Annotated in this window: 102 protein-coding genes, 5 tRNA genes and 1 pseudogene (2 of these 108 running past the window's edge); 39 read left to right on the top strand and 69 right to left on the bottom strand. The window is 63.8% G+C overall.

Features of this window, described 5'->3' with window-relative positions; all coding sequences use genetic code 11:
- The 7 genes from mltG to E3T51_RS07145 all read right to left on the bottom strand — a co-directional run.
- On the bottom strand, nt 1-1,271 hold the 5' portion of the coding sequence (gene mltG, locus E3T51_RS07175) for an endolytic transglycosylase MltG (protein WP_241989211.1). Its footprint begins 94 nt before the window's first position; the window shows 1,271 of its 1,365 coding nt (coding positions 1-1,271); the start codon lies at nt 1,269-1,271; the stop codon falls past the left edge of the window.
- Between the two features lie 2 nt (nt 1,272-1,273).
- On the bottom strand, nt 1,274-1,744 hold the full coding sequence (gene ruvX, locus E3T51_RS07170; protein ID WP_134529115.1) for a Holliday junction resolvase RuvX: 471 nt from the start codon (nt 1,742-1,744) through the stop codon (nt 1,274-1,276).
- Between the two features lie 2 nt (nt 1,745-1,746).
- Nucleotides 1,747-4,401, bottom strand: a complete 2,655-nt coding sequence (alaS, locus tag E3T51_RS07165; protein WP_134529113.1) for an alanine--tRNA ligase — start codon at nt 4,399-4,401, stop codon at nt 1,747-1,749.
- 70 nt (nt 4,402-4,471) lie between these two features.
- Complete coding sequence (locus E3T51_RS07160) at nt 4,472-4,681, bottom strand: hypothetical protein (RefSeq protein ID WP_104192798.1); 210 nt, start codon at nt 4,679-4,681, stop codon at nt 4,472-4,474.
- Nucleotides 4,682-4,763: 82 nt separating this feature from the next.
- A complete protein-coding gene (locus tag E3T51_RS07155; protein WP_134529111.1) occupies nt 4,764-5,135 on the bottom strand; it encodes a DUF948 domain-containing protein in 372 nt (123 codons plus the stop codon).
- A gap of 133 nt (nt 5,136-5,268) precedes the next feature.
- Nucleotides 5,269-5,898, bottom strand: a complete 630-nt coding sequence (gene rpsD / locus E3T51_RS07150; protein WP_092107727.1) for a 30S ribosomal protein S4 — start codon at nt 5,896-5,898, stop codon at nt 5,269-5,271.
- A gap of 199 nt (nt 5,899-6,097) precedes the next feature.
- The gene (locus tag E3T51_RS07145) at nt 6,098-7,438 is read right to left on the bottom strand and encodes a replication-associated recombination protein A (protein WP_134529109.1); all 1,341 of its coding nucleotides are present in this window, start codon (nt 7,436-7,438) and stop codon (nt 6,098-6,100) included.
- Nucleotides 7,439-7,546: 108 nt separating this feature from the next.
- Here E3T51_RS07145 and E3T51_RS07140 point away from each other — a divergent pair, with 108 nt between their 5' ends.
- The 3 genes from E3T51_RS07140 to E3T51_RS07130 all read left to right on the top strand — a co-directional run bounded on the left by E3T51_RS07140 (nt 7,547) and on the right by E3T51_RS07130 (nt 10,415).
- On the top strand, nt 7,547-8,350 hold the full coding sequence (locus E3T51_RS07140; RefSeq protein WP_134529107.1) for a peptidylprolyl isomerase: 804 nt from the start codon (nt 7,547-7,549) through the stop codon (nt 8,348-8,350).
- A gap of 110 nt (nt 8,351-8,460) precedes the next feature.
- Entirely contained in the window at nt 8,461-9,693 is a 1,233-nt protein-coding gene (locus E3T51_RS07135; protein WP_134529106.1) for a DUF349 domain-containing protein, read from the top strand.
- A gap of 113 nt (nt 9,694-9,806) precedes the next feature.
- Entirely contained in the window at nt 9,807-10,415 is a 609-nt protein-coding gene (locus E3T51_RS07130; protein WP_134529104.1) for a type IV toxin-antitoxin system AbiEi family antitoxin, read from the top strand.
- Here E3T51_RS07130 and E3T51_RS07125 read toward each other — a convergent pair.
- From E3T51_RS07125 to thrS, 13 genes are all read right to left on the bottom strand, one after another.
- Nucleotides 10,412-12,667 (bottom strand): RelA/SpoT family protein, encoded by a 2,256-nt coding sequence (locus tag E3T51_RS07125; RefSeq protein WP_134529102.1) that lies wholly within the window; start codon nt 12,665-12,667, stop codon nt 10,412-10,414. The genes E3T51_RS07130 and E3T51_RS07125 overlap by 4 nt on opposite strands.
- Before the next feature lie 173 nt (nt 12,668-12,840).
- On the bottom strand, nt 12,841-13,854 hold the full coding sequence (gene secF / locus E3T51_RS07120) for a protein translocase subunit SecF (RefSeq protein ID WP_134529100.1): 1,014 nt from the start codon (nt 13,852-13,854) through the stop codon (nt 12,841-12,843).
- A complete protein-coding gene (secD, locus tag E3T51_RS07115) occupies nt 13,854-15,575 on the bottom strand; it encodes a protein translocase subunit SecD (protein ID WP_134529098.1) in 1,722 nt (573 codons plus the stop codon). The genes secF and secD overlap by 1 nt, the downstream gene beginning before the upstream one ends.
- A gap of 116 nt (nt 15,576-15,691) precedes the next feature.
- Nucleotides 15,692-16,078 (bottom strand): preprotein translocase subunit YajC, encoded by a 387-nt coding sequence (gene yajC / locus E3T51_RS07110; RefSeq protein WP_134529096.1) that lies wholly within the window; start codon nt 16,076-16,078, stop codon nt 15,692-15,694.
- Nucleotides 16,079-16,191: 113 nt separating this feature from the next.
- On the bottom strand, nt 16,192-17,202 hold the full coding sequence (gene ruvB / locus E3T51_RS07105; protein WP_134529423.1) for a Holliday junction branch migration DNA helicase RuvB: 1,011 nt from the start codon (nt 17,200-17,202) through the stop codon (nt 16,192-16,194).
- Between the two features lie 35 nt (nt 17,203-17,237).
- Nucleotides 17,238-17,906, bottom strand: coding sequence for a Holliday junction branch migration protein RuvA (ruvA, locus tag E3T51_RS07100; RefSeq protein ID WP_134529094.1), 669 nt, complete (start codon nt 17,904-17,906; stop codon nt 17,238-17,240).
- Nucleotides 17,903-18,529 carry a crossover junction endodeoxyribonuclease RuvC gene (gene ruvC, locus E3T51_RS07095; RefSeq protein ID WP_134529092.1) on the bottom strand — a complete coding sequence of 209 codons (627 nt, stop codon included), beginning with the start codon at nt 18,527-18,529 and terminating at the stop codon, nt 17,903-17,905. The genes ruvA and ruvC overlap by 4 nt, the downstream gene beginning before the upstream one ends.
- Before the next feature lie 4 nt (nt 18,530-18,533).
- Entirely contained in the window at nt 18,534-19,298 is a 765-nt protein-coding gene (locus tag E3T51_RS07090) for a YebC/PmpR family DNA-binding transcriptional regulator (protein WP_134529090.1), read from the bottom strand.
- Between the two features lie 128 nt (nt 19,299-19,426).
- The gene (locus tag E3T51_RS07085) at nt 19,427-19,981 is read right to left on the bottom strand and encodes a DUF1697 domain-containing protein (RefSeq protein ID WP_134529088.1); all 555 of its coding nucleotides are present in this window, start codon (nt 19,979-19,981) and stop codon (nt 19,427-19,429) included.
- Between the two features lie 75 nt (nt 19,982-20,056).
- Complete coding sequence (pdxT, locus tag E3T51_RS07080) at nt 20,057-20,698, bottom strand: pyridoxal 5'-phosphate synthase glutaminase subunit PdxT (RefSeq protein ID WP_241989210.1); 642 nt, start codon at nt 20,696-20,698, stop codon at nt 20,057-20,059.
- 11 nt (nt 20,699-20,709) lie between these two features.
- Nucleotides 20,710-21,612 carry a pyridoxal 5'-phosphate synthase lyase subunit PdxS gene (gene pdxS / locus E3T51_RS07075; RefSeq protein WP_134529086.1) on the bottom strand — a complete coding sequence of 301 codons (903 nt, stop codon included), beginning with the start codon at nt 21,610-21,612 and terminating at the stop codon, nt 20,710-20,712.
- Between the two features lie 102 nt (nt 21,613-21,714).
- Entirely contained in the window at nt 21,715-22,323 is a 609-nt protein-coding gene (locus E3T51_RS07070; protein ID WP_134529084.1) for an HIT family protein, read from the bottom strand.
- 1 nt (nt 22,324) lies between these two features.
- Nucleotides 22,325-24,313: a threonine--tRNA ligase gene (gene thrS, locus E3T51_RS07065; protein WP_134529082.1), complete on the bottom strand. Its 1,989-nt coding sequence runs from the start codon at nt 24,311-24,313 to the stop codon at nt 22,325-22,327.
- Nucleotides 24,314-24,494: 181 nt separating this feature from the next.
- On the opposite strand from thrS, the gene E3T51_RS07060 reads away from it, so the two are divergent.
- Nucleotides 24,495-25,577: an Ig-like domain-containing protein gene (locus E3T51_RS07060; protein WP_134529080.1), complete on the top strand. Its 1,083-nt coding sequence runs from the start codon at nt 24,495-24,497 to the stop codon at nt 25,575-25,577.
- A gap of 185 nt (nt 25,578-25,762) precedes the next feature.
- On the opposite strand, the gene E3T51_RS07055 is transcribed toward E3T51_RS07060, so the two are convergent.
- The 3 genes from E3T51_RS07055 to E3T51_RS07045 all read right to left on the bottom strand — a co-directional run bounded on the left by E3T51_RS07055 (nt 25,763) and on the right by E3T51_RS07045 (nt 26,096).
- A tRNA-Val gene (locus tag E3T51_RS07055) sits at nt 25,763-25,834 on the bottom strand.
- Nucleotides 25,835-25,877: 43 nt separating this feature from the next.
- Nucleotides 25,878-25,951: transfer RNA gene (locus tag E3T51_RS07050), tRNA-Cys, on the bottom strand.
- A gap of 73 nt (nt 25,952-26,024) precedes the next feature.
- Nucleotides 26,025-26,096: transfer RNA gene (locus tag E3T51_RS07045), tRNA-Gly, on the bottom strand.
- A gap of 236 nt (nt 26,097-26,332) precedes the next feature.
- On the opposite strand from E3T51_RS07045, the gene E3T51_RS07040 reads away from it, so the two are divergent.
- The 3 genes from E3T51_RS07040 to E3T51_RS07030 all read left to right on the top strand — a co-directional run bounded on the left by E3T51_RS07040 (nt 26,333) and on the right by E3T51_RS07030 (nt 27,965).
- Nucleotides 26,333-26,408: transfer RNA gene (locus E3T51_RS07040), tRNA-Val, on the top strand.
- A gap of 157 nt (nt 26,409-26,565) precedes the next feature.
- Complete coding sequence (locus tag E3T51_RS07035) at nt 26,566-27,273, top strand: M50 family metallopeptidase (RefSeq protein ID WP_134529078.1); 708 nt, start codon at nt 26,566-26,568, stop codon at nt 27,271-27,273.
- 41 nt (nt 27,274-27,314) lie between these two features.
- A complete protein-coding gene (locus tag E3T51_RS07030; protein ID WP_134529076.1) occupies nt 27,315-27,965 on the top strand; it encodes an SDR family oxidoreductase in 651 nt (216 codons plus the stop codon).
- An 85-nt stretch (nt 27,966-28,050) separates the two neighbouring features.
- Here the strand turns inward: E3T51_RS07030 and E3T51_RS07025 are convergent, their stop codons facing one another.
- Together E3T51_RS07025 and E3T51_RS07020 are read right to left on the bottom strand one after the other, a co-directional pair.
- Nucleotides 28,051-28,620 (bottom strand): hypothetical protein, encoded by a 570-nt coding sequence (locus tag E3T51_RS07025; RefSeq protein WP_134529074.1) that lies wholly within the window; start codon nt 28,618-28,620, stop codon nt 28,051-28,053.
- Nucleotides 28,621-28,690: 70 nt separating this feature from the next.
- Entirely contained in the window at nt 28,691-29,422 is a 732-nt protein-coding gene (locus E3T51_RS07020) for a YqjF family protein (RefSeq protein WP_134529072.1), read from the bottom strand.
- 204 nt (nt 29,423-29,626) lie between these two features.
- Here E3T51_RS07020 and E3T51_RS07015 point away from each other — a divergent pair, with 204 nt between their 5' ends.
- A complete protein-coding gene (locus E3T51_RS07015; protein WP_134529070.1) occupies nt 29,627-30,808 on the top strand; it encodes a MarP family serine protease in 1,182 nt (393 codons plus the stop codon).
- Between the two features lie 57 nt (nt 30,809-30,865).
- Here E3T51_RS07015 and E3T51_RS07010 read toward each other — a convergent pair whose 3' ends face one another.
- Together E3T51_RS07010 and zapE are read right to left on the bottom strand one after the other, a co-directional pair.
- Nucleotides 30,866-32,086: an ammonium transporter gene (locus E3T51_RS07010; protein ID WP_134529068.1), complete on the bottom strand. Its 1,221-nt coding sequence runs from the start codon at nt 32,084-32,086 to the stop codon at nt 30,866-30,868.
- Between the two features lie 157 nt (nt 32,087-32,243).
- Entirely contained in the window at nt 32,244-33,296 is a 1,053-nt protein-coding gene (gene zapE / locus E3T51_RS07005) for a cell division protein ZapE (RefSeq protein WP_104192874.1), read from the bottom strand.
- Nucleotides 33,297-33,448: 152 nt separating this feature from the next.
- Here zapE and E3T51_RS07000 point away from each other — a divergent pair, with 152 nt between their 5' ends.
- Together E3T51_RS07000 and E3T51_RS06995 are read left to right on the top strand one after the other, a co-directional pair.
- Entirely contained in the window at nt 33,449-34,354 is a 906-nt protein-coding gene (locus E3T51_RS07000) for a sulfurtransferase (protein WP_134529066.1), read from the top strand.
- On the top strand, nt 34,351-34,779 hold the full coding sequence (locus E3T51_RS06995) for a SufE family protein (RefSeq protein WP_104192820.1): 429 nt from the start codon (nt 34,351-34,353) through the stop codon (nt 34,777-34,779). The genes E3T51_RS07000 and E3T51_RS06995 overlap by 4 nt, the downstream gene beginning before the upstream one ends.
- Here the strand turns inward: E3T51_RS06995 and E3T51_RS06990 are convergent.
- A complete protein-coding gene (locus E3T51_RS06990; protein WP_134529064.1) occupies nt 34,776-35,939 on the bottom strand; it encodes an alpha/beta hydrolase family protein in 1,164 nt (387 codons plus the stop codon). The genes E3T51_RS06995 and E3T51_RS06990 overlap by 4 nt on opposite strands.
- Before the next feature lie 106 nt (nt 35,940-36,045).
- On the opposite strand from E3T51_RS06990, the gene E3T51_RS06985 reads away from it, so the two are divergent.
- The 4 genes from E3T51_RS06985 (at nt 36,046) to E3T51_RS06970 (ending at nt 41,302) form a co-directional block, all read left to right on the top strand.
- The gene (locus tag E3T51_RS06985) at nt 36,046-36,636 is read left to right on the top strand and encodes a DUF3000 domain-containing protein (protein ID WP_134529062.1); all 591 of its coding nucleotides are present in this window, start codon (nt 36,046-36,048) and stop codon (nt 36,634-36,636) included.
- Nucleotides 36,629-37,831, top strand: a complete 1,203-nt coding sequence (locus E3T51_RS06980) for an HRDC domain-containing protein (RefSeq protein WP_134529060.1) — start codon at nt 36,629-36,631, stop codon at nt 37,829-37,831. The genes E3T51_RS06985 and E3T51_RS06980 overlap by 8 nt, the downstream gene beginning before the upstream one ends.
- Before the next feature lie 97 nt (nt 37,832-37,928).
- Nucleotides 37,929-39,134: a thiolase family protein gene (locus E3T51_RS06975; protein WP_134529058.1), complete on the top strand. Its 1,206-nt coding sequence runs from the start codon at nt 37,929-37,931 to the stop codon at nt 39,132-39,134.
- On the top strand, nt 39,131-41,302 hold the full coding sequence (locus tag E3T51_RS06970; protein WP_134529056.1) for a 3-hydroxyacyl-CoA dehydrogenase NAD-binding domain-containing protein: 2,172 nt from the start codon (nt 39,131-39,133) through the stop codon (nt 41,300-41,302). Before E3T51_RS06975 ends, E3T51_RS06970 begins: the two co-directional genes overlap by 4 nt.
- A 111-nt stretch (nt 41,303-41,413) precedes the next feature.
- Here E3T51_RS06970 and dxs read toward each other — a convergent pair whose 3' ends face one another.
- From dxs to dut, 5 genes are all read right to left on the bottom strand, one after another.
- Nucleotides 41,414-43,363, bottom strand: a complete 1,950-nt coding sequence (gene dxs / locus E3T51_RS06965) for a 1-deoxy-D-xylulose-5-phosphate synthase (RefSeq protein WP_134529054.1) — start codon at nt 43,361-43,363, stop codon at nt 41,414-41,416.
- A gap of 115 nt (nt 43,364-43,478) precedes the next feature.
- Nucleotides 43,479-46,325 (bottom strand): aconitate hydratase, encoded by a 2,847-nt coding sequence (locus tag E3T51_RS06960; protein WP_134529052.1) that lies wholly within the window; start codon nt 46,323-46,325, stop codon nt 43,479-43,481.
- A 208-nt stretch (nt 46,326-46,533) separates the two neighbouring features.
- Nucleotides 46,534-47,355, bottom strand: a complete 822-nt coding sequence (locus E3T51_RS06955; protein WP_134529050.1) for a DUF3159 domain-containing protein — start codon at nt 47,353-47,355, stop codon at nt 46,534-46,536.
- Nucleotides 47,356-47,362: 7 nt separating this feature from the next.
- The gene (locus E3T51_RS06950) at nt 47,363-47,953 is read right to left on the bottom strand and encodes a DUF3710 domain-containing protein (protein WP_104192875.1); all 591 of its coding nucleotides are present in this window, start codon (nt 47,951-47,953) and stop codon (nt 47,363-47,365) included.
- A 35-nt stretch (nt 47,954-47,988) separates the two neighbouring features.
- Nucleotides 47,989-48,498 (bottom strand): dUTP diphosphatase, encoded by a 510-nt coding sequence (gene dut, locus E3T51_RS06945; protein WP_134529048.1) that lies wholly within the window; start codon nt 48,496-48,498, stop codon nt 47,989-47,991.
- Between the two features lie 38 nt (nt 48,499-48,536).
- Between dut and E3T51_RS06940 the strand changes: the two genes are divergently transcribed.
- Complete coding sequence (locus tag E3T51_RS06940) at nt 48,537-48,989, top strand: DUF3093 domain-containing protein (RefSeq protein ID WP_134529046.1); 453 nt, start codon at nt 48,537-48,539, stop codon at nt 48,987-48,989.
- A gap of 4 nt (nt 48,990-48,993) precedes the next feature.
- Here E3T51_RS06940 and E3T51_RS06935 read toward each other — a convergent pair whose 3' ends face one another.
- Entirely contained in the window at nt 48,994-49,287 is a 294-nt protein-coding gene (locus tag E3T51_RS06935) for a DUF4193 domain-containing protein (RefSeq protein WP_092112645.1), read from the bottom strand.
- A gap of 200 nt (nt 49,288-49,487) precedes the next feature.
- Between E3T51_RS06935 and sepH the strand changes: the two genes are divergently transcribed.
- Nucleotides 49,488-50,648, top strand: coding sequence for a septation protein SepH (gene sepH / locus E3T51_RS06930; RefSeq protein WP_134529044.1), 1,161 nt, complete (start codon nt 49,488-49,490; stop codon nt 50,646-50,648).
- 12 nt (nt 50,649-50,660) lie between these two features.
- Here sepH and E3T51_RS06925 read toward each other — a convergent pair whose 3' ends face one another.
- Nucleotides 50,661-51,347, bottom strand: a complete 687-nt coding sequence (locus E3T51_RS06925) for a response regulator (RefSeq protein WP_134529042.1) — start codon at nt 51,345-51,347, stop codon at nt 50,661-50,663.
- Nucleotides 51,340-53,019: a sensor histidine kinase gene (locus tag E3T51_RS06920; protein ID WP_241989209.1), complete on the bottom strand. Its 1,680-nt coding sequence runs from the start codon at nt 53,017-53,019 to the stop codon at nt 51,340-51,342. Before E3T51_RS06920 ends, E3T51_RS06925 begins: the two co-directional genes overlap by 8 nt.
- Nucleotides 53,020-53,214: 195 nt before the next feature.
- On the opposite strand from E3T51_RS06920, the gene E3T51_RS06915 reads away from it, so the two are divergent.
- Genes E3T51_RS06915 through E3T51_RS06895 form a run of 5 tightly spaced genes read left to right on the top strand, consistent with a single transcriptional unit; the run spans nt 53,215 to nt 58,682 of the window.
- Nucleotides 53,215-54,234: a Bug family tripartite tricarboxylate transporter substrate binding protein gene (locus tag E3T51_RS06915; protein WP_134529040.1), complete on the top strand. Its 1,020-nt coding sequence runs from the start codon at nt 53,215-53,217 to the stop codon at nt 54,232-54,234.
- A 2-nt stretch (nt 54,235-54,236) separates the two neighbouring features.
- Nucleotides 54,237-54,764: a tripartite tricarboxylate transporter TctB family protein gene (locus E3T51_RS06910; RefSeq protein WP_134529038.1), complete on the top strand. Its 528-nt coding sequence runs from the start codon at nt 54,237-54,239 to the stop codon at nt 54,762-54,764.
- The gene (locus E3T51_RS06905) at nt 54,764-56,419 is read left to right on the top strand and encodes a tripartite tricarboxylate transporter permease (protein WP_134529036.1); all 1,656 of its coding nucleotides are present in this window, start codon (nt 54,764-54,766) and stop codon (nt 56,417-56,419) included. Before E3T51_RS06910 ends, E3T51_RS06905 begins: the two co-directional genes overlap by 1 nt.
- A gap of 51 nt (nt 56,420-56,470) precedes the next feature.
- A complete protein-coding gene (locus E3T51_RS06900) occupies nt 56,471-57,610 on the top strand; it encodes a winged helix DNA-binding domain-containing protein (RefSeq protein WP_134529034.1) in 1,140 nt (379 codons plus the stop codon).
- Between the two features lie 28 nt (nt 57,611-57,638).
- Nucleotides 57,639-58,682: an FUSC family protein gene (locus tag E3T51_RS06895; RefSeq protein WP_104192835.1), complete on the top strand. Its 1,044-nt coding sequence runs from the start codon at nt 57,639-57,641 to the stop codon at nt 58,680-58,682.
- Nucleotides 58,683-58,778: 96 nt separating this feature from the next.
- Here E3T51_RS06895 and E3T51_RS06890 read toward each other — a convergent pair whose 3' ends face one another.
- On the bottom strand, nt 58,779-59,540 hold the full coding sequence (locus tag E3T51_RS06890) for an amino acid ABC transporter ATP-binding protein (protein WP_134529032.1): 762 nt from the start codon (nt 59,538-59,540) through the stop codon (nt 58,779-58,781).
- Nucleotides 59,537-60,985, bottom strand: coding sequence for an amino acid ABC transporter substrate-binding protein/permease (locus E3T51_RS06885; RefSeq protein WP_134529420.1), 1,449 nt, complete (start codon nt 60,983-60,985; stop codon nt 59,537-59,539). Before E3T51_RS06885 ends, E3T51_RS06890 begins: the two co-directional genes overlap by 4 nt.
- Before the next feature lie 177 nt (nt 60,986-61,162).
- Between E3T51_RS06885 and E3T51_RS06880 the strand changes: the two genes are divergently transcribed.
- Together E3T51_RS06880 and E3T51_RS06875 are read left to right on the top strand one after the other, a co-directional pair.
- Nucleotides 61,163-62,116 (top strand): LysR family transcriptional regulator, encoded by a 954-nt coding sequence (locus E3T51_RS06880; protein WP_134529030.1) that lies wholly within the window; start codon nt 61,163-61,165, stop codon nt 62,114-62,116.
- A gap of 223 nt (nt 62,117-62,339) precedes the next feature.
- Nucleotides 62,340-63,380 (top strand): FUSC family protein, encoded by a 1,041-nt coding sequence (locus tag E3T51_RS06875; protein WP_134529028.1) that lies wholly within the window; start codon nt 62,340-62,342, stop codon nt 63,378-63,380.
- On the opposite strand, the gene E3T51_RS06870 is transcribed toward E3T51_RS06875, so the two are convergent.
- The 3 genes from E3T51_RS06870 to E3T51_RS06860 form a co-directional block, all read right to left on the bottom strand.
- Nucleotides 63,377-64,414: a nitronate monooxygenase gene (locus E3T51_RS06870; protein WP_134529026.1), complete on the bottom strand. Its 1,038-nt coding sequence runs from the start codon at nt 64,412-64,414 to the stop codon at nt 63,377-63,379. The two genes, E3T51_RS06875 and E3T51_RS06870, sit on opposite strands and share 4 nt — an antisense overlap.
- Before the next feature lie 152 nt (nt 64,415-64,566).
- Nucleotides 64,567-67,038 carry a hypothetical protein gene (locus tag E3T51_RS06865; protein WP_134529024.1) on the bottom strand — a complete coding sequence of 824 codons (2,472 nt, stop codon included), beginning with the start codon at nt 67,036-67,038 and terminating at the stop codon, nt 64,567-64,569.
- A 151-nt stretch (nt 67,039-67,189) separates the two neighbouring features.
- Nucleotides 67,190-67,750: a YceI family protein gene (locus tag E3T51_RS06860; RefSeq protein WP_134529022.1), complete on the bottom strand. Its 561-nt coding sequence runs from the start codon at nt 67,748-67,750 to the stop codon at nt 67,190-67,192.
- A 190-nt stretch (nt 67,751-67,940) separates the two neighbouring features.
- On the opposite strand from E3T51_RS06860, the gene E3T51_RS06855 reads away from it, so the two are divergent.
- The 8 genes and pseudogenes from E3T51_RS06855 to E3T51_RS17515 all read left to right on the top strand — a co-directional run bounded on the left by E3T51_RS06855 (nt 67,941) and on the right by E3T51_RS17515 (nt 76,404).
- The gene (locus tag E3T51_RS06855; RefSeq protein ID WP_241989208.1) at nt 67,941-68,759 is read left to right on the top strand and encodes an oxygenase MpaB family protein; all 819 of its coding nucleotides are present in this window, start codon (nt 67,941-67,943) and stop codon (nt 68,757-68,759) included.
- A gap of 7 nt (nt 68,760-68,766) precedes the next feature.
- Entirely contained in the window at nt 68,767-69,255 is a 489-nt protein-coding gene (locus tag E3T51_RS06850) for an Lrp/AsnC family transcriptional regulator (protein ID WP_104192843.1), read from the top strand.
- Between the two features lie 110 nt (nt 69,256-69,365).
- Nucleotides 69,366-70,508, top strand: coding sequence for a pyruvate dehydrogenase (acetyl-transferring) E1 component subunit alpha (gene pdhA / locus E3T51_RS06845; protein ID WP_134529020.1), 1,143 nt, complete (start codon nt 69,366-69,368; stop codon nt 70,506-70,508).
- Nucleotides 70,505-71,524 (top strand): alpha-ketoacid dehydrogenase subunit beta, encoded by a 1,020-nt coding sequence (locus E3T51_RS06840; protein ID WP_134529018.1) that lies wholly within the window; start codon nt 70,505-70,507, stop codon nt 71,522-71,524. The genes pdhA and E3T51_RS06840 overlap by 4 nt, the downstream gene beginning before the upstream one ends.
- Entirely contained in the window at nt 71,524-72,930 is a 1,407-nt protein-coding gene (locus E3T51_RS06835) for a dihydrolipoamide acetyltransferase family protein (protein ID WP_134529016.1), read from the top strand. Before E3T51_RS06840 ends, E3T51_RS06835 begins: the two co-directional genes overlap by 1 nt.
- 486 nt (nt 72,931-73,416) lie before the next feature.
- The gene (locus E3T51_RS06830) at nt 73,417-74,814 is read left to right on the top strand and encodes a DUF2079 domain-containing protein (RefSeq protein WP_134529014.1); all 1,398 of its coding nucleotides are present in this window, start codon (nt 73,417-73,419) and stop codon (nt 74,812-74,814) included.
- A gap of 299 nt (nt 74,815-75,113) precedes the next feature.
- Nucleotides 75,114-75,902, top strand: a pseudogene (locus E3T51_RS17520) (DUF222 domain-containing protein); the annotation flags it as partial.
- Between the two features lie 85 nt (nt 75,903-75,987).
- Nucleotides 75,988-76,404, top strand: coding sequence for an HNH endonuclease signature motif containing protein (locus E3T51_RS17515; protein WP_420898419.1), 417 nt, complete (start codon nt 75,988-75,990; stop codon nt 76,402-76,404).
- Nucleotides 76,405-76,707: 303 nt separating this feature from the next.
- Here the strand turns inward: E3T51_RS17515 and E3T51_RS06815 are convergent, their stop codons facing one another.
- The 6 genes from E3T51_RS06815 to E3T51_RS06790 form a co-directional block, all read right to left on the bottom strand.
- Nucleotides 76,708-77,445 (bottom strand): enoyl-CoA hydratase/isomerase family protein, encoded by a 738-nt coding sequence (locus tag E3T51_RS06815; RefSeq protein WP_134529010.1) that lies wholly within the window; start codon nt 77,443-77,445, stop codon nt 76,708-76,710.
- Nucleotides 77,442-77,969: a hypothetical protein gene (locus tag E3T51_RS06810; RefSeq protein WP_134529008.1), complete on the bottom strand. Its 528-nt coding sequence runs from the start codon at nt 77,967-77,969 to the stop codon at nt 77,442-77,444. The genes E3T51_RS06815 and E3T51_RS06810 overlap by 4 nt, the downstream gene beginning before the upstream one ends.
- Before the next feature lie 81 nt (nt 77,970-78,050).
- Nucleotides 78,051-79,805: a malto-oligosyltrehalose trehalohydrolase gene (treZ, locus tag E3T51_RS06805; protein ID WP_134529006.1), complete on the bottom strand. Its 1,755-nt coding sequence runs from the start codon at nt 79,803-79,805 to the stop codon at nt 78,051-78,053.
- Nucleotides 79,802-82,198: a malto-oligosyltrehalose synthase gene (treY, locus tag E3T51_RS06800; protein ID WP_134529004.1), complete on the bottom strand. Its 2,397-nt coding sequence runs from the start codon at nt 82,196-82,198 to the stop codon at nt 79,802-79,804. The genes treZ and treY overlap by 4 nt, the downstream gene beginning before the upstream one ends.
- Nucleotides 82,199-82,208: 10 nt before the next feature.
- Nucleotides 82,209-84,395, bottom strand: a complete 2,187-nt coding sequence (gene glgX, locus E3T51_RS06795) for a glycogen debranching protein GlgX (protein WP_134529002.1) — start codon at nt 84,393-84,395, stop codon at nt 82,209-82,211.
- A gap of 189 nt (nt 84,396-84,584) precedes the next feature.
- On the bottom strand, nt 84,585-85,619 hold the full coding sequence (locus E3T51_RS06790; RefSeq protein ID WP_134529000.1) for an LLM class flavin-dependent oxidoreductase: 1,035 nt from the start codon (nt 85,617-85,619) through the stop codon (nt 84,585-84,587).
- Between the two features lie 158 nt (nt 85,620-85,777).
- On the opposite strand from E3T51_RS06790, the gene E3T51_RS06785 reads away from it, so the two are divergent.
- Nucleotides 85,778-86,176 (top strand): hypothetical protein, encoded by a 399-nt coding sequence (locus E3T51_RS06785; RefSeq protein WP_134528999.1) that lies wholly within the window; start codon nt 85,778-85,780, stop codon nt 86,174-86,176.
- Nucleotides 86,177-86,213: 37 nt separating this feature from the next.
- Here the strand turns inward: E3T51_RS06785 and E3T51_RS06780 are convergent, their stop codons facing one another.
- From E3T51_RS06780 to rplU, 14 genes are all read right to left on the bottom strand, one after another.
- The gene (locus E3T51_RS06780) at nt 86,214-86,555 is read right to left on the bottom strand and encodes a TIGR02611 family protein (protein ID WP_104191091.1); all 342 of its coding nucleotides are present in this window, start codon (nt 86,553-86,555) and stop codon (nt 86,214-86,216) included.
- A gap of 9 nt (nt 86,556-86,564) precedes the next feature.
- Complete coding sequence (locus E3T51_RS06775; RefSeq protein ID WP_134528997.1) at nt 86,565-86,960, bottom strand: YchJ family protein; 396 nt, start codon at nt 86,958-86,960, stop codon at nt 86,565-86,567.
- A gap of 25 nt (nt 86,961-86,985) precedes the next feature.
- Complete coding sequence (locus tag E3T51_RS06770) at nt 86,986-87,327, bottom strand: histone-like nucleoid-structuring protein Lsr2 (RefSeq protein ID WP_134528995.1); 342 nt, start codon at nt 87,325-87,327, stop codon at nt 86,986-86,988.
- Between the two features lie 193 nt (nt 87,328-87,520).
- Nucleotides 87,521-87,593, bottom strand: a tRNA-Ala gene (locus E3T51_RS06765).
- Nucleotides 87,594-87,666: 73 nt separating this feature from the next.
- The gene (gene rsfS / locus E3T51_RS06760) at nt 87,667-88,068 is read right to left on the bottom strand and encodes a ribosome silencing factor (protein WP_104191088.1); all 402 of its coding nucleotides are present in this window, start codon (nt 88,066-88,068) and stop codon (nt 87,667-87,669) included.
- Nucleotides 88,069-88,192: 124 nt separating this feature from the next.
- Nucleotides 88,193-89,263, bottom strand: coding sequence for a hypothetical protein (locus E3T51_RS06755; RefSeq protein WP_134528993.1), 1,071 nt, complete (start codon nt 89,261-89,263; stop codon nt 88,193-88,195).
- Nucleotides 89,260-89,853: a nicotinate-nucleotide adenylyltransferase gene (gene nadD, locus E3T51_RS06750; protein WP_105036604.1), complete on the bottom strand. Its 594-nt coding sequence runs from the start codon at nt 89,851-89,853 to the stop codon at nt 89,260-89,262. Before nadD ends, E3T51_RS06755 begins: the two co-directional genes overlap by 4 nt.
- A 15-nt stretch (nt 89,854-89,868) precedes the next feature.
- Nucleotides 89,869-90,084: a hypothetical protein gene (locus E3T51_RS06745; RefSeq protein ID WP_104191085.1), complete on the bottom strand. Its 216-nt coding sequence runs from the start codon at nt 90,082-90,084 to the stop codon at nt 89,869-89,871.
- 118 nt (nt 90,085-90,202) lie between these two features.
- Nucleotides 90,203-91,471 carry a glutamate-5-semialdehyde dehydrogenase gene (locus E3T51_RS06740; protein WP_134528991.1) on the bottom strand — a complete coding sequence of 423 codons (1,269 nt, stop codon included), beginning with the start codon at nt 91,469-91,471 and terminating at the stop codon, nt 90,203-90,205.
- 46 nt (nt 91,472-91,517) lie between these two features.
- Nucleotides 91,518-92,324, bottom strand: a complete 807-nt coding sequence (gene proB, locus E3T51_RS06735) for a glutamate 5-kinase (RefSeq protein WP_134528989.1) — start codon at nt 92,322-92,324, stop codon at nt 91,518-91,520.
- 189 nt (nt 92,325-92,513) lie between these two features.
- Nucleotides 92,514-93,320, bottom strand: coding sequence for a glutamate 5-kinase (proB, locus tag E3T51_RS06730; RefSeq protein ID WP_134528988.1), 807 nt, complete (start codon nt 93,318-93,320; stop codon nt 92,514-92,516).
- Nucleotides 93,317-94,987 carry a GTPase ObgE gene (gene obgE, locus E3T51_RS06725; protein WP_134528986.1) on the bottom strand — a complete coding sequence of 557 codons (1,671 nt, stop codon included), beginning with the start codon at nt 94,985-94,987 and terminating at the stop codon, nt 93,317-93,319. The genes proB (E3T51_RS06730) and obgE overlap by 4 nt, the downstream gene beginning before the upstream one ends.
- 161 nt (nt 94,988-95,148) lie before the next feature.
- Complete coding sequence (rpmA, locus tag E3T51_RS06720) at nt 95,149-95,406, bottom strand: 50S ribosomal protein L27 (protein ID WP_104128962.1); 258 nt, start codon at nt 95,404-95,406, stop codon at nt 95,149-95,151.
- An 18-nt stretch (nt 95,407-95,424) separates the two neighbouring features.
- The gene (rplU, locus tag E3T51_RS06715; RefSeq protein ID WP_104081810.1) at nt 95,425-95,733 is read right to left on the bottom strand and encodes a 50S ribosomal protein L21; all 309 of its coding nucleotides are present in this window, start codon (nt 95,731-95,733) and stop codon (nt 95,425-95,427) included.
- 240 nt (nt 95,734-95,973) lie between these two features.
- Between rplU and E3T51_RS06710 the strand changes: the two genes are divergently transcribed.
- Complete coding sequence (locus tag E3T51_RS06710) at nt 95,974-96,246, top strand: DUF4031 domain-containing protein (RefSeq protein ID WP_134528984.1); 273 nt, start codon at nt 95,974-95,976, stop codon at nt 96,244-96,246.
- Between the two features lie 7 nt (nt 96,247-96,253).
- Here the strand turns inward: E3T51_RS06710 and E3T51_RS06705 are convergent, their stop codons facing one another.
- The 4 genes from E3T51_RS06705 to E3T51_RS06690 form a co-directional block, all read right to left on the bottom strand.
- Nucleotides 96,254-97,741 carry a hypothetical protein gene (locus E3T51_RS06705; protein ID WP_134528982.1) on the bottom strand — a complete coding sequence of 496 codons (1,488 nt, stop codon included), beginning with the start codon at nt 97,739-97,741 and terminating at the stop codon, nt 96,254-96,256.
- Nucleotides 97,731-98,504, bottom strand: a complete 774-nt coding sequence (locus E3T51_RS06700) for a TIGR03943 family putative permease subunit (protein WP_134528980.1) — start codon at nt 98,502-98,504, stop codon at nt 97,731-97,733. The genes E3T51_RS06705 and E3T51_RS06700 overlap by 11 nt, the downstream gene beginning before the upstream one ends.
- Nucleotides 98,494-99,483 (bottom strand): permease, encoded by a 990-nt coding sequence (locus tag E3T51_RS06695; RefSeq protein WP_134528978.1) that lies wholly within the window; start codon nt 99,481-99,483, stop codon nt 98,494-98,496. Before E3T51_RS06695 ends, E3T51_RS06700 begins: the two co-directional genes overlap by 11 nt.
- A gap of 77 nt (nt 99,484-99,560) precedes the next feature.
- Nucleotides 99,561-102,500, bottom strand: coding sequence for an Rne/Rng family ribonuclease (locus E3T51_RS06690; RefSeq protein WP_134529417.1), 2,940 nt, complete (start codon nt 102,498-102,500; stop codon nt 99,561-99,563).
- Nucleotides 102,501-102,833: 333 nt separating this feature from the next.
- On the opposite strand from E3T51_RS06690, the gene E3T51_RS06685 reads away from it, so the two are divergent.
- Nucleotides 102,834-103,433, top strand: coding sequence for a vitamin K epoxide reductase family protein (locus E3T51_RS06685; protein ID WP_241989206.1), 600 nt, complete (start codon nt 102,834-102,836; stop codon nt 103,431-103,433).
- Between the two features lie 75 nt (nt 103,434-103,508).
- Here the strand turns inward: E3T51_RS06685 and ndk are convergent, their stop codons facing one another.
- The 4 genes from ndk to ileS form a co-directional block, all read right to left on the bottom strand.
- Complete coding sequence (gene ndk / locus E3T51_RS06680) at nt 103,509-103,931, bottom strand: nucleoside-diphosphate kinase (RefSeq protein ID WP_134528974.1); 423 nt, start codon at nt 103,929-103,931, stop codon at nt 103,509-103,511.
- Nucleotides 103,928-104,365 carry a DUF4233 domain-containing protein gene (locus E3T51_RS06675; protein ID WP_166806407.1) on the bottom strand — a complete coding sequence of 146 codons (438 nt, stop codon included), beginning with the start codon at nt 104,363-104,365 and terminating at the stop codon, nt 103,928-103,930. Before E3T51_RS06675 ends, ndk begins: the two co-directional genes overlap by 4 nt.
- Complete coding sequence (locus E3T51_RS06670) at nt 104,362-105,732, bottom strand: bifunctional folylpolyglutamate synthase/dihydrofolate synthase (RefSeq protein WP_134529416.1); 1,371 nt, start codon at nt 105,730-105,732, stop codon at nt 104,362-104,364. Before E3T51_RS06670 ends, E3T51_RS06675 begins: the two co-directional genes overlap by 4 nt.
- 85 nt (nt 105,733-105,817) lie before the next feature.
- Nucleotides 105,818-109,207, bottom strand: coding sequence for an isoleucine--tRNA ligase (gene ileS / locus E3T51_RS06665; protein WP_241989226.1), 3,390 nt, complete (start codon nt 109,205-109,207; stop codon nt 105,818-105,820).
- Nucleotides 109,208-109,535: 328 nt separating this feature from the next.
- On the opposite strand from ileS, the gene E3T51_RS06660 reads away from it, so the two are divergent.
- The 5 genes from E3T51_RS06660 to valS form a co-directional block, all read left to right on the top strand.
- Nucleotides 109,536-111,188 carry an ABC transporter substrate-binding protein gene (locus E3T51_RS06660; RefSeq protein WP_134529415.1) on the top strand — a complete coding sequence of 551 codons (1,653 nt, stop codon included), beginning with the start codon at nt 109,536-109,538 and terminating at the stop codon, nt 111,186-111,188.
- Nucleotides 111,173-112,213: an ABC transporter permease gene (locus E3T51_RS06655; RefSeq protein WP_420898417.1), complete on the top strand. Its 1,041-nt coding sequence runs from the start codon at nt 111,173-111,175 to the stop codon at nt 112,211-112,213. Before E3T51_RS06660 ends, E3T51_RS06655 begins: the two co-directional genes overlap by 16 nt.
- Entirely contained in the window at nt 112,210-113,070 is an 861-nt protein-coding gene (locus E3T51_RS06650) for an ABC transporter permease (RefSeq protein ID WP_134528968.1), read from the top strand. The genes E3T51_RS06655 and E3T51_RS06650 overlap by 4 nt, the downstream gene beginning before the upstream one ends.
- A complete protein-coding gene (locus E3T51_RS06645) occupies nt 113,067-114,734 on the top strand; it encodes a dipeptide ABC transporter ATP-binding protein (protein WP_134528966.1) in 1,668 nt (555 codons plus the stop codon). Before E3T51_RS06650 ends, E3T51_RS06645 begins: the two co-directional genes overlap by 4 nt.
- A gap of 127 nt (nt 114,735-114,861) precedes the next feature.
- A protein-coding gene (gene valS / locus E3T51_RS06640; protein WP_134528964.1) for a valine--tRNA ligase crosses the window boundary here: on the top strand, nt 114,862-115,343 show its beginning. Its footprint extends 2,113 nt past the window's final position; the window shows 482 of its 2,595 coding nt (coding positions 1-482); it begins with the start codon at nt 114,862-114,864; its stop codon lies beyond the right edge, outside the window.

The following is a 115,343-nucleotide window of genomic DNA, read 5'->3' as shown; positions in this document are numbered from 1 at the left end:
GTATCGAGGTTGACTGTCACGAAGAACAGCCAAGACCCGTCGGCCGGGTGCAGGGCGGCGTCGATAGCGACGTCGCCCGGGTTCGAGATGGGACCGACGAGCATTCCCGGATGCACGTAGGTGTTGTAGGGATTGCCGGCATCGCCGCGTTCGGCGTTGGTCGTGGTCACGAGATGGGTCTTGCCGGTGCCGTAGGCGACGGTCGCGTCGGACTGCAACAGGCCGCTCTCCCATTGCGCCGGATCCAGCCGGTTTAGGAAAACCCTCGACACCTTGTAGAAGTCGTCGCTCACCCCGGCCTCGCGCTGAATCAGCGAGGCAAGAACGATCGTCGACCAGCGATCGGCAACGGCGACTCCGGCAGAGTCGAGGGCCTCATACTGCCGGTCCACCATTGCCTGCAGAACGACCTGTGCGGTGTCCCCCGGCGAGAACGTGTACGTGGCAGGAAAGAGAAAACCCTCGAGCGTGGTAGCTTCGGGCGGCAAACCAAACGAGCCTACGTTGGCCGCAGCGGCCTGCAAGTCGGCGAGAGGAATGTCAGTGCCCTCGGATATCGACTGCAGCACGGCGACCGCAGCGGTTCCCTCCGGAACGACGACGGCCTGGCTCAGTCGCGTACCGTCAGCGAGCAGCGCATCCAGGGCTGTGCTCGCGACCATTTTAGTCTTCAGCTGGTAGGCACCGGGTTGGAATATCGGCTCCGGAGTAGCCTGTAACAGAAGCGTGTAAAACGCATCGAAGCTCTTCACGACGCCCTGATCTACGAGGGTGCTGGCGATGTCCGAGCCACCGTCACCACCGTGAATCATGACGACGATGTCCTCACCGGAGGCTGCTTCTTCAGTCGTGAAATCGGCGGGCCCCTGTGTGGCCGCGATGATTTGCGAGATGGGACCTTTGAGAAAGAAGTAGCCCCCGGCCACGAGCGCAGCCAGCACGACCATGACGATGAGGCAGCCCCAGGCACCCTTATGGCTGCGCTTTTCTCGCGGAGGTTCGTCGGCCAGGAGCGAGCGTAGGTCTGCTCGCCCGCGGCCGGAGTCGCCGCTCTCGTGCGCCGTCCGAAAGTCGGTGCCAACAGTCGTGGGCACGCCTGACTCGCTCGCCCATGGAGGCACGAGCGCTCCGTCTGTCGCGACGGTGGCAGGATGCGGTGCGGCCTGGCTCTCTTCCGCGGCTGCTTGTTCCGCCGCGGCCTCTGCTGCGGCCTGTTGCGCGCGCAATTGCCGACGGCTCGGCAGGGGCTCTTCCGGGGTAGAAGTCGGCACGGTTACGGCCTCTCTGTCGGTTCGACGGGCGACCCTGGCGGCCGCCCCGAGGCACGCTCGCTGTCGAGCGCGTGTTGCAGAATAATAGTCGCAGCCACCTGGTCAATGACTGGCCGCTGAGTTTTCGCAGACCGACCGGACGCCCGCAACGCCGACTGCGCCGACACGGTCGAGAGTCGTTCGTCGACCAGACGCACCGGCACGTCCAGAATTTGCGTGAGCCGCGCAGCGAAATTGATGGCGTCGTCAGTCGACGCGGTCACCTTTCCCGACAAAGCGAGGGGCAGGCCGACGATGACCTCGACCGCTTCGAGCTCGACCACCACAGCTCGGATACGGACGAGGTCGGTCAGTCCGGCCAGGTCGCGGGTAACGGTTTCGACCGGTGTCGCGAGCATGCCGTGGTTGTCGCTGCGGGACACGCCAATGCGCACCTTGCCGACGTCGACGCCGACACGCACCCCTGAACGCATCGTTAGCGACTGATCGCCGCGACGACGGCCTGCAGCGCGGCCGGGATGGCGTCGCCGTTGGGGCCGCCTCCCTGCGCGAGGTCATCCTTACCGCCACCGCCACCGCCGAGAATTCCGGCAACGGTCTTGGCGAGGTTTCCGGCCTTGTGGCCGGCGTCTCGAGCGGCCGTGTTGGTGGCGACGATCACAACGGGCTTGCCCGCGGCAATGGCGGAGAGCGCCACGACGACCGCGTCGGTGCCGAGGCGCTCCCTGGTCGCGAGAGCGAGCACACGCACATCGTCAGGGGAACCGAGCACGCCGAGGTCTTCGGCGACAACGGTTACGGCGCCGACCCGGCGGGCCGTTGTCAGCAGGGCGGGAACCCGGTCGGTCAGGGCGAGGGCTTCGAAGGCAGCAATCTTCTTCTCAGCCGCCTTGAGGCTCGTTACAAGGTCGCTGATGCGTTCCGGCAGCTGTTCGCGCGGCGTTTTAAGGCTTGACGTGAGCTGCGAGACGAGGGTTCGTTCGGCGGCGAGATCACGGAAGGCCTCAAGGCCGACCAGAGACTCGACGCGACGGTTGGTCGATCCGACCGAGGCTTCACTGATGAGGTTGATCATGCCAATCTCAGCGCTGCTGGATACGTGGGTTCCGGCGCAGAGTTCACGCGACCAGGGGCCGCCAATGTCAACAACGCGCACGACATCGCCGTACTTCTCGCCGAACAGCGCCATGGCGCCGAGCGCCTTCGCTTCGGCGATAGGCAGTTCCCGCGTGGTGACCGGCAGGTTGTCGCGAATGGCGTTGTTGGAGATCTCTTCGATCTCAGCGCGGGTCGCCGGCGATAGTGCCTGGTTCCAGGAAAAGTCGAGTCGAAAGAACCCAGCCTTGTTATAAGAGCCGGACTGGTGGGCGTTGGGGCCGAGAACCTGCCGCAGGGCGGCGTGCAGCACGTGCGTTCCGGAGTGCGCCTGGCGGGCACCGCGGCGCCAGCTCTCGTCGACAACGCTCGTGGCGCGCTCGCCCACGCCGACCTCACCGGAAAGCACCAGCACTTTGTGGCTGATGAGACCCCTGACCGGCTTCTGCACGTCGAGCACCTTGAGCTCGTAGCCGGCCCCGACGATGAGGCCGGCATCCGCTTCTTGCCCGCCGGATTCGGCCCAGAGCGCGGTCTCGGCAAGAATAACCTCGGCTGTTTGACCGGCAACCGCGCTCGTGACGGACTCGCCGTCGACGATGAGGCCGAGCACACTGGACTCATTCTGCAGGTCGTCATACCCGGTGAAGACGGTCTCACCGAGGGCACGGAACGCGCTGTAGACGCCGAGGTCGGCGAGTGTCGTCTTCTTGGACTTGGCGTCGGCCTTAGCCAGGGTGCGCTGCTTCGTCATCAGCATGTCGAAGGCATCACGATTCACGCTGAGGCCAGCTTCTTCGGCAATCTCGAGGGTGATCTCGATCGGGAACCCGTAGGTGTCGTGCAGCAAGAACGCAGTCGGGCCGGCCAGTTCGGTCTTGTTGGCCTTTTTGGTCTTCGCGACGGCCAGATCGAGCACGGCGCTGCCGCTTGCGAGGGTGCGCAAAAAGGTTTCTTCTTCGGCAAAGGCGGCCTGGCTGATACGCCCGAAATCGCTCTTTACCTCGGGGTAAGCGGCACTCATGGCGTCACGCGAGGCGGGCAGCAGTTCGGGCAAGCTTACGGTGTCGACGCCGAGCAGGCGCATGGCGCGCACGCTGCGACGCAGGAGGCGACGGAGGATGTAGCCGCGACCTTCGTTGGACGGCATGACACCGTCGCTCATTAGCATGAGGGAGGAGCGCACGTGGTCGGCGACGATGCGCATGCGCACATCATCGTCGTGGTCGGCGCCGTAGCGGCGGCCAGAGAGTGCTGCGGCGCGATCGAGTACCGGGCGCACCTGATCGATTTCGTACATGTTCTCGACACCCTGCTTGAGAAAGGCGACGCGTTCAAGGCCCATGCCGGTGTCGATGTTCTTTTTCGGCAGGTCGCCAAGAATCTGAAAGTCGCTTTTGCCGGTGCTCTCGCCACGCAGGTACTGCATGAAAACGAGGTTCCAGATCTCGACATAACGGTCATCGTCGGTGGCCGGACCGCCGTCGGCTCCGTACGCTGGGCCTCGATCGAAGAAGATCTCCGAGCAGGGGCCAGCCGGTCCGGGTTGGCCGGTGGACCAATAATTGGATTCCATGCCGAGGCGCTGGATGCGGTTGTCCGGCACGCCGATCGCCCGCCAGTAACGGTAGGCCTCGTCGTCATCGAGGTAGATGGTGACCCACAGGTCGCTTTCGCGAAAACCAAAGCCGCCCTGGTTCTCCGGGGTCGTGAGCAGCTCCCAGGCGAAGCCGATGGCTTCTTCCTTGAAGTAGTCGCCGAAGCTGAAGTTGCCGTTCATCTGAAAGAAGGTGCCGTGCCGAGGTGTTTTGCCGACCTCTTCAATATCGTTGGTGCGGATGCACTTCTGCACGCTCGTGGCGCGCGGGTATGGTGCCGGAACGAGCCCGGTGAGGTATGGCACGAACGGCACCATGCCGGCCACGGTGAAAAGAAGGGTGGGATCGTCGCTCACCAGTGACGCGGACGGCACAACGGTGTGTCCACGATCGGCGAAAAAGTCGAGCCAGCGCCCGCGAATGTCAGCAGTCTGCATGGTGTCCGTAGCTTTGATGGTGCATGAGTGTGGTGGTGCGAAAGACGAAGGTTCTTTTTAGACCGGATGCTTACGGCGCGGTAGGCGTCGACGCGTCGCCGAGCGCGGCGTGCAGCTCCGCCTCGCGCTGCCGGTAGCCCTCGGAAATAGCCTCGCCGAACTCGCGGGCCTTGGTGTCGAGTTCGGTGAAGAACTGCTTGCCTTGCTGGGTCTTGTTGACCTCATGGGCCACCACGAAGCCCGCGGCGACGCCGATGACCAACCAGATGACGTTCTTCATTGCACTTCTCCCTGAATCTGCCTAGCCGTAGCTATCCATAAGTCGGGCGCGAAAATATCGGCGCCGAATCCAGAGTAGCCGGTCAACCCCGATTACGCCGAGGCCGCGGCCGCCCGGCGCGAAAGGCCGCCCGCACGCCGGCAGAGAACCCAGCGAGTTTGATAAGGGGTCCACCAACCGTCGCGGCGAACAACGCGACGAGTGCTGAAACGTTACCTGTGGCATCCGCTACGTTGCTCGTGATGGTGTCCACCCGAGCCAGTTGCTGGTTGGCGCCGCGAATAGCATCGGTCGTCTCGGTCAGCATCGGGGTGATTCCGTCGCTGAGTTCGTGGATGGCCGCGGTGGTCTCATCAAACACCCGGCCCAATTTGACCAGCGGAATGGCAATGAGCGCGACCAAAATCGCGAACACGCCGGCAGCGATGAGTCCGGCAATATCTCCACCTGACACGGTGACTCCACTTCGCTTGATCGGCTCCTGCGGAGCCCGGGTATACAAAAGGGCGGATCACCCTGGGGTGATCCGCCCTTCAGCGTATCGGTTTCCAGCAGCCCGAAGGCTACTGAGATCCGGTCAATGCTAGCTATCGGGCTGCGTAGTACTCCACGACGAGCTGAACTTCACAGGTCACGGGAATCTCGATGCGCTTCGGGGCGCGCACGAGGCGGGCCTGAAGCTTGTCGAGCTCAACCTCGAGGTACGGCGGGAGCTTGGGAAGCAGGTCGACGTGTCCGCCGGCTGCTGCAACCTGGAAGGGCTCCATGCCCTCGCTGCGAGCCTTGACGTGCATGAGCTGGCCGGGCTTCACGCGGAAGGAGGGCCGGTCAACGAGCTCTCCGTCGACGAGGATGTGACGGTGCACGATCATCTGACGAGCCTGAGCCGTGGTACGGGCGATCGCGGAACGAACGAGGAGGGCGTCCAGACGGGTCTCCAGGATCTCGACGAGGTTCTCACCGGTCAGTCCCTGGCGACGACGAGCCTGCTCGAAGGCAATCTTGAGCTGGGCTTCGCGGATGCCGTACTGGGCGCGTAAGCGCTGCTTTTCGCGGAGGCGTACGGCGTAGTCCGAATCGGTCTTGCGCTTGGTGCGGCCGTGCTCACCGGGTGCGTAGGGGCGCTTCTCGAGGAAGCGGGCTGCCTTCGGCGTGAGGGCGATGCCCAGCGCGCGCGAAAGGCGAGTTTTACTGCGGGTACGTGACTTGGTAGACACGGTTTCCTTTCAATCGGACTCAATAACAGGGATACCAGGGCGAGTGCGTATGGCTACAGCACTGCGTCATGGGAGATCAGAGGATTGGGTGCCACGGGAAGTTCGGCTACAGAACGATTCCCCTCCAAACTGGAAACGGACGCAGCCGCATGCCGAAACCAGTTGTAGGCGAAGACAAGGCTAGCACACGGACGCACCGTTACTGATTGCGCACTATTCTGCGGATTTTGAGCAGGCGCGCAGAAATGTCGCGCTCGTGGCCGTGCTCGGTCGGCTCGTAGTAGCGGGTGTTTTTCAATTCGGTCGGCGGATACTGCTGGGTGACCACGCCGAGCGCGTCGTTGTGCGGGTATACGTACCCCTTGCCGTGACCGAGTCGTTTAGCGCCGGGGTAATGCGCGTCGCGCATGCCCTTGGGCACTCGGCCCATCTTGCCGGCCCGCACGTCGGCGATCGCCGCATCAAGCGCCATGTAGGCCGCGTTGGACTTGGGCGCAGTTGCGAGGTGCACGACTGCCTGGGCCAAGGGTATGCGGCCCTCGGGCATGCCGATTAATTGCACGGCGTCGGCGGCGGCTACAGCGATGAGGAGCGATTGCGGGTCGGCCATGCCGATGTCTTCGGAGGCGAGAACGATGATGCGGCGGCAAATATACCGCGGATCTTCGCCGGCCTCGATCATGCGCGCCAGGTAATGCAGTGCAGCGTCGACGTCACTGCCGCGCACCGACTTGATGAACGCACTGATCACGTCATAGTGCTCGTCACCATTCCGGTCGTAACGCAGCAAGGCACGATCAACGGCGAGCGAGACGATATCAGTCGTGATGACGGGCTTGCCGGTCGCTCCGGGTTCCAGCGTCGACTCCGCTGAAACGGATGCCGCCTCCAGCGCGGTCAGCGCCCGCCGGGCGTCACCAGAGGCGAGGCGGATGATCGCGCCGCGGGCTTCAGGGTCCAACTCAAACCGGTCGGCCAGGCCGCGCGTGTCGGTGACGGCGCGGTCCACAACAATGCCGAGGTCGTCGTCACTGAGCACTTCGAGGGTGAGTAAGAGAGAACGCGACAGCAAAGGAGAAATAATCGAGAACGATGGGTTTTCGGTGGTCGCGGCGACCAGAATGACGACACCGTTCTCGACTCCCGGCAACAAGGTGTCCTGTTGAGCCTTGGAAAAGCGGTGGATCTCGTCAAGAAACAGCACCGTCGCGAGGCCATACAAATCGCGGTTGGTGCGGGCATCTTCCATCACCTGCCGCACGTCACGTACGCCGGCCGTCACAGCGGACAGCTCGACGAACCGTCGCCCCGAGCTGTGCGCGATGGCCTGCGCCAGCGTGGTTTTTCCGGTGCCGGGCGGTCCCCACAAGATGACCGACACGCTGCCGCGCTCCCCGGTCTTGTCGCTCGCGAGGCTCACCAGCGGGGAACCCGGCGTCAGCAGGTGGCGCTGGCCGGCGACCTCGTCAAGTGTTTTTGGGCGCATTCGTACGGCGAGGGGGGCCTGCCCACTGTGCAGACCCGGTTGAGCATCCGACATTCTTACAGCGTAGTTTGTGCGTAGAGTTCTACGAGGTCGGGAGCACGTGGCGCCTGATTGCTTTTTGTTCGGTCGTCGCCAATCCCGACGGCCCTGGAGGGGTTCCAAGTGGCTTCGAATTACAAGCTCGAGCGTGCGGCACGTGAAGAGCGCGGACGCGTTCGTTCCTACCAAGCCAGACGGGCCGTGCACGAGCACCAGAAAAAGCGTCGCGTGCGGGACAATCTCATCGCCGGGGGCGGACTGCTCGTCGTACTGACCCTCATCGTGGTCGCGCAGGTGTTCTACTTCGACGGCGGACCAGGCACTCCGGCCGCAACCACCGCGGCCACCGACACCACCGACACCCCGACCACGGCGCCGACCGCTGCCGCCGGTGCTAATTCGGGTGCAGTGCCCGCCAGCACGCTGGCCGAAGGTCGCGCCTGGACCGGCAGCATGACCCTCAACGACATTCCGGTCGGATTCGAGCTCGACGGTGCTCTGGCTCCGCAGGCAGTTTCGTCGACCATCAAGCTCGTTCAAACCGGGTTCTATAACGGCCTCACCTGCCACCGTCTAACGGTGGAGGGTATTTTCGTGCTGCAGTGCGGCGACCCGGTGGGTGATGGCACCGGTGGCCCCGACTACAGCTACGGACCGGTGGAGAATGCCCCGACCGACGACGTTTATCCAGCAGGGACCCTCGCCATGGCGCGTTCCGGCAACGACGGCTTCTCCAACGGCAGCCAGTTCTTCATCGTCTACGAAGACAGCACTATCCCCGCCGACAGCGCGGGCGGTTACACGGTGCTTGGCCGGGTCACGAGCGGCCTCGACCAGATCAAGGCCGAGATCACGGATGCTGGAATCACGGCAGGCGGTGCCTCGCCCGTCGTGCCGACCACCATTACGGGCATAACAGTTCAGTAGGATCAATCGACCCGCCTGCGCTATTGCAATAGGCTTATCAGGGTATTTCCTGGCTCCGCACTCTTCACTCCCGCGGATCCACACACAACAACTCAGCAAAGGTGAGGCTCTTGACTACGACAGATCAGCAACCATGGGGTCGCGTAGACGAAACCGGCACGGTTTACGTGCGCGAAGCCGATGGCGAACGCGCCGTCGGCCAATACCCGGATGCCACTCCGGAAGAGGCCCTGGCCTACTTCGAACGCAAGTACGTTGAGCTCAACGGACAGGTAACCCTGCTCGAACAGCGCGCGAAGGGGGGCGCTCCGGCCGCGGATATCGCCAAGTCGGTCTCCAACCTCACCGTCGCCGTTGCCAACGCCAACGCCGTCGGCAATCTCGCCGCACTGGCCGAGCGTCTCGGTGCCCTCGGCGGGGCTGTCAGTGAGCTCACCGAGCAGCAGAGCATCGAAACCAAGGCCGCATCCGCAGCCGCCGTCGCTGAGCGGGCAGAGATCGTGACCGAGGCGGAGCGTCTTGCCGCCGAAGATCCGGCGAAGACGCAGTGGAAGCAGACCAGCGCCGCTCTCGACGTTCTGTTCGCCAAATGGCAGGCACACCAGCACGACGCCCCGCGCATTCCCAAGGGGGAAGCCAACGACCTCTGGAAGCGCTTCCGTGCCGCGCGCACGACGATCGAGCAGAACCGCAAGGCGTTCTTCGCCGAGCTTGACAGCGCTCACAAAGACGTTCGCACCAAGAAGCAGCATCTGATCGAACAGGCGGAGGCCCTCGCCCCGCAGGGTGCCGATGGCGTCTCGGCATACCGAAACCTGCTCGACGAATGGAAGAAAGCCGGCCGCAGCGGCAAAAAACAGGACGACGCCATGTGGGCCAAGTTCAAGGCCGCCGGCGACGTGCTCTACTCGGTCAAAAGCGAGGTCGAAGCTCAGGACAACGAGGAATTCTCCGCGAACCTCGTACTCAAGCTCGAGCTGCTGGCCGAGGCCGAAACCCTGCTCACCACGAGCGACCGCAACGCTGCGCGCGACACGCTCACCGTGATCCAGCGGAAGTGGGATGACATCGGCAAGGTTCCCCGGGACCAGGTCAAGCCGATTGAGGACCGTCTTCGCAAGGTGGAAGCCGTCGTGCGCAAACTCGATGACGACCATTGGAAGCACAATAACCCGGAGACGAAGGCACGCACCGAGGGCTTGGCCGGCCAGCTGAACGACGCGATCGCCAAGCTCGAGGCTGAGCTGGCCCTGGCGCAGAAGGGGCAAAACGCCCGCGCCATCAAGGACGCCACCGAAGCGCTCGAGGCCCGCAAGGCCTGGCTGAAAGCGATCGGCCAGTAGCAAAGCGGCAGGGCCTCCCGCGGAGTTATACACACTCCGCGGGAGTTCGCACTTTATCCACAGATCGTCCTCCTCTGGGCCTTCTGAATGGGTAGGACCGTCACTCTGGTGGCATGACGAATTCAGCGGGACGACCGCTTAGCATAAACGACCTGCCGCTCACCGAGCTCTACAGCGCCCGTCTCGATGGACAGGTCTTCCAAGTCGCCGATTCCTGGTGCGTGATTGATGAGATAGACGGATGCGATACCCGCGCTATCGCCGCCAGCCAGCTGGTGCCGCCCCGCGCCATCGCTGAACAACTCACCGCCGCGTGGATCTACGGCGTCGCACCGGAGCCGCGTCGCCACCAGTTCTGTGTGCTGATCAGCGCGCGCGCCACCGCAGTGTGGTCTCCGCGGGCACAGGTGCGTGAAATCGTGCGCTCTCCCGACGATGTTCGCACCATCTCGGGGGTACGGGTTACCACGCCCCTGCGCACCGCGGTCGATCTCGCGCGCTACACGCCCGGCACTGCGCCGGCCGCGGGACTCACCGCCCTGTTGGCCCGCCTTTTGCACTACGGCGAATACCCCGATGTCTCGGCCGCCATTCGCCTCTGCAAACGAGGCAGCCCCGCCCACAGCACTCTTGCCGTGGCGCGATTGGCAGCCGTCACGGCTCCCCTGCAGGCCTTGCGCCTACAGTGCCTGCAGGGTGCTGCGCCCCTCACCGCAGGTTAGCCGTCGCTAACCCGGTACACATCGTAGACGGCATCAATGCGACGCACGGCGTTCAGCACGCGGTCGAGATGGGTAGTGTCACCCATTTCGAAGACGAAGCGGCTAAGCGCCAGGCGGGCGCTGGAGGTGTTGACGGTGGCCGAGAGAATGTTTACGTGGTGCTCCGACAACACCCGGGTGACGTCGGAGAGCAGCCCGGAACGGTCGAGAGCTTCAATTTGTATGTGTACGAGGAACAGGCTCTTGGAGGTGGGCGCCCACTCGACCTCGATCATGCGCTCGGGTTCTTTGAGCAGCGACTGCACGTTGTGGCAGGCCGCCTGGTGTACCGAGATTCCGGCGCCGCGGGTGACGAAGCCGACGATCTTGTCGCCGGGCACTGGAGTACAACAACGGGCCAGTTTCACGAGGATGTCGGGCGCCCCGCGCACGAGAACGCCCGAATCTCCATTGCGGGTGGTCTGCGTCCGCCCCCGCGCGGCGACCGGAAAATCATTGTTGTCGTTGTCTTCGATGCTCTGCACCGAGGAGACAACCTTTTCGAGCACGGACTGGGTCGAAACGTGGCCCTCACCAACAGCGGCATAGAGCGCCGAGACGTCTTCGTACTTGAGCTGGGCCGCGACCTCCGCGAAGGAGTCCTGGTTCATCAGCTTCTGCAGGGGGAGGTTCTGCTTGCGCATCGCGCGTGCGATGGCGTCGCGGCCCTGTTCGATAGCTTCGTCGCGGCGTTCTTTCGTAAACCATTGCCGGATCTTGTTGCGAGCCCTGGGGCTCTTGACGAAGTTCAGCCAGTCTTTGCTCGGGCCAGAGTCAGGGTTTTTCGAGGTGAACACCTCGACGACGTCGCCGGTGATCAGCTCGTTCTCGAGCGGTACCAGTCGGCCGTTGACTTTGGCCCCCATGGTGCGGTGGCCGACCTCTGTATGCACCGCATAGGCAAAGTCGACCGGTGTTGCACCGGAGGGCAGGCCAATGACCCGGCCCTTCGGCGTGAATACGTAAACTTCCTTGGCGCCGATCTCATAACGCAGGGAGTCAAGGAACTCTCCCGGGTCGGCCGTTTCGGCCTGCCAGTCAGAGATGTGCGCGAGCCACGCCATATCGGTGTCGCTCTGGGGACCTGGCCCGCCTGCACTTTTGCCGTTGACCTGTTCTTTGTACTTCCAGTGCGCGGCAACTCCGAACTCAGCACGCTGGTGCATCTCGGTGGTGCGAATCTGAATTTCCACAGCGCGACCGCTGGGGCCGAGCACGGTCGTGTGCAGGGACTGGTACAGGTTGAACTTCGGCGTGGCGATGTAGTCCTTGAACCGACCCGGCAGCGGCGTCCACCGGGCGTGGATGGAACCCAGCACCGCGTAGCAGTCCCGCACGGAATTTACGAGAACGCGAATACCGACGAGGTCGTAAATCTCATCGAACTCACGGCCGCGCACGACCATCTTCTGATAGATCGAGTAGTACTGTTTGGGTCGCCCGGCGACTTTGCCGCGAATTCGTGCCGATTTGAGATCGTTGTTGATGGTGTCGATGACCTGCTGAACGAACTCTTCACGCTGCGGCGTGCGCTGCTTGACCAGACTTTCAATCTCGGCGTACAGCTTGGGGTACAGCACCGCAAAAGAAAGGTCTTCGAGTTCCCATTTAATGGTCTGGATTCCGAGGCGGTGCGCGAGGGGCGCGTAGATTTCCAAAGTCTCTGTAGCTTTTCGCACTGCGGATTCATTGGGAACGAAGCCCCACGTGCGCGCATTGTGCAGTCGGTCCGCGAGTTTGATGATGAGCACTCGAATGTCTTTGGACATTGCGACGATCATTTTACGGACGGTCTCGGCCTGGGTCGAATCGCCGTATTTCACCTTGTCGAGCTTGGTGACCCCATCCACCAGCATCGCAATTTCATCGCCAAAGTCGGCCCGCAGGGCGTCTAGTGTGTAGTCCGTGTCCTCCACGGTGTCGTGCAGCAAAGCAGCAGCGATGGTCTTGGTACCGATACCGAGATCAGCCAAAATCTGAGCCACGGCGACGGGATGGGTGATGTACGGCTCGCCGCTCCGACGCAGTTGACCGTCGTGTGCCCGCTCGGCGGCGGTATACGCGCGCTCGATGATCGACAGATCAACCTTGGGGTGATTCAGCCGTACCGTCTTAATCAAGCGATCGACGGCACCGGCGGGCTGCGCCCGGGAGAATATGCGCGGAACTAAACGGCGCAGCGACGCCGGGGAGGGGGTCGTCGTGTCCGTCATAGTCTCACCTCGTACTTCACGCCCGGCGGAGATACGCGGGCGGGTGTGCGTAGTGTCAATTATGCCGGTTCTGGGACGGTCGCCCTTACGCCCCCAGCGATCACGTGTCGATCACACACGGAAGCGGCCAGCCCGACGGGGCTGGCCGCTCTCCATCGCAGAGATTCCTGCAACTACGCCGTGACGCTCTCCGCGGTTGGAGCTGAAGCCTTGGCGCGCGCGGCGAGGGCTTTCTTGTCGTGTTTACGAATGACATCCTCACCGTTTCGCAGCTGGGCATACATCGGTGACGCGATGAAGATGGTCGAATAAGTGCCGACCAGAATTCCGATGAGCAGAGCGAGGGAGATGTCGCGCAGGGTGCCGGCGCCCAGAACGAACGCACCGATGAACAGAATGGATGCCACGGGCAGGGCCGCCACGACGGAGGTGTTGATGGAACGCACGAGCGTCTGGTTGACGGCGAGGTTCACCGACTCAGAGAAGGTTCGGCTTGAGCCTGACCCATCGAAATTCGTGTTCTCGCGAATCTTGTCGAAAACAACGACGGTGTCATAGAGCGAGTACCCAAGGATCGTGAGAAACCCGATCACTGCCGCCGGCGTGATTTCAAAACCGGTTATCCCATAGAAGCCCGCAGTGATCACGAGGTCGTGCAGCAGGGCGACCATGGCTGCCACGGACATCTTCCAGGTGCGGAAGTAGATCGCCATGATGATTCCGGCCAGCACGAGGAACACGACCAGGGCACGAAGAGCCTGACCCGTGATGTCCTGCCCCCAGGTCGCACCGATAAACGAGGTGGCAACCTCACGGACGGGAACGTTATAGGCGGCGGCGAGAGCGTCACGCACCTCCGTGGTCTCCGCTTCCGAGAGCTGATCGGTCTGGATCCGCACACCGTCAGAGCCGACGGTGGAGACCTTCGGGACGGTGTCCGGAACAACACTCGCGACGGCATCCGTTGCCGTGGTCTCCGACTGGCTGGTCGTTTGCGAGACAACGAACTCGCTGCCCCCGGTGAATTCGATACCGAAAACGAAACCGCCGCGCAACAGGAACGGACCAACCAGGGCGATGAGGACCATTCCTCCGGCGATCAAGTACCAGAGCTTCCGACGCCCGACGATATTGAGCGAACGAGCGCCCGTGTAGAGGTCATTTCCAAATTTCGAGAAGCTGGCCATCAGGAATCCTTCCTGTCCGTCGATCGTTCAGTGCTGGTGCTCACGAGCTCTGAGGCTTTACGCTCGGCGATGGTTTGTCGCTTCGCTGCCTCTTTGCTCGAGGAAGAGACCTTGGAAGCCGACACCGCCGCGGACGGTTCAAATCGGGCCCGTCCGCGGTAGACGGCCCCGAGCGCTCGCGGATCCAGCCCGCTGAGTTTGTGGCCCTCATTAAAGAATTTCGTCTGAGCGACCAGCTGCAGCATCGGGTGGGTGAACAAACTGACCACGAGCAGGTCGACGATCGTCGTGAGGCCAAGCGTCAGCGCGAAACCGCGCACGTTGCCAACGGCGAGCACGAACAACACGGCAGCGGCAAGAAAATTGACGACGTCAGAGGCGACGATGGTGCGGAAAGCCCGCTTCCAGCCAGCTTCGACCGAGGACTCCAGCCCGCGACCGTCGCGCAGCTCATCACGAACACGTTCGAAGTACACGATGAACGAGTCGGCAGTGATACCGATAGCCACGATCAAACCGGCTACACCGGCCAGGGACAGGCGATAGCCGTCGCGCCAGGACAAAATGGTGATGAGCAGATAGGTGATCACCGCAGCCACGCCTAGAGACGCAACCGTGATCATCCCGAGAAGACGGTACTGGGCGAGCGAGTACAGCACGACGAGGATCAGACCGATCAGGCCGGCGATCAGCCCATTGAGCAGTTGCGTCGAACCGAGCGTCGCCGAAATGGTGTCCTGGCTTTGCACGGTGAAGCTGATCGGAAGGGCACCGAACTTGAGCTGGTCTGCCAGCGCTTTTGAACTGTCCTGATCGAATGACCCGGTGATCTGTGGCTTGCCATCGAGGATGGCGGCCTGGGTGGTCGGGGCAGAGATGACATGGCCGTCGAGCACGATTGCAAACTGGTTTTGCACACCGGTGAGGTCGAACAACCGGGTGGTGACGTCAGCGAACTTCGAGGTTCCATCATTGTTGAAGACGATATTGACGGCCCACTCGCCCGTGGTTGCGCCGTTTTGCGTCGTTTGTTGGCCATTGGTCGCGTTGGCGATCGTGGACCCGTCCACCTCGACCGGACCGAGGATGTACTTGACGGATCCATCCGTTTCGCAGGTGATCAGGGGCTGGTTGGCCGGCGCCACGTTGGTGGAGTTAATTTTGCTGCAATCGAAGGCGTCGTACTCTGCCTGGAGTGAAGGGGTGACGTAGTTGAGGTCGCTTGCGTTGGTCGGTTCGACGGCGGGAGTGGTCGACAGGCTCGGATCGACGGGAACTTGCGGCGTCGGCGTTGCGGTGCCGTCAGCACCGACGGTCTGGCCGGACGGTTGACCGGCGACGAGCACCGCCCGAAACTCGAGCTTTGCCGACGACTTGATGCGTTCCAGGGTGGCGTCATCGGGGGTACCGGGGATCGATACGACGATGTTTCGTCCGCCCTGAGTATTGACCTCCGCCTCGGAGGCACCAGAGGAGTTCACACGCTGGCGGATGATACCGACCGCTTCGCCCAACTGTTCAGAGGTAACCGTCGCGCCACTCTCAACCTGCGGGGCGAGAATGATCTGCGTTCCGCCCGCGAGGTCAAGGGCCAGTTTCGGTGCCCACGATCCGTTCTGGGTAAACACGCCAAAAGCGTTGAGGGCGATGAGGCCGACGATAATCACGCCAAGCCAGGTCAGGGATCGCCAGGCCTTCTTGACCGGAGAGGACTTAGCCACCTATGAACTCAGCTTTCTGTTGGCGCCCACGCCAAAATGCGTGGGCGCGCCGCGTGTTGCAGTACGTGCGTTGGTTTAACTGTGGTGCCAAGCGAGTATTGCGTAAAAATTAGAAACTACGCGTCACCCTTTTTGGGCTGGTCCGTGGTGTCGGTGTCGGCATCGGCAACGCGCTGGCCGAATTCCGGCTCGGTGAGCGAGTCGATGCTATCAACACTGGAGTCCTCGGGGTCATCGACCACTACCGGCTCCACCACACGGGCGATGGTCTGACGGTGGATTTCGACAACGACGCCGGGGGCGATCTGCAGTTCGACCTTGTTGGCCTCCTCATCGATGGCGATGATCGTGCCGTACATGCCGAAGTTGGTCATAACGTCGGCGCCGGGAACCATGGTGGCCTGCAGTGCTTCCTGGTCTTTCTTGCGCTTACGGCCATTGCGGAACATGAAGAAGACGAGAACGGCCAAAACGGCCAACATGACGAGAGTCAATGAATCCATAAAGCGGTATTACCTTTCGATTGCGGCACGGGTGGCCGAAGCTTGTGATGAGGCCCGCGTGTGCGGGCAGATACCTTCTGAACTAAGGCTATAGACAGATGGACCAAATTGAATTATAGATCAAGAAGGGTCGCACTGCCCTGAGGAGGGGTCAGACCGAAATGTTGCCACGCTGCGCTCGTGGCAACCCGCCCTCGCGGGGTGCGCGTGAGGAAGCCTATCCTTACCAGGAACGGCTCGACGACCGCCTCCACCGTCTCGGACTCTTCACCGACCGACACGGCCAGGGTGTTGAGCCCCACCGGCCCTCCGCCGAACCGGGTCAAAATGATCTTCATGACTTCACGGTCGAGGCGGTCGAGGCCGATCGCATCGACGTCATACAGCTCGAGTGCCGCGTGCACCGCAGCAATGTCGGCCGCTCCCCCGTGCACGAGCGCATAGTCACGGACCCGGCGCAGCAGGCGGTTCGCGATGCGCGGTGTGCCGCGGCACCGTCCGGCGATCTCGGCCAAAGCATCTTTTTTGATCGGCAGGTCGATTAAATGTGCTGCACGAGCCAAAACTTGTTCGAGCTCGCTCTCAGCGTAGAACTCGAGATGGGCTGTGAAACCGAATCGGTCGCGCAAGGGGTTCGGCAGCAGGCCTGAACGGGTGGTGGCACCGACCAGGGTGAACGGGGCCAGGTCGAGCGGAACCGAGGTAGCACCGGCGCCCTTGCCGACCATAATGTCAATGCGGAAGTCTTCCATGGCGAGGTAGAGCATCTCTTCGGCGGAGCGTGCCATGCGGTGGATCTCGTCGATAAAGAGCACCTCGCCGGGAACCAGGGAAGAAAGCACGGCCGCGAGGTCGCCAGCGTGTTGAATGGCTGGACCACTCGACATGCGCAACGGACGGTTACCCTCGTAGGCGACGATCATGGCCAGGGTGGTCTTGCCGAGGCCGGGAGGACCGGCCAGGAGGATGTGATCGGGTGTGCGATTCTGCATCGTTGCGGCGGTCAGCAGCAGCTGTAACTGCCCACGCACCTTTTTCTGGCCGACGAATTCGGCCAGACTCGCCGGGCGCAAGGCCCCCTCGAAGGCAAGCTCTGACTCGCTTTCAAGCGACGGGTCGACCAGCTTGACGACGGAGTTATCGAGGTCAGGATCGGTTGTCACGAGCGAGACGTTCCGTTGCTCGCGGCGGCCGCAGCGCCGGTAGCGTGGTGCGCTGCCGGGCCCAGACGTCCAAGTGCCAGCCGGAGCACAGCGGCAACCGCCGGCGGCGCGGAGTCGGTACCGGCGGCATCCGCCAGCTCGGACAGGGTTTCGTCGACCGCCTCGGCCGCGATCCGCTCCGACCAGCCGAGGCCGATCAGGGCAGCCTGCACGCTCGCAGCGACCGATCGGACCCCGGGCTGGCGGGTCGGCGTGCTCGCGGCCGTGACGGCGAGTTTGCCGGCCAAGGAAAGCACGATGAGTTTTGCGGTTTTCGGTCCGATGCCGCTAACTTTGCGGAAGACGCCGTCGTCATCACCGGCGACAGCCTGCGCGATCTGGTTAGGGGTGAGTACGGCCAGCACGCCGAGAGCGGACTTGGGGCCCACACCGGTCACACCGACGAGCAGTTCAAAGACCGCGAGTTCGTCACCGGTGGAAAAGCCATAGAGCGTGAGGGAATCCTCCCGCACGATGAGGATGGTCACCAGCCGGGCTTCCTCGTTGATGCGCAGGCCGAGTGCTGTGGCCGGCGTCACCTGCACGGCGAGGCCGACACCGCCGACCTCGATCACGACGGTTGAGCCGACGGCTGAAAGGACAAGGCCACGTACGGAAGAGATCACCGCTTAAGACTACGGGGCACCGCCGACACCGCTGGTACCAATCCTCGTTCGGCATCGCGCCACGCCTTCTGTGCCGGGGTGAGGGCTCCGGGCGTGACGGTGGACGCTTTCACCGAGGCTACGGTAGGCAGCGTGCCACCAGATGCCCCAGTACGCCAAGCGTGGCAGATCGCGAGGGCGAGGGCATCCGCTGCGTCGGCTGGTTTGGGAATCTCGGTTAGCCCAAGGATGCGGGCGACCATTGTGCCGACCTGCTTTTTATCGGCGGCACCGTAGCCGGTGATGGCGGCTTTCACTTCGCTCGGGGTGTGCAGGGTCACCGGCAGGCCGCGCTTCGCGGCGAGCAGCAGGGCGACCCCGCTGATCTGCGCGGTGCCCATGACGGTGCGCACGTTGTGCTGGGCGAAGACACGTTCAATGGCAATAAATTGCGGCCGATGGCGGTCGAGCATGTCTTCCAGACCCTCGGCCAGTAGCAACAGCCGCTGCTCGAGGGGCAGGTCGGGTGCGGTGCGCAGCACGGTCACGTCCACCAAGCGAGCTGAGCGGTTACCCTCGACGTCGACCACGCCCACACCGCACCGGGTGAGACCCGGGTCGATGCCGAGAACCCGTACCGCCATCGAACTACTCGGACTCGCTCGCGAGTGCGGCCTGTACCTCGGCGGACAGGTCGTAGTTGGAGTACACGTTCTGCACGTCGTCGAGGTCTTCCATGGCGTCGATGAGGTGGAACACCTTACGGGCGGTTTCTGCATCGACCTCGATCTTGAGCGAGGGAATGAACGCAATGTCCGCTGACTCATAGTCGATTCCAGCGGCCTGCAGCGCGGTACGAGTCGCGACGAGGTCGCTCACATTCGAGTGAATCTCGTAGGTCTCACCCTCGTCGATGACCTCTTCGGCGCCGGCATCGAGAACGGCAAGCATGATGTCGTCTTCGGTCAGCGTCGGCAGGTGCTTGACCACAACGACGCCCTTGCGGTGAAAGTTGTAGGCGACGCTGCCCGGATCGGCCATGGCTCCGCCGTTGCGGGCCATCGCGGTGCGAACCTCGGCCGCGGCGCGGTTTTTGTTGTCGGTGAGGCACTCGATCATGATCGCAACCCCGTGCGTGGCGTAACCCTCGTACATGATGGTGGTGTAGTCGACCTGCTCGCCAGACAGGCCAGCGCCGCGCTTGACCGCGCGGTCGATGTTGTCGTTGGGTACCGACGTCTTCTTGGCCTTCTGAATAGCGTCGACCAGCGTCGGGTTACCCGAGAGGTCAGCGCCGCCCAGTCGAGCCGCCACCTCGATGTTCTTGATGAGCTTGGCGAACGCTTTGGCCCGCCTGGAGTCGGTGACCGCCTTCTGGTGCTTCGTGGTGGCCCATTTGGAATGCCCGGACATACATCTCCCGTTGTTGTGCTCGATCGTTCACTGTGGTGCAGCAGGTGCCGGCGGCCCGTGGCCAATTGGCCGTAATGCGGCGAGCGGCGGCAGTGCGTGGTCGGTGCACGCTTAGGTGCCGAATCAGTCTATCCCGCAGTGACTTCCAGCAGCTTGTGCAGGGTGTGCAGGTTGCGGGTGGTCGTCGTGTCGCGGTACTTGAGTTTGGCACTCTTCTTACTGAAAGCACTCTTGATCCCGACCGACTTGCGAACCTCCCAATACAGCACACCGTGGCCGAGTTCGATGCGTTCCTCGGCGACCTCAAGTTCTTTGCGGTGCCCGGCAAGCTCGCTGAGATGTCCAGGATCCGAGGAAAACATCACATACGGATGCCAGCCGTCACGGCCCGCGTCGAAGGGGTACGCGCGAACGATCCGGTCGAGCGATTCAGCGTCGACGAGCACGATCCACGCCTCGTACTCAAACCGAGCGGTCAGAGCCCCCTCGATGCGGGCCTTGAGGGCGGCGGCTTCCGCTTTATCAACGAGCGGACTATCGATGCTGAAGATCACATTGCCACTCGCCAACACCGTTTTGACGTCGGTGTAGCCGAGATCGTGAAATGTGTCGGCAAGATCGGCCATGGTTATGGTGATGCCGTTGACGTTGATGCCACGGAGTAGTGCTACGTAGCGGGTCATCGTTGACCACCGGTTGTCTGAGTCATGTCTGAACCCTAGCCACACTCGCGCGCCCGGCACAATTGCGCCGACCACTCACCGGGCAGCGGCAACCAATTTCTGTAGAAAATACTGGTGAAAACGATATTCGCCGGTGATTTCCGGGTGAAAAGAGGTTCCGAGCAGGTTGCCCTGCTCGACGGCGACGCAGCGCCCGTCGTCGAGGATGGCCAGCGCGGTCGCCCCCGCACCGACGGTCTCCACGACCGGCGCTCGAATGAACACGGCGTGCACCGGCTCCGCTCCGAGCGCGGGAATGTCGAGGTCGGTCTCGAAGGAGGCCGTCTGCGAGCCGAAAGCGTTACGGCGCACGGCGATGTCAAGTCCGCCGAAACCCTGCTGGCCGTTCATGCCGTCGAGAATCGTGTCGGCGAGCATGATCAGGCCGGCGCAGGTGCCGTAGACCGGCAGGCCAGCCCGAATGGCTGCCTTCAACGGCTCGGCGAGGCCGAACGTGCGAGCCAGCTTGTCCATGACGCTCGATTCGCCGCCCGGAATGACCAGACCGTCGATGTGGTCGAGTTCTTCCGGGCGACGCACCAGGTCGACGTTCGCTCCGAGTTTGCGCAACACCTGCGCGTGTTCGCGAAAATCCCCCTGAAGGGCAAGCACCCCGACCCGCAGCCCTGGCGGTACAACAGTTTCAGCCGGTCGGGTGCCCACGAAGAGAATCGCCACGAACGGCCCGGCTACCAGCCGCGGCTGGCGAGGCGGTGCGGCGCCGGAATGTCGGACACGTTGATGCCGACCATGGCTTCACCGAGGCCGCGCGAGACATCGGCGATGACCTTGGCGTCGTCGTAGAACGTGACCGCCTTGACGATGGCCGCAGCGCGTTGCTCGGGGTTGCCCGACTTGAAGACGCCGGAGCCGACGAACACGCCGTCAGCGCCGAGCTGCATCATCATGGCGGCGTCAGCCGGGGTGGCTACGCCTCCGGCGGTGAACAGCACGACGGGCAGCTTGCCGGTCGAGGCGATCTCGGCGACGAGCTCGTACGGTGCCTGCAGTTCCTTGGCCGCAACATACAGTTCGTCGCGGCTCATTGAGGAAAGGCGCTTGATCTCGCCGTTGATGGTGCGGATGTGCTTGGTGGCTTCGGAGACATCGCCGGTGCCGGCTTCACCCTTGGACCGGATCATGGCCGCGCCCTCGGTGATGCGGCGAAGCGCCTCGCCGAGGTTGGTGGCGCCACAGACGAAGGGAATGGTGAAGTTCCACTTGTCGATGTGGTTCAAATAGTCGGCCGGGCTGAGCACTTCGGACTCGTCGATGTAGTCGACGCCGAGCACCTCAAGAATTTGGGCCTCAACGAAGTGGCCGATGCGGGCCTTCGCCATGACCGGAATGTTGACCTCGGCGATGATGCTGTCGATGAGGTCGGGGTCGCTCATGCGGGCCACGCCACCCTGTGAGCGGATGTCGGCGGGAACGCGCTCGAGAGCCATGACGGCGACAGCGCCGGCGTCTTCAGCAATACGAGCCTGGGCAGCGGTGACGACGTCCATGATGACGCCGCCCTTGAGCATTTCGGCGAGTCCGCGCTTGACGCGGCTCGATCCGAACTGCTCGGCGGAGGTTGATTCAGTCATACCTATAATCCTATTCCTTGCGCGGTGGTGGTCTGGTCGGCGGCGGGTGCTATGACGCGGAAAGACTGGGCGCGCACCAGCACACAGTGATTGTTTATCGGGTTACCGGGGCGCTGCAGCCGCGGTCGTGGCGCCAGGCCAGCCCTCGGCAATGTCGCGACGCACGTCGCCGAGCAGACGCGGAATAGCTTTGGTGCCGGCGATGATGGGAAAGAAGTTCGAGTCGAGGGCCCAGCGTGGCACGATGTGCTGGTGCAGGTGCTCGGCGATACCGGCCCCGGCGATGCGCCCCTGATTCATACCGATGTTGAATCCGTCACAGTTCGACACGTTGGTGAGCACCCGCATCGCGATCTGGGTGAGCTCGCCGATCTCGGCGATCTCTTCCGGTGTGGCCTGGTCGTAGGTGGCGACATGCCGATACGGGCAGACGAGCACGTGACCGCTGTTGTACGGAAACAGGTTGAGGAGTACATAGGCGTGGGTGCCGCGCGCCACGATCAGCGCCTTCTCGTCGTCCAGACTCGGAGCGATGCAGAACGGGCAGTCATCCGGGTGCGGCTGTTGCCCATCCTGGATGTAGACCATCCGATGCGGTGTCCAGAGCCGTTGGAAGGCGTCCGGAACCGAAGCGAAGTCGGCAGCGGTTTCGCTCGCACCCGCGTCGCCAGCGTCCGAGCCGCGCAGCCGATCGGCCGGGATTCCCGTCATGCTAGGCCTGTGCCTCGGCCGCGATCAAGGCAACCGGACTCGTGGTGACCTGCGCGCGGTTCTCGACCGATTCCACGATGAGACGCACCGCCTCCTTGATCGGCACCCCGTTTTGCTGCGTGCCGTCGCGGAAGCGAAAGCTCACCGCGCCGTTGGCCTGGTCATCCTCGCCGACGATGAGCTGGTAGGGCACTTTCGCCTTGGTGTGCGTGCGGATCTTCTTTTGCATGCGGTCGTCGGAATGGTCGACCTCAGCGCGCACGCCGACCTTCTTCAAAGTTGCGATCACGTCATCGAGGTACGGACCGTACTGCTCGGAGACGGGGATGCCGACAACCTGCACCGGGGCTAGCCAGACGGGGAACGCCCCGGCGTAATGCTCGGTGAGCACGGCGAAGAAGCGCTCGATCGAGCCGAACAGGGCGCGGTGGATCATGACCGGGCGTTGGCGGCTGCCGTCGTTCGCGGTGTATTCGAGGTCGAATCGTTCTGGCAGGTTGAAGTCGAGCTGAATGGTCGACATCTGCCAGGTACGCCCGATGGCGTCCCTGGCCTGCACCGAGATCTTGGGACCGTAGAACGCCGCCCCGCCCGGGTCGGCGACCAGATCGAGACCGGATGCCTCGGCGACCTCACGGAGCGTCTCAGTGGCTTCATCCCAGGCGTCGTCACTGCCGACGAACTTCTTCGGGTCTTTCGTGGACAGTTCGAGGTAATAGTCCTCAAGGCCGTAATCGGCGAGCAGCTGCAGCACGAAATTGAGGGTGCTCGTGAGCTCCTCTTTCATGCCTTCCTTGGTCGTGTAAATGTGGGCGTCGTCCTGGGTCATGCCGCGCACGCGGGTGAGCCCGTTGAGCACGCCGGACTTCTCGTACCGGTAGACCGAGCCGAATTCGAACAAGCGCATCGGCAGGTCGCGGTAGCTGCGGCCACTCGACTTGAAGATGAGGTTGTGGAACGGGCAGTTCATCGGCTTGAGGTAGTAGTCGACGCCCTGGCGGGTGACATGGCCGGTATCGTCACGTTCCTCGTCGAGGTGCATCGGCGGGAACATACCTTCGCGGTACCAGTCGAGGTGGCCCGAGGTTTCGAACAGGGTCGACTTGGTGATGTGCGGCGAGTAGACGAAGTCGTAGCCGGCTTCAACGTGGCGCTTGCGGGAGTAGCTCTCCATCTCCTGCCGAATAATGCCGCCCTTGGGGTGGAACACGGCCAGGCCGGAACCGATCTCTTCCGGAAAGCTGAACAGGTCGAGTTCGGCGCCGAGCTTGCGATGATCGCGCTTGGCGGCCTCTTCCTGGCGGGTTTGGTAGGCGCGCAGTTCGTCCTTGGTGGGCCAGGCGGTGCCATAGATGCGCTGCAGCTGCGGGTTCTTCTCAGAGCCGCGCCAGTACGCGGCGGCCAGGCGGGTGAGCGAGTAGCCGTTGCCGATCATGCGGGTGTTGGGCAGGTGCGGGCCGCGGCAGAGATCTTTCCAGAGCGTCTCCCCCGTCTTCGGGTCAACGTTGTCGTAGATGGTGAGCTCGGCGCCGCCGACCTCGACGGACTCGTTGTCTTCGGTGGTGGAGCCGCCCTTCAGCCCGATGAGCTCGAGCTTGTACGGTTCGGCAGCCAGTTCAGCTCGGGCTTCGTCGTCGGTCACGACTCGGCGCACGAAGCGCTGCCCCTGACGAATGATGCGATCCATCGCTTTTTCCAGTGATTTCACGTCATCGGGGGTGAATGGAACCTCGACGTCGAAGTCGTAGTAGAACCCGTCGGTGATGGGCGGGCCGATGCCGAGCTTGGCGGTCGGGTTCACCGTCTGCACTGCCTGGGCCAGAACGTGCGCGGCCGAGTGGCGCAGGATGCTGAGGCCGTCGAGAGAATTTATGCTGATCGGTTCGACAGCATCCGTCGGCAACACGGTGGCCGCCAGGTCTTTCAACTCACCATTGACGCGCATTGCGACAACGGATCGATCGGTGAAAAGCGCAAAGCCGTCAGCCACGTGTATAACTCCCTGTTGTTTGCCTACCCGTCAACTTTAGCGGCGTGCGCGGGCGCGCTCGTCGGTTGCACTCTGTCTCGGCGCTGATCACGCCCGCACGCCCTTCTCCCCGAGCTGATTCTGGAGTACTTTGGCCGTGATTTGAGGAACCCGATCACCACCGACAGCAAGGAAACGAGCCATGGCACCTTCATCGCACCCGTCTAACTCCACTCGTTTGGGAGCGAGGCGTCTTTGGCACCTTCCCGCACTGGTGATGCCCACCGTCGTCGTTCTCGGCGCCCTCATCGGCGTGCCAGCGGCGTCCGCTGCAACGGATGTCTCGGCCATTTCCACGGGGCGGGGCACGGTCAGTATCGTGGCCGGCACGTACGACTTCTTCTTCGCCGGGCAACGCGCATCCGTTTATGGCGAGATATCAGCTGTCGCCCCCACCACTGGCGTTCCGACGGGAACCGTGCGAGTCGTGTCTCTCGAACCGGGCAGCCCCACTGATACACAGGAACTCTTGCCAAGCGATACGGTTGGCGTTTTCTATTCCGACGCCCAGCCCAGCGTGGCAGGAACGCGTCAGTTTCGCGTGGACTACCTCGGGGATGCGAACTTCGCTCCAGCCTCGAAAACCTTTGATTATGTTGTGCCGATCGGGCCTGATACGAAGACCACGCTGATCGCTAAGCCGTCTGGCACTATCACGGCCGGGCAATCGATCACCTTTACGGCGGACGTCACGGACAGCAAGGGTCGAGCGTTGGGTACTCCGCTTTTCGGCGAGGAGATTTCCTTCTTCGACAACGGCCAGCCGCTGGTCGGCGACCAGGTGTTTGGCGAATGGCACTCCACGTTGACCACGACGAGCCTGTCGGTGGGGGTGCACCGCATTACCGCGAAAAGTTTCGCCGTGTTCTACGATTCGTCGACGTCGCCGGTGGTGACAGTCACGGTTCTGGCGAAGACCGCCGCGGCCGCCAAGGTGGCCGGAACGCTGAGTGTGTCGCCGAGAGGTGAGGTCAATGTCGGCACCGCTGTCAGGGCTGTGGCGAAATTCACTCCGCGCTCGGGCACCGCCACGGTGACCGGTTTCGTGCAGTTCTACGACATAACAACAAAGGTCGGCAGCCGCGTAGCGCTCAAGAACGGTTCAGCCTCGTTTACGTACACGTCGCTCAAGGTCGGCACTCACGCGCTGATAGCCCGCTACCTGGGCACGCCGAAGTTCGCTCAGACGTTGACCGTGCCGAAAATCGTACGGGTAATTCGGTAGTAGAAATGTGCGGGCTCAGCCTGCGACGTCCGGCCTGGGCCCCCACACCTCCACCGATTCCCTCGATAGTCCAATGACAAGATGGGCGCAGTGGTCCCACTGCTCTTGGGCCGGTCATCGTTGCGCCGAATCTGGGCAGAAAAAAACCCCGGATGACCGGGGCTCCTTCAGCTGAAAATACTCTGTGGGCGATACTGGGATCGAACCAGTGACCTCTTCCGTGTCAGGGAAGCGCGCTACCGCTGCGCCAATCGCCCAAGATTCTGGGAACTATCTATTCTTTAGGACGTGCACAAAGAATGGAGGTGGATACGGGATTCGAACCCGTGTTAACGGCTTTGCAGGCCGCTGCCTCGCCTCTCGGCCAATCCACCATGTGGGTTCACACCATATGGGTTCATACCAAACGAATTGGAACCGGTCTTTCGACCGATTCCAGTTCATTCGAGCGGATGACGAGATTCGAACTCGCGACCCTCACCTTGGCAAGGTGATGCGCTACCACTGCGCCACATCCGCAACTGTCCGCATTTCTGCGTACTTGGAGACTCTAGCCGAATAGCCAGACGGAAACCAAACCGAGCCGTTTACGGCGTGTTGCATCAGGTACTGCAGAACGCTTGGCAGCCCGGCTTGAGAGCGCTGGGACGCGCGCGCCACACCCGGAGCAGCGTCGATGTGCTTCGGCAGGCAAGTCTGGGCTAGTATCAAAAGTCGCAGGCAGCAACCTCGGTTTACGCGTGCAGATAAAGTTTGGGCGATTGGCGCAGCTGGTAGCGCGCTTCCTTCACACGGAAGAGGTCGTGGGTTCAAGTCCCGCATCGCCCACCACGAAACACGAGAGCCCCGAGAAATCGGGGCTTTTTGTGTCGGCACGCCAACGCCATGCTGCGAGAGCGGGATAGTCGGCTCACGCGGGCCGGAACAACGGATTGCCCCTCTTACGGGATGGGTGAAGTGTCGAACGGAGCAACCTAGTCTGAAAGACATGGACGTGCTTCTCGACATCTGGCAACGCATGACGACACCGCATGCCATGCTGGAACCGCTCATCGCCTGGCTGACCGTGGCAGCAGCCGTTCTGATTGTGCTCTTTCCTCCGCTCTGGCGCCTCTCTCGCCACGCCATCACGATCGTGCACGAAGGCGGGCACGGTGTCGTCGCCGTGCTGAGCGGGCGGCGGCTGGGCGGCATCCGACTGCATTCGGACACGTCCGGGCTCACCGTGAGTCGCGGACGCCCGACTGGCCCCGGCATGATCTTTACCCTGCTGGCCGGCTACCCGGCCGCTGCGCTGCTCGGCCTCGGCGCGGCTTGGTTGCTCAGTTTGGGCTACGACGTGGGCCTGTTATGGGTACTTCTCCTGCTGCTGGCTTTGCTGCTCGTGCAGATTCGCAACTGGTTCGGGCTCTGGTCGGTTGCCGTCACCGGCGCTGTGGTGTTTGGTGTCTCCTGGTTTGGGTCGCCCCAGGTGCAGGGTGTGTTTGCGCTGCTGGTCACCCTGATTCTCCTTCTCGGTTCGCTGCGCACGTCCCTCGAACTGCAACAATCCCGGTCGCGTCGGTCCGGCTCCTCGTCGGACGCCGATCAGTTGGCGAGACTCACCCACATTCCGGGTATTTTCTGGGTGGCCGTGTTCATCGTCGTGCAACTGCTCTGCGTGGTCCAGAGCGCGCGACTGCTCGGCTTTCTTTGAATCTAAGACTCGCTTTCAGTCAATCGTGGGAGGCTGGAAGCATGACAAAAATTGCGATAATCGGCGGACACGGAAAAGTTGCCCTCCACCTGGCCCGTTTGCTCACGACCGCAGGACACGAGGTCACCTCGCTCATCCGCAACCCCGAACACGTCAAAGACGTCTCGGCGACCGGCGCGACGCCGCTCGTAGCGGATGTCGAGCACCTCTCGGCAGACGAAATGGCCAAAGCGCTCGCCGGACACGATGCTGTGGTCTGGTCGGCCGGCGCCGGCGGAGGCACCGCAGAGCGCACCTACGCCGTTGACCGGGACGCGGCCATCCGCTCCATGGACGCTGCCGCGCAAGCCCACGTCGGCCGCTATGTGATGGTGTCGTACCAGGGGTCACGTGCCGATCACGGGGCCTCCCCCGACGATGGCATGTTTGCCTACTACGAGGCCAAGGCCGCCGCCGATGACTATCTGCGCGCCACCTCGCTGAACTGGACCATCCTCGGACCGAGCACGTTAACCCTGAACGCCGCGACGGGCTCCATCAACGCAGGCTCTGATGCGAGTGGTACCACCTCACGCGAGAACGTGGCGCTCGTTGCCGCGGCCGTGCTGGCCAACGAAAATACCGTGGGCGCTTTCATCGAATTCACCGACGGCGACGTGCCGATCGGCGAGGCCATAGCCGCTACCCACTAACGGGGTCCGACACTGACGGGCCAAGCAGCTGACGGGCCAAGCATCTGACAAGCCGAGCAGCTGACAAGCCGAGCAGCTGACAAGCTCAGAAGCCGAAATCCCCACCGAAGTCGCCGCCACCGAAATCTCCGCCGGAGTCGCCACCCGCATCGCTCGCGGCGTCGGCGTTGGTTTCGGTGTTGGCGTCCGCGCCGGCATCGGTGCCGCCGCCGTCCATCGGCATAAAGGCGCTCACCAATGCCGAACCAATGACGAATCCGGCTACGGTGCCCAGCAGTGAGCTTCCCATCATGCCCCCGAAGCCCATTCCGTTCTGGTTTCCAAACGAACGGTTCAGCGTACCCGGCTGACGCAGTTCGGCCCGGGTTGCGGCCTGGGCGAGGGTGGCCGGTGCGGCGTCGGCCGGGCGCTCGCTCGGTTCGACGTTCTCGGTGAGTTGGCGAAAGAGAATGTCGCGTTGCTCGTCGGTCAGCTTCGAGAACGCCTCGGTGTGCACCGCTTCAATGGTTTCGGGTGGAGCCGTGCGCAGCAGGTACTGGTACCGTTCGACTGCAATCTCATCATCGCTACGCGCGGGGGCGCCGTTTGGCTGGTTTGACCGGTCGTTCGTGGGTGATTGCTCCTTGCGGCCCAGCAGAAAGTCAAGAAATCCCATGGTGTTCTACTCCTTTTGTGGAATCGTCTGTGATCAACATTTTTCCAGATCTTTCTGAGTGCCGGCGTCGTCAGTTTCCCCGGCCGAACCAGGTCGTGATGCCGGGCGAATAGAGCACAGAATCGGGCGCGCGGTCGGCGAGCCCGGCGAAACCGGCCACGGCCAACAGGGTGTCATCGAGACTGACCAGGTCGGCCCCGAACAACGGCCATGGCGCGTGGTGGTTGCGCAAATGCACGGTCCGACCACGGATGCTCGTGAACAACGCCCATCGCGCGGTGAGAAAGTCCGCCAATGGATTATCAACGACGGCGTCTCGACCCGGTCGCGCCACGATCTCTGTGCGCTTACTGCGGTCCCCGTGTCGCGTCGAGCTGTACCGGTACTGGCCGGAATCGACTGTGAGACGGGTGTGCGACCAGACGTAGGGCAACGAGAACAGGGCGCGGGCGGCCAACACGGCCGCGAGGCGACTGGCTTCCAGTGACACAAAAACGACACCGCGACGGCCAGCGGAGTCGACAGCGTAGAGGCGCACATTCACTTCGACAAAGGTGCCGAAGTACGGTATCGGCGGGCTGCCGAAAATGGTCGCCCGATCAAGCACAAACGGAATCAGGCCGACCCAGCTCGACCCGTCGTATTCATCGGGTACAAGGCCTTTCGGCAGCAGCGGCGCGACCAGGGCCGCATCCACTCGCCAGTGTAGAAACACCAGATGCGACCAGCGCTGGCTCGCCGACGCCCGCCCCGCCAGGGGCGGTGCGATCGCCGAAATGGGATAAGCCTCGGCGTTCGACACGGGATCCTTTCACAGAATTTTTCACTGAGAATTTCGCGGGGTGTGGCTCACGGTACTCGCTGGGCCGTGTCTACGCCTGTTGATCACCCGGGAATGAGGGTCGGAAGCCACGTCTGCCCAGCAATCGCGGAGGCGGCCTGTGTAAACATGAACAAGACGAAATCGTTTTGAAGCAATACATAAAGTAGTGGATGAGGGAGAAGGATGCCGGGCTCGACCGTTCTCGACCTCTCACTGATCTTGGTCTTGTTCGTTGCCCTCGTCAACGGCTACCGCAGCGGACTGCTGCAGAGCCTCACCGGCATCGTCGGCGCTGTGGCCGGCGGAGTTGCCGCCTTCTTTGTGGTTCCCCTGGTGGGCAGTTGGGTACCTGCGGCGCAATGGCGCACACCAGCCACCATCGCCGTGGCGATCGTGCTCGTGCTCATCGGACATTCGCTGGGCACCTCCGCGGGAGGCATGGTGGGGCGCAGAAAGAAGCGCTCTCCCCTCGGTGCCATCAACCGCGTGCTGGGCGCTGTATTCGCCGCCGTCGCCTCGGCCCTCGTGGCGTCGATGGTCGCGTTCAGCATCGGCTCCCTCGGCATCCCGTTCCTGTCCCCTGCCATCGCCTCCTCCACCGTCGTGTCCGGAATTGACTCGTTCACCCCCGACCCGGTCAAGGCGCTCATGGCTGAGCTGCGCTCCGTGGCCGTGCAGCAGGGCCTGCCACGTATCGTCGACGCATTCACGGGACCGACACCGGATGCCGCCGAAGCTGACACGAGCAGCCCGGCACTGGCCGTGGCCGCGCAGTCGGTCGTGCGCATCACCGGAACGGCCTACGCCTGCGGGCAGAGCCAGTCCGGAAGTGGCTTCGTCGTCTCCGACGGCCGCGTCATCACGAACGCGCACGTCGTCGCCGGAGTGGGCGAGCCCGTCGTGGAAACGCCAACGGGCGAAACAATGGCCGGCGAGATCGTGTACTTTGACCCGGTCGACGACCTCGCCATCATTTCGGTGCCCGGGCTCGGTGCGCTACCGCTGACCGTCGGCGCAAATCTCCCAGCGGGCAGCGGCGCGGCCGCCGACGGGTATCCCTTCGGAGGGCCGTATGTCTCCGACCCGACGCAGGTCATCTCGATCGGCACCATCAACGTGGCCGACATTTATGGTCAGGACCCGACGCCACGACAGGTGTACACCCTGGCTTCGGACGTGCAGCAGGGCGAATCGGGCGGACCGCTCCTGAGCGAATCCGGTCTGGTGGTCGGCGTTGTCTTTGCCAAGGCGTCCAACACCGATAACGTCGGCTATGCCCTCGCGCTCGAAGAGGTGCAGCCGGTTATCAGCCAAGCGCCCGGCCTGAGCTCCCCGGTATCATCCGGAACCTGCGTTCGCGGCTGAGCCAGGGCATCCGCTCGCCCGCGGGAACAGCCCAGGCCTAACCGGCAAAGCCAGAAGCTAGACACGCTCGAGGGCGTAGCCCTCCTCGCCGTGCACGCTTGTGTCGATTCCGGCCAGTTCATCTTCGTTCTTAATGCGAAAGCCGATGGTCTTCTCGATCGCAAGACCGAGCAGGTACGCAACGATGAAGGAGTAGACGAGAACCGAAAAGCCTGCAATGGCCTGCACGGCGAGCTGACCAAGGTCGCCGCCGGTGAAGAGTCCGGTATCGATGGCGAAGAAGCCAAGGTAGAGGGTGCCGATGACGCCACCGACGAGGTGAATGCCGACGACGTCGAGCGAGTCGTCGAAGCCGAGCTTGAATTTGAGTTCAACGGCGAGGGCGCAAACGGCGCCGGAGAGCCCCCCGAGCAAGAGCGCCCAACCCGGTTCGAGGTTGGCGCAGGCCGGGGTGATGGCGACGAGGCCGGCCACAGCACCCGATGCGGCGCCAACCGAAGTGGCTTTACCGTCCTTGAACTTCTCGACGAGCATCCAGGCGAGGATGGCCGCTGCCGTGGCGCCGAGGGTGTTGATCACAATGATACCGACATTGGCAAGGCCATTGAGCCATTCAGCACCGGCGTTGAAACCAAACCAGCCAAACCAGAGGATCGAGGCGCCAATGAGCACGAGCGGTACATTGTGCGGTTTGGTGATGCCCTTCTGGAACCCGACGCGCTTGCCGAGAACCAGGGCGAGGGCGAGAGCTGCGGCACCGGCGTTGATGTGCACCGCGGTACCACCGGCATAGTCGATGACGCCGGGCAGACCCAAGGTGTCACCGAGCGTCATGATCCAGCCGCCACCCCAGACCCAGGCTGCGACCGGGAAGTAGACGAGGGTTGCCCAGATACCCGCGAAGATCATCCAGGATCCGAACTTCGCCCGGTCGGCAACGGCGCCGCTGATGAGGGCAACGGTGATGATCGCGAAGGTCGCCCCGTAGGTGGCACCGAGCAGGTCGATGCTGCCCGTCTCTCCCATGGCGAGCTCGCCGAGACCGAAGTCGGAGAACGGATTGCCGGCGAATTCGGTGGGACCGTTCACGGCACTCATGTTGTAGCCGTACAGGATCCACAGGACGCTGATGAGGCCCAGTGCACCAAAGCTCATCATCATCATGCTGATGACACTCTTAGCCTTGACCAGTCCGCCGTAAAAGAAGGCGACCCCCGGTGTCATAAACAACACGAGCGCGGTGGCGGTCAGCCCCCATGCAATGCTTCCGGTTTCCATAGAATTGTCCTCACGCGTCTCAAAGGTGCAGGGCGTAGCGCGAGGCGAGCCACCTCGGATACGAGTCCAGTATCTGAGGTGACTGTTACAACAAACGTTCCGACGTGTTTCGTGATGGTTACGAGCGCTGGCGAATTGTTAACGCCAGATTTCGGCGTCAGTCGGTGTGCGGCGGTAACTCTCCCGTGGTGAGGGCAACCATGCGCGACTGCGACCGTTGGTACTTCTTGCGATACCCGCCAGCCATCATCTCGTCGTCGAACACCTCGTTGAGCGGACGCCCACTGGCGACGATCGGAATCTCAGCGTCATAGACGCGGTCGATGAACGCGACCAGACGCAGGGCGTCGGACTGATCGGTCAGGAGGAACACACCGCGCAGAGCAATAACCTCGACGTCGCGAATGACCTTGACATATTTTGACGGATGCACGGTGCCCAGATGACGAATCAAAGAGCCGAAGTCATCTTCGGTGACTTTCGAGCCACGCTCGAGCAGGGTGTTGACCAGGTGTTCACGTGCCTCGGGCAAAACAGCTACGGCCTGCCCGGTGACATTCCGACGACGGTAGTCAAGACCGTCGATGCGCAGGGTCTCGAAGTTGGCACTCATCGCCGAGATCTCGCGCAGAAAGTCCTGCGCGGCAAACCGGCCCTCGCCGAGCGAGTTGGGCGGGGTGTTCGACGTGGCGGCGACGCGGGTGCCGGAGGCGACGAGTTCGCCGAGCAGTCGGGTCATCACCATGGTGTCGCCCGGATCGTCGAGCTCGAACTCGTCAATGCAGATGAGCTTCGCGCTGCGCAGCTCCTTGATGGTCTCCTGATAGCCAAGGGCGCCGACGAGGGCGGTGTATTCGATGAAGGTGCCGAAGTACTTCGGGCCGGTCGCGGCATGCCAGAGCGCTGCGAGCAGGTGGGTCTTGCCGACACCGAACCCACCATCGAGGTAGATGCCCGGCAGGTCGTCCCTCGCCTGCCGGCGGCGAGAGAAGAATCCGGCCGGCCGAGGGTTCACGAATTCCTGCAGCTTTTCGACGGCTTCGACCTGGGACGGGTAATCGTGATCTGGCCGGTAGTTCTCGAACGAGGCGTGTTCAAACTGGGGAGGCGGTACCAGTTCAGCCACTATTTCCCGGCCCGTGATGCTCGGGGTTCGTTCGGCCAGTTGCGGAACCGTGTGGTGCGCCTTCTCGTGGGCCTCTGGTGCCATTCTGAAACGCCCGTTCTCGTTCTTCGTGCTGCGAATGCGCAGTGTGTGCAAATGCGCTGTGTGCCGGCACCGCGTAGATTTGTGGGTGGACCAGATAAGCCTAATCCGCTGTCAACTCAAATCCGTATGCATCCGCTACCCCTGGAGGTTACATGTCTGCCCCGTTCGATCCGACCGAGAAGTTCGCCGCCTACGCCCACCCCTCCAGACTGGTTTCCACCGACTGGCTGGCCGAACACCGCGGTGATGCCGGACTGGTCGTGGTCGAATCCGACGAAGACGTGCTGCTCTACGAGGTGGGACACATCCCCGGATCAGTGAAAATCGACTGGCATACCGACCTCAACGACAAGGTGAACCGCGACTACATCGAGGGCGCCGCTTTCGCTGCCCTCATGAGCAGCAAGGGCATCACGCGTGACAGTACCGTCGTCATCTACGGCGACAAGAGCAACTGGTGGGCCGCCTACGCCCTCTGGGTTTTCACCCTGTTCGGCCACGACGATGTTCGCCTACTCGACGGTGGACGCACAAAGTGGCTCGCCGAGGAGCGCGAGATGACAACGGATGCCTCTTCCGTCACGGTCACGGAATACCCGGTGGTCTCGCGCGACGACTCCCCGATTCGCGCCTTCAAGGACGACGTGCTCGCCCACTTCGGTAATCCGCTCATTGATGTGCGCTCCGACGAGGAATACAGCGGCGTGCGCACGACGATGCCCGCCTACCCTGAGGAGGGAGCCCTGCGTGGCGGCCACATTCCTACCGCCGCGTCGGTGCCGTGGGCCCGGGCCGCGGACGCCGACTCCACCTTCCGCACGCGCACCGAACTGGACGAAATCTATCGCGGGGAGGCTGGTCTGGCCGACGGCGACGACGTAATCGCCTACTGCCGCATCGGCGAGCGGTCGAGCCACACCTGGTTTGTGCTGACCCACCTGCTCGGCTTCGAGAACGTGCGCAACTACGACGGCTCCTGGACCGAGTGGGGCAACGCCGTCGCCGTGCCGATCGCGGTCGGCACGGCACCCGGTGCCGCCCCGGCACCACGCCGATGAGCGCAGACCTGCTGGCAGAGATTCGCCAGGACTTTCTGGAACTCGAGCAGAAGGACCGTCTGCTCTTGCTGCTCGAGTTCGCCAATGACCTGCCCGAACTTCCGCAGCAGTTTCAGGACCACCCCGATCTGCTCGAGCGCGTCGTCGAGTGCCAATCGCCGGTCTTCATCTTCGTCGACCTGGATGCTGACGGCACCTTCCACCTGCACGCCACGGCTCCGCGCGAGTCGCCGACCACGCGAGGGTTTGCCTCGATCCTCGCCCAGGGGCTCGACGGCCTGACCGCCGAGCAGGTACTCGCCGTTCCCGATGACTATCCGCAGACCATCGGCTTGAGCGAAGCCGTCTCTCCCCTGCGCCTGCGCGGCATGAGCGCTATGCTCGGCCGGGCCAAACGCCAGCTCCGGGATCGGCTCGCCGCTTAGAGCCTGGGTAGCTGGGCCAGCCAGGCCGCGATCTCTTCGTTCCACCGCTCAGGGTCGTAGTTCCACAGTTTCGTGTGTCTGGCTTCGGTAAAAGCAACGAGGGTCACCAGGTCCGGCCGTCGGTCGGCTAGTCGACGCGACCCGGTCGGGGGCACAAAACCATCGTCATCGCTGTGCAGGAGCAGAACGGGCCGGCGCACGTCGCGGGCCCGTTCCACAAAGTCGAGCCTGGCAAAATCAATGGGAACGTCCTGCCCGGTGAGGCGCCGGGTCCAGCGCGCCCCCAACACCACGACAGCGCCGCGGGCGATCAGTTTTGGTAATCGACGTTCCGTGGCCTGGGCGGCAATGACGTCTCGCCAATCGATGACCGGCGAATCCAGCACGACACCGACGATCAGGTTTGCGCGTCGACCGCGAGTCAATGCCTGCAACACCACGGCACCGCCCATCGACCAGCCCATGAGCACGATGCTCGTCGCCCCGTGCGCGGCGGCGTAGTCGATGGCGGCGTCAACGTCAGGCCATTCGGTGTCGCCGAGGCCGTAGCGCCGGTCAGTGCTGGCGGGGGCGTCGCCGTCGTTTCGGTAGGAGACGAGCAACGAGGTGTAGCCGGCCGCGCGAAACACCGGCACGGCCCGCAAGGCCTCCTCGCGGCGCACGGCCCGGCCGTGCACCTGGATCACCCATCGTGTCGACCGGAACACGGCATCCGCTGGAACGAGCCAGGCGGGGGCCGGCCCGACGGGCGTGCTCACGGTGACCTCCGCCCAGGCGAAACCAAGGTCGGCGGGGCTGGTGTAGAGCCAACCGCTAAACCGGCCTCGGCGCGCAGCGGTGAGGTCGCCGTAGTCCACGCTGAGAATGCGCCGGGTGACGGTCGCCGCCCCGCGCGCGGTGATCTCACCGACCCTGGCATGCCCGGTGCCCGCGCTGAAGAAGAAGCTGTAGTCACCCGGAAGGACAGAATCGCGATGGCGTTGCAGTGTGATCGTGCCGCTCGGCAGGTCGACTGCGACAACCCGGGTGTCGTCGGTACGGGCTGGGGGCGGTGTGACAATGGTCTTCGCCATGACCCCCGCAAGCACACCGGCTGCACCGACGATAGCCACGGCAGAGCCGGCGATGAGGATGCCGGTGGCGCCGAGAATTGCGCGCAAAGCATGATCATGACGCCCGTTGGGGGTATGTGGGTCGTGCACGTGCACCTCCGACTGATCGGCGTGCCTCACGGACAACACCCAGAAAAAACTCTAGTCTGCAGACGTGCCCGAAACAGATCAATCGCTTCCCGCGGAGTTTGCCGCGGCGTTAACCGCGATTCGTCGCGCGACGAGCCGGGCCGAATTAGTCGTCACCGAAATTGCCGCTCCCGCACAACTCGCCCCGTATTCCATCGCTTTGGCCGCCAATATCCGGCCCGTTCGGCACGGAAGCGACTCCGAGCTGGGAACCGGCCGATTCATCCTGCTGTACGACCCGGAGGAGCCGGAAGGCTGGAATGGCGCCTTTCGCGTCGTCTGTTTCGCGCAGGCTCCACTCGAGGTCGAGATCGGGCTCGACCCGTTTTTGGCCGAGGTCACCTGGGCGTGGCTTGTCGATGCCCTCGACTCCCGCAAGGCCAAGTACACCGCGGCCTCCGGAACGGCGACTAAAATAATCTCATCAGGCTTTGGCACACTCGCCAAACAGGGAGATGGTGCGCAGATTGAGCTGCGTGCGTCGTGGACACCCCTGAATCACAATCTCACCGCCCACGTCGAGGGGTGGGGCGAGCTGCTATGCATGCTCGCCGGACTCCCTCCCGCTGGGGAAGGAGTCAGTATGTTGTCAGCACGCCGAGCAGCCCGTGGCTGAATCGCTCCACCAGGTCATTGACACTCGCGAGGCCTATCTCGCAGCGACGGCCGCTCTGGCCGCCGGGAACGGGCCGGTCGGGGTCGATGCGGAACGGGCATCCGGTTTCACCTATTCACAACGCGCTTATCTGATCCAGATCTACCGCCGCGGCGCCGGAACTTTTCTGTTCGACCCGCCGCCGATCGGGGACTTCAGCGAGTTGAATGATTCTCTCGCCGACGCCGAGTGGATTCTGCACGCCGCAAGCCAGGACCTCGCCTGCCTGCGTGAGGTCGGACTCGACCCGATACGCATCTTCGACACCGAACTCGCCGCCCGGCTGCTCGGCCTACCGCGGGTCGGCCTCGGCACCGTGGTGGAAGAGCTACTCGGAATTCACCTCGCCAAGGAGCATTCTGCCGCGAACTGGTCGACTCGGCCCCTGCCCGAGTCGTGGCTGGTGTATGCCGCCCTCGACGTTGAGTTGCTGCCCGACCTGCGCGACCGCATGGTCGACCTGCTCATCGAGTCCGAGAAGACCGACATCGCCGACCAGGAATTCGCCGCGACCCTGGCCAAAGAGGCCAAGGCGGCGCGCATTGATCCGTGGCGTCGATTGTCGGGTATCCACTCCCTGCACGGGCAGCGCAATCTGGCCGTTGCCCGCGAGCTGTGGCTTGCCCGCGATGAATTCGCCCGCGAAGTCGATGTCTCCCCTGGGCGCCTCGTTCCCGACGCTTCCTTGCTGGCTGCCGCCCGCGTGCTGCCAGCAACGAGGCAGGCTCTGTCCGATCTGCGCGAGTTTAACGGTCGCGCCAGTCGCAACGAACTCGAACGCTGGTGGGCCGCCATTGAGCGTGGCCGCACGACGACCGATCTGCCAGCGCTCAAGGCGACCAGCGATACCTTGCCGCCACCGCGGGCCTGGGCGGACCGCAATCCGGAAGCCGATGTGCGTTACCGGGCGGCGCGCTCGGTGTTGCAGGCCGTCACGGATGAACTTGAGATTCCCCTTGAGAATCTGCTCACTCCGGACTACCTGCGTCGGGTGTCGTGGTCGCCGCCAGAACCGGCGGACGCCGCATCCGTTGGTCAAGCTCTAACCACCCTGGGAGCGCGACGCTGGCAAGTTGACGCGACCGCACAATTAATAGCAGATGCTTTTGTAGAAGTTCCACAAGCAGCCGATCCCATCTCGGATCTGGAGTCGTAGGAACCTGCAAACGATTCGAGGGGCCCATTTGAGTCACCCTAGGATCGATTCAGACCTAACAGGCCGCTTCGGATCTGTTTGACGTACGGGAGGCATTGTGGCCGAGAGAACAGAAGTCGTTTTTGTGGATGGAGTTCGAACCCCGTTCGGACGTGCCGGCGAAAAGGGCATGTACTGGAATACCCGGGCGGACGACCTTGTCGTCAAGGCGATTATCGGGCTGATGGAACGAAACCCTGGTGTACCGCCCGACCGCATCGATGACGTCGCTATCGCAGCCACGACCCAGACCGGCGACCAGGGTTTGACCCTGGGGCGCACCGCCGCCCTGTTGGCCGGCCTGCCGAAATCAGTTCCTGGTTTCGCGATTGACCGTATGTGCGCCGGGGCGATGACTGCCGTCACCATGATGGGCGCGTCCATCGGTTTTGGCGCGTACGACCTCGCCATCGCCGGCGGCGTCGAGCACATGGGGCGCCACCCGATGGGCTTTGGGGCAGACCCGAACCCGCGTTTCCTCTCCGAGCGGCTGGTCAGTGAAGACGCACTCAACATGGGCGCGACCGCCGAACGCATTCACGACCGGTTCCCCGAGTACACCAAGGAACGCTCCGATCGGTTCGCGCTGCGCAGCCAGCAGAAGGTTGCCGCAGCGTACGCGGCCGGAAACATTCAGCCCGACCTGATTCCCGTTGCCACGCGCAGCGAATCCGGATGGGGCCTCGCCACGCGCGACGAAGCACCGCGCCCGGAAACTACCCTTGAGGGCCTCGCGACTCTCCGCACGCCGTTCCGTTCGCATGGCCGGGTCACGGCGGGCAACGCCTCCGGCCTGAACGACGGCGCATCCGCTTGCCTGCTGGCGAGCGGCGCCACGGCCAAGGAGCTCGGCCTCGGCGTGAAGATGACCATGACGAGCTTCGCCTTCGCCGGCGTGGAACCGGAGGTCATGGGCCTTGGGCCGGTGCCCTCCACCGAAAAAGCGCTGCGCAGAGCCGGCCTGTCGATCACCGACATCGGTTTGTTCGAGCTCAACGAAGCCTTTGCCGTGCAGGTCATCTCCTTTCTCGACCACTTCGGCATCGACGACGAGGACACACGCGTGAACGAATATGGCGGAGCGATCGCGCTGGGGCATCCGCTCGCCTCCTCGGGCGTTCGACTCATGAACCAGCTCGCCCACCAGTTCGAGGCGCACCCCGAGGTGCGCTACGGCCTCACCGCGATGTGCATCGGCCTCGGCCAGGGTGGCAGCGTGATTTGGGAAAACCCGCACTTCAACCAGAAGGCAGCCAAGCGATGACGACCACTGATTACAACTCTCTCGATTTCAGCTCGCTCGTGGCGATCTCCGGCGACGAGGTCGTCACACACTCCTTCGTGCGCGACGTGCCACTTTCCGCCGGCCGCACGCTCGCGCTGGTCACCCTTGACAATGGGCGCGATCACACGCGGCCGAATACGCTCGGCCCGGTCACCCTGCTGGAGTTCGCCGCCACCATGGACGAGCTCACCGCTCGTGCGGGGCGTGGGGAGATTGACGGTGTCGCCGTCACGGGCAAACCGTTCATTCTCGCCGCCGGCGCCGACCTCAGCAAGGTCGCCGAGATCCCCTCGCTCGAGGCCGGCAAGCTGCTCAGCCAGCTCGGCCACCACGCCCTCGGTAAGCTCGACACCCTCGGCGTGCCCTCCTTCGTGTTCATCAACGGGCTCGCGCTTGGCGGCGGACTCGAGATCGGTCTGAACGCGACCTACCGCACGGTCGACGCGGCCGTTCCCGCGATCGCGCTTCCCGAGGTTTTTCTCGGTCTGATCCCCGGCTGGGGCGGCTCCTACCTGCTGCCCAACCTGATTGGCATCGAGAATGCCTTGAAGGTCATCATCGAAAACCCCCTCAAGAACAACCGCACTCTCAGCGGAGCGGATGCCCTCGCGCTCGGTATCGCGGATGTCATGTTCACGTCGGCCCGGTTCCTTGAAGACTCCATCAACTGGGCCGACGGCGTCATTGCCGGGCGCCTGAAGGTGTCTCGCCCGAATGCGCCCGGCAAGATCGAGCGCCTCGTCAAGTGGGACGTGGCCGTCGGCATCGCCCGCAAGATGCTCGTCAACCGCATTGGCGAAGTCGCCCAGTCACCGTATGTGGCACTCGACCTGCTCCAGGCGGCCAAAAGCGGCAGTCGCGCCGAAGGTTTTCAGCGCGAGGATGAGGCCCTGGCCGGCCTCGTCGCCGGCGATCAGCTCCAAGCGAGCATCTACGCCTTCAATCTCGTTCAGAAACGCGCCAAGCGGCCGGCCGGAGCGCCGGACAAGAAACTTGCCCGGCCGATAACCAAGGTCGGCGTGATCGGCGCCGGCCTCATGGCAAGCCAGTTCGCACTGCTGTTCGTGCGCCGCCTCAAGGTGCCCGTCGTCATCACCGACCTCGACCAGGCCCGCGTCGATAAGGGTGTGGCGTACATTCACGACGAGATCGCCGCGCTCCAGGCCAAGAGCCGCATCTCCCCCGACGAGGCAAACCGCCTGCGTGCACTCGTTACCGGCACGACGGACAAATCGTTGTTCTCCGACGCCGACTGGGTGATCGAGGCCGTCTTCGAAGAACTAGCTGTCAAGCAGTCGGTGTTCGCCGAGATCGAAAAGTTCATCTCGCCCGACGCGATTCTGGCCACAAACACCTCTTCGCTGTCAGTCGAACAGATTGGCGCAAAGCTCACGCACCCGGAGCGTCTGGTCGGGTTCCACTTCTTCAATCCGGTCGCCGTCATGCCACTCATCGAAGTGGTCAACACTCCACAGACCAACGAAGTGACGCTTGCCACGGCGATGGTCATCGCCGGCAAGCTGCGGAAAAACGCCGTGATCACCAGGGACACCCCCGGATTCGTGGTCAACCGTGTTCTCGCCAAGCTGCTCGGTGAAGCCATGCACGCCGTTGATACCGGCACTCCGTTCGAGGTCGTGGAAGCCGCTGTAGCACCGTTCGGACTGCCGATGACGCCGTTCGAGCTACTCGAGCTCGTCGGTCTCACCGTGGGGGCTCACGTGCTCGACACCCACCATGCCGCTTTCCCCGACCGGTTCTTCGAGAGCGACAACCTGCATAAGCTGGCCGAGCACGGCAAGATTCTCGAACGCGACAGCAAGGGACGCCGCACGGGTTTCGACAAGGGCGCACTGAAGATCGTCGCTGGCGGCACCTCACCGATGACGGCCGAGCAAATTCTGCAGCGGGTTGAAGACGGCCTGGTCGACGAGATCAAGCGCATGCTGGATGACAACGTCGTGCACGCGGCCGAGGACATCGATTTGTGCATGCTTCTCGGCGCCGGCTGGCCGTTCCAGATGGGCGGGATCACCCCGTACCTCGATCGGGTCGGCGCGACCGAGCGGGCATCCGGCGGCACGTTCCACACACCGCCAATCCGCGGTATCGGTGCGTCGGTACGCGCGGCAGCCGCTCACAGCTAGCGAGAACGGGGCCTGGACATTGATCAGGCCCACCTTAGGAAAGCGGGCCCATGATCTATCATGGGCCCGCTTTCCGGGCCCGGGCCCGGTTCGTATCCGAGGCGGGAGAAGCTAGTCTCGGCGGGTTACCTGGATGGCACCGGTGTCGGTGTGATCGGCGGGAAGCGGCCTGGCATTGGGAATCTTGCTGCCGAGCACCATCGCGACCACGTCGCGGGCGATCACCTGCGGCGTCAGCCCGACCCGCTCGAGAATCTGGGCACGGCTGCCATGATCGAGGAACTGGTCGGGCAAGCCGAGTTCGGTCACCGCCGTGTCGACTCCCGCCTCCCGCAGGTCCTGACGGATCCGCGTACCGATACCACCCACTCGAATGCCGTCTTCGATCGTGACGACGATGCGGTGCGCGGCCGCGAGGCTGATGATGCTCCGCGGCACGGGCACGACCCAGCGCGGATCGACGACGGTTGCACCGATGCCCTGGGCGGCGAGTCGGTCAGCGACGTCGAGCCCCATCGCCGCCATCGGACCGACGGTCACTATGAGGACGTCGAGTTGGGTCGCTTCCTGGAGCACATCGACGCCGTCGTCGAGGCGGCGAATGGCTTCGAACTCGAACCCGACGGTGCCCTTGGGGTAGCGTAAAACCGTCGGTCCGTCGTCGACTACAACGGCCTCAGCCAGTTCTTCCCGCAGCCGAACGGAGTCGCGCGGCGCCGCCAGGCGAATATTGGGAACGACCTGCAAAATAGCGAGGTCCCACATACCGTGGTGGCTCGGGCCGTCCGGCCCGGTTACCCCGGCACGGTCCAGAACGAAGGTGACGCCGGCTTTATGCAAGGCAACGTCCATCAGCACCTGGTCGAAGGCGCGGTTGATAAACGTTGCATACAGCGCGACGACCGGATGCAGACCGCCGTAGGCCAGCCCGGCCGCGCTGGTCACCGCGTGCTGTTCGGCGATTCCCACGTCGTGCACACGGGAGGGAAAACGTTCGGCCATCTTGTGCAGCCCGGTGGGTCGCAGCATGGCGGCGGTGACGCCCACGATGCGCTCGTTCCCGATCGCTAAGTGCAACAGTTCGTCGGCGAAGACCGAGGTCCAGGATGCCGCACCGGGCTCTCCGACGGATTCGCCTGTTTCCGGGTCGATCTGCCCGACCGCGTGGAACTGGTCGGCGACGTCTTGCACTGCCGGGTCGTAGCCCTTGCCCTTTTGAGTGATGGCGTGCACGATGACCGGTGCACCGTAGCCCTTAGCCTGGGTAAGGGCCTCTTCCATCGCGTGCACGTCGTGCCCGTCGATTGGGCCGATGTACTTGATGTCGAGGTTTGAATACAGGGCTTCGTTGTTGGTGACCCGAGCGAGGAAACCATGCAGGCCACCACGCACACCGCGCCAAACGGCCCGTCCGGGCGTACCCATGCGATCAAACACGTCTTTGCTGGTGAGGTACGCATCCCTATAGCTGGCCCGCGTGCGGATGGTATTGAGGAAACGCGCCATGCCGCCGATCGTCGGTGCGTAGGAGCGCCCGTTGTCGTTGACCACGATGATCAGCTTGCGGGTGTTGTCGTCACTGATGTTATTGAGCGCTTCCCAGGTCATTCCCCCGGTCAGTGCCCCGTCGCCGACGACGGCGACAACGTGCCGCTCGTTCTGGCCGGTCATTTCAAAGGCACGCGAGATGCCGTCGGCCCACGACAGTGAGCTGGAGGCGTGCGAACTCTCGACGATGTCGTGCTCCGATTCGGAGCGCTGCGGATAGCCGGCAAGCCCGTCGAACTGGCGGAGCTTGCTGAAGTCCTGGCGCCCGGTGAGCAGTTTGTGCACGTAGGACTGGTGACCGGTGTCAAAGACGATGGGGTCGGTCGGCGAGTGAAATACCCGGTGGATGGCGATGGTCATCTCGACGACACCAAGGTTGGGACCCAGGTGCCCACCGGTCTTGGAGACCTCCCGTACGAGAAAGGAACGGATCTCTCTGGCCAGCTGGGGCAGCTGCTCTTTCGAGAGACCATCGAGGTCCCGGGGACCATGAATCGTCTCCAGAAGAATCATCCGTCACACCTTTCACGTCACTGTTCAACAACACCATTCACAAGCAAACCGGCGCATAGACCCGAATAGATCGAGTCTACGCGCCGGTGTCGTGCTGGCCGCGCGAGACGCCGGCTTAGACGAGCGAACGCAGCACGTACTGCAGGATGCCGCCGTTGCGGTAGTACTCGGCTTCGCCCGGGGTATCGATGCGCACGATCGCGTCGAACTCGACCGGCGCCTTGCCTGCTGCCGAGAATTCACTCGGAGCGCAGGTCACGTGCACGGTCTTCGGGGTCGTACCGTTGTTCAACTCGGTGATACCCGAAACCGAGACGATCTCGGTACCATCGAGGCCAAGCGAATCGGCGCTCTGGCCGACCGGGAACTGCAGCGGCACCACACCCATACCGATGAGGTTCGAGCGATGAATGCGCTCGAAGCTCTCCACGATAACGGCTTTGACGCCGAGAAGGCCCGTGCCCTTGGCTGCCCAGTCGCGGCTGGAACCCGAGCCGTATTCCTTGCCACCAAAGATGACCAGCGGAGTTTCGGCGGCCTGGTAGTTCTGGCTGGCATCGTAGATGTCGGCCTTCGGGCCTCCGGCAACGCTGAAGTCACGGGTGAATCCACCCTCGACGTTGTCGAGGAGCTGGTTGCGGAGGCGAATGTTCGCGAAGGTTCCGCGAATCATGACCTCGTGGTTTCCACGACGTGAACCGTAGGAGTTGTAATCGCCACGGGCGATGCCGTGCTCGGCCAGGTACCGGCCGGCGGGGCCATCCGCCTTGATCGAACCGGCGGGGCTGATGTGGTCGGTGGTGACAGAGTCGCCGAGCTTGGCAAGCACGCGAGCACCGGAGATGTCGACTACCGGGCTGGTTTCCAGCGTCATGCCGTCGAAGTACGGAGGCTTCCGCACGTAGGTGGACTCGGCATCCCAGGCGAAGATATCGCCGACGGGAGTTTCGAGCGACTGCCAGCGCGCGTCGCCGTCGAAGACGCCGGCGTACTGGGTTTCGAACATGTTCGAGTCGATGGACTCGTCGATGGTTTTCTGCACCTCGTCGGCGTCGGGCCAGATGTCCTTGAGGAACACGTCGTTACCCGCGGTGTCCTGGCCGAGAGCGTCGGTGTCGAAGTCGAAGTTCATCGTTCCGGCCAGCGCGTACGCGATGACGAGCGGCGGGCTCGCCAGGTAGTTCATCTTCACGTCGGGATTGATGCGTCCCTCGAAGTTGCGGTTACCGGAGAGCACTGCCGTGACGGCGAGGTCGTTCTCCTGCACGGCGGTGGAGATTTCGTCTTCGAGCGGGCCGGAGTTGCCGATGCAGGTTGTGCAGCCGTAGCCGACGAGATAGAAACCGAGGTCCTCGAGGTAGCCGTTCAGGCCGGCCTTCGCGTAGTACTCGGTTACGACTTTGGAGCCGGGAGCGAGCGTGGTCTTGACCCACGGCTTGCTCTTGAGCCCCTTGAGGCTCGCGTTGCGGGCCAGCAGGCCGGCCGCAAGCATAACGCTCGGGTTCGACGTGTTAGTGCAGGAGGTGATCGCGGCGATCGCAACGGAACCGTTGTCGATCGTGAACGCACGACCGTCGGCCAGGGTGACGTCGGTCGGCTGCGGGTGGGATACCGTCGGGTGGCTGGCCTGACGGGCCAGGCCACTTTCAAACGCGTGGTTGTGCGCGGTCTTTTCGTCCTGCGGGGTGAGACCGATCGGGTCTGAGGCCGGGAAAGTACCCTCTATTGCCGCGTCCACGAGGGAGACGGGCGCATTGGCGTAGTTGTCCAGGTCGCGCTCGAACTGGGTCTTGGCCTCGGAGAGGATGATGCGGTCCTGAGGGCGCTTCGGTCCGGCGATCGACGGGACGACCGTGGACAGGTCCAGTCCGAGGTACTCGCTGAAAACGGGCTCCTGGTCGGGGTTGTGCCAGAGGCCCTGCAGCTTGGAGTACGCCTCAACCAGCGCGACCTGCTCTTCGCTGCGACCGGTGAGGCGCAGGTAGCCAAGGGTGACATCGTCGATCGGGAACATGGCGGCGGTCGAGCCGAACTCGGGGCTCATGTTGCCGATGGTGGCGCGGTTGGCCAGTGGTACCGAGGCGACGCCCGACCCGTAGAACTCGACGAACTTACCGACGACACCGTGTGCGCGGAGCATCTGGGTGATGGTGAGCACGACATCCGTTGCGGTGACGCCGGCCGGGATGATGCCGGAGAGCTTGAAGCCGACAACCTTGGGGATGAGCATGGAGACCGACTGGCCGAGCATCGCCGCTTCGGCTTCGATTCCGCCGACGCCCCAGCCAAGTACGCCGAGGCCGTTGACCATGGTGGTGTGCGAGTCGGTGCCCACACAAGTGTCGGGATAGGCCTGCAAAACGCCGTTGACCTCGCGCGTCATGGTGACGCGGGCAAGATATTCGATGTTGACCTGGTGCACGATGCCGGTTCCCGGCGGAACGACCTTGAAGTCGTCAAACGCGGTCTGGCCCCAGCGGAGGAACTGGTAACGCTCACCGTTGCGCTCGTACTCGATTTCCACGTTGCGCTCGAACGAGTCGGTCGTGCCGAACAGGTCGGCAACGACGGAGTGGTCGATGACCATTTCGGTCGGGGCGAGCGGGTTGATCTTTTTGGCGTCGCCGCCGAGTTCAACGAGGGCTTCGCGCATGGTGGCGAGGTCGACGATGCAGGGAACGCCGGTGAAGTCCTGCATCACGACGCGAGCCGGCGTGTACTGGATCTCGGTGTCGGGCTCAGCGGTGGGGACCCACGCGCCGAGGGCACGGATGTGCTCGGCGGTGATGTTGGCGCCATCCTCGGTGCGGAGGAGGTTCTCGAGCAGCACTTTCAGGCTGTATGGCAGCTTTTCGTAGCCATCGACGGCGTCCAGACGAAAGACTTCGTAGTCCGTCGATCCGACGCGCAGGGTGTCTTTGGCTCCGAAGCTATTTACCGCGGTATTTGTTGAATCCGACACAATGCCCTCTCCGTTGTGGGAGCCGACGGGAGACCGGCGGCAATCCTCAATTCTTGTGGCAGGCACAGCCTCGTGCCAGCAAGGCAAGCCTAACCGGCGGATGCCGGGACCTGCCTTTTTCCATCACGCTGTACCGGCGAGTTCTCGCCGGGCAACTATCTTGACGTCGAGATAACTCTAGCAGGCGCGAAGGCACCCGAGTCGTCATTCAGACCGCGTCAACGGCATCCGCTTTGCGGTAGACCGAGCGCACCATGAGCCACGAAACGATCAGAAGCGGCGCGTACAGCGGGATGCCCATGAGGAGTTTCATCGAGGCGAGTAATTCAACGTTGTTGGCCAGGTAAAGCGGCAGTTGCACGGCGAGGCGGGCGAAAAAGAGACCGGTCCAACCCAGGGTGAGGATGGTCAGCACTCGGCGCTTGGACGCGTCGAGGCGCCAGGCGACACCGTCACCCATGAGAAAACCGACGGCCACGCCGATGAGCGGCCAGCGCACAAGTACGGAGAGCAGCAAGGCCGCGCCGTAGCCGGCGTTCGTCCAGAGGCCCACCAGAAAGAAGTCGGACGGTTTGCCCGAGAACAATGCGAGCGCGACGCTGATCGCAGTTCCAACGAGGCCGCCGAGTGCCGGCGTCGTGGTCTGCCTGGTGATCGCCCGCAGGGCAACAAAGATCACGCCGATCACGAGCGGCGCCACGAGCGAGGGCAGCAAGGTGCCGATCGGGTCGCTCGTCACATCTGTGGAGGGATCGATAGTGAGCGAGTAGGTGATCAGAAAGACCAAGCCCGGCAGTACAGCTTCAATCAGACCGCGAATGCCGCCCATCGCTGCCAGCAGCGCCTGTCCACCGATCGGCTTACCCTCGGTAACCGCGCCGAACCCGGCGCGCCGCGCCGCGCCGGCCATCGACTCGGCAAACAGTCCGGAGGCTGTCGGAGGCACCTCGTCCTTCGGTGCGGCGTGCGGTTCGCCGGACTGCTCTGGCTGACCGGGCTGCTCCGGCTGATCTTTGGGGGTGTCGCTCATGGCCTGTTTAGACTGCGGTGGGCTCGGTCGCGCCAGCGGGGGTGGCCGGCATACGCAGTGGAATCAGATCACGCGGCGGCATCGGCGTGGACCCGCGCACGACCACGATGCTGCGGAAGAGGTCTTCGATCTGCGCGGCAGCCTCTGGGTCGATTGCCCCCTCGCCGGCGATGACTCCGCGCAGGAACCAGCGCGGGCCATCGACGCCGATGAAGCGTGCAAGGCGCGTGACGCCGCCGGCTTCCTGTCCGGCCGCAACGGGGATCTCGGCGACGAGTTCGGGGCCGAACGGGCCTTCTCGCGGAGTTGTGGTCCCACCCTGCTTGCCGATCTGGTCGGCGATCTGATCGCGAATTTCATGCCACAGGCCGCTCGAGCGCGGCGCGGCGAACGGCTGCACTTGCAGGGTTGATCCGGCGAAGTCAAGGCCGATGGCCACCACGCGCTTACTTCCCTCTTCAATTTCGAGGCGCAGGTGCAGCCCCTCCCGCGGGAGGATCTTGATACCACCGAGATCCACATACGGACGTACCGGGTTGGCCTCTGACTCGTCGAGCGGGCCCTCGGTCTCGCGGTCTTCGGGCGCCGACTTCGGCATCGGCTCGGGGATCTCCCCAGGCTTCGTGAGGTCACTCACTGGTTGTCTCCTGACTGTGGGACCGTACGGCCCGATACTGGTGCACTGGTGTGAGTGCTCGCTGCCGTGCGGGGCACAACACCGGTCGAGCCGAAACCGTCCTCACCGCGCTGGCTGCCCGGCAGCTTGTCGACGGCAATGAACGTGGCCCGAACGACGGGCATCACGATGAGTTGGGCGATGCGATCGCCGACAGCGATCGTAAACGATTCATACAGATCGGTGTTCAGCAAGGTCACCTTGATTTCACCGCGGTAGCCGGCATCCACTGTGCCGGGAGAGTTTACGATCGTGATGCCATATTTGACGGCCAGACCGCTTCGAGGAACAACGAAGGCCGCAAAGCCATCGGGAAGGGCGATCGACACGCCGGTACCGACAAGTGCACGGGTTCCCGGGGCCAGCACGTGCGCCTCGGCCGCGTGCAGGTCCGCCCCGGCATCACCGGGGTGTGCGTAGTTGGGGAGGATGGATGCCTGGATCAGTACTTCGACGCTTTCTGCCACGTGTCGAGGGTAGTGCAGATATCTGATCGAATAGAGCCATGCCTGAATACCGTGAAAAACTGTGGCCCAACGTCTGGGCCTTCATCGTTACCGCCCTGGTGATACCAGCGAGCATTCTCGTGCTCGTGCCGATTTCCCTGTTTGCGGGGATCGTCACGGCCGCGGTTTTGTACGGCGGATGCGTGCTACTGCTCGTGCTGGCCGCGCCGGTCGTGCGCGTGCAGGACGGCGTTTTGACCGCGGGACCCGCCACGATCTCTACCGCGCTGCTCGGCGAAGCAACGGCATATGAAAAGTCGGAAGCCACGCAGGAGCGTGGGCCCCGCCTGGACGCCCGAGCCTGGCTGCTCATTCGCGGCTGGATCGACCCGGTCGTGCGCGTGCCCATCGCCGATGCGACCGACCCGGCGCCGTACTGGGTTATTTCCACCCGTCACCCAAGAAAGTTGGCCGCCGCGATCAATGAATCGCGAACGGCCAACGTGGAGTGAAGGTTTAGGAGTCGCACTCCAGGCAGACGGTGCCGAGCTTGGTCTCGTGTCCCATCTGCGAGCGGTGCTTCACGAGGAAGCAATTCACGCAGGTGAATTCGTCGGCCTGCGCGGGCAGGACGACGACATCGAGATCCAGGTCGGACAGGTCGGCGCCCGGAAGGTCGAACCCACCGGGGTTGTCGGAGTCGTCGACATCAACGCTGCCGGACATCTTGTCTGGCACACGTTCCTTGAGAGCCTCGATCGACTCAGAGTCGTCTTCAGTCTTTCGGGGTGCGTCGTAATCGGTTGCCATGCCCATCCATTTCAGTTACGCCGAAAAACGAAATCGGCGGCCACAGTTTCCAACAATCCAGACGGAATAGCAAACCGCCCGCCAACCTTTTTATTCGGACACGAAGAAACAACTTGCGGCACGCCCGGCGTATTCCCGCAAAAAGGCACCAACCCGTGGCAGTCTTGCAGCCAACGGTAATCGCGAGAGGGCTTGTCTTCATGCAGGAATTGAAGGTTATTGGGGTTGAGAACGGTGCGCTGCTCGCAGCGTCCGAAGATGGCGATCGATATCGCATCGCCATTGACGAGGTTCTTCAGTCCCGGCTTCGCCAAACCCAGACGGAACGCGTCAACGCTCCCAAGCTGTCCCCGCGGGAAGTTCAGGCGCACATTCGCTCCGGCATGTCCGCCGAGGACGTCGCTGCGGTCACCGGGGCATCGCTCGAGTACGTGCGCCGCTTCGAAGGCCCGGTCGTGGCCGAGCGGGAGTACATCGTATCCTCGGCGCTGAGTGTTCCGGTGCACACCGCCATCGACCCCGATCCGATCGACGAGAACGTCAACTTCGGCAGTGTCATTCGCGAACGGCTCGCCTCACTCGGTGCTACCGGTGAACGCTGGGCGAGCTGGAAAGAGCCCGGCGGCGGCTGGATTGTCAAGCTGTCGTTCACGGCCGACGAGATCGACCACGACGCCCGCTGGGGCTTTGAACCGAAGAAGAACTCGCTGTCGCCGGTCGGCAGCGAAGCTGTCGCGCTGTCGCAGCAGGGAGAGCTCAAGGGTTCGTTGATCCCGCGCCTGCGTGCCGTCGGCTCGGAGACGAGCGCCGCCGACGTGTCACGATTCGACAGTAACGCCTTTAACTTCAAGGAATCCCTCGCCGACGAAATCCTGAACGACACCAGCCCCAACCTCGAAGCCGTGCCGCACTCGCGCTCGCTGAGCCGGGACGATGCGGTGTCGAAAGCGGCCATCAAGCGTGCTGCAGAGCCGGCCTCGAACATGAGCGAAACGGCCGACCTTCTGGAATCCTTGCGTCGACGACGCGGCGAACGCGAGGCGGCGTCGAGCGCGGATGCGTCTGCGTCTGCGTCTGCGTCTGCGTCTGCGGCCAAGCCGATGGCATCCGCTTCGGTGTCGACGCCCACGCAGTCGTTGCGACCCCGACCGGCGACGTCGAACGACGCCACGGTCACCGATGAGTCCAGTGCGGCGCCAGCCACCACCCCCGAGCCAACCGGTAACGTTTGGGCCAACCAGGCGGCCCGCGCCCAGGAACGCACGAACCACGGTCGTACTGCGCCCAAACGCGGCCGGGCATCCATGCCGAGCTGGGATGAGATCGTGTTCGGGGCTCGCACCGACGACGACTTGGGCTAGAAAGCGCGGAGGCTAGCCGGCGAGCCAGGCGTAGCGCCGTTGCGGGCGGCCGGTCTGGCCGTAGCGCAGGCTGACGGCTGCCTGCCCCGTGGCGACGTAGTATTCCAGATATTTGCGGGCCACCACCCGGGACAGGCCGAGCAGTTCGGCGCACTCCGACGCAGCCAGGTCGGGTTCGCTGCCGAGCAAGGCCGCTGCGGCCAGCGCAGCCGTCTCCTTGCTGAGACCTTTCGGCAGTGTGGAGATTGCTCCCGTTGGTAGTACGGCCGAGGCACGTCCGATCACCCGGTCAAGGTCGCTCTGACTGAGGTCGCCGGTGCGGCCGAGCAGTCGTCGTCTTTCGGCGTAGCCCGCCAGCCGGGACTGCAACTCGGTGATCTTGAACGGTTTAAGCAGGTAGCTCACAATGCCACCCTGTAGCGCCGCGGTGACCATTTCTGCCTCGCGGGCGGCACTGAGCACGAGAAAGTCCACATCACGCCCCGCCTCTCGCGCGCGGCGGATCACGTCGAGGCCGGTCATATCGGGCAGGTACATGTCGAGAAGCACGAGCTGCGGGGCCTTGTCGGCAATCTGGGCGAGCGCGTCAAGACCGCACGCAGCAACGCCGACCACGGTAAAACCATCCTGCTGATCTACGACGCGTTCGTGGGCGCGCGCCACCATGAAATCGTCGTCGACGACGAGGACGTCACACATGGGTCTGCTCCTTCTCCTCGGCTGACCGGGCCGCATCGATCGGGAGCACGGCCTCAAACACGGCCCCGTTCTCCGCCCGGTAGTCGACCGATCCCCCGCGACGCATCGCCACGAGGCGCACAATGGCGAGTCCGTAACCGTGAGCGTCGGTATCGCCGAGCGTCGATTTGCTCGTCACACCCACCTCGAACACCCGGTCGATGAGCGCGATATCGAGGCCAGGTCCGGAATCACTCACCGTCACCCGCACGGCACCAAGGATCATTTGCACGTCGAGGCGCACACTGCGTTCCGGGGCTCCGGTGACGGCGTCGAGGGCGTTGTCGACCAGGTTTCCGATCACCGTGACGAGGTCGGCGGAGAGGACAGCGTCGACCCGGGCCAGGGTTGACTCGGCCGAGAGTACGAGCGTGGCACCGCGTTCGCGGGCGAGCGAGGTCTTGGCGATTACGAGCGCGGCTACCGCTGGCTCCTGGAGGCGGGTGAGCACCGAGTTGTCGAGGTCGGTGCGGTCGCGCGTGACGGCGTCGACGTATTCGACCGCCGCTGCGGTATCGCCGAGCTGCATGAGCATTGAAATGGTGTGCAGCCGGTTGGCGAACTCGTGGGTTTGGGCGCGCAACGTATCAGTAGCCTGGCGGCTGCTGCCGAGATCGTGCTGCAGGGTGACCAGTTCGGTGCGATCGCGCAGGGTCGTTACGACCTCGGGCCGCGACCGGGGCGGGTGGATGAGTGTCTGGTTGAGCACGAGCAGCACCCCCCGATTCACGAATACTGTATCAATGCCGCCGACCTCCTGTTGGCGCAGCGCCCGCACCGCCTCCTCATCGAGGCCGACCGCGTCGATCGCCCGGCCTTCCGCGTCAGCGGGCAAACCGAGCAGGGTGCGCGCACTGTCATTGGCGAGCGTGATGAGTCCGTCGCTGTCGACGGAGATCACCCCTTCCCTGATGCCGTGGATCATCGCCTCCCGATGCTCGACCAGCCGACCGATCTGTTCCGGCTCGAGGCCCAGGGTCTGCCGTTTCACCCGGGCCGCCAGCAGCAGCGATCCCACGACGCCGAGCACCCCGGCCACCCCGAGGTACGTGAGCAGGTTCGGCGCCGCGTCCTTGAGGAGTTCGGCTACGGCCGGGAGCTGGCGGGCGGCGACCACCGAACCCACGACCTCTCCGGAGTTGGACAGCACCGGCACCTGAGCGACAACGTAGTCGTTCGCGCCGATCGGGGCAGCGCCGGCCCAGGCGGCATCAGATTCGTTCGACGTGGCATCGATGGCCAGGTCGGTCGTGAGCAGCCGTGGATCAGCCGGTGAGGCGATGATTCGGCCGTCCGCATCCGTCACGATCAGCTGGTCGACCCCGGTTGTGGTGCGGAGCGCCTCAACCGGAACGGAGTATTGCTGGGGCACCGCCGCAGTGTCGAGCAGGCTGCGCACGAGCGGGTTGCCAGCGGTGTATTCGGCGACCGTCAGCATGCGTCGCTGGGCGCCGCTTTCGAAGCCGCTGCGGGTCTGCTCGATCGAAATGGCCGTCACAGCGACGAGAACGAGGGCGATCAGGCTCAACTGGAAGAGCAACAGCTGGCGGGTCAGGCTCAGGCGGCTCGAACGGATGCCCGACCCGCGCGAGCGCGCCACCGGTAGCGGTGGCTGGGCCTCGCGTTCTAGCATCAGGTTCCTCCGGTCGGCTCTGGCCATAAGAGATACTCCCTCATCGTGGGGCCAAACCGAAATTGTCCACATAGTGCGGAGCAACCGCAAACTACACAACGTTCACTAGAGTCACAAGTTGTGCCCGGCCGACCCACCACGCAGGATGAACTCGGCCAGCAAAGAGGCTTGCCAGAAATCGAAGAGGATTTGAGCATGCCAATCACAGCACGCACCACGCGCACGCGCCGTACTTCGGGCACCGTCTTTCTCGCCGGTGCCGTCGCACTTGCCCTCACCGCTTGCGGAGTCACGAGCGCCACGACCACCGAGGCCACCGACGAGGGCCCGATCCAAAACCTCCAGGTGATGATTCCCAACGCTCCCGGCAGTGGCTACGACGTCACCGGTCGCGCCGCGGTCAAGGTAATGGACGACCTCGGGCTGGCCTCCGGCACCGAGGTCACCAACCTGGCCGGCGCGGGCGGAACCGTCGGCCTCGCCCGCACCCTCACCGAGACCGGCAACGCCAACTTCATGCTCATGATGGGGCTCGGCGTCGTCGGTGCCGCGTACACCAACGAGGGCGATGCCAAGGTTGCGGACGCGACCCCGATCGCCGGGCTCATCGAAGAAGCGGGCGCCATCTTCGTCGCTGCCGACTCTCCCTACGAGACCATCGATGATCTCGTCACCGCGTGGAAGGCCGACCCGGCCAACTTCGCCGTCGGCGGCGGCTCCTCTCCGGGCGGTCCAGACCACCTGCTGCCGATGCAGCTCGCCGATGCCGTCGGCATCGACCCCACGACGGTTAACTACATCGCCTATGACGGCGGCGGCGAATTGCTGCCGGCCATTCTCGGCGGCAAGCTGGCGTTCGGAGCCTCCGGCTACGGTGAATTCCTCGAACAGGTGAAGTCCGGCGACCTGCGCGTGCTGGCCGTTACAAGCGAGGAGCGGGTGCCCGTCGTCGACGCACCCACCCTGACCGAAGAAGGCATCGACCTGGTCTTCACCAACTGGCGCGGTCTCCTGGCTGCACCGGGTCTGACCGATGCCGAGATCGCTCGCCTCGTCGATGCCGTGAGCGTTATGCACGACAGCCCGGAATGGAAGCGCGTCCTCGAGGACAACAGCTGGACTGATGCCTTCATCACCGGCGACGATTTCAGCACCTTCCTCACCGAGCAGGACACCCGCGTGGCCGACGTGCTGAAAACTCTGGGCCTGGTCTAACCATGACCGCCCCCAGTACAGGAGTAGCCCCCGGGCTGCGCGCCCGACTCCAGGGTCGCTCCGAGCTCGGCGTCGCCGCCCTGCTCGCGGTGATCGCGATCGTTATCGCGGTCGATACCGCGAACATCCGTCACACCGCCATCAACGTCGGCGTGATGGGACCGCGGGTCGTTCCCACGATCATCGCGATCGGCCTGGGCCTGTGTGCGATCGCCCTGGCGATCTCTGTGCTGCGGGGCGGCCACGCCGAGGCCGAAGACGGCGAGGACATTGACTTGACGCAAAAGGCCCACTGGCCGACCGTCTTCGGCCTCGGCGGCCTGATTTTCGTGTTTGCCCTCACGATGGACTTTCTCGGCTTCGTGATCGGCAGCGCGCTGCTGTTCTACGGTTCCGCACTACTGCTCGGCTCAAAGCGCTTCATCTGGGCGCTCGTGATCGGCATTCTTTTGGCCGTTGGCACGTTCTACGGCTTCGTACTGGGCCTCGGCATTAATCTGCCAGCTGGCCTATTGACGGGAATTCTCTAATGGAAAACCTCACCCTGCTGATGGAGGGGTTCAGCAACGCGCTGACCCTGCAAAACCTGCTGTTCGCCCTCATCGGTGTACTGCTCGGCACCGCCGTCGGCGTGCTGCCCGGTATCGGCCCGGCCATGACCGTTGCCCTGCTGCTGCCGCTCACGTATGCGCTGGACGTGACGGGGTCGCTGATCATGTTCGCCGGTATCTACTACGGCGGCATGTATGGCGGGTCGACGACCTCGATTCTGCTCAATACCCCTGGCGAATCCTCCTCGGTCGTCACGGCACTCGAGGGCAACAAGATGGCCAAGGCCGGCCGCGGCGCCCAGGCGCTCGCGACCGCCGCAATCGGCTCCTTCGTGGCCGGCACCCTCGCCACCGGCGCCCTCGTCTTCGTCGCCCCCTTCATCGTGGCGATCGCGATTGGGCTGGGGGCTCCGTCGTACTTCGCGATGATGGTCTTCGCCTTCGTCGCCGTGAGCGCAGTGCTTGGCTCGAGCCGTATTCGAGGTCTCGCCTCGCTGTTCATCGGGCTGACCATCGGACTCGTGGGGCTCGATGGCACGACTGGGCAAGCACGGCTGACCTTCGGCCAACCGCTTCTTTCCGGTGGTATCGACGTCGTCGTCATCGCCGTGGCCTTGTTCGCAGTCGGTGAAGCCCTGTGGATCGCCGCCCACCTGCGTCACGGAACACCACCGACGATCCCGGTCGGCGTGCCGTGGATGGGCAAGGACGACTGGAAGCGCTCGTGGAAGCCGTGGCTACGGGGCACGGTCATCGGTTTTCCGTTCGGGGCCATCCCGGCCGGCGGCGCCGAGATTCCCACATTTCTGTCGTACGTGACAGAAAAGAAGCTGTCGAAGCATCCCGAGCAGTTCGGGCACGGTGCCATCGAGGGCGTAGCCGGACCGGAAGCAGCCAACAACGCTTCCGCCGCTGGAACGCTGGTGCCGCTCCTGACCCTCGGTCTGCCCACCACGGCAACCGCCGCCGTGATGATCGCCGCATTCAACCAGTACAACATCCCTCCGGGTCCGATGCTGTTTCAGAACGAACCTGTACTGGTCTGGACGCTAATCGCGAGCCTATTTATCGGTAATGCCCTGCTGCTGGCGCTCAATCTGCCGCTCGCCCCGCTCTGGGCGAAACTGCTGCGCATTCCGCGGCCCTACCTCTACGCCGGTATTCTGTTCTTCGCCACGCTCGGCGCCTACTCGGCCGGTATGCAGACCTTCAACATCGGTATTCTGCTCCTTCTCGGTGCCCTCGGCTACATGGCCAGGCGCTTCGGGTTTCCGGTGCTGCCGATCATCGTCGGGGCCATCCTCGGCCCGGAGATGGAACGCCAGCTGCGCCGCGCGCTGCAGATCAGTGCTGGCGACCCGGCTGCACTGCTGAGCGAACCGCTCGCGGTCGTCGTGTACAGCGTGATCGTGTTGTTCCTGGCCGGTCCGCCCATCGTCAAGGCGCTGCTTCTTCGGTTCGGCCGCGGCGGACCTACCGACGGCCCCCCGGCCGGCGGCGGCACGGACGGCACCGACGGCTTCCGCGAGGATGAGTCGACCGTGCAGTTCGATGCCTTCGGAACCCAGACCTCGGATGGTAGTGCCCGCGTGATCCGCGTGATCCGGCCCAAAGTCGGGCGGCGCGGAAGATAGCAGATCGGTTGGGTGAGTCACGCCCGGCGCGGGAGTCGGCATACTGGTGTCATGCCAGCTGCCGCCTCCCGCGCCGATGTCGTGCGCCTGCGCCTCTTGGCCCAGGGGCTGGCCGGGGTCGCGCTCCCCGGTGCGGTCGCCGTCGCCGAGCGGATGCTCGCGGTGCAGGCCCAGGACTACCCCGCGGCGCAGTGGGCCCTCGGGGTGCGCTCCCCCGGCACGACGCTCCATGACGTGCAGGCCGTCATTTCGGCCGGCGAGATCGTACGGTCCTGGCCGATGCGCGGCACACTGCATTTCGTTCCGGCCCGCGAACTGGGCTGGATGCAGAATCTCACGACACCGCGGCTGCTTGCGAAAACCCGAACGATCAACGAGCGACTCGGCCTCGGTCCAGTCGTGCTGGCGCGAGCCCGCGAAGCTGCGATCGCCGCCCTGACCGGACAGAAACAGCTCAGCCGCGCCGAATTCATGGCCATGCTGCGAGCGACGGATATATCGACAGAGGGCCAGCGTGGGTATCACATGATCGCGCATCTCGCCCGTACCGGAACCCTGTGCTGGGGGCGGCAGGTCGGTACGCAGCAGGGACTCGTTCTGCTCGACGAATGGGTGCCCAACCCTCGTCGGCTCGAGCGCGACGAAGCGCTCGGCGAGTTCGTCTACCGGTACTTTCTCGGCCATGGGCCCGCGACACTGGTCGATTTTGCCTGGTGGTCGCAGCTCACCCTCGCCGACGCGAAAACAGGCTTGACCGTGGCGCGGAACCGTCTGACCGAGATGCAGGTCGACGGCGCTGCCTACTTCATGGCCGACGAAACAGCGGATGCGCTACCCCCGCGCACGCCGGTGCTCGCGCTGCCCGGGTTTGACGAGTACCTGCTCGGGTATCGCGATCGCAGCCACGTGATCTCCTCTGACGAGCTGGTTCGGGTCGTGCCCGGACTAAACGGTATCTTCCTGCCGCTCGTGGTCACGGATGGTCGCGTCGTCGGAACGTGGCGCAAGACGATCGCGGCGTCCGGCCTGACCACCGAGGCCGCCCTGTTCGAGGACCCGGCCACGGCCGCCGCCCGCACTCGGGCGACGAAAACCCGGCGGGGCTTCGGCCGGGCCGTGCAGGATTATGCCCGGTTTCTCGGCGTGCCAAATCGGCAGACCGTGAAAGCGGATGCGCCGGCATCCACTTGACGTACCCGGCACGGGTTAGCCTTGACCGGTGAAACTAACCTCGGCCCTGCGCGTCCCCAAACGACTCCCGCTGCTGCAGGTCGTCAAGGTGGCCGTCGCCGTCGCCCTGGCCTGGGTCGCCTCCCAGCTGCTGCTACCGAGCGACCTGCCGATCTTTGCTGCGATCGCGGCCCTGCTCGTGGTGCAGCCGAGCGTCAACCAGACCCTCGGGCGAGCAATCGAACGCACCGCGGGCGTCATCGGCGGTGTCATCATCGCTTCCACGATCGGTTTCTTCCTCGGCGAGTCCAGCTGGGTCGTGCTCGGCACGATTATGGTCAGCCTGCTCGTTGCGTGGGCGCTGCGCCTGTCCCCCTCCTCGGCGAGTCAGATTCCCATCAGCGCCATGCTCGTACTCGCCCTCGGTGCCACGACACCCGGGTACGCCCTCGATCGTATCTTCGAGACGTTCATCGGGGCGGGAATCGCCCTCGTCATCAACGCCCTCATCGTTCCCCCGGTATTGATTGCGCCCGCCCGCGACGCCGTCGGGCTGCTGGCCCGAGAGCTCGCCGACACCTTCGACCGCATTGCGCAGGCGCTGCGCACCCCGCAGAGCCCGATCGACCTGATGGAATTGATGATCAAGGCCCGGCTGCTGCGCCCCATGCTCGCGTCGGCAGAGAAGGCCATCGCGCAGGCCGAGGAAAGCCTCATGCTCAACCCTCGCAAGGCCAAGCTGCGCCTGGCCCTCGATGCCGACCACGACATGATCGAGCGACTGCCGACTCTCGTGACCCGCGCAATCGGCATGACTCGTGCCCTGCACGACCACTACGACCCCTCCCTGCAGTTCGAGCCGACCGTTCAGGCTTTCTCCCGGGAACTAGCCCGGGCTGCACACGACCTGGCCCTACTCGCCCGCGCCGACGACGACCCGACGTCCTTACCGGAGCCGGCCGCGCCCGACGTGCTCGCCCTGACCGCGCCGCTGCGGATCGTGACGCCGCACCCTGACCACTGGATTTTGATCGGATCGCTGATGGAAGACCTGCGCCGGGTGCGCGAGGAGATCGTCGGCGACCGCGCCTGATCTCCCGGCCCAGAAACGGATGCTCCGCGGGCCTCGGGCGCAGAATCCGCCGGAGAGGTGCGCTCCATTTCGGTGCGCGGTCCAGCCACTACGGAGCTACAGCACCTTGGAGAGGAAGTCCCGTGTACGTTCCTGTTGCGGGTTGCCGAACAGCTCGGCCGGGGTGCCCTCTTCGACGATGACGCCGTCGGCCATGAAGATGACCCGGTCAGCGACTTCGCGGGCGAAACCCATTTCGTGGGTGACCACGACCATGGTCATGCCCTCGGCGGCGAGATCACGGATGACCTGCAGCACTTCGCCGACCATCTCCGGGTCGAGGGCGCTCGTGGCCTCGTCGAAGAGCATGATGTCGGGGTTCACTGCGAGAGACCGGGCGATCGCAACGCGCTGCTTTTGGCCGCCGGAGAGCTGGGCAGGTCGGGCATCCGCTTTGTCGGCGAGACCCACCCGGTCGAGCAGCTTGACGGCGGTGGCGCGGGCATCCGCCTTGGATTCCTTCTTCAACTCAACCGGAGCCAACATGATGTTCTGCAACACCGTCATGTGCGGAAACAGGTTGAAGTGCTGAAAGACCATGCCGATGTGCTGTCGCACCTCGTTGAGGTCGACCGTTTTGTCGCCGAGGTCGAAGCCATCGACGATGATCGTGCCGGCGCTGAGCTCGTCAAGCTTATTCAGGCAGCGCAGAAAGGTTGACTTGCCCGAGCCCGACGGGCCAATGACACAGACGACCTCGCCCTCGATGATCTCGACGTCGAGGCCTTTGAGCACCTCGTTGGAGCCGAACGACTTGCGGAGGCCCCTGACACTAATTTTACTGCCGGCGCTCGCGGTGTTGTTGGCGCTGGTGCTCATTTGTTGAACCTCTTGTCGAGCTGGTTGGAGAGCATGGTGAGCAGGTTGATGACGATGAAGTAAAGCGCCGCCACGATCAGCAGGGTCTCACCGGTGCGAAAGTTCGACGCGTAAATCTGCTGGCCCTGATAGGTGAGTTCGGCGAAGCCGATCACCGCGAGCAGCGAGGTATCTTTCAGGGTCATCACGAACTGGTTGATGAACGACGGCGTCATGATCTTCACAGCCTGCGGCAGCACCACACGGCGCATGGTCGTGACATAGCCGAGGCCAAGGCTGCGGCCGGCTTCGGTTTGGCCCGGATCGACCGACTGGATGCCGCCGCGCACGATCTCGGTCATGTAGGCGCCCGCGTTCAGGCTCAGGGTGAGCACACCGGCGGTGAGTACGTCGATTGACTGCCCGGTGAGCTGGGGCAGCCCAAAGTAGAAGAAGAACGCCTGCACGAGCAGCGGGGTGCCCCGAAAGATACTCACGTAGACGCTCGCCAGGCCGCGCAGCACGCGACTCTCGGAGACCTTGAAGAAACCGAACAGCACGCCGAGCACGAGGGCGATCACAATCGACAGGGCGGTCGCCAGCAGCGTCAGCCCGAGGCCCTTCATGAGGGCCGGCAGGCTGTCGCTGAGCAGGCCGAAGAAGCTCGTATCCTTGGACACTGCGGGGGCGTCGAGATAGGTATCGAGAATTTCCTGATATTCGCCGCCGCTCTTCAGCTCGGCCAGGCCGGTGTTGAAGGCAGCAAGCAGTTCGGGGTTCTGGCCCTTGTTGACAGCGAAACCGTAGGAGCTGCCCTGTTCCTTCTCGGTGACGGACTTGAGGCCGTTGTTCTGGTTGATGCCGTAGGCGAGCACGGGATAGTCGTCGAAGACCGCGACGGAGTTACCGGCTTTGACGTCGTCGTACATCGTGGCCGAGTCGGCGAGGGCCTTGACCGTGAAGTTGTACTCGTTCTTGATCGAGTTGGCGAAGGTCTCGCCCTCGCTGCCGCGTTTGGCGACGACGGTTTCGCCGGCCAGGTCGGCGTACTCGGTGATCTCGGTGTTGCCCTCGGCGACGGCCATTTGCACGCCGGAGTCGAAGTACGGGTCGGAGAAGTCGAACACGAGCTTGCGCTCGTCGGTGATCGACATGCCAGCGATGACGCCGTCCACCTGGTTGGACTGCAACGCCTGCAGCGCCGCATCGAAGCCGAGCGATTTGATCTCTACGGTGAAGCCTTGATTGGCGGCGATGCCCCGAATCAGGTCCATATCGATACCGGTCAACTCACCGTCTTCGCGGTACTCGAACGGCGCAAAGGTGGTGTCGGTGCCGATGACGTACGTTTCGCCGGTGACAGCGGTGCTGGGCTGGCTGGCTGCTGCGGCACTGACGCCGAGCACTCCACCGGTGAGGGCGAGCAGTGCCGTGACGGCGACCGTGAGCTTTCCCGTCCGGAACATATTCAATTTGCGCAAAGGAGAACCATTTCTTGTCGTGCGGTCTGCTCGGCCTGGCGGCCGGTGGTGTGTTTCGCGCCGATCGACGCTGATCTACCGGAGGGCGGTGACTGCACACCCTGTCGAATGAGCCTACCTTGGGGTGCACGCGCAATAATCACCACGATTGAAGGAGCGACTGTGCGGTTTCGCCAGCTCGAATATTTTGTCGCCGTGGCCCGGGAACGACATTTCGCTCGTGCCGCGGCCGCATGTCACGTTTCCCAACCCGCCCTCTCCGCTGCGATCAGCCGGCTGGAGCAGGAACTCAATGTTTCTCTGATCAATCGTGGTCATGCCTTTGAGGGTCTGACTCCGGAGGGCGAACGCCTGGTCATTTGGGCCAAACGTATCCTGGCCGAGCATGACGCGTTCAAGGCTGAAGTTCAGGCCGTGCAGTCCGGAGTGACCGGCATCTTACGGCTGGGTGTTGTACCGAGTGCCTCGACGACGGTCGCCCTGGCCGTTGCCGCGTTCTGTGCTGCGCATCCGTTGGCCAGGGTGCAAATCAAGTCGGACCTCTCCGCGGTCGAAATCGTTCGACGACTGCGCAATTTTGAACTGGACGCCGGCGTCACCTACCTCGATGAGGTTGCCGACCCGCGGCTCGTTTTCGTGCCCCTGTACGAGGAACGCTACGTTCTCATCGCGTCCGACGAACTCATTCCAGACATCCCCGAAACGATGACCTGGCTCCAGGCGTCCCAGCTCCCCCTCGCTGTCTTGACGGCGGAAATGCGCAGCAGACAAGTGATCGACGATGCCTTCAGCCGGACCCAGATTCATATGGTGCCACAGGTCGAGACGGATTCGATCGCGTCCCTCCACGCGCACATGAAGACGGGCCGATGGGCCAGCATCGTGCCCCATTCGTGGCTACAAACCATTACGCCGTCATCGCGCACGCGCGTCGTGCCACTCGTTGATCCCGTCGCGACCGCGCGTGTCGCTGCGGCGATCAGCGCGGCATCGCCTGGTTCGGTGACTGCGCGAGCGTTCGCGGCCGTTGCCGCGCGGCTTTCCCTGGGGGAGCTGTTCGATCGGGGCCTTCCGCCGGTTGCGCCCGAAGCTCCTGCGACACCGATGACTGATTGATAACGTGCGGTTATCGGCTGGTCAACTTCGAGTCTTGGACAGGCCGGGCACAGGGGCACAGACTGGTACGACCGCTGTAGTTGAGCGTGGAACCAGCCAACCGGAGGCACCGAGAGCGCCCGTTGGCCCCAGCCAAATGATGGACCCGATGATGACCAGGTAACCGGGTTCTGTTTTCGACGCTGCGTCGCCATTATTCTGATTGAAAGGCCGTGACACCCCCGTGCGCCCGACGCTGTCGTATATTCGCGCGCTCATCAGTGTCGGACCCGCGGTCAATGATCACTGGCCAGCCCTTCGCGTGGGCCTCGGGGTCACTGTCCCGGTTCTGGTCCTGTTGATCTCCGGCCATCCGGAGTTGAGCATATATGCCGTCTTTGGCGCTTTCACGGGAATGTACGGCCGTGGTGAAACCCATCAGCTGCGGCTGGTGCATCAGGCCCAGGCCGCGGCAGTACTGCTGACCGGGGTGACCATCGGGGTGGCGCTGTCCATCACCCACATCGAGGTCTGGGCGTTGGTCGCCATCGAGGCCTCCCTGGCCGGGCTGGGTTCACTCGTGGCCGACAAGATACAGCTCAGACCAGCCGGGCCTTTCTTCGGTATTTTCGCGCTGGGAGCCTGCGCGTCGATCCCGACGGTCGTTGGGCTCTGGACTGCCGCGCTGATCTGCGCCGCATCCGCAGTCTTTTCCCTAATCGTCGGGTTTGCTGGCTGGTTTCGAGGCCGCGCCTGGGACTCAACGGCGAGACGCTCTCGCGAACCTCTCTCCCGGCCATGGCTCTCGAAGGCAGGCGTGCACGCGACCCGCTATGCCGTCGCTGTCGCAGCCGCCGGGGTTCTCGGTCTCGCGTTCGGGATCGGCCACGCCTATTGGGCTATGGCCGCAGCGGCCGTTCCCCTCGCCGGTGCCGATCTTCCCAGCCGAGTGCAGCGTGGCGTCCATCGAATATTCGGCACCTTTGCCGGTCTGGGCCTGACGGCGGGTATTCTGCTTCTCCATCCCAGTACGACCGTGCTGGTCATCCTCGTCATGGTCTTGCAGTTCCCGACTGAACTATTCATGGCGCGCCACTACGGTCTCGCACTCACGTTTTTCACGCCCGTCATACTGCTCATGACCCAACTCGCCAGCCCGATCGACCCGATATCTCTGCTCACTGACCGCGGATGGGAAACTCTTCTTGGTGCCGTGGTCGGGATCGCCGTCGTTCTGCTCATCCGCGACCGGCGTCCACGAGGATTTGTGCGCCAACTCGGCTAACGCCAAGCGGCCGCGGCCGTTGCACCGGCCCAGAGGGACGCAAGAACGGACTGGGCCGGGCCAGCAGCCGCCGCGCGAAAGCCTGTCCCGGCCCAGAGGGCGAGCCCGTCGGGGTCGCCACGGCGGGCGGCATCCGCTCGCAGGCCCGTGGTGAGGTGATGCACCTGGGGATACTCGTGGGGCACGCTCGAATCGTGAGCCGTGACGAAGGCATTTCGCAAGGCACGCGCCGGGCGACCGGAGAAGGCCCTGGTGATGACGGTCTCGGCGAATCGCCCATCGACCAGGGCGTTTTGGTGGGCCGGGTTCGCGCCCGACTCGTCGGTACGGAGAAGGGCAGTACCGAGCTGTACGGCGCCCGCGCCGTTGGCGAGCAACGAGGCGATCTGTCCGCCCGAGTGGATGCCGCCCGCCACGATCAGCGGCAGCCTCACCACCTCGCGAATCTCGATCAGCAGCTCCCCCAGGGCAAGGGTGCCCGGTTCGCCCTGCGTGGTGAAGGTCCCCCGGTGCCCGCCAGCCTCCGGCCCCTGCACGCAGAGTGCGTCGACGCCACGGTCGACCGCCTGCAGGGCTTCGGGCACCGAAGTGACCGTAGCGATCAGGAATGAGCCGGCCGCGTGCATGCGCTCTACGGCGTCTCGTGGGGGCAGGCCGAAGGTGAACGAAACAACCGGAACCTTCTGAGCGATGACGACGGCCACCTTATCGGCGAACCAGTCGTCGTCGGTCTCGTCGATTTCGCCGAATGTGGCCGCCGGATTCTCGCGGGCGAGCACGTCGCGATAGGACAGGGCGGCTGCGCGATCACTCAGAGCCGGCTGAGGAATGAACAGGTTGACGCCGAAGGGGCGCTCGGTGCGCTGCTGCACGTCGACGATCTGGTCGGCCAGGGCCTGCGGGGTCTTGTAGCCGCCAGCCAAAAAGCCCAGTCCGCCCGCGTCGCTGACGGCTACCGTCAGGTTTGGAGTCGAGGCGCCGCCGGCCATCGGTGCCGCGACGATTGGAATGTGCAGGTCAGATAGAGAAAACACGAAGACTCCTTACCGAAGTGGAGTGGTCATCTAACCGCTGGAAGCATGCTCTAAAACAAACATTCTGTTTATTCCGGGCGGCGAACCCCACAAGGGTACCTTCGCACAGATGAAGGCCCGGTGTCCGGCAACTCATGACCCCGGATCGAGGGCTACGTGACCTTGGGCGTTGCACCGCTCTTCTTCACTGCGCTCAGGTAGCCGGCCTGACTGGCGGTGACAGTGACGGTCATGCGGTAATTTCGGTCCATCGAGGTGAGCGCGTAGGTCGCCGCTGTAGCTCCCGGCACGGGCGTTGCCCCGCGGAACCATTGGTAGCTCAGGGCCGCAGCGGGAGTCCACACGCCGGGCACCGCAACGAGTTGCTGGCCAACCCTGGGCACTCCGCTGATGCTGGGAATCGGGCCGACCAATTTGCCCGGCCCAACCGGTACCGTCGCGGCGCTGGTCGTGCTGATGGAACGGTACCCCACCTTCGTTCCCGTCACCGTCACCGTAATCCTGCCGCCCAAGTCGGCCGCGGTCACCTCGTATGTGCTGGATGTGGCGGCGACTACCGGCGCCCCATTGCGATTCCACTGCACGGTGAGGTCGACGGGAGCCGGTCGCCAGACACCGGTCGATAGGCCGAGAGTTTTACCCACAGTGGTTGCGCCGACGATCTCGGGGACGGGCGTCTCGGACAGCACGCCGATCGCGATGAGAACAGGGCTACTCGACCGGGTGGTCGCGGAGTAGCCGGTCTTCGTACCCGTGACGGTCACGCTGACGCTCTCGCCCGCCTCGGCGCCGGACAGCTGGAATTTGATACCGGTCGCACCGACAATAGCGGCGCCGTTACGTTTCCACTGATAGCTCAGGTCAACGACACCTGGCCCCCAGCGACCGGGAACGGCAGTCAGTTGGAAGCCGACCTGGGGCGTGCCCGTGATCTTCGGCGTCGGAGCGAGTGCCAAGCTCGGTGCCCGCAGCGGTTCCCCCACGACAAATGGCGACAGTGACGACGTCGTTCCGCACACACGGCCATAGGACTGTTGGCTCGTGATGTCCTGCCACGCGCCGGCCACGAAGTGGTACAGGTGCTGGCTAAGGGCTTGCTCAGTGGTCAGGGTCGATGCGTCAAAAGACAAACAGACCAGGATGTTGCCGCTGTAGCCCGCCGTGGTCTCCAGATTCAGGTACACCGGCGGGTCAGTCAGCGTGCTAAATCCAGTCGGCGCCGGCCCGGTCGGAGTGAGGACGGAGGAGGTGATGCCGTCGGACGTTATCGAGTCGAAGGTCAGGGCGGCGTACGGATATGCCGGCGTGTACAGGTCGACCAGCACATCCGCTCCGACCGGGCTACTGCCCGCCCGGGGCAGCCCAATCGTGAACATTCCCAGCCCTGTCGCATATCCACAGAGAATCCCCTCCCTGTTACCCAGCGAAATCTCCTGCCAGCGTCCGCCCTCAAAGTGAAAGAGACGGTTTCCGTCGGCGAACAGGCTTCGCAAGTACTGGACACACACCAGAACGCGACCGGTAAAGGTGGCCGTCGTCGTGAGTTCAATGAAGGCTGGTGTGGTGACAGTGTCGAAGATAGTTGAGGCTGGTCCGATCATTGACTCGGTGACGGCGGTGTTCCCGGAGGATGTGACGGTATCGAATTCAACGCGAATCGGGGGATTTAGCGCATCTTGACCGGACGGCGCGAGGCTCACCAAAGAACCCACCGCGGTGATTCCCGCTGGCGGTTCACCGAGCATCACGGGCTCGAACGATGTGGTTCTTCCACAAGTAGACGTGCCTTGGGAACTCGTGATGTCGTTCCACACGCCCAATTCGAACTGGTACATCCGCGAACGGTAGGCGGTTTCCAGTTCCCTCACGCTCGGGGTGAAATAGGGATTCCAGAATTGCAGGTCCAAGGGATCGATACAGAACCGGAACTGCCCTGAAAATTCAGCGGTCGTGGCGAAGGCATAATAGCTGCTGCGCTGGTCGAAGGCGATTGGCGCCGGCTGTGAAACCGGGTGCGAAACCGTGGTGATTCCGGGCGTCGTGACGCTGTCGAAAATCACGAGCGGACTACTGCTGGCTCCGGTGGGGTAGCTGCTCGGATTGACAAATACGTTAGTACCAATCGGCGTGTCACCCTTGAGCGTGCCGCCCACGGCGAAGGGGCCGTCGAGGCTGGCGACTTCGCCGCAGTAGTTTCCCGGCGGATAACCAAGTTCTTGCCACTGACCATTGACGAACTGCCAGATCATGTCTCGACTGAACATTTGATCGGGAACGTCATAATCGATATGTTGAATGCAGATAGTGATGGGGCCGCTGGTGATCGCCGTGGTCGCGGGGTAGAAAAAGTAGGGCGTGTCGAGGGCGAGCGTAAACCCGACGGGAGCCGGGCCGGTCGTGGACGTGGTCACTGAAGTGACTCCGGCTTCGAGAACGGAGTTGAAGAGCAGGTAGACGCCCTTGTTACCGTTCGGGTCGGTCGGCCGTACCTCGATATTGCTACCCACCGGGGTGGGCACCAGCGCATCGGCGTGAGCGGCCGTGACGACTCCCCCGAACACCAAGCTCAGGGCGGCAGTCACCGCGAGCGAAAAAAGAATCAGATGACGACGACGTTGAATCATGTGAGGCTCGGTTTCAGGAGTGGGGAGTACTACGGAGCGAAAACCGCAGTGATCATAGCACCGGGGGCATTTTCTATCCCAAAATTTGCGGCTTGGCTGCAAACGAAACAGGGCCCCACCGAGGTGGGGCCCTGGCCGAACAGACTACGGGCTACGCGTTGAGCGCGGCCTGCAGTTCAAGCGTGATGGTGACCTTGTCTCCGAGCAGCATGCCGCCGGTTTCGAGGGCGGCGTTGTAGGTGAGGCCGAAGTCTTCGCGGTTGACCTCGGTCTTGGCCGTGGCGCCGAACTTGTAGTTACCGTAGGGGTCTCCACCGAAGCCACCGAATTCGAGCTCGAACGTGGCCGGCTTGGTGACGCCCTTGATGGTGATGTTGCCGTCGACGAGGTAGTCGCCCTTGACCTCGCGCACACCGGTCGACGCGAAGTCGATGGTCGGGTACGTTTCGGCGTCGAAGAAGTCTCCGGTGCGGAGGTGACCGTCGCGGTTGGACTCGTTGGTGTTGATCGAGACGACCTTGGCCGTGGCCGTAACGCTCGTCTCGAGAGGGTTCTCGCCGGTCACGAAGGTGGCGTCGAAGTCTTCGAAGGTGCCCTTGACCTTGCTGATGACGATGTGGCGAATGCTGAAGCTCACCGAGCTGTGGGTCTTGTCAATGGTCCAGGTTCCGGCCTTGTAGCCGGGGATGCTCGTTACGGTGGTCTCGCTCATAGAGTTTCTCCTCAAGTACGTGGGCCCAGAATTGTCGCCCTCGGATATATGCAAGCGCATAGAAGACGTTCGTATTCCCGGGGAGACAAATATTCATCGGCCCTCTTCGGGGTTCAGCCGGGCCTAAACTCAGGCCGACCGAATAGGCTCACCCTGTCATTGGGTTCTGCGTGTTTATTGGGAGGCAGCTGTGAGCGCACGTCCACCGAGCATGCAGGGGGTGGCGGGCGAGGGAATCCTGATCGCCGCGGGTGGCCGCGCCATCCTGCTGCAGTTGGCGAATCCGGCCATCGGACACGGCGTCGCCGACCACAGCAATTTCGCCGCTCGGCCGCTCGACCGACTGAACGGCACGCTGAGCTTTGTCTATGCCACCGTCTTCGGAACGGCTGACCTCGCCGCTGCGATGGCCGCGCGGGTCAACCATGCGCATGTTCCCGTGCATTCAACCGGCACGACTCCCCGGTACAACGCGTTCACCCCCGAGCTGCAGCTCTGGGTCGCCGCAACGCTGTACGACTCTGCTACCCACTTGCACGCACTCATCTACGGCCCGCTCGACGAGGCAACGGCCGACGCCGTCTACCTCGAATACTCCCGGCTCGGCACCTCCCTGCAGGTGCCGCCGGAACTGTGGCCGACAGACCGCGTCGCGTTTCGCCAGTACTGGGATGAGCAACTGCAACTGCTGAGAACGGATGCCGTCACGCGCGCGGTCGCGCACGAGCTGTTGCACTCGCGCCCCGCTCCGTTCTGGTACCGAGCTGCCCTTCCGCTGGCCCGCCTGATGACGGCCGGACTGCTGCCGCCCCACGTTCGGGTACTTTTCGACCTCCCTTGGTCAGAACAGCACCAGCGGCGCTTCGATCGGGCGCTGCACAGCATCCGGTTCATCTATCCTCGCCTGCCGCGCGCACTTCGCCACTGGCCCAAGAATCACTACCTGCGCGTGCTTCGCAAATCCCACCTGCGCCGATCCACTGCATCCGCGCCGGCACCGGTACTGTAAGAGTCCAATGACGCAGCCGCAGCCGCCCCACCCCGGACTCGACGGCGTTGATCGCCAGATCATCGCCGAGCTCAGCCGGGACGCCAGACTCTCCATGCGCCAGCTGGCCCTGCAGGTGCACATCTCGCGCACCGCAGCGCACACCCGAGTGCAGAAGCTCATCAGCCATGGCGTGATCACCGGGTTCGGCGCCCAGACCGACCGCAAGGCCCTCGGCCTGCACGTGTCGGCTCTCGTCATCGTGAAGATCGCTGACGTGGCCTGGGGTGAAATTGCCGCGCAACTCGCCGAACTCCCATTTGTCGAGAAGGCGCAGGCAGTGAGCGGGGACATCGACATTATTCTCACCGTGAGCGCTCCCGACCACGAACAGCTCAGCCAGGCCATTCTGCGCGATATCCACACCATGCCCGGGGTAATCTCGACCCGGTCGCACCTAATTCTCGACGAGATCCTCGGGCACGCGCCCGGTACCACTCCGGACGCTTGGCACTGAAAAGCTTCTCAGTACGGCCGTTTGGTTGCCGTCTGGCATTTGCCCGGCCAATCGTTCACAACTGCAAAAAACCTAGGTGCGGGCTCGTCTGAAGGGCGCACCATTGCCTCATGAGCCTCAATGTTGAGAGCACGCCGTTGACGGCGGTGCTGGCACCCCCACCCCTTCGTTTGATCGACGACACTGGTCAGGCGGTTGCCGAGAGTGAGAGCGGCGGATTCACCCTGCCGGCCGTCGACACCCTGCTCGGCCTGTACCGACAGATGGTCATAGCGCGCCGGTTCGACGTGCAGGTAACCGCCCTCACCCGGCAGGGTCGCCTCGCCACGTACCCGTCCGCGCTCGGCCAGGAAGCCTGCGAGATCGCCGCGGTCGCCGCACTCGCCCCGCAGGACTGGCTGTTTCCGACCTACCGCGACAGTATTGCGCTGCTCACCCGGGGGGTCGAGCCGAAAGATATTCTCGCCTCGTTCCGCGGTGACTGGCACAGCGGCTACGACTATCACCAGCACCGCATCGCCCCGCAGGCCACACCACTAGCTACCCAGGCGCTGCACGCCGTCGGCCTGGCCACCGCAGCGAAGCTCAAGCGCGACAACACCGTGGCCCTCACCCTGCTCGGCGACGGCGCCACCAGCGAGGGCGACGCCCACGAGGCATTCAACTTCGCTGCCGTCTGGCAGGCTCCCGTCGTGTTCCTCGTGCAGAACAACCAGTTCGCGATCAGCGTGCCACTCGACAAGCAGATGGCCTGCCGCACCATCGCCGACAAGGCCATCGGCTACGGCATGCCCGGCTATTACGTCGACGGCAACGACGTTGCAGCCATGTACGCCGTCGTCTCGGCGGCCATGGACCGCGCTCGCCGCGGCGATGGCCCCACCCTGATCGAGGGCCTCACCTACCGCATCGAAGCCCATACCAACTCGGATGACCCCACCCGCTACCGCAAGGCCGCCGACGTCGACCTGTGGCGCAGCCGGGACCCGATCGAACGTTTGGAAAAGTACCTCGTCGCGCAGGGCGCCCTGACCGAAGGGGTACGCGCTTCGATTCTCGCCGCCGCCGAGGAGCTCGCCGCCACAACCCGAGACTGCATGACCGAACAGGCGGTCGTCGATCCGCTGGAACTGTTCGAGCACGTCTACTCCACGCCGCGCACCGCCCTGGCCGAGCAACGCGCCTTTCTCGCGGCCGAACTCGCCGGCGATGCTTTGGCATCCGCTGTAGCTACCGAAAAGAGCACTCGATGAGCCCGCAGCAGGCCCTGGACACCGGCACTGTCGTGCGCGCGCCAGAAAACCTCACCATGGCCGCCGCGCTCAACGCCGCCATTCGCGATGCGATGGTCGATGATCCGACGGTCGTTCTGTTCGGCGAAGACGTCGGCCCGCTCGGCGGCGTGTTTCGCGTCACCGACGGGCTCTACGCCGAATTTGGTGAAACCCGGGTGAGCGACTCCCCGCTGGCCGAGGCCGGCATCGTCGGAACCGCGATCGGCATGGCTATGTACGGCCTGCGCCCGGTCGTGGAGATGCAGTTCGACGCGTTCAGCTACCCGGCGTTCCAACAGATCGTGTCGCACGTGGCCAAGATGCGCAATCGCACGCGCGGCAAAATCCCGCTGCCAATCGTCATTCGCATTCCCTACGCCGGCGATATCGGCGGCGTCGAGCATCACTCAGATTCCTCGGAGGCTTACTGGACGGCGACGCCCGGACTCACCGTGGTCAGCCCGTCGAACCCGGCGGACGCCTATTCCATGCTGCGGGAGGCTATCGCCAGCGACGACCCGGTGATCTTCATGGAGCCGAAGAGCCGCTACTGGAGCAAAGCTTCCCTCGCTTTGCCGGTGCAAACCGAGAAGCTGAACCGGGCCGTCGTGTTGCGCGCGGGTACCGACGTCACGCTCATCGCCTATGGGCCGACCGTGAAAACCGCACTCGCCACGGCCGATCAGGCTGAAGCCGAGGGGCTCTCGATCGAGGTCATCGACCTGCGTTCGCTTTCGCCCTTTGACGACGAGACGGTGGGGGTATCCGTTCGTAAAACCGGACGGGCCGCCATCGTGCACGAGGCCGCACAGTTTGGTGGCTATGGTGCCGAGGTGGCCGCGCGCCTGACCGAGCGCAACTTCTTCTACCTCGCCGCCCCCATCCTGCGCATCACCGGCTTCGACATTCCGTACCCGTCGCCCAAGCTCGAGGAGTACTTCTTGCCGACCCCCGATCGCATTCTCGCAGCACTGTCGACCTGGGAGTGGTCCTGATGAGCCGCGAATTTCTGCTGCCCGACCTCGGTGAGGGGCTGACCGAGGCCGAAATCGTGGCCTGGCTGGTCGCTCCCGGCGACACGATCGCCATCGACCAAGCCGTGGTCGAGGTCGAATCGGCCAAGTCCATCGTGGAGCTGCCGTCGCCCTATGGCGGCGTTGTCGCGAGCCTGTTCGGCGAGCCAGGCCAGGTGATCCACGCCGGGCAGGTACTGCTGACCGTGACGGATGCTGCGGGTGGTGCTGCCGCCGATATCGCGGCGGGCGACGCTCTCGCCGCCGCTCCCTCCGAAGTTTCCGGGGCCGTTCTGGTCGGCTACGGCACGACCGAGAGCACCCGGCCGGCGCGGAAGGTCGCCGCCGGGCGTTTTTGCGGCACAGGGACGCCGAGCCATACCCCGGTCACGACAGCGGATGCCCCGGCTTCGCCGGTACCGATGCTGCCGGTGGCCGCTGCGCCAGCCGAGCCGGCGGCATCCGTTTCGGCGGCATCCGTTTCGAGCGGCGCTTTGGACGCGACCCGCCGCTCCCCCGTCGTCTCACCAATCGTGCGCCGCCTGGCGCGCGACAACGGGTTTGATGCGAGCATGCTGGCCGGCAGCGGGCCGAACGCACTCGTGCTGCGCAGCGACGTCGACAACTACATTCGAGCACTGACCGCTTTGGCGGTGGCGCCACCCAGCACAGCGCCAACCGCCCCCGACGACGCGAGCGCGGACATCCGCATTCCCATTTCCGGCCTGCGGAAAGTCGTCTCGCAGCGATTAACCACGTCGCGTCGGGAGATTCCCGAGGCGACCATCTGGCTGGACGTCGACGCAACGGCACTATTCGCGGCCCGGGATCAGCTGCTCACGGCGACCGGAGAGCGATTTAGTGTAACGGCGCTCATCGCCCGCTTCGTCGTTGCCGGGCTGCGCATGTACCCGGTGCTGAATTCTTCGGTCGACACTGCGAGCCAGGAGATTCTGCAGCACGGTGCCGTCAACCTCGGCATCGCGGCGCAGACCTCGCGCGGGCTGATGGTCCCCGTGATCCACGGGGCGCACGCAATGAGCCTGCGGCAGTTGCGCGACTCCCTCGCCGCTCTCGTGGCGCAGTCGCCCGAGGGTACCTTTGCACCGAGCGCCCTGACCGGTGGAACCTTCACGCTCAACAACTTCGGGTCGCTCGGCGTGGACGGTTCGGCCGCAATCATCAACCACCCGGAGGCGGCCATTCTCGGTATCGGGCGCATGATCGAACGGCCCTGGGTGGTCGAACACGCTCTCGCGGTGCGCACCGTCGTTGAGCTCTCGATGGTGTTCGATCACCGGGTCTGCGACGGCGGAACCGCTGCCGGTTTCCTCACCTATGTGGCCCGCTGCATCGAAAACCCGGTGAGCCTGCTCGCCGACCTATAGGAGCCGCCGGAGACATGAAAAACACCATCGCAGAAACGCGGAGGTGTTTTCTGTGCCGCTGAACGGCGTACGGGGTGCACGAGCACGCTGGTGGTTTCGCTGAGGTTGGGTTCCCCGGCGAGCGTCAGCCCCGGTTAGGCGCGAACTGAGACGATAACCCACGCGTCCGCGCCGCGAACCGGGATACGCGCACGCTGGTGTGGTCGCATCCGGAGCATTTGAGTAGGTAAACCGGGAGCGAGTTGCGTTCGGCGTGGGCCGGATTCAGGGTGAGTCGAGCTTCGGACCGGCAGAATGGGCAAGTCAATGTCATGCGATCTCCAGAGGTGGCGTCGTCTGCTGCATCCTGTTAGTGTGCTCCGTGGCGCGCCCCCCAAACAGGGCCAAAAGTCCCGTGCTGCCAGAGGCCTCACCAGCGGATAACGCGGCGCGGCTGGCCAAGACCTGCTGGGGCGGAGTTCGCGGTGGGTGCGTTAGCGTGGCTGAATGAGTGGATTTCGCGTCGAACTGTTTCGGTCAGGCGCGCTCCGGCCGTTCCTGCTGCCGGCCGGCGTGGGGCTCGTGTCGACCGCGCTGTACACCGTGTTCTCGGCGCTGCAGTGGCGAAGCTTCGCTGCTCCGTCCTGGGACCTCGGGATTTTCGCCCAGCTGGCCCGGCAATATGCGGCGCTTGAAACGCCGATCGTGACGATCAAGGGCGACGGTTTCAACCTGCTCGGTGACCATTTTCATCCGCTTCTAGTGCTGCTCGGCCCGATTTTCGCTATCTTTCCACACGCGTTCACGTTGCTGGTGGTGCAGAACGCCCTGTTCGGTCTCGCCGCCGCAGCACTCAGCTATGGTGCGATCCGGCTGCTCGGACCGGTGACCGGGACGCTGTTCGGGCTCGCTTTCGCGTTCAGCTGGGGTCTGCAGGGCGCGGTCGAGGCGCAGTTCCACGAGATTGCCTTCGCCGTTCCGTTGCTTGCGCTGTCCCTGACCGCTTTTCTCAGGCGCAAGTGGGCGGCCTGCCTGCTCTGGGCGATGCCGCTCGTGTTCGTGAAGGAAGACCTCGGACTCACCGTGGCCGCGCTCGGTATCGTGCTGGCCGTTCGCAGCCGGCATCCGCTTGGAGTGTGGTTGGCCGTCTGGGGCGTGGGCTGGTTCGCTCTGGCCAGCCTGGTCATTTTGCCGCTGCTCAACCCGAATGGGGCCTGGGCATACTCGAGCAGCATCGACCTGGTCAAAATTCTGGGTGACCCGGCGACGCTCTTTCAGCCGCAGAAGGGCGTGACTCTCGCGCTGCTCCTCGTGGCCGGCGGCGTCATCGCGGTACGGTCGCCGCTCGCGCTCGTGCTGTTGCCGACCCTGGCCTGGCGATTTCTGTCCGATAATTCGGGATATTGGGGGCCGACCTGGCAATACAGCGCCGTACTCATGCCGATCGTGTTCGCCGCCGCGCTCGACGGTATCGCACTCGCGCGCACCAGCCGGCGCCGTTGGCTGCGCGGTTTTGGGCGGCAGGCGGCATCCGTTTCGATTGTCACCGCGCTCGTGCTCGGCACGACGCTACCCGTGTTCAAACTGACGGATGTGGCGGGCAATTTTTCGACGGATCGCGCTATCGCGGCGACCGCTGCTTTGCGCATCGTGCCGGACGGTGCCCTGGTCGAATCTGACATTGGCCTGATGAACTATCTCGTGGAACGAACGGATGTCTTCTGGCTCGGCAACCAGAATCCCCTGCCGGACTATCTCGTGATCGACCATGTGGCCGGAGGTCTTCCCGCCGAGTGGACGTCGGCGCAGGTCGCGGGTGCGGCGCTGCACCCCGGCGCGGCGTTCACGACGATCTATTCCGCCGGCGGTTACGAGGTAGCCCGCCTGGCCGCCCCGACGCCCTGACGCCCTGACGCCCTGACGCCCTGATTCCCGCCGTGACCTGCAGGGTTCGGGCCCAGTTGAGAAACTGGGCTCCCGGGCGCTCTCGCGCGGTCGCCCATTTAATCACCGACCAGCCGCTGACGGCCCTCTGCGTTCCCATCGAAACCGCGTGAGTGGTCACTTCACGAAGCGGAAGTAGTCTTTTTTCCGCTTCTGCTAATCAGAAGAAAATTCTGAATGTAAATAAGCATAATACTGAGATTATCTCGCCATTGGAGGCGATTCGGAGTACAATTGCTAGTGAAGGAGGCACCGACGCCATGACCCTCACCGCCCCGCCCGCCGCTACCGGCTCTGTGCCGGAACCCGAGGGTTCTCGGGTTGCGGCGGTTGCGCAGGCTGCTGCGATTCTGGCTCTGGCGTTCGACGGGGTGCGGTTTGGTCAGCTCGATGACAGCGAAGCTGTCGCGGTCATGGCAGCCCTGGAGGGTTTGGGTCGCAAGGTTGATGGTGCCAGGCTACGAGCCACCACCGACATCGGCGTGCGCGCCGAAACCGACCTCGGCACCGGGTCGCTCGCCTACAAAAACGGATGCCGCAACCGGGTCGAATTCATCACCCAACTCGCCGGCATCTCCGGCCGCGAAGCCAAACGCCGCCTGAAGCTCGGCGAGACCACGGTCGAACGCACCCCGCTGGGCCTGCCCGTACCGGCCCGGTACCCGGCCATCGCCGCCGGACTCAGCAGCGGCGACCTCGGGGTGGAGTCGGCAGAAATCATCGCCACCACGTTGACCGCGCTGCACGGGAAAGTCCTGCAGGACGACCTCGACCACGTCGAACGCGCCCTCGTCGCCACCGCCACCGGAGCGATCACCCCGGAAACGGCCGGGCTGCCCGGAGCAGGCATCCGCTTCGCTCCCGACCTACTGCGCGCGCAAGCCCTGGAATGGCAGGGACGCCTCGACCCCGACGGCACCGCCCCCACCGACGACCTCGCCGAAGCGAAAAGCACGCTCACCTTCGGACTACTGCGCAACGGACTCTACCCGCTGCGCGCCGACGTCACCCCCGAACTGCGCGGCATCATGGACACCCTCTTCGACACCTATTTGTCGGCCCGGTCTCGTACGCCCCGGTTTGAACCCACCGAACCCGACGACAGCACAGGCGTTGGCACTGTCACGGGCACTGATGCGCCGCGTGAAAGAAGCCATCTGCGCCGGCGGCGCCCAACAGGTCATCATCGGCACCAACGGCGACATCCTCCACCTCAGCGACAAAATGCGCTGCTTCAGCCCCAAACAACGAGCCGCGATCAGTGCCCGCGACGAAGGCTGCATCATCCCCGGCTGCACCACCCCCGCCTGCTGGTGCGAAGTCCACCACGTCATCCCCTGGCGCAAACACGGCCCCACCACCATCGACAACGGCACCCTCCTCTGCTGGTTCCACCACCACACCATCGACACCAACGGCTGGAACATCCGCATCATCAACGGCAGACCCCAAATACGCGGACCACTACTCTGGGACCCCACCCAAACCTGGCGGCCAGCCCACACCCACCGGGCCAACACCCCCAGCCCCAAACCGTACTGGCGCACCTGAAGCGTTCTTTTCGCCGGTCACCAGAAGGCCATCACCGAGCACCAACCCTCGGCGGCGACCAGACTCGGTGTGACGCGGGGAGAAAATCATGGATTGGGTCTTAACGGCCATTGGCGGCTTCACGCTGGTGCTCGTGCTGGTCGCTGCCGTCTGGGTTCTGACTCGCTGTTCAGAGCACCACGCGAGGGCTTCGAACTCGCCATTTGGCTACTAATTGTCCTGGCCTTCCCACTGGTCGGCGCGTTCATCTGGCTGTCCTGGGGTCAGGACTCCGTGGCACGACGCCCACGGAGCTGAACCGGATCAGCGCTTGCGACGGGCGAGGAACGCATCCATTCGGGTAAATTTTGCCTCGGACTCGAACAGGATCGACTGGGCGACGTTATCAACGAGCGGATGCGCGGCGCGCGGAGCGTGGAAGACCTCCTTGGCGAGACGGGTCGCCAGCGGGTCCTGTGCGGCGATCCGGTCGGCCAGTGCGTGAGCGGCGGCGAGCAGGTCGTCGGGGTCGTGCACCTCGGTGACCAGGTGCACTGCGAGGCATTCGGATGCACTGAGGATGCGCCCGGCGAGGATGATCTCCTTGGCCACCGGCTCTCCGACGAGCTCGGCCAAACGCCAGAGCGCACCGGCGGCGGGCAGGATGCCGAGCGCGGTCTCCGGATTGCCGAGACGGGCGCTCGTGGACGCGATGCGAAAGTCGGCCGCGTAGGCGAGTTCGGCCCCGCCGCCCAGCGCCCAGCCGTCGATGGCGGCGATGACGGGCATGGGAAGTTTCGCGATGCGCGAGAACAGTGCGGAGTTGATGCCGAGCAGCGCATCATCGCGCCGACGTTCCCGCAGCTGGGCGATATCGGCACCGGAGGCGAAGACACCATTCGCCCCGCTGATGATGAGGATACGCGGCTGCTGCTCGAGTTCGGCGCAGACGGCGTGCAGCTCGTCGATCATGGTCTGGTCGATGGCATTGCGCACGTCGGGCCGGTCGAGCTGAACGTGCACCCGATCGGCGCGGTGTTCAATCGTAAGCGTGGTGGTCATTGCGGGACGTCTCCATTGAGGTCGAAATTTTGGTCGCTTCTGGGATCGGGGTCGGTCGTGCCGGCAGGAAACACCCGCTTGTAGCTGCGGCCGTCGGGCAGGGTCACCGTGCGGCTGACCAGGGTGCCGCGACGCACCTGCAGGTAGATGGCCTGGGCGCTCACTCCGCGTTCAGCCGCCGCCTCGGCGACCGACAGACCGGGGAGGTCGGTCGGTACACTGCTCGGCCTTACGGAACGTTTACGACCAGCTTCAAGGCGGGCGCTGATCTCCTCATCGCTGCCGCCCCAACGCCATCTGGCCGCCGGAGGTTTAAGCCCTGTAGCATCGGCGACCTGCTCCCACGACGTATCGGCGGCGAGCGCAGCGCGAACCGCGACGAGCGTTGCCGGGTCCTGATCGAGGGCGGCCTGCAGCGAGCGGATGGCGCGCAGCCGATTCAGGGGCGAGCCACCGTCATCCGTGTGCAGCGCTAAAAGCTGCTCGAGCGCGGCAGCCGTCGTCGGCGCTAAAAACGATCCCATGCGTGGTCCTCATCACATCTGCTGCAACTGTGTCAGCAGCCCCATCTTGCCAGACCAGATCCGTCGCCAGCGCAGTGCAGGTCAGACCAACACGACGACGGAGTGTGGAGCCAGCTGCAGGGCGTTGGGCAGCCGATCCTGCACGGCATCGGGACCGGTCGCGAAAGACAACACCACCTCTCCCCGACCGGCCGGCACGCGCACCGACCGCTCACCGAAGTTGATCACAACCTTGGTGCTACCACGGTGCACCCGTAACCACCCCTCAGCAGCATCGAACTCCACGGCAATCTGGTCGAACCGTGGATCTGTGACGTCGGGATACGAACGGCGAAACGCCGCCAACTCACGATAGAACCCGAGCAGTCGAGCATGCTCGGTCTCGTCCGCCTCACTCCAGTCGAGTTTGGAACGCTCAAACGTGGCCGGGTCCTGCGGGTCGGGAACGATCTGCGGATCCCACCCCATCCGGGCGAACTCGTTGATCCGCCCGGTGGCTGTTGCTGCGCCGAGCTCAGGCTCGGGATGCGACGTAAAGAACTGCCAGGGTGTTGTTGCACCCCATTCCTCCCCCATGAACAGCATCGGCGTATACGGCCCGAGCAGGGTCAGCGCCGCCGCAATCGCGAGCTGGCCCACATCCAGCTGGGCGCTGAGACGGTCGCCGACAGCCCGATTGCCGATCTGGTCATGATTCTGGGAAGCGACGACCAGCCGCCAGGTGGGCGTCCGTTCGCGGTCGATGCGGCGGCCGTGGGTGCGTTCGCGAAAGCTCGAGTATGTGCCGTCGTGAAAGAATCCGTGGGTGATCACCTTGGCGAGGGCGTCAAGCGGCTCGAAGTCGGCGTAGTACCCGGCAGTTTCCCCCGTCAGAGCCACGTGCACGGCGTGATGAAAGTCGTCGCTCCACTGGGCATCGAGGCCGTAGCCATTCGCCTCTCGCGACGTGATGAGGCGGGGATCGTTGAGGTCGGATTCGGCGATCAGGGTGAGCGGACGCCCGATCTTTGCGCTGAGCGCACCGACTTCGACGGCGAGTTGCTCGAGCAGATGGGTCGCGCTCGTGTCGCGCAACGCGTGGACGGCGTCGAGCCTCAAGCCGTCGACGTGGTAGTCGCTGAGCCACATCAGGGCGTTGTCTAGAATGTAGCGGCGCACCGGATCGGAGTTTGGCCCGTCGAGGTTAAGCGCGGAACCCCAGGTGTTTCCCGCAGCCTCGCTCAGGTACGGGCCAAACTGGGGCAGATAGTTGCCGCTCGGACCGAGGTGGTTGTAAACGACATCCTGAATCACGCCGATGCCATGCCGGTGGCAGGCGTCGACGAAACTCTGATACGCGGCCGGGCCGCCGTAGCCCTCGTGCACGGCATACCAGAGCACGCCGTCATAACCCCAGTTATGCGTTCCGTTGAACGCGTTCACCGGCAACAGCTCAACGAAGTCGACACCGATTGATTTCAGATGATCGACCCGGCACGCTGCCGCTTCGAACGTACCCTCGGGTGTGAAGGTTCCCACGTGCAGCTCGTAGACGATGGCGCCGGCGAGCTGGCGGCCAGTCCAATCGGCGTCCTGCCAGATATGGTCGGCGGGATCGAAGGTGCGGGACAGGGCGTGAACCCCACCGGGCTGACGCCGCGCGCGCGGGTCGGGGAACGGCCCACTCCCGTCCACAATGAACCCATAATCCATGGCGCCTGTACCAACGGGCGGAACGGATGCCGAAAGCTCCCACCATCCGTCATCCTGCGCCGCCAGCTCGAGCCTGCGCGGCCCGAGTTGCAGCTGGACAGCGCGCGCGTCGGGGGCCCAGACAGCAAATTTCTGATCGTTCATGCGTGTCGTCCTGTGGGGTTGGGGAGGGCGGGGTCGAACGGGGAACTTCGGTCATCGTCACCGACGACCAGCAGAGCCACCGGGTAGCGAGCGAGAACGTCAGCGACCCGCAGGCTCGGACCAGAGAACTTCTCCTGGGTGAGCTCGTCGATGTAGCTGCGGCCGGCTAGCGCAATGGTCGTGTCGCCCCAGCCCCCGGCGCGGTGCAGCCCGATCGGCAGCCGGGTGGCCACCGTGATCGCTCCCCCGCGATCGAATGCCACAACGTGCTCGGCGGCCGCGCCGAAGGCGGGTATCGAGGCGTAGCGAGTAAAAAACCTCACGCGGTCGCGGCGCAGCCGCAGGGCGCGGGAGGTGACCAGCAGCTTTGCGGCTCCACTGACGTCGATGGGAGGAAGCCACCCGCCGTCGACGCGGATCAACAGTTCGCGGCGTTGCTCATAGTCGACCGGGCGGCGGTTGTCAGGGTCGACCAGCGACGTCTCCCACAGCTCACTGCCCTGATACACGTCGGGGACTCCCGGCATGGTCAGCTGCAACAGCTTAAGCGAGAGCGAATTGCTCCAGCCTGCCTGCTGCAGTTCAGAGACCAGACCGGCGATGAGGTCGTGGGTCGGCCCGGGGCTGACGGCGGAGGTGACGAGCCCATCAAGTTTCATCTCAAAATCGGCGTTCTGTTCCGTCCAGGTGGTCGAGGTTCCGGCCTCGCGCGCCGCCTTTAGGGCGTAGGCGAGGAGACGCTCCCGGCTGGCTGGCCAGGCGCCGACGATCGCCTGCCAGAGCAGGTTCTCGAACGGCGCGTCACTAAGCGGATGGCGCGCCCGCAGTTGCTCGAGCAGGCCCTCCCAACGGGCCGGGATCTCAGCGAGCACCGAGATGCGCGCACGCACGTCTTCGCTACGTTTCGTGTCGTGGGTTGACAGGGTTGTCATCGACTGCGGGAACCCGGCCTGGCGCGCTCGCTGCCGGTTGTGGAACTCGGTCACCGTGACCGAAAACTCGTCGGGGTCAGCGCCGACTTCGTTGAGCGAGGTCAGCCGGCTGAACCGATAGTAGGCCCGGTCTTCGACCCCCTTGGCCATGACCATGCCCGACGTTTGTTGAAAGCGCACGGCAGCCGGATGCTCCGAGTCGCCCAGTAGCGGCAGCAGCCGGAGGATTTCGGCCTCGAGTTCGGGTCTGTGGGCGATCGATCGATTCGCCGCAGCCTGCAGGTGGTCCTGACCCAGGGGCAGGTAGGAACGATAGACCGGGAACGCGGCCAGAAGCTCGGCGACAGCGTCGGCGGTACGGTCATTACCCTGTTCGTCGCTCGGTACCAGGCGAGCGATGCGCAGCACTTCCGAGCGCAGGATACCGTCGGCCACCACGCGCTTGTTTCGATAAATCAGTTTGCCCCACCCGGCTGCGTCGGCACCCTGGAGCCGCAGCTCCAGGGCGTCAAGATGTTCCTGGCCGGCCGGATCAACGAGCACCCGATCGACGTCGGTGAGGGCGTCATACCCGGTGGTGCCAGCCGTCGCCCAGCTCGTGGGAAGTTGCTCTGGCCCCTCGAGAATTTTTTCGACCAGAACGTAAGCGCCGTTTGTGGCACGACGCAGCGCCTCAAGATAACCGGCCGGGTCGGCCAGGCCATCCGGGTGGTCGACCCGCAGTCCCTGCACAAGACCGTCACGCACCCAGCGCACGATCTCACGGTGCGACTCCTCGAACACCCACGGCGTTTCCACGCGAATGCCGGCCAGACTGTTCACGGCGAAGAATCGACGATAGTTCAACTCGTCGTCGGCCCGCCGCCAGTTCACCAGCTCATAGTTCTGCCGATCGTGCACACCAGCCGGGCTGGTGCCAGTGTCGGCGGTTCCGGCTGCAATCGGAAAACGATTTCGGAAGTAGTGCAACTCGCCGTCAACGATCTCCAGCTGATCAAGCTGGTCAGGCCCGTCGCCCAGCACCGGAATGCGAATGCGCCCCTGACCGAACGCCCAGTCCACGTCGAAGGCCTCGGCGTATCGCGACTGCTGGCCATTTTGGAGCAGATCCCACCACCACGAATTCTGCCGCGGCGTCGCTACACCCATGTGGTTCGGCACGATGTCCACGAGTACGCCCCGCCCTAGCTGGTGGGCCGCTGTCGCGAACCGGTCCAGGGCATCCGCCCCGCCTCTGGCCGGGTCGACGAGGGAATGATCGACGACGTCATACCCGTGATCTGATCCGGCCTCGGCCTGCAGCAACGGTGAGAGGTAGACCCAGTCCGCACCCAGATCGCGAATATAGTCCACCGTAGCCGCGGCGGCATCAAGGTCGAAGGCTGCACTGATCTGCAGTCGATAGGTCGAGCGCGGCGCGGGGACTGGCCCCGCTGCCGTAATTCCTGGTTTGTCGCTCATCGCCCGGTCCTCAGCTGCGGCCGGGCAATGTGATGAGGCCGGTGGCACCGGCCAGTGACGCTGCAACGGAGTGATCCGGCACAACTTCGGCTTCGTGATAGGCGCGCAGCACCACCAGGGAACGACCGGTTACGGTCTGAATCGCCCCAGCCGGACGGGGGATGGAATCGGCGCCCTCGCCGGCGGTGTCGACCACGATCTCCCAGGCCGGTGCATACTCATCGGGCGGCAGCGTGAATTCGACGTCTTCGGCGTCGGCGTTGAACAAGAGTAGAAAGTTGTCGTCGGTGACGTCCTGGCCACGCACGTCGCGCTCGCGGATCCCGTTGCCATTGAGAAATTTGGCGACCGTGCGGGCCAGGCTTTCGTCCCAGTCCTTGGACGCCATCGGTTCACCATCGGTGTTGAGCCAGACGATATCGGGCAGCGATTCGCCCGCTACCCGCTTACCGGGTCGACCGTCGAAAAATCTGCTGCGCCGAAAAGTTGGGTGCTCACGGCGCAGGCGGGACACGGCGGCCGTGAATTCGATCAGTGGCACATCGGCCTCGTCCCAGTGAACCCAGGTCAACTCGGAATCCTGCGCGTAGGTGTTGTTGTTGCCGAGCTGGGTACGGCCCAGCTCGTCGCCGTGCAGCAGCATCGGTACCCCCTGCGACAAGAGCAGCGTCGCGATGAAGTTGCGTGCCTGCCGGGCGCGCAGCCCGCGAATCACGGGATCATCACTGGGGCCCTCAATACCGGAGTTCCACGAGCGGTTGTGCGACTCACCATCCTTGTTGTCTTCGCCGTTGGCATCGTTGTGTTTCTCGTTATACGAGACCAGGTCTGCGATGGTGAAACCGTCGTGCGCGGTCACGAAATTGATCGAGGCCATCGGGCGGCGTCCGGAGTGTTCGTAGAGGTCGGCGGATCCCGCCACGCGGGAGGCGAATTCGCCCAGGGTGGATGGCTCACCCCGCCAAAAATCGCGCACGGTGTCACGGTACTTACCATTCCATTCGGACCACTGGGAGGGAAAGTTTCCGACCTGGTAGCCGCCGGGACCGACATCCCACGGTTCCGCGATGAGCTTGACCTGCGAGACGACCGGGTCTTGTTGCACAAGCTCGAAAAAGGTGGAGAGCTTGTCGACGTCATAAAGGTCGCGGGCCAGGGCCGACGCCAGGTCAAACCGAAATCCGTCGACGTGCATCTCGAGCACCCAGTACCGCAGCGAGTCCATGATGAGCTGCAGCACGTGCGGGTGCCGCACGTTCAGGGTGTTTCCGGTGCCGGTGTAGTCCATGTAGTAACGCTTGTCGTTGTCCATCAGGCGGTAGTAGGCCTCATTATCGATGCCCTTGAAGGACAGGGTCGGCCCCATATGGTTGCCCTCGGCGGTGTGGTTGTACACCACGTCAAGAATCACCTCGATGCCGGCAGCGTGCAGGCTGCGCACCATACCCTTGAATTCCTGCACCTGCTGGCCGAGATCTCCGGTCGAGGAATACGCGCTGTGCGGCGCGAAGAATCCGATCGTGTTGTAGCCCCAATAATTGTTCAGGCCCTGTTCAACGAGTGTTCCGTCGTTGACGAACTGGTGCACCGGCATCAGCTCAATAGCGGTCACGCCGAGCTTTTGCAGGTGGTCGATGACCGACGGATGCGCCAACCCTGCGTAGGTGCCGCGCTGCCTGTCCGGCACCGACAGTTGCAACCTGGTGAGGCCTTTGACGTGTGCCTCGTAGATGAAGGACTCGCTGTATGGCGTGCGCAGCGACCGGTCACCGGTCCAGTCGAAAAACGGGTTGACGACGACGCCGAGCATCATGTGCAAAGCGGAATCTTCGTCATTCGGGGAGTCGGGGTCATCGAAATCGTAGGAGAACAACGAGGGATCCCAGTCGATAACCTCGGTCGTGGCCTTGGCGTAGGGATCAAGCAGCAGCTTGCTCGGGTTGGCCCGATTGCCGGCCGCTGGATTGTAAGTGCCGTGCACCCGATAGCCGTAACGCTGGCCCGGCTGCACGAGGGGCAGATAACAGTGCCAAATGTAAGCGGATGACTCACGCACCTCCACCCGCGTCTCGCCTCCGTCTTCGTCGATGAGACATAGCTCGACACGTTGGGCGGCTTCGCTGAACAGGGCGAAGTTGGTACCGCTCCCGTCAAACGTCGCGCCCAGGGGGTAGACGGTTCCGGGCCAGGTTTCCATGAGACTCCTCGGGATGAAGATGGGACACGGTCAGATGCAGCAGCGGCGAGGACGCGCGCAGACAGGTGATCGAATCGCGCTTGCAGAACACGCTACAGGCATCCGCCGCCATAACCACCCCCAGCACCCTCATCCGCGCACACACCCGCGCCCATTCCCTCGCCCATTCCCTCAGGGGCCTCAGGAGCCTCAGCCGAGGCGTTCGCGCACGAGCGGTGCGACCTCGGTGCCATAGAGTTCGATGCTGGTCATCAGTTTCTCGTGCGGCAGCGTACCGATGCTGTACTTCAGATCGAATCGAGACAACCCGAGCCCCGTCACCACGGCCGCGATTTTTGTCGCCACCGTTTCGGGCGAGCCGACGAAGACAGCTCCACTAGGGCCGGCCTCCTGCTCGAACCGTTCCCGCGTGGCGGGACCCCAACCGCGTTCACGACCGATGCGGTTCTGCATGGCCTCGTAGTGTGGCCACATTTCGTCGCGAGCCTGGGCATCCGTCCTGGCGATATAGCCGGGCGAATGCTCACCGATTGGTAATGAGGGCTTTTCGAACTGCGCCAGAGCGCGGTGATACAGGTCGACCAGGGGGGCAAAGGCGAGCGGGGCACCGCCGATAATGGCAAGCATGAGGGGCATTCCATAGTGCGCCGCACGGATGACGGATTCGGGACTGCCGCCCACACCGATCCAGGTCTTGATCGACCCGGACTCGGTCGGCGGAAAGACTGTCTGGTTGCTCAGGGCTGGCCGGGTCTGACCGGACCACGTCACCGGCTCTTCCTTCCGCAGTTCGGTGAATAGTTCCAGCTTTTCCTCGAATAGCTGCTCATAGTCGCCGACTTCAAGGCCGAAGAGTGGAAAGGATTCCGTGAATGAGCCACGGCCGAGAATGACCTCTGCCCGCCCGTTCGACACAGCGTCGAGCGTGGAAAACCGCTGATACACCCGCACCGGGTCGTCTGAACTCAGCACGGTCACGGCTGAACCCAGGCGAATGGTGCTGGTCTGGCCCGCAATGGCGGCGAGTACGACCTCGGGGGCGGAGACAGCGAAATCGGCGCGGTGGTGCTCGCCGATGCCGAAGAAGTCCAGGCCCACTTGATCGGCCCGTACGGCCTCAGCCACGACGTTGCGCAGCACCTGCGGTTGAGTGAGCGGCCGCCCGTCGGCGGCGACGGTGACGTCTCCGAAGGTATCGAGTCCCAGTTCAAGTTTGTACGTCACGCGATTAGGCCTCTCACCACAAAAGAATAGTTCCACGCACATGCATCTACCGGTGCAACCTTGTCCCGACAGAATTTAGTTCATCATTTTCGATTTGTCGCGCCAAAGCCACCAAAATGGGGTTACGTGCTCTCTGCACCCGACGACTGGAGACCCCCATGACCGAAATCGACCTCATCAGTTTGTGGGTCAAGGCGCGAGCACACATTATTGTCTCCCAAGCTGCCCCAACGTTTCTGCTCACCGCCACTGTGGGCTTTCTCGCACTCGGACTCGGCACCGCCGACCTGGCCGTACGCATTGCCGCCGCGGGTATTCTGCTCGCGTCGGGTATTTTCGGGGCGCTCGCGCAAATAGCGGCTGCGAACGAGGGACTGGCAGTCATCGCCGACCTACGTTCCGTGCCGACACCCAGCTCGCTCACCCGGTGCATTGTCTCTATGGCAGCATGGGTCAATGTCGTGCGCTACGTGACCCCGGTGATCTTCGTGATCGTCTATGTCGCCGTCTTGATTTCGCTGTTCTTCAGCGCGAACGTACCGATTATGGGCCGCTGACCCACCAAATACGCTGCCAGACGGCGCGCGTTTGTGGTTAGGAAGATGTGGCCACCCGGCGATCACGTCGCCTGCGCCACCACGTCCAAACCCGCGTGACAATGCGCTTGAGGACGGCTCCCAGCCGACGCGCTGACGCGAATTCCGTTCCGAGCACGGCGAGGCCCAAAAAGACGATGAGCCACCCAGGTCCCGGCAAGGGAATCAAAATCATGCCGATCGCGACAATCAGCGCGCCGAGCAGCCCGACGCCAAGGCGATAGGCGAAGAGCAGATACGGGTGCCCGTCAACCCACGTGCGAGCACGCCGCAGTGCCCTCCGCACCGGATGCCGTGGGTCGCTGCCGCTGGTTATATCGCGGGAGAGGTGCTCTGACATTTACCCAACCTAAGCCACGTTTCTGGGAGGTGGCGCAGCATCGAGGTAATACCAGTGCTGGTCGACTTTCTGAAAGCGACTGACTTCATTGTGCCGTCCCGCTTTGCCGGTTACACGATAGTGCGCTGTAAATTCCACGATGCCGTTGCTATCGAGTAACCCGCCGCCTTTTGTCCGTACGATATCGAGCCGCCGCCACGTTATCTCCGGGTCCAGGTCGAGCGCTTCAGGTCTGGTGAGTTGATGCCATGTCTTAAGTAGATACTGCGCATCGCCAAAGTAGAAGGCGCTATAACGTGAACGCATGAGCCATTCGGCCGTTGGCGGTAAGGCAGTACCACTGTGAAAACGGCCGCAGCACTCAGAATAAGTGTCGCCGCTCAAGCAGGGACACCGTTGATGCAGAGTGATGGCGGTTTTTCAGACTCTGCTACGCCTGCGCCTTGGCGTAAGCCTCACGAACGGAGCCGGCGATGCGCCCCCGGTCGGACACGTGTGTGCCGTTGGCGGCGGCCCAGGCGCGGATGGCCTGCAGCTCGGCCCGGTCTGAACCGGCCGGACTGGCACCGCGCGTTTTGGCGGGCACGTAGCCAACGCGCCGTGAAACATTTGTGTAGGGCTTGATTGCAGCTCGGAATTCAGTGAGATTCTTTGTGGACAGATCGATCTCGTAAGAGTCACCCTCAAAGGCAAAGGAAACGGTTGCTCCGGAGCCATTCTCGATAACGGTGCCGTCAAGGTCGTCCAGCAGCTGAACCGTGGTCTTCTTCATTCTGGGATTCTCCAATACGCTGTCGAATACATTCGGGATGGATACATTCGTTTGTGGCAATTACCACTAACGAAGTATGGCCGCCCGACTCGCATTCCGATACCCGCCACGCGGTATTTCTTTTGCATTCACGATCTTTACACTGCCGACACAAAAAAATAGCTCCGACGATGTCGGAGCTATTTCATATTTGTGGATCCGAGGGGATTCGAACCCCTGACCCCCTGCATGCCATGCAGGTGCGCTACCAGCTGCGCCACGGACCCAGATTGTTGTTTCGAATTGCTTCGAAACAACTTTGTTAGCTTACAACACAGATTGGGATCTGCGAAACCGAAGCTACTCCACGACCTCTTCGGCGGCGTCTTGCACTGTCAGTTTCGAGGGAATCCCCGTCGGAATCACCGGGCAGTCTTTCCATAGGCGCTCCAGGGAGTAATACTGGCGTTCTTCCTCGTGGAAGACGTGCACGACCAGGTCACCGAAGTCAACCAGCACCCAGCGACCAGCCGCACGTCCCTCACGCCGAAGCGGCTTGTGACCGGCCTCGATCAGTTTGTCTTCGATCTCGCCGGCGATCGCAACCACGTTGCGCTCTGATCGGCCAGTGACGATGAAAAAGATATCGGCCAGAGGAAGCGGATTCGATACATCGAGGGCAACGAGGTCTTCTCCTCCCTTGGAGTCGGCGGCCGCGACGGCGATTGCAAGCAGCTCGAGGGCGTGGGGTGAAGTGGTCATGAATGAATCCTTGAGATTGTGCAGCGAGGCGTGAATGCCATCGTTGCGATGATAGAGGGAACGAAAGAAGGCGAGCAGCAGGGGCTCACAAAGCGGGCGGGACGATCTTGGACGATTCGATTCACTAGAAAATGCCCAGTAGATAGCCGGTCACGAAAAGTGCCAGAACGCTCACAGCTAAAACAGCCGTCGCGATGACCAAAATCATCGGAAGCGAGGCACGCTGTCTCTTGGGCGGGGCCAGCATGCCCCGCGTTGAGGCGTGCGTGCTCACAGCGCGACTCGCACTGACCGGGGCCGAGTCCCCGCCAAGCTGATCGGCGTCAAGCTGGTCCATCATGTGGTCTATCTCCGACGAATCGAACAGATTCGGATGCGCGCCAGTCGAGCCAAGACTCCGCGGCAGGTCGAACGACCCGGTGATCATGATCTCCCCGGTATTGGAGATGGGACTCACGCTGCTGGCCTGGTGCGGAATCGACGGCAATATGAGCGCGTTCGTGGTGGTGGGGATGCCACCGGCACCGATACCGCGGTTGATCAGCTCGTCGAGCGACTGGTCGCGCTGCGGGGCTTCGACGCGCAGCGCATCCTCATCGACCGACCAGTGCCCGATCGGCGGTACCCAACCGGTGCTGTCGCTCGTGGTCGCGACTGTTGCCTCGGTCGGCTCCGTGACGATCGGTTCGGCATACATGTGCTCGAGTTCGACCCGGTCAACGGCGACCGGTGTGGCTGGCTCGGCCTCGATCAGCTCGGACTCGACCAGCTCGACCCCGACTGTTGCGGGTTCACTGGGATCCGCGTCGACCTGCGCACCGGATAAACTCGGCAAGCCGTCGGTCGGGAGGGCCTGCTCTTCCTCACGCGCGTGCAGTGCACGCAGCTCCCGGCGACTCAGCGTGTGCGGTGCCGAAGCCAGAGCAGACGGCGTGGGCTTGACTGCACTTGGAGTTGGAAGTACGGCTTCCTGAGCCTCGTCCACCTCGGAGATCGTGTGATGCCGACTCGTTCGACGGGATGTCGAAGACTGCGTTGAGGTGGCAAAAGATGCAGGGCGAAGCGCGGCCGGCGCCAGTACCGGAACGTCGAGAGTCGGGATTGCGTCGTGCACCGCAGCGGCTTCGTCGCTCTGATCGCGGGCAAGTTCGCGCGCCTGGCGTCGGCTGAGCGGCTGAGAGTCTCCCAACGTCATGCCACACTCCGATACAGATGATGCTTTGAGATGTACTGGACAACCCCGTCGGGGACCAGATACCAGACGGGGAATCCCCGATTGACCCGCGCCCGGCAGTCAGTGGACGAAATAGCCAGTGCCGGAACCTCCAACAAGCTTACGTCTTGGTTCGGCAATCCTGAAACGCTCAGCTCATGCCCCGGGCGACTCACAGCGACGAAGTGCGCCAGCTGCCAGAGTTCGCGTACGTCCTTCCAGCCGAGAATCTGGGTGATGGCATCCGCTCCGGTAATGAAGAACAATTCAGCGTCGGGACGCTCTTCATGCAGGTCACGCAACGTGTCTATGGTGTACGTCGGCCCGACCCGGTCGATATCGACGCGGCTCACCGTGAACCGTGGATTGGAGGCGGTTGCGATTACGGTCATCAGATAACGGTGTTCGCCTCGGGTGACGCCGCTCTTCTGCCATGGCTGCCCGGTCGGCACGAAGATCACCTCGTCGAGGTCAAAACTCTGCGCCACCTCGCTGGCGGCGACGAGGTGCCCATGGTGGATGGGGTCGAACGTTCCGCCCATCACGCCGATGCGCGGACGACGAACTGTCACGTTGAACTCAGACTTCTAATGGCCACCGGTGCCGGGAGTGCCACCGTCTGCGCCGTGCGCGGCGGCGTAGGCATTGGCCTTTCCGCTGTGACGGTTGGCTACATCACGAAAGCTCCACACCACGACGCCGAGCGCCAGGAACAACACGGCCGCGACCATCGGGTAGACGACGAGCGGCAACGGCAGGGCGATGTGCTCGACCTCGGTCAGCACGGCACTCAGAAAAGACATCGGTTCTCCATTCACGGGCCACGCCGGTTAGGCACGGCTTAAGGTGACTGCGACGGGTCGCAGGCCTGACGACTCACGCCGTCGACCCATTCTAGCTGGACCCCGGCCTCTTCTGGACCTAGGCCCGTACCTGTCCGGTGCCGCGCACGATCCACTTTGTGCTGGTCAGCTCGGGCAAGCCCATTGGCCCCCGAGCGTGCAGCTTTTGGGTGGAGATTCCCACCTCGGCGCCGAACCCAAACTCGCCGCCGTCGGTGAACCGGGTTGACGTGTTGACCATGACCGCGGCCGAATCCACCTCATTCAGAAAACGTTCCGCATTCTGCAGGTCGTTGGTGATGATCGACTCGGTATGTCCCGTGGAATAACGGCGAATGTGGGCGATGGCCTCGTCGAGTGAGTCGACGATTGCGACGGAGATGTCGAGACTCATGTACTCGGTGCCCCAGTCTTCGTCGGTTGCCGGGATCGCGGCCGGATAGATCGATCGAGTGCGGGCATCCGCGTGGATGGTGACACCGGATGCCGCGAGCTTGGCCAACACTGCGGGAAGCAGCCGTTCAGCGGCGCTTCGGTGCACCAGGAGGGTTTCGAGGGCATTGCATACGCTCGGACGGTGCGTCTTGGAATTGTGGACGATATCGATCGCCCACTGCTTGGTCGCTGTCTCATCAAGGAAGACGTGCACGACGCCCGCTCCGGTCTCAATGACCGGCACCTCGGACTGCGCCACCACGGTCTGAATGAGATTGGCGCTGCCACGGGGAATGAGTACATCGACGTAGCCGCGAGCCTTCATAAGTTCGGTGGCACCGGCCCTACCGAAGGGATCGATGGTCTGCACCGAATCGGGGCTGAGCCCCGCCTCGACGAGCGCCGCCTGCACCAAGCCGATGAGCACCCGGTTGCTGTTCTCGGCCGCGGAACCGCCGCGGAGCACGACGGCGTTCCCGCTCTTCAGCGCAAGGGCCGCGAGATCGACCGTGACGTTGGGCCGAGCTTCGTAAATGACTCCGATCACGCCGAAGGGAACGCGCACCTGGCTGATTTTGATGCCATTGGGCAGGCTGCTGCCGCGCACTACCTGTCCGACCGGGTCGGTGAGAAGCGCGATCTGGTCGACAGAATCCGCGAGGGCCAGTATTCGGGGCTCATCGAGCTTCAGGCGGTCCAGCAGGCCGTCACGGAGACCGTTGGTTTCGCCGGCGGCCAGGTCGGCCCGATTGGCAGTGACGATCTGTGCGACATGGTCACGTAGTGACTGCGCAATCAATTTGAGGGCTTTGTTTTTGATCTCCGTCGGCGCTGAAGCGAGCGATAACGAGGCGCCGCGAGCGGCCTCCAGGGTGGGCGTGAGCTGGGCTACATCGTTCAAAGACTGCAACATGCACCTCAGTTTACGGGAGGCGAGTCCGGGAGACTATTCTCGACTCTCAGGAAATACGCAGTCCTGATGGCGCCGTCGAGGGTTCAAACCAGGTTCCCACCGGCTCACCGCGCAAAGCCTCGGCCACCAGCCCGGTCGCGGTGACCAGCACGGCAGTTCCGGCTTGGGCGGCGATGCGCGCCGCCGTCACCTTGGTGCTGGCTCCCCCGGTACCGACTCCGTTGACGGCTGTTGCGCCGAATTCCATGCCGACCATAGGGTCACCGAACGCAACGTGGCTGATGCGTTCTGCCCCGGGCAGGTCCGGCGGGCAGGTGTAGAGGGCATCGACATCACTAAGGAGCACGAGCAGGTCTGCGCCGATCAAAGTGGCAACGAGCGCGGCCAGCCGGTCGTTGTCCCCGAATCTAATTTCATGGGTGGCAACCGTGTCATTTTCGTTGACGATCGGAAGAATACGCAGTGCCATCAGGCGTTCCATGGCGCGCTGGGCGTTGCCGCGGTGAGTGGCGTTCTCGAGGTCACTCGCCGTAAGCAACACCTGACCGGCCACGATGTCGTAACGGTCGAGTCTGTCTTGGTACCGAAAGATCAACAGGTTCTGACCAACGGATGCCGCCGCCTGCTGGGTGGCCAGGTCAGTTGGTCTTTCCTGCAGTTGTAGATACGGCATTCCAATTGCGATAGCACCGGATGACACCAAAACCACCTCGGTACCCCGAGCATGGGCTTCGGCCAAGGCGTCGACGAGCGGCGCAATCTGACCGGAGTTTTCACCGCTGATCGATGAGGACCCAACCTTGACGACGATGCGCGACGCTGATTGAACGACGTGCTGCGAGTGCGCCCTCATCGACTCGCGAGCCCCACGATTTTTACACTCACAACGTGCAACCCCACAGACAACTAAACCTCCGGCGAGAATAAGGGCCGCGCCGTGCGTGGCTTTTGGCAGTTTACCGAATGCAGCGAAGGCTTTTCACCGCCACGAGCCGGGGTGGTGGCGTGTGAAGACTAACCCAGTGCACACACCCAAACTCCACTAGAGCAGCGCGCGGCGCTCTTCACTCACTTTCGGTTCAAACCACGTGCCGACGTGCTCGCCGCGGAGGGCTGCGGCAGCCAGCTCGGTCGACGTCACCAGGACAGCGGTGCCGGCCTCGGTCGCCAGACGGGCGGCCACGACCTTGGTGCTCGCTCCCCCGGTACCGACACCGGTTGCTCCACTGGAACTGAATTCGAAACCATCGAGCGGGTCATCCGCGGCAATAAAGTTGAGCTTCTTTGCGCCAGGCAGGTGCGGCGGCCTGGTGTAGAGCGCGTCAACGTCGCTGAGCATGATCAGGAGGTCGGCACGGATGAGGGTTGCTACCAGCGCGGCGAGGCGGTCGTTACTGCCGAACCGCAAACCATAGACCGCGACGGTGTCGTTCTCGTTGACAACGGGCAGAATGCGCAGGTCGAGCAAACGTTCGAGGGCCCGACGCGTGTTGCTGCGGTGGGGTTCCTTGAGGGCGTCGCCCTCGGTCAAGAGCACCGTGCCGGCCGCGATGCCATAGCGGTCCAGGCTCTCTTGATAGCGAAAGATCAATACGTTCTGACCGACGGCGGCGGCGGCCTGCTGCGTAGCCACGTCGCTGGGGCGCTCGTCGAGGTTGAGGAACGGCATGCCGGTCGCGACGGCGCCCGAGGAGATCAGTACGACCTCCGTGCCGCGACCGTAGGCCTCGGCCAGAGCGTCAACGAGGGGCGTGATCTGGTCGGAATTCTCGCCGCTAATCGACGAGGACCCAACTTTCACAACGACGCGTTTCGCGCCCGCTACATTTTCCCTGGCTAAGCCACTCACTTCTGATCTTCCTCCGCCGTGTCTCTGTCGACGTCGTTGCTGCTGTCGACCTCGGCTTCGGCTTCGATCGCAGCTTCGTCCGCCGACGAGGTGTCAGCGGAAGCAACTGCCCCATCGGTGGTCAACTCTACGTCGGCGAGGCGCACGTCTTCGTTGTATTCCTCTTCGCCGGTCTGCCACATGCCGGCTTCACGCTCGCGGATGAGCTCGGCGCGGGCTGAGGACTTGGCGTCCATCCGACCGAAGTACTCCTCGCGGCGTTCGTTGCTCGTGCGGCGCTTGGGCTCGTCGAGACGGGAATCGGTGCCGCGCGGAGCGGTGATGAGCTCGGCGGTCGAGGTCAGCGTCGGCTCCCAGTCGAAGACGACACCGTGGCCGGGGCCAATGATGACCGTCGAACCGGCAACGGCACCCGACTTGTACAGCGCGTTCTCGATGCCGAGTTTGGCGAGCCTGTCGGCGAGGAAGCCGACGGCCTCGTCGTTGGTGAAGTCGGTCTGTTGAATCCACCGTTCCGGCTTGGTACCGAGGATGCGGTAAATGTTGCCGAAGGTACCACCCTCAACCTTGATGACGAAGCCACCCTCGTCGACGGCCTTGGGACGGATGATAATGCGCGGCTTCTTCGCTTCGGCTGCGGCGGCCTCGGCGCGGCCCTGTTCTACGACCTCGGCGAGGGCGTAGTTGAGTTGCTTAAGCCCTTCGTGAGTGACGCTGGAAATCTCGAACACACGGTAACCGCGCGCTTCGAGGTCTGCCTTGACGAAGGAGGCCAGTTCGCGGCCCTCCGGTACGTCGATCTTGTTCAGGGCTATGAGCTGCGAGCGCTGCAGTAGCGGTTTCTGGCCCTCGGGCACCGGGTAGGCGTCGAGTTCGCCGAGGATGACGTCGAGGTCGCTGATCGGGTCACGGCCGGGCTCGAGCGTGGCACAGTCCAGCACGTGCAGCAGGGCGGTGCAGCGTTCGACGTGCCGCAAAAACTCGAGGCCGAGACCCTTGCCTTCGCTTGCTCCTTCAATGAGGCCGGGTACATCGGCGATGGTGTAGCGCGACTCGCCCGACTCGACGACGCCGAGGTTGGGGTGCAGCGTGGTGAACGGGTAGTCAGCGATCTTCGGCCGAGCCGCGCTCATGGCGGCGATGAGGCTGGACTTGCCAGCCGAGGGATAGCCGACCAGGGCGACATCCGCTACGGTCTTGAGCTCGAGATAGACGTCGCCTTCCCAGCCGAGCGTGCCGAGCAGGGCAAAGCCGGGGGCCTTCCGCTTGGTCGAGGCGAGGGCAGCATTACCGAGCCCGCCCTGGCCGCCGGGAGCGACGATGAGGCGCAGGCCGGGTTCGTTCATATCGAGGAGCTGGTTACCCTCAACGTCTTTAACGACCGTGCCGATTGGCACCATGAGCTCGCGCATGTCCCCGTTGTGACCATTGCGGTGGTCCCCCATACCCGGTCCGCCGTTGTCGGAGCTGCGGTGGGGCGAACGGTGGTAACCGAGCAGGGTGGTCGTGCTCGGGTCAGCGACGAGCACGAGGTCGCCGCCGCCGCCGCCGTTACCGCCATCGGGGCCGGCAAGGGGTTTGAACTTTTCGCGTTTGACCGAAACGCAGCCGTTTCCTCCATTGCCCGCTCGTAAATGCAGCGTCACGTGGTCAACGAATGTGGCCATGGAGTGCCCCTTTCAGGTGGCGCAGAAAGTGCTTCAAAACACGGTGCTATGAAACTATGTGCGGTAGAACTGGTCAATACGCAAATCTGTTACGGACAAACACGTCAGGGCGGACCGAAGCCCGCCCTGACGCTGTGCTAAAAAATGCTGTGCTGTGGAACCTACGCGGCTGCGACCACAATGTTGATGACCTTGCGGCCACCCTTGGCGCCGAACTGCACGGACCCAGCCTCGAGGGCGAAGAGCGTGTCGTCGCCGCCACGGCCGACGTTGATGCCGGGGTGGAAGTGCGTGCCGCGCTGACGAACGATGATCTCGCCCGCGCCGACAACCTGACCTCCGAAGCGCTTTACGCCGAGGCGCTGGGCGTTCGAGTCGCGACCGTTGCGAGTGGAACTCGCACCTTTTTTGTGTGCCATCTGTCTATCTCCTCAGGCCTAGGCGATGCCGGTAACCTGAACGCGAGTGAGCTCCTGACGGTGCCCCTGACGCTTCTTGTACCCGGTCTTGTTCTTGAACTTCTGGATGACGATCTTCGGACCGCGAAGGTTGTTCAAAACCTCGGCGGTGACCTTGATCTTGGCCAGCGACGTAGAGTCAGAGGTGATCTTGTCGCCGTCGACGAGAAGCACGGCGGCCAGCTCGACGTTGCCGTCCTTGTCAGCCTTGATTCGGTCCATCGTCACGATGGTACCGACCTCTACCTTCTCCTGCCGCCCTCCGGCGCGCACAACTGCGTAAACCACTTTACGTACCAATCTCTGGGGAGCCCCAAAGGCTCCGAATCTGAAAATTCGCTGCTGTCAATTGACTGCGCGCACGAACCGGTTGGCCCAGCGCACTCAGAAAATCATGGCATTTGCGTTGATATTGCCTAACGCACACCAAGGGTTGACTTTACCTGATCCGCTACCCGTGGTCAAACCAAAGGCGCGGCGTGTCTAAACCCTCGGCGTCTGAACCAATGCGGCTCGTAGACTTCGATCATGGCAATACTTATCGACCAGCCTAGCTGGCCGGCGCACGGAACCGTGTGGGCGCACCTCGTGAGCGACGCGGATCTTGAAGAATTGCACGCTTTCGCGGCCGCAGCCGGCATTCCGCAGCGTGGTTTCGACCGTGACCACTACGACGTCCCTGAGGCGCGCTACGCCGATCTGGTCTCCGCGGGGGCCGTGCCGGTGAGCTTTCGCGAAATGATCGTGCGGCTGCGCTCCAGCGGACTGCGCGTGACCGCCCGGGAGCGGCGAGGGCTGTAGGGCTCGGCTACTGCCAGGTGGCGTCGAAGCCCAGCACGCTGCGGCGCACGGCACCGGTGGCCACGTTCACGAACAGGGTCGTCACATCCGTTGCCTGAGCATTGACTGGGTATCCATCTAAAAGCTCGGTGTCACGGTTCGGCACGATCTGCACGGCCAGGAACTGGTCATTCGGCGAGAGTTCGAAACCAACGATGGTTTCGTCAGCGGATGCCGGTGAATAGACGGTGCGCGCCTCACCACCCTGCACCAACGAGAGATACTGCCTGACCGAACCGGTGGTGGCGTCGAACTCGGCGACCCGCTGCACATAACCGTCGGAGTCGGAGCCGACTCCCCCGGCGCGAAAGCGTAGCTCGGCGGTGTACCGGGTGGTACCGGCCACGCTCTGCGGCACGATGGGCGACTCTGTGCCCTGCGAAAGGTCGAGCACGTACTGGCCGTCGCGGTCAGAGACCGCAATGCGTACCCCGTCGGGTGCGAACGCGGTGAGGTTGGCGAATTGCCCCAACGGAACCGGTGCGGCGAATTCCGGTTCGTTTTCGAGCGGGTTGCCGCCGGACTGGTTTTGCGGATTGATCAGCAGCAAGGTCGAGTCGTATTGCTGCGCAATGATGTCGGCGCGACCGTGCATGAAACCCCACGTCGTGACACTCAGCGGGTCCCCTTCGAGGCCTGTGACGGCCGTAGCGGCATTGGTGCGCAGGTCGAGCACGAACAGCACGTTCTCGTAGTGCGGGCCGGCGGCATCCGCTGCGCTGGTAAAACGAAAACCAAGCAGGGACTGACCGGGTGCCGCCTGCAGGTCGTGCACGAGACCGACGCCGGGCAGGTTGAGGACTTCGGCGGTGCCGTCGGCGTCGACGCGGGAGAGCGCGTTGGCCAGATCGGGGTTGACGGTGACCACAGCGAGTTCGCTGCCCATCGGCACGAATTGTTGAATGTTCGCGGATTGGAAGACCACGGCGGTGTCGGTCGAACCGGTCGTGGTGCGCAGGATGCGGTCGGTGCCGCGCGTTCCTGCTTCGGCGGCCGGCTGCGCACGATTGAGATAGTAGAGCGGCGGTTCGCTCGTGCTGAATTCCGCGCTGAGCGTTCCTTCGCGATTGACAGCCGTGCCGGTGGCCCCCCGCACGGAGACCGCGTAGTCGGTGTTGTAAGCGAGTAGCTGGGGAAAGGAAATCACGACGGAATTTGCGCTCGTTGTCACCTGGAAGGCCGTGGCCGGCTCGATGCTGACCTGCTCGGGCCTGACTAAGGCCAATTGACGGTTGGTCGCCAGCACCAGGCGTGCATTTGGCGTCGAGACCACGGCATTCGTATCGACGTCGACGTCGGTGAGCCGGGGGCCGGTCAGCAGGTTGACGGCGACGAGGGCAAGGCACGCCGCGACCAGGCCGCCCACGAGCATCCAGAGGGTGCGACGGAATGGGCGCATCGACCGTGGCCGGAGCGGTTGGCCGGTGAGCAGATCGGTCGTGAGCTCAGTAGACATAGGGGTCCTTCGGCTGGTCGACGGGAAGGATCTCGACCGGGGTGATCGCGAGCGGGTCGCTCGCCGTCGCACTCACGCTCGGGTCGAACCGACCGGTGACCTGTACCCAGTCATCGATCTCGTACTCGGCCTGCCAGCCCGGAAGATAGACCGGAACACCGATCGGCTGGGCATCGACGGCGCAGCAGGTGACAACGAATCGGGCCACGTAGAACACGTTCTCGGGATCCTTGGCGTCCGGCGTAACGAATCCGGTGACCTGCGCGGTCTTGTCGGCGTAGAACCCAGGATCGGAGGACTGCGCGAGCAGGGAGACCCATTCGCGCACGCTGAGCTGCTCGAAGTCGCCGGTGCCGATAAGCGCGGCGGCTTGGTCGGCGTCGTCCTCGGTGCCGAGCCCGCCGGAGTTCACCTCGCGCTGGGTCGCGGTGGCGCTGGTCAGGGTGGTCGGCGGAACGACGACCATGGCTACCCCCATGATCACCAGCAGCACGACTCCGACCCCGGTGAGCGTCGTTGCGACGCGACCGGTGCGTTCGACTTCGAAACCGCGGCGACGGGCGAACCCGGCACCGACCAGCACGAGCCCGATGACGGCCATGGCAATCGTGAAGACGAAGTAGCGGGGGTGAATGTAGAGGCCAAGTTGGCCGCTCAGGGCCAGCCACAGCGTCGCGACGACCACCACGAGGCTGAGCAGCACGCCCTGCCAGCGCTCAGCCCAATATCTTAAGGCCTCGGACAACTTTGCGTCAGGCAACATAGTTCACCAGTAATCCGAGGGCCGCACTCATCAGCCCCACCACGACCGTAATCTGCACCAGGGTACGGCTCGTGAAGGTCGTACGCATGAGTGCGAGCATCTTGACGTCGATCAGGGCACCGAACACGAGGAAGGCCACGATTCCGCCGGGCAGAAAGGTGCTGCCGAACGACAGCACGAAGAACGCATCAACGTTGGAGCAGACCGCCACGATGAAGGCCAGGGCCATCATGGCGAGCACCGACCAGACCGGGTTGCTGCCGAGGGCGAGCAGCACCGACCGCGGCACGAAGACCTGGGTGAGTGCGGCCACGGCGGAACCGATGAACAAGGCCGGCATGATGACCGAGGTTTCGCGAATGAAAATCTCGGTGGTCTGGCTGAACCGGCTCTCGCGAGCATGCGCATGATCGTGCCCGCTCGTGGAGCCCACGGCGCAGGCCGCCGCGAACCTGGTCGTCAACAAGCTCTGCGGGTCGGGGTGCTTGCTGAACAGCCAGCCCACCACGTTGGCGATGAGGAATCCGCCGACCAACCGCGCTACCAGAATGTGGCCGTCCCAGCCGAAGGCCTGATGCGTGGTAATGATGGTGATCGGATTTAAAATGGGCGCGGCGAGCAGAAACGTGATCGATTCGGAGACGGTAAACCCGCCCACCATGAATCCGCGCGCGAGGGGCACGTTGCCGCACTCGCAGACCGGGAAGAACATGCCGAGCAGTGAAATCGAAGCACGTCGCAGGATCGGGTTTCGCGGTAGGTGTCGGGCCAGAACGCCGTGTGGCAGCCAGACCTGCACGACCGCCGAGAGCAGAATGCCCAGAAAAACGAATGGCACCGACTCGATGATGACGCTCATCGCCAGCGTCAGGGTGTCTTGCACCCGGTCGGGCAGTTGAAAATCGCTCAGCTGATCGTTGACGAAGGCGGGCGACAGTGCCCGCACGACGAAAACGGCGAGCACCACCAACACCCCCACGGTGAGGCCGAAAGGCCATCGCCGCAGGAGAGGGAGCTGCCCGCCGATTGCGTTACCGTCTGACTTCTATCGGGTGCCTAGTCGCCGTGTGGCAGTTGGCTGGGTGTCGACGCGGAGGTCGCATTACCCGAAGCTGTCAAAATAACCTGGCCGGCGGAACCACCGGCGGTCGTGACGCGGCGGCTGCGCGCCCGCCCCTGGCCGGGGAGTTTCGGTTCCGGCAGCGAGTCGAGCACGGAATCCAGCAACTGGTCGGTGACCTGTTTGCTGGGGCGCCGCGCGGTGCGCGTCGACTTCTTCACCGGAATGTCGAGGATATCGACGGACTCCGAGGTATCGAACACGGGAGTCTGTACTTCCGGCGTGGAAACGGCCGGCGCTCCGGCTGCAAGGGTGCTACGGCCGCCGCGGGTGCGGGGTGCGGCATCCGGTACTGCCTGGGTGGAGACCTGCTCACTGACCGGTGCAGCGGATACCGCCGGTTCAGCCTGTTCCGTGCTGGCCTGTTCCGTGCTCGCCTGTACCGTGTTCGCCTGTTCTGTGCCGGCCTGGCGGGCGCGGGCCTGCTCGGACCGCGACTGCTGGGTACGCCCATTTTGGCCGCGCGAACGTGACTGTCGACCGCGTGAACGCTCTGTGCTCGCCGGTTCGGCCTGCTCGGCCTGCTCGGCCTGCTCGGCCCGCTCGGTGCTGGCCTGCGCGGTGCTGGCCTGCGCGGTCGTAACCTGTTCCGTGCTGGCCTGCTCGATGGTCGCCTGCCCGGTGCTGGTCGCCTCGGTGGAGACCGGCGCGGCCTTCGCTGCGTCATTACCCGCTGCCCGCGCATCTGGCGCTGGGATGATCGCGATGGACCCGGTGCGGGTGATGGTACGAGCGGCGATCAGCGCGAGAGCCTGCTTGGCGTCCTCGGTGATGCCGTGGGTGCCCTGACCGCTCTTCGGCGCATCAAACCCGGTACTGCTGCCGAAGTGTGCGTCACGGTTGAAACTGTCGCGCTGGCCCGAGTTGTCGCGGCCATTTCCGGAAGCATTGTTTCCACCGTTTGTGCTGGACGCAGTGCTGCTGCCCTTGGCGCGTGGGCGGCGTTCCTGCGGCGGCTGTGCGGTCTGGCGGTGTTTGATAACGGGGTCGTGGTGCACAATGATGCCGCGGCCGGCGCAGGACTCACAGTTCTCGCTGAAGGATTCCAGCAGCCCGAGGCCGAGCTTCTTGCGGGTCATCTGAACGAGTCCGAGAGAAGTCACCTCGGCCACCTGGTGCTTGGTGCGGTCCCGGCTGAGGCATTCGATCAAGCGACGCGACACGAGGTCGCGGTTGCTCTCGAGCACCATGTCGATGAAGTCGACGACGATGATGCCGCCGATGTCGCGCAGGCGCAGCTGCCGCACGATCTCTTCGGCCGCTTCCAAGTTGTTCTTGGTGACGGTCTCTTCGAGGTTGCCGCCGCTGCCGACGAACTTGCCGGTGTTGACGTCGACAACGGTCATGGCTTCGGTGCGGTCGATCACCAGGGAGCCACCGGACGGCAGCCAGACCTTGCGGTCGAGAGCTTTCTCGATCTGCTCCGAGATGCGGAACTCATCGAAGGAGTCAATCTCGCCCTCGTAGGTTTCGACGCGCTCGAGCAGGTCGGGAGCGACCTGGCTGAGGTAAGTCTCGATCGTGGAGCGCACGTCGGGGCCGGCCACGACCATGCGCTGGAAGTCTTCGTTGAAGACGTCCCGCACGATTTTGACCAGCAGGTCCGGCTCGCTGTGCAGCTCGGCGGGTGCCTGCGCAGACTCGACCTGCTCAGAGATGCTCGCCCACTGCTCACGAAGTCGGTTGACGTCGACGGTGAGCTGCTCGTCGGTCGCGCCCTCGGCTGCGGTGCGCACGATCACGCCAACGTTGTCGGGAAGAACCTCCTTGAGGATCTTCTTCAGGCGGGCGCGTTCAGTATCGGGAAGCTTGCGGCTGATGCCGTTCATCGAACCGTTGGGTACGTAGACCAGGTAGCGGCCGGGCAGGGAAACCTGGCTGGTGAGGCGGGCGCCCTTGTGCCCGATCGGATCTTTCGTGACCTGCACGAGCACCTTGTCGCCCGGCTTGAGGGCGAGCTCGATGCGGCGGGCCTGATTAGAGCTGCCGGAGTTCTCGGCGGCAGCGTCCCAGTCAACTTCACCGGAGTAGAGCACGGCGTTGCGACCACGCCCGATGTCAACGAAGGCTGCTTCCATGCTCGGGAGCACGTTCTGGACGCGCCCGAGGTAGACGTTGCCGATCAGCGAGGCATCCTGATTCTTGGCGACGTAGTGCTCGACCAGCACGCCGTCTTCGAGCACACCGATCTGGATTTTATTGTGCTTGGCGCGCACGACCATGAGGCGGTCGACGGACTCTCGACGGGCGAGGAACTCGGCCTCCGTGATGACCGGGCGGCGGCGACCGGCGTCACGGCCGTCACGGCGACGCTGCTTCTTTGCTTCGAGCCGTGTGGACCCCTTGATGCGCTGAGGTTCGGTGATAAGTTCGGGTTCGCGCGGGGCGCGCACCTTGACCACCGTGTTGGCGGGGTCGTCGGTGCCTGACCTATTCTCGTCGCCGGTGCGCCGACGGGCTCGACGACGAACCGTCGTCGCTTCTTCTTCCTCGTCGTCGTCCAGAACGCGCTCTTGTTGGTGCGATTCCTGCGACGAGCGGATACCCGTGCGTGCCATCATCGGCAGGATTTCCGGTGCCTGGAACAACAGAGAAAACGACGGTCGTACGGGTGCCGCTGCCGGCGCTACTGGCTCGTCGTTCGCTTCGTCGTTTACGGGCGTAGCATCGGCTGTCTGCTGCGCTCCGGTGACGTTGTTGTACTCCGCGATGGTTGTCCTGGCGGGTACAGGCTCAGCGGTTTCGTGATCAGCGGGGCCCGATGCGGTCGCGGCCTCGATCGCCGGATCTATCGACCGAGTGACCGGCGCCTTCCTGGTTGATTTGCGAGGGCCGAACAGGCTCTTGCGTTTCTTGTTTTCGTTGTCTTCCACCATCACTGGTGCGCTCCTTGACCGCTGTGGATGACCGCGCCACCCACCGGTTACTCTCTCGTGCGGGATCGACACCTTCGTGGCAATTCCGCGAACTTTTTACTGCGGCAACCGGCTTTGCCCCCTCGTGCTGTTCGGGGACTGTGCTCTGGCTGCAAATACTTCGGATCGTGGGACCCTAATTCTGAGCGACTGTTGCCCAGGCAAGCTCTGTACTCATTAAGCTCTGTACTCATTAAGCGCTGTGGCGTCTGCTTGAGCGCGGCTCAACGACTATCAACGATTATCGCATGTAATCGAACAAACCCACGCCGCACGCGTGGCATAATCGCAAGCGTGCCTCAGATAGAGCGTTCTCAGCGTCCAACCGGCCTGGCTATTTTCCTGATCATCGCCGGATTAATCGGGTTTGCAGCGGCATTCGCTCTCACACTGGACAAGATCCACCTGCTGGAGGATCCAAACGCTCAACTGAGTTGCAGCTTCAGTGTTTTGATCGGATGCGCGACCAACCTCGCCTCACCCCAGGGTGCAGTGCTCGGCTTTCCGAACCCGCTGATCGGGCTGGCCGCCTGGAGCGTAGTGATCACGATCGGCGTCGCTATTCTGGCCGGCGCCAAATTTGCCCGCTGGTTCTGGATCGGCCTGAACCTCGGCATGCTCGCCGCCATCGTTTTCGTGATCTGGTTGATCGGCCAGAGTATCTTCGTGCTTGATGTTCTGTGCCCGTGGTGCATGGTGACCTGGGCGGTGACCATACCGGCCTTTTTAGCCGTGACACTGTACAATTTTACGGTGGGCCACCTGCCCGGTGGGGCATCCGTTCGCCGGGTGGCCGACGCCGCGTATTCCTGGATATTCGTCATAACGATCGTCTGCTACATCGTGTTCTTTATCGTCGCGCAGATCAACATGGACGTGTTGAGCCGGCTGTAACGCGCTATCGCAGACAGGAACGGCCCGCCTCACTGGTGAGACGGGCCGTTCCTTCGAATAGTGGATTCTGTGTGGTCAGTCGAACCAGAGCGCGAGCTCACGCGCGGCCGATTCGGGCGAGTCTGAACCGTGCACCAGGTTCTGCTGAACTTTAGAGCCCCAGTCGCGGCTGAGGTCACCGCGGATCGTGCCGGGCGCGGCGGTGGTGGGGTCGGTCGTGCCTGCCAGGGCACGGAACCCCTCGATAACCCGATTGCCTGCAACACGGAACGCGACGATGGGCCCGCTTTCCATGAATTCAACGAGGGGCTCGAAGAACGGCTTGCCCTCGTGCTCGGCATAGTGTGCCGCGAGAAGCGAGCGGTCGGGTTCGACCAGCTTCACGTCGACCAGGGAGTATCCCTTGGCCTCGATGCGGCGCAGGATCTCGCCGGTCAGGTTGCGGGCAACGCCGTCGGGTTTGACCAAAACGAGGGTTTCTTCGACCTTGGTATTCATTCAATCTCCTTGTGTTGATCTGGATGCGTACGATCTATTCGTGAGCCGGTGACCATGCAGTACGTCCACATGGCGGCAAAGAGTGCGCCAACAAAAAACATGGCCGGGGTAACAAACCCGGTCGCAATAATGACCGCCTGCAGCAGCCAGCCGATCGGGTAGGACCAGCGAAAACGCAGTAGTGCGATCAGGGCGACCATGGACAGGCACAGCAGCACACCGCCGATGATGACCGCCAGTGGTGTGACCAGACCCGGCTCGGTCGCCACCGACACCAACCCGAGGGTGACCACCGCGCCGAGAAACACGACGATGGTTTCGAAGCCGAGCACGATGGTAGCGAGCGAGCGTTTAACTGAGCGCGGGCCCGACGAACGGCGAAACCGACCTGTACCAGAGTCAGGGTCTGCGTCGTCGGCGGACACGGAGGTCATTTCTCCATCCATTCGCCGGCAGCGGCCAGGGTGATCGCTTCGCCGACGAGCACGATCGACCCGGTAACGAGCACGGCACGCTTGGGTGCCTCGACTGCCCATTCGCGAGCGCTGTCAAGGGCGGAAGCCAGGTCGTCAAAGCGGAATGTGGTTTGGTCGCTGGTCCACTCGGCGATATTGTCGGCGAGGTCGTCCGTGCGCACGGCCCGCTCCGAGTGCGGCTCGGTCACGTAGAACCGATCGACCTGGGGCGCGAGCGCAGCGACGATACCCTGTGCATCCTTGTCGGCCAAAATGCCAACAACCACGGCGATTTCCTCGAAGTCGAAGTAGGCCTCCAGGGCTGCGGCAAGGGCCGCGGCACCGTGTGGGTTGTGCGCGGCATCCACCAGCACGGTCGGCTCGATGCCGACGAGCTGTAAACGGCCGGGTGAGGTCGCGGTGCCGAGCCCCTCGGCGAGCAGGTCGCCAACCAGGGCCTGGCTGCCCGCACCGAGAAACGACTCGACAGCGGCAATGGCTACAGCCGCATTCTGGGCCTGGTGAGTGCCGTAGAGCGGGAGGAACAGATCCTTATAAGTGCCAGCGAGACCGCGCACCGAGATGACCTGTCCGCCGACGGCGACGGTGCTCGAGAGTAATTCGAAGCCCTCGTTCTCGCGGGCCAGCGTAGATTCGCTGAGCTCGGCCGCGCGGTCGAGCTCGGCCTGTGCCTCAGGGGTCTGGGCGGCCGAGACAACGGATGCCGCCGGCTTGATGATGCCGCTCTTGGTGCGCGCGATCTCGGCGACGGTATTGCCGAGGCGCAGTGTGTGGTCCAGAGCGATCGGGGTGAAGACCGCAACCTGCCCGTCGGCGACGTTGGTGGAATCCCACTCGCCGCCCATGCCGACCTCGACCACGGCTACGTCCACCGGGGCATCGGCAAAGCAGGCGAAGGCCAGCACCGTGAGCGCTTCGAAGAACGTCAACGCCACTTCGCCAGCTGCTTCGAGTTCTGTGTCGACGAGCTGCAGGTACGGCTTGATGTCAGCCCAGTTCGCGGCCAGGATCTGGTCGCTGATCGGTTCGCCATCGATGACGATGCGCTCGTTGAGTCGCACCAGGTGCGGGCTGGTCAGCAGACCGGTGCGTAACCCGTAGGCGCGCACAATGCTCTCGACGATGCGGCTCGTGCTGGTCTTGCCGTTCGTCCCGGCCACGTGAATGATCGGGTACGATCCCTGCGGGTCTCCGAGAAAATCGAGGGCGCGCCGAGTTGGAGCGAGGCGCGGCTGCGGCTGGGCCTCCCCCACCCGCTGCAATAGTTCAGCAAAAACGGCATCTCCGGCTTCGCGAAAAGCATCGAGCGGAGCCGGCTGGTTCATCGGCTCCTCGTCGTCGCCGCGCCCGGTGATGTTCTTCCAGTCAGTGCTGTCGTCGGCGGGTGTTCCGTCGGCGGGGTTGTCGTTCTCAGACAAGGGTGGCTCCGTTCACTCGTGCGACGGCCACAATGACGGCGCCCTGGTTGACATAGTGGTCTGCTTCAAACCGAACGTAGTGTTCGACGGGGGCGCTGACACGAGCCTCGAGCCACTCCGACGGCAACTCGCGAGGAATTTCCCCGGTTGACGGACGATGAGTGGTGAAGCTCGTGGCGAGTGTCTCGGCCGCCACATCGACCCCGAAGGCGAGGTCGAAGGAGTCGGCATCCGTTTCGCTCTGAAAGACCAGATCGAGGCGGATGCGGTCGCTCACCGAAAAACCGGCCGATTTGCGAGTGTCCTGCACGGCACGGATCAGGTCGCGGGCGAATCCCTCGGCCTCAAGTTCGGGCGTGGTGTGAGTCGCGAGCAGCGCAAAACCGCCGCCGGGCAGCAATGCCAAGGCCGCCCCACCGTCAGCGCCGTCGTTGTTGGCCTCAAGGGTCAGCTCAAATTCGCTCGCTTCAAGAGCGATACCGCCGGCCGTGACAACACCGTCGGCCTCGCTCCAATCGCCGACACGAGCGGCCTTGATGACGTGCTGCACCTGCTTGCCGAGTCGGGGACCCGCGGCGCGGGCGTTGACGACGAGCCTGCTCGTGACACCGTAGGCGGCGGCGCTATCATCTTCGAGCTCGATCAGGGTGACCGTCTTCACGTTGAGCTCGTCGCGGAGGATGCCGACGAAGGCCGAAAGTGCGGCGGTGTTGTCGGTGACGACGGTGAGGTTGGTCAGCGGCAGGCGCACTCGCAGGCCAGCCTGCTTGCGCAGCGACAGCACGGTCGAACTGATCAGGCGAACCTGGTCCATCGCAGCGACGAGGTTCTCGTCGGCGGGGAACAGGGTGGCATCTGGCCAGTCCTCGAGGTGCACGCTGCGACCCCCGGTCAGGCCCTGCCAGATGCGCTCGGTCACGAGCGGCAGCAGCGGTGCGGTGACCCGGCAGACGGTTTCCAGAACGGTGTAGAGCGTGTCGAAAGCTTCGTGGGCGGTGTCGCTTTCGGCTGCTCCTCCCCAGAATCGGTCGCGTGACCGGCGCACGTACCAGTTGGTGAGTACGTCGGCGAAGTCGCGCAGGCGTGCGGCCGCGACCGTGCTGTCGAGCGCTTCGAGATCGGTCGTGACGCCGACAATCAGGTCGCGGGTCTTGGCCAGCAGGTAGCGGTCCAGCACGTCGGTGGAATCGGTGCGCCAGGTAGCGTCGTAGCCCGCGGACTTCCCGGCATCCGCACCGGAGGCGTTGGCATAGAGGGAGAAGAAATACCAGGTGCTCCACAGCGGCAGCATGAGCTGACGGGCCCCCTCGCGGATGCCTTCCTCGGTGACGACAAGGTTTCCGCCGCGCAGCACCGGGGAACTCATCAGGAACCAGCGCATGGCGTCGGCGCCGTCGCGGTCGAAGACCTCATTGACGTCGGGGTAGTTGCGCAGCGACTTGCTCATCTTTTGGCCGTCGTTGCCGAGCACGATACCGTGACTGACCACGTTTTTGAACGCCGGCCGGTCGAACAGGGCGGTGGAGAGCACGTGCAGCAGGTAGAACCAGCCGCGGGTCTGCCCGATGTATTCGACGATGAAGTCGGCCGGGTTGTGCGCTTCGAACCATTCCCGGTTCTCAAATGGGTAGTGCACCTGGGCGAAGGGCATCGAGCCGGAGTCGAACCAGACGTCGAGCACGTCGGTGATTCGGCGCATCGTGGACTGGCCGGTGGGGTCGTCGGGATTCGGTCGGGTGAGTTCGTCGATGTAGGGGCGGTGCAGGTCGGTGGGCCGCACGCCGAAGTCAGCCTCGAGCTCGTCGAGCGAGCCGTAGACATCCGTTCGGGGGTAATCGGGGTTGTCGCTCTTCCAGACCGGGATGGGTGAACCCCAGTACCGGTTGCGGCTGATCGACCAGTCGCGGGCGTTGCCGATCCACTTGCCGAACTGGCCGTCTTTGACGTTCTCCGGAACCCAGTTCACTTCCTGGTTGAGTTCGACCATGCGCGGGCGAAAGTCGGTGACCCTTACGAACCAGCTCGAGACAGCCTTATAGATGAGCGGGTTGCGGCAGCGCCAGCAGTGCGGGTAGGAGTGCTCGTAGCTGGCCTGGCGCAGCAGCCGGCCGTTGGCCTTGAGCAGTGCGGTGAGTGGCTTGTTGGCGTCACTCCAGAGCTGACCGGCCACTTCGGGAACGTCGCTGAGAAATTTTCCGCCGTCGTCGAGGGAGAGGATGACCGGGATGCCGGCGGCCTCACCTATCTTCTGGTCTTCCTCACCGTAGGCGGGCGCCTGGTGCACGATGCCGGTACCGTCGCTCGTGGTGACGTAGTCGGCGACGAGGATGCGCCAGGCGTTCTGGGTGCCCCAGACGGCTTCGTCGGCGTAATAGTCGAACAGGCGGTCATAGCTGACGCCCTCGAGGTCGCGTCCCAGCACGGTGCGCGATACGGCGGCGGATGCCTCGGCTGCGCTCTCGTAGCCGAGGTCTTTCGCATAGTTGCCGACCAGATCGATCGCGATGAGGTACTCGGCGCCAAACACCTCGGCCGAGGATGCGACGCCTTCGCGGAGGACCTCGGCGTCTGGCGTGCCGTTCGGGCCGGCCGGCACCACGGCATAGACAATTTCGGGGCCCACGGCGAGCGCAAAGTTCGTCGGCAGCGTCCACGGGGTCGTGGTCCAGGCCAGGGCCCGTACCGCCGTGAGACCGAGGGCTTCAGCCTTGGCGCCGATCAGCGGAAACGTGACCGTGACGGTCTGGTCCTGGCGCATCTTGTAGACGTCATCGTCCATGCGCAGTTCGTGGTTGGAGAGCGGGGTCTGGTCGCGCCAGCAGTACGGCAAAACGCGGTAGCCCTCGTAGGCGAGGCCCTTGGTATGCAGCTGTTTGAAGGCCCAGATCACCGATTCCATGAAGGTGATGTCGAGGGTCTTGTAGTCGTTGTCGAAGTCGACCCAGCGGGCCTGCCGGGTGACGTACTCTTCCCAGTCCTTGGTGTACTCGAGCACCGACTCCCGGGCGACCGCGTTGAACGCGGCGAGGCCCATCTGTTCGATCTGGCTCTTGTCGGTGATGCCGAGCTTGCGCTCGGCTTCGAGCTCGGCCGGCAGACCGTGGGTGTCCCAGCCGAACCGGCGGTGCACCTGCTTGCCGCGCATAGTCTGAAACCGTGGGAACAGGTCTTTGGCGTACCCGGTGAGCAGGTGGCCGTAGTGCGGCAGGCCATTGGCGAATGGCGGGCCGTCGTAGAAGGTCCATTCCTCGGCGCCGGCGCGTGCGTCGATCGAAGCCTGGAACGTGTCGTCGTTCTTCCAGAATTCGAGCACTTCGTTTTCGAGCGCGGGAAAATTCGGGGAGGGAACAATGTTCGCGCCGGACGTGGGCTCGCCCTCCAGGGGGTTGCTGCCACTTCGGGCGTTGCGGTTCTTGGGGTACAAATTACTTCTCCTACCGGGACGGGTCGCTGGGGCCCTGCTCCACGAGGACGAACGATTCTGGAGAAATCGCCGCGGTACCACCTCGCTTGCCGCACGCAACTGCCGGGCGACCGCTTGTTCACAGGCTGTGACGGGCCCGACTCGTTCGGTTCTACTGGGATGTCCACCCGGGGGCGATCGTCTGTTCTTCCGAAGACTTCCCGGTGATAGCCGGGTCACTGTCATTCACGCTAATCGTACCGGACGATCCACCGCCGTAGCCTAACGTTGAGGGGTGAAGAATCAAATGCTGCACCCAGCCCGTACCCGCCGTCTGCTCGCCGCGGGCGCCGGCCTGATCACCCTCGGGCTGCTCGTAGCCGGCTGCACCTCGACCGGCTCGAACAAATCGGTCGGTGAACCCAAAAGTGGTGGCACGCTCACCTACGCCTCGGGCGACGCCGAACCGAGCTGCCTGGACCCGCACGTTGGCGGCAACTTCCCCCAGGCACTGATCAGCGCCCAATACCTCGAGTCGCTCGTCTCCCGCGACAACACTGGCCAGATCATCCCCTGGCTGGCCGAGTCCTGGGAGCCGAGCGCTGACGGCCTGACCTGGGATTTCACCCTGCGCGACGACGTGACCTTCACCGACGGCACGGTGTTCGACGCGAGCGCGGTGCAGGCCAACATCGCTCATCTGCAAGACCCGACGACGCTGTCATCGACCGGATATCTCGCCCTCGGCAAGGTCACGGGCACCGAGGCGGTCTCCCCCACCGTCGTGCGTTTCACCCTCAGCGAACCCGACAGTGCCCTGCTGGAATCGCTGTCCCAGCCGTGGCTCGCCATCCAATCACCTACGGCGCTCGAACGCAGCCAGGACGAGAACTGTGCCGCGCCGGTCGGTACCGGCCCGTTCATCGTCGAGAGCTGGGTGAAGCAGAACGCGGTCACCCTCGTGCGAAACGATGACTACGTTTCCCCGCCAGCGGATGCCGACCATTCCGGACCCGCCTACCTCGACACGGTCATCTGGCGGTTCATTCCCGATTCGGCCTCGCGGTACGCCGCCTTGCAGTCCGGCGAGGTCGACGTGATCGACAACGCCCAGCCCGACACGATCGTGCAGGCCGAGCAGAGCGATTCAATCAAAGAGCTCGATTCTCCGCGCCCCGGATCGTCCAACCGCATCGAGCTGAACTCGGGTCAGGCTCCCTTCGACGATGTGCGCGTGCGAGAGGCGTTCATCCGCTCGGCGAACGTCGACGATGCCGTGTCGAGCCTGTTCCAGGGCACGGCAACCCGCTCGTACTCGGCACTGTCGAGCGTTGAGCCCACCGCCGTCTCGAACGCCGCCCTGTTCGCCTATGACCCGGCCGCGGCCGGCACCCTGCTCGATGAAGCCGGCTGGGACGAAATGGATGACGACGGTTACCGGGTCAAAGACGGCGTTCGACTGACGGTGGAGTTTCCGGTGAGTACCAACCAGTCCATTCCCGCCGAGCAGAGCGTATTCGAGCAGATTCAAGCCACGGCGAAAGCCACCGGTTTCGAGGTGAAACTGAGCCCGATGGATCTTTCCAGCTGGTACGCGGCCCTCGCCAGCAACGCCTACGACGCGGTCAGCGCGCCGTATACCAAGGTCGGCCCCGACGTCCTGCGCATTCTGTACCACTCCGACAGCATCGTGCCGGCACCGAGCGGGTATTTCGCCAATCTCGCCCAGGTCAACGACCCGGCAATCGATGAGCTGCTCACGACTGCTGCGAGCACGGCGGATGCCGCAGAGCGCGCGTCCCTCTATTCCGACGCCCAGGATCGCATCCTGGAGGGCTTCTACATCCTGCCGCTCTACGACCAGCAGAACCACTTTCTGCTGCGCGGCGACGTGATCGGCCTGCGTACCCTGCCGACCGTGGCTGTGCCGACGCTGTACGACGCGTGGCTGAACCGGTAGCGGCGGCCGGTCTCCCCGGGCCAGGACCGGTTCTCCCCGACCAAGGCAACGCCAGCGCGCTCGCTCGACGCCCGGCCGTGCTCGGCATATTCGCTCGAGTGTTCCCCCGACTCGCAGCCCGCCTCGCCGGAGCGGTCTTCGTACTGTGGATGGTGGCCACCATTACGTTCTTTGCTGTGCGCCTCATTCCCGGTGACCCTGCCCAAGCCGTTCTCGGGGGCCCGGGATCGCAAGCCTCGCCGGAGGCCCTCGCGGCGGTCCGCGCCGAGTATGGCTTCGACCAACCCGTGATCGTGCAGTATTTCGCCCAGTTGGGCCGGCTCGCAACCGGCGACCTCGGACGGTCGTATGCGCTCAACATGGACGTCGGACCGCTCGTGCTCAGCCAGCTTGGCGGCACCCTGCTGCTGGCTGTTCTCGCCCTCGCCCTCGCCTGGCTGCTCGCTCTCGCCCTCGCCACCTGGTCGACCCGCGGTGGCAAAGTCGCCGCCCGCGTAGGGTCGAGCCTCGAAATCGTCGCGGCAGCGCTGCCACATTTCTGGCTCGCGACCTCGTTGATTGTCGTGTTCAGCATCGGGCTCGGCGTGCTGCCACCCATCAGCACCGGCGACGTTGCCGGGCTCGTGTTACCGGTTCTCACCCTGGCCGTTCCGCTGGCCGGATTTCTCGGGCAGATCATGCGCGAATCGCTGCTGGTCGCGCTGGAGAGCCCCTTCGTGCTCTCGGCCCGCGCCCGCGGTGAGAGCGAGCGTGGTGTGCGCTGGGTGCACGCGCTGCGCCACGCCTCGCTGCCAGCGATCAGCCTCTCCGGTTGGGCGTTCGGTTCCCTGATCAGCGGCGCGGTCGTCGTCGAGACCATTTTCGCCCGCCCCGGCCTCGGCCGCACCCTGCTCACTGCCGTTACCCTTCGGGATGTTCCGGTGGTGATCGGCGTGGTCATGATCGTCGCGGTCGCCTATATTTTGATGACACTGCTCACGGATGCTGCCAGTCGCCTGGTCGATCCGCGATTGCGACTGACATGAGCGACCTCGAAGTGCAGGCTGGCCTTGCAGCCCAATCCCGCCAGTCCGGCCCGTCTCGGCGCCTCGGTGTGGCCGAGACGGCGGCTGGAGTGCTCGCCCTGTTCCTGTTGGTGTCGGCGGTCGTGCCCCAGTTGCTGGCGCCGGGCGACCCCCTCGCGATCGACCCGCTCTCAGCGTTTCAGCCGCCGAACTTGGCGCACGGGTTCGGCACCGACGAATCGGGCCGCGACATCTACTCCAGAGTGGTGCACGGCACCCAGTACTCTCTGGTGATCGGGGCGATCGCCACCGCGATCGGGCTGGGGCTCGGTATTCTGCTGGGCACCCTGGCCGGGATGCTCGGCCGGGTCGTCGACTTCACCGTCAATCGGTTTCTTGAGGTACTTTTCGCTTTTCCAGGGCTGCTCCTGGCGCTTTTGTTCATTGTCATCTTCGGCCCCGGTGTTGTCACCGCGACGATCGCCGTGGGACTGTCGACAGCACCCGGGTATGCGCGCACCATCAGGGCCCAGCTGATTACGGTGCGATCACAGGCGTTCGTCGAGGCGGCGACCGTGCTCGGCCGCACCCGGTGGCAGATTCTGCTGCGCCACATTCTCCCCAACACCCTCGCCCCCCTGTTCGTGCTCGCTACCCTGGGCGTCGGCCAGGCCATTGTCTGGGCGGCAACGCTGAGCTACCTCGGGCTCGGTGCCGAACCGCCGACCTCGGAGTGGGGCGCCATGCTCTCGGCCGGGCGCACGTACATCACATCGGCCTGGTGGATGAGCTTCTTTCCAGGGTTGTTCATCGTGCTGACCGCCGTGACCGCCACGGTGCTCGGCCGCAGTATCGACCGGCGGATGAGGCACGCATGAATGGGTCAGTAGTCTTTGGCGACAGTGCTGCCGCGGTGACCGTGCGCAACCTGCGGGTTGGCTTCGGCTCGGCTGAGCCGGTTGTTCGCGGTGTGTCGTTCGCCGTCGCCCCGGGTGAGTGCCTCGCCATCGTCGGCGAATCCGGCTCGGGTAAAAGCGTGACCGCCCGCAGCCTGCTGGGTCTGGCCGGTACGAACGCCCGGGTCAGCGCCGACCGGCTCGAGCTCGGCGGGCAGAGCGTTTTAGGGCTGACCGGTCGCGCATGGCAGGCCAGACGAGGCAAGGACGTGGGTCTGGTGTTGCAGGATGCCCTGGTCTCGCTCGATCCGTTGAGGCCGATCGGCCGAGAGATCGCTGATTCACTGCGGCTGCACACCACGCTCGGTGCTGCAGGCCGGGCACGGCGGGTGCTCGAGCTGCTTGACGCAGTCGGACTGCCGGAACCCGAATTGCAGGTGCGCAAGCTCTCGGGGCAGCTCTCCGGCGGCGAACGTCAACGCGCTTTGATTGCCGCGGCGATTGCGCTGAACCCGCCGCTGCTCATCGCCGACGAACCGACAACGGCGCTCGACGTTACAGTGCAAGCGCAGATCCTGGCACTGCTTGAACAGATCACCGGCGCCGGCACCGCCGTGCTTCTGATCAGCCATGACCTGGCCGTGGTGAGTCGCGTCGCGCACCGGGTCGCCGTCATGTATGACGGACAGCTCGTGGAAACCGGCCGTACACCGGAGGTTCTCGGCTCGCCCCAGCAGGAGCAGACCCGGCGAATGGTCGCCGCGATACCGGGCGACAAACCTCGCGGCACCCGACTAAGCCCGTCCGATGGGCCCGACACCCCGAGCGGTTTAACGGCCACGGGCGATTCCCGGGCTGAGGTTTCGCCCGAGAGCACCGTCGTGCTCGAAGCCATCGGCCTGTCGAAAAGTTTTCGACGTCAAGATGGCACCCGGCAGCTCGCCGTTGACGACGTCTCGTTCGCGTTGCACCGCGGAAGCACCCTCGGCATCGTCGGCGAGTCTGGCTCGGGCAAAACCACGACCGCGCGTCTTCTGCTCGCGTTACTGGCCCCAGATCACGGCGAGGTTCGGGTGTTCGGCGAGCCGTGGAGCACGACCAGCGAGAAGACCCGCCGCGGGCTGCGGGCATCCGTCGGGGCGATCTATCAGGATGCCCTCGGCTCATTCGATCCGCGCTGGAGCGTCGCCGAGATCCTCACCGACGCCCTGCACCTGCGGCACGAGCGCGGCGCCCCGCACACGACGGCGCGACTCACCAGCCTGCTCGACGAGGTCGGCCTCGCGCCCACAGTGCTGCCCCGACGCCCGCTCGAACTCTCCGGCGGGCAGAGACAACGGGTCGGTATCGCGCGGGCGCTGGCCGGCCGACCCGAAATTCTCATCTGTGACGAACCCGTCTCCTCACTCGACGTGACCGTTCAGGCTCAGGTGCTCGATCTGCTTGACGACGTGCAGCGAGAGCGCGGGCTCAGCCTCATTTTCATCTCGCACGATCTCGGTGTCGTGCAGCACGTCAGTGATCACATCGCGATCATGCGCGACGGGCGCATCGTCGAAATGGGCCCGGCGGAGCGCGTTTTTGCCGCGCCGCAGCATCCATACTCTGCGCAGTTACTGGCCGCCGTGCCCCGCCTGCGCGCGTGAAACAACCATTTTCGCGATTGAGAGAAGAGCCCCCGTTCGGGGAAAAAGAGCCGATCGGGTAGATTAGATGCGCACACTCGGGCACCTCACCATCGACACGGTGCCGAATACACCGAACCGGAGAGTTATGACCCACGCCGACCGCGTCCCCGAAAAGCCTGCGCTCGAAGGGCTCGAAGCCAAGTGGCAGTCCCGCTGGGAAACCGACGGCACCTACCTTTTTGCACGCGAGAACGCTACCCGCGAGACGATCTACTCAATCGACACTCCCCCGCCGACCGCATCTGGTTCGCTGCACATCGGCCACGTTTTCTCATACACCCACACTGACGTCGTCGCCCGTTTTCAGCGGATGCGCGGCAAGAACGTGTTTTACCCGATGGGCTGGGACGACAACGGCCTGCCCACCGAACGTCGCGTACAGAACTATTACGGCGTGCGCTGCGACCCCTCGCTCGGCTATACCGAGAACTTTGTTGCACCATTCAAAGGCGGAGACGGCAAGAGCTCGAAAGCTGCCGACCAGCTGCCGATCAGCCGCCGCAACTTCATCGAACTCTGCGAAACCCTCACCAAAGAAGACGAGAAGCAGTTTGAAGCCGTGTGGCG

The organism is Cryobacterium serini, assembly GCF_004404025.1.
Classification (GTDB): domain Bacteria; phylum Actinomycetota; class Actinomycetes; order Actinomycetales; family Microbacteriaceae; genus Cryobacterium; species Cryobacterium serini.
The sequence above is the reverse complement of the archived record's forward strand: the minus strand, read 5'-3'. Positions and strand labels throughout refer to the sequence as shown.

Bases quoted from the DNA above. Each gene is read 5' to 3' on its own strand.
- ruvX (WP_134529115.1), bottom strand. From the start codon at position 1,744: ATGCGTTCAGGGGTGCGTGTCGGCGTCGACGTCGGCAAGGTGCGCATT.
- alaS (WP_134529113.1), bottom strand. From the start codon at position 4,401: ATGCAGACTGCTGACATTCGCGGGCGCTGGCTCGACTTTTTCGCCGAT.
- E3T51_RS07160 (WP_104192798.1), bottom strand. From the start codon at position 4,681: ATGAAGAACGTCATCTGGTTGGTCATCGGCGTCGCCGCGGGCTTCGTG.
- E3T51_RS07145 (WP_134529109.1), bottom strand. From the start codon at position 7,438: ATGTCGGATGCTCAACCGGGTCTGCACAGTGGGCAGGCCCCCCTCGCC.
- E3T51_RS07130 (WP_134529104.1), top strand. From the start codon at position 9,807: ATGACGAATTCAGCGGGACGACCGCTTAGCATAAACGACCTGCCGCTC.
- E3T51_RS07125 (WP_134529102.1), bottom strand. From the start codon at position 12,667: ATGACGGACACGACGACCCCCTCCCCGGCGTCGCTGCGCCGTTTAGTT.
- secF (WP_134529100.1), bottom strand. From the start codon at position 13,854: ATGGCCAGCTTCTCGAAATTTGGAAATGACCTCTACACGGGCGCTCGT.
- yajC (WP_134529096.1), bottom strand. From the start codon at position 16,078: ATGGATTCATTGACTCTCGTCATGTTGGCCGTTTTGGCCGTTCTCGTC.
- ruvC (WP_134529092.1), bottom strand. From the start codon at position 18,529: ATGGCGGTACGGGTTCTCGGCATCGACCCGGGTCTCACCCGGTGCGGT.
- E3T51_RS07090 (WP_134529090.1), bottom strand. From the start codon at position 19,298: ATGTCCGGGCATTCCAAATGGGCCACCACGAAGCACCAGAAGGCGGTC.
- E3T51_RS07085 (WP_134529088.1), bottom strand. From the start codon at position 19,981: ATGACCCGCTACGTAGCACTACTCCGTGGCATCAACGTCAACGGCATC.
- pdxS (WP_134529086.1), bottom strand. From the start codon at position 21,612: ATGACTGAATCAACCTCCGCCGAGCAGTTCGGATCGAGCCGCGTCAAG.
- E3T51_RS07070 (WP_134529084.1), bottom strand. From the start codon at position 22,323: ATGACGGGAATCCCGGCCGATCGGCTGCGCGGCTCGGACGCTGGCGAC.
- E3T51_RS07060 (WP_134529080.1), top strand. From the start codon at position 24,495: ATGGCACCTTCATCGCACCCGTCTAACTCCACTCGTTTGGGAGCGAGG.
- E3T51_RS07035 (WP_134529078.1), top strand. From the start codon at position 26,566: ATGGACGTGCTTCTCGACATCTGGCAACGCATGACGACACCGCATGCC.
- E3T51_RS07030 (WP_134529076.1), top strand. From the start codon at position 27,315: ATGACAAAAATTGCGATAATCGGCGGACACGGAAAAGTTGCCCTCCAC.
- E3T51_RS07025 (WP_134529074.1), bottom strand. From the start codon at position 28,620: ATGGGATTTCTTGACTTTCTGCTGGGCCGCAAGGAGCAATCACCCACG.
- E3T51_RS07015 (WP_134529070.1), top strand. From the start codon at position 29,627: ATGCCGGGCTCGACCGTTCTCGACCTCTCACTGATCTTGGTCTTGTTC.
- E3T51_RS07010 (WP_134529068.1), bottom strand. From the start codon at position 32,086: ATGGAAACCGGAAGCATTGCATGGGGGCTGACCGCCACCGCGCTCGTG.
- zapE (WP_104192874.1), bottom strand. From the start codon at position 33,296: ATGGCACCAGAGGCCCACGAGAAGGCGCACCACACGGTTCCGCAACTG.
- E3T51_RS07000 (WP_134529066.1), top strand. From the start codon at position 33,449: ATGTCTGCCCCGTTCGATCCGACCGAGAAGTTCGCCGCCTACGCCCAC.
- E3T51_RS06995 (WP_104192820.1), top strand. From the start codon at position 34,351: ATGAGCGCAGACCTGCTGGCAGAGATTCGCCAGGACTTTCTGGAACTC.
- E3T51_RS06970 (WP_134529056.1), top strand. From the start codon at position 39,131: ATGACGACCACTGATTACAACTCTCTCGATTTCAGCTCGCTCGTGGCG.
- dxs (WP_134529054.1), bottom strand. From the start codon at position 43,363: ATGATTCTTCTGGAGACGATTCATGGTCCCCGGGACCTCGATGGTCTC.
- E3T51_RS06955 (WP_134529050.1), bottom strand. From the start codon at position 47,355: ATGAGCGACACCCCCAAAGATCAGCCGGAGCAGCCCGGTCAGCCAGAG.
- E3T51_RS06950 (WP_104192875.1), bottom strand. From the start codon at position 47,953: ATGCCGAAGTCGGCGCCCGAAGACCGCGAGACCGAGGGCCCGCTCGAC.
- E3T51_RS06940 (WP_134529046.1), top strand. From the start codon at position 48,537: ATGCCTGAATACCGTGAAAAACTGTGGCCCAACGTCTGGGCCTTCATC.
- E3T51_RS06935 (WP_092112645.1), bottom strand. From the start codon at position 49,287: ATGGCAACCGATTACGACGCACCCCGAAAGACTGAAGACGACTCTGAG.
- sepH (WP_134529044.1), top strand. From the start codon at position 49,488: ATGCAGGAATTGAAGGTTATTGGGGTTGAGAACGGTGCGCTGCTCGCA.
- E3T51_RS06925 (WP_134529042.1), bottom strand. From the start codon at position 51,347: ATGTGTGACGTCCTCGTCGTCGACGACGATTTCATGGTGGCGCGCGCC.
- E3T51_RS06920 (WP_241989209.1), bottom strand. From the start codon at position 53,019: ATGCTAGAACGCGAGGCCCAGCCACCGCTACCGGTGGCGCGCTCGCGC.
- E3T51_RS06915 (WP_134529040.1), top strand. From the start codon at position 53,215: ATGCCAATCACAGCACGCACCACGCGCACGCGCCGTACTTCGGGCACC.
- E3T51_RS06910 (WP_134529038.1), top strand. From the start codon at position 54,237: ATGACCGCCCCCAGTACAGGAGTAGCCCCCGGGCTGCGCGCCCGACTC.
- E3T51_RS06905 (WP_134529036.1), top strand. From the start codon at position 54,764: ATGGAAAACCTCACCCTGCTGATGGAGGGGTTCAGCAACGCGCTGACC.
- E3T51_RS06900 (WP_134529034.1), top strand. From the start codon at position 56,471: ATGCCAGCTGCCGCCTCCCGCGCCGATGTCGTGCGCCTGCGCCTCTTG.
- E3T51_RS06890 (WP_134529032.1), bottom strand. From the start codon at position 59,540: ATGAGCACCAGCGCCAACAACACCGCGAGCGCCGGCAGTAAAATTAGT.
- E3T51_RS06885 (WP_134529420.1), bottom strand. From the start codon at position 60,985: ATGTTCCGGACGGGAAAGCTCACGGTCGCCGTCACGGCACTGCTCGCC.
- E3T51_RS06865 (WP_134529024.1), bottom strand. From the start codon at position 67,038: ATGATTCAACGTCGTCGTCATCTGATTCTTTTTTCGCTCGCGGTGACT.
- E3T51_RS06860 (WP_134529022.1), bottom strand. From the start codon at position 67,750: ATGAGCGAGACCACCGTAACGAGCATCCCCGGCTACAAGGCCGGAACC.
- E3T51_RS06850 (WP_104192843.1), top strand. From the start codon at position 68,767: ATGACGCAGCCGCAGCCGCCCCACCCCGGACTCGACGGCGTTGATCGC.
- pdhA (WP_134529020.1), top strand. From the start codon at position 69,366: ATGAGCCTCAATGTTGAGAGCACGCCGTTGACGGCGGTGCTGGCACCC.
- E3T51_RS06840 (WP_134529018.1), top strand. From the start codon at position 70,505: ATGAGCCCGCAGCAGGCCCTGGACACCGGCACTGTCGTGCGCGCGCCA.
- E3T51_RS06835 (WP_134529016.1), top strand. From the start codon at position 71,524: ATGAGCCGCGAATTTCTGCTGCCCGACCTCGGTGAGGGGCTGACCGAG.
- E3T51_RS06830 (WP_134529014.1), top strand. From the start codon at position 73,417: ATGAGTGGATTTCGCGTCGAACTGTTTCGGTCAGGCGCGCTCCGGCCG.
- E3T51_RS17515 (WP_420898419.1), top strand. From the start codon at position 75,988: ATGCGCCGCGTGAAAGAAGCCATCTGCGCCGGCGGCGCCCAACAGGTC.
- E3T51_RS06815 (WP_134529010.1), bottom strand. From the start codon at position 77,445: ATGACCACCACGCTTACGATTGAACACCGCGCCGATCGGGTGCACGTT.
- E3T51_RS06810 (WP_134529008.1), bottom strand. From the start codon at position 77,969: ATGGGATCGTTTTTAGCGCCGACGACGGCTGCCGCGCTCGAGCAGCTT.
- treZ (WP_134529006.1), bottom strand. From the start codon at position 79,805: ATGAACGATCAGAAATTTGCTGTCTGGGCCCCCGACGCGCGCGCTGTC.
- treY (WP_134529004.1), bottom strand. From the start codon at position 82,198: ATGAGCGACAAACCAGGAATTACGGCAGCGGGGCCAGTCCCCGCGCCG.
- glgX (WP_134529002.1), bottom strand. From the start codon at position 84,395: ATGGAAACCTGGCCCGGAACCGTCTACCCCCTGGGCGCGACGTTTGAC.
- E3T51_RS06785 (WP_134528999.1), top strand. From the start codon at position 85,778: ATGACCGAAATCGACCTCATCAGTTTGTGGGTCAAGGCGCGAGCACAC.
- E3T51_RS06780 (WP_104191091.1), bottom strand. From the start codon at position 86,555: ATGTCAGAGCACCTCTCCCGCGATATAACCAGCGGCAGCGACCCACGG.
- E3T51_RS06770 (WP_134528995.1), bottom strand. From the start codon at position 87,327: ATGAAGAAGACCACGGTTCAGCTGCTGGACGACCTTGACGGCACCGTT.
- rsfS (WP_104191088.1), bottom strand. From the start codon at position 88,068: ATGACCACTTCACCCCACGCCCTCGAGCTGCTTGCAATCGCCGTCGCG.
- E3T51_RS06755 (WP_134528993.1), bottom strand. From the start codon at position 89,263: ATGACGTTGGGAGACTCTCAGCCGCTCAGCCGACGCCAGGCGCGCGAA.
- E3T51_RS06745 (WP_104191085.1), bottom strand. From the start codon at position 90,084: ATGTCTTTTCTGAGTGCCGTGCTGACCGAGGTCGAGCACATCGCCCTG.
- E3T51_RS06740 (WP_134528991.1), bottom strand. From the start codon at position 91,471: ATGTTGCAGTCTTTGAACGATGTAGCCCAGCTCACGCCCACCCTGGAG.
- proB (WP_134528989.1), bottom strand. From the start codon at position 92,324: ATGAGGGCGCACTCGCAGCACGTCGTTCAATCAGCGTCGCGCATCGTC.
- obgE (WP_134528986.1), bottom strand. From the start codon at position 94,987: ATGGCCACATTCGTTGACCACGTGACGCTGCATTTACGAGCGGGCAAT.
- rpmA (WP_104128962.1), bottom strand. From the start codon at position 95,406: ATGGCACACAAAAAAGGTGCGAGTTCCACTCGCAACGGTCGCGACTCG.
- E3T51_RS06710 (WP_134528984.1), top strand. From the start codon at position 95,974: ATGGCAATACTTATCGACCAGCCTAGCTGGCCGGCGCACGGAACCGTG.
- E3T51_RS06705 (WP_134528982.1), bottom strand. From the start codon at position 97,741: ATGTCTACTGAGCTCACGACCGATCTGCTCACCGGCCAACCGCTCCGG.
- E3T51_RS06700 (WP_134528980.1), bottom strand. From the start codon at position 98,504: ATGTTGCCTGACGCAAAGTTGTCCGAGGCCTTAAGATATTGGGCTGAG.
- E3T51_RS06690 (WP_134529417.1), bottom strand. From the start codon at position 102,500: ATGGTGGAAGACAACGAAAACAAGAAACGCAAGAGCCTGTTCGGCCCT.
- ndk (WP_134528974.1), bottom strand. From the start codon at position 103,931: ATGAATACCAAGGTCGAAGAAACCCTCGTTTTGGTCAAACCCGACGGC.
- E3T51_RS06675 (WP_166806407.1), bottom strand. From the start codon at position 104,365: ATGACCTCCGTGTCCGCCGACGACGCAGACCCTGACTCTGGTACAGGT.
- E3T51_RS06670 (WP_134529416.1), bottom strand. From the start codon at position 105,732: ATGAACCAGCCGGCTCCGCTCGATGCTTTTCGCGAAGCCGGAGATGCC.
- E3T51_RS06660 (WP_134529415.1), top strand. From the start codon at position 109,536: ATGCTGCACCCAGCCCGTACCCGCCGTCTGCTCGCCGCGGGCGCCGGC.
- E3T51_RS06650 (WP_134528968.1), top strand. From the start codon at position 112,210: ATGAGCGACCTCGAAGTGCAGGCTGGCCTTGCAGCCCAATCCCGCCAG.
- E3T51_RS06645 (WP_134528966.1), top strand. From the start codon at position 113,067: ATGAATGGGTCAGTAGTCTTTGGCGACAGTGCTGCCGCGGTGACCGTG.